This is a genomic window from Oribacterium asaccharolyticum ACB7, assembly GCF_000238075.1.
GTDB lineage: Bacteria > Bacillota > Clostridia > Lachnospirales > Lachnospiraceae > Oribacterium > Oribacterium asaccharolyticum.
Genome location: NZ_JH414506.1, coordinates 405,364 through 520,706 on the forward strand (window position 1 = coordinate 405,364; position 115,343 = coordinate 520,706).

Annotated in this window: 105 protein-coding genes and 4 pseudogenes (1 of these 109 running past the window's edge); 14 read left to right on the plus strand and 95 right to left on the minus strand. The window is 38.5% G+C overall.

Annotation, left to right across the window (positions count from 1 at the left end; genetic code table 11):
* From HMPREF9624_RS09825 to HMPREF9624_RS09845, 4 genes and pseudogenes are all read right to left on the minus strand, one after another.
* Positions 1–271, minus strand: a pseudogene (locus tag HMPREF9624_RS09825) (ABC transporter); the annotation flags it as partial.
* A gap of 2 nt (positions 272–273) precedes the next feature.
* The gene (locus HMPREF9624_RS09830; protein ID WP_009537610.1) at positions 274–942 is read right to left on the minus strand and encodes an ABC transporter ATP-binding protein; all 669 of its coding nucleotides are present in this window, start codon (positions 940–942) and stop codon (positions 274–276) included.
* 222 nt (positions 943–1,164) lie between these two features.
* Positions 1,165–2,472 (minus strand): sensor histidine kinase, encoded by a 1,308-nt coding sequence (locus tag HMPREF9624_RS09840; RefSeq protein ID WP_009537611.1) that lies wholly within the window; start codon positions 2,470–2,472, stop codon positions 1,165–1,167.
* A gap of 23 nt (positions 2,473–2,495) precedes the next feature.
* Positions 2,496–3,248, minus strand: coding sequence for a response regulator transcription factor (locus tag HMPREF9624_RS09845; RefSeq protein WP_242822644.1), 753 nt, complete (start codon positions 3,246–3,248; stop codon positions 2,496–2,498).
* Positions 3,249–3,661: 413 nt separating this feature from the next.
* On the opposite strand from HMPREF9624_RS09845, the gene HMPREF9624_RS09850 reads away from it, so the two are divergent.
* The gene (locus HMPREF9624_RS09850) at positions 3,662–4,684 is read left to right on the plus strand and encodes a hypothetical protein (protein ID WP_009537613.1); all 1,023 of its coding nucleotides are present in this window, start codon (positions 3,662–3,664) and stop codon (positions 4,682–4,684) included.
* 24 nt (positions 4,685–4,708) lie between these two features.
* Positions 4,709–5,188, plus strand: a complete 480-nt coding sequence (locus HMPREF9624_RS09855) for a hypothetical protein (RefSeq protein WP_009537614.1) — start codon at positions 4,709–4,711, stop codon at positions 5,186–5,188.
* 167 nt (positions 5,189–5,355) lie between these two features.
* On the opposite strand, the gene HMPREF9624_RS09860 is transcribed toward HMPREF9624_RS09855, so the two are convergent.
* The 3 genes from HMPREF9624_RS09860 to HMPREF9624_RS09870 form a co-directional block, all read right to left on the minus strand.
* Positions 5,356–5,916 carry a hypothetical protein gene (locus tag HMPREF9624_RS09860; RefSeq protein ID WP_009537615.1) on the minus strand — a complete coding sequence of 187 codons (561 nt, stop codon included), beginning with the start codon at positions 5,914–5,916 and terminating at the stop codon, positions 5,356–5,358.
* Between the two features lie 87 nt (positions 5,917–6,003).
* Entirely contained in the window at positions 6,004–6,651 is a 648-nt protein-coding gene (locus HMPREF9624_RS09865; RefSeq protein ID WP_009537616.1) for a hypothetical protein, read from the minus strand.
* 328 nt (positions 6,652–6,979) lie between these two features.
* Positions 6,980–7,450 (minus strand): GNAT family N-acetyltransferase, encoded by a 471-nt coding sequence (locus HMPREF9624_RS09870; RefSeq protein ID WP_009537617.1) that lies wholly within the window; start codon positions 7,448–7,450, stop codon positions 6,980–6,982.
* A 368-nt stretch (positions 7,451–7,818) separates the two neighbouring features.
* Here HMPREF9624_RS09870 and HMPREF9624_RS09875 point away from each other — a divergent pair, with 368 nt between their 5' ends.
* Positions 7,819–8,454 (plus strand): L-2-amino-thiazoline-4-carboxylic acid hydrolase, encoded by a 636-nt coding sequence (locus HMPREF9624_RS09875; protein ID WP_009535089.1) that lies wholly within the window; start codon positions 7,819–7,821, stop codon positions 8,452–8,454.
* Between the two features lie 147 nt (positions 8,455–8,601).
* The gene (locus HMPREF9624_RS09880; protein ID WP_009535090.1) at positions 8,602–9,105 is read left to right on the plus strand and encodes a hypothetical protein; all 504 of its coding nucleotides are present in this window, start codon (positions 8,602–8,604) and stop codon (positions 9,103–9,105) included.
* A 74-nt stretch (positions 9,106–9,179) separates the two neighbouring features.
* Here HMPREF9624_RS09880 and HMPREF9624_RS09885 read toward each other — a convergent pair whose 3' ends face one another.
* The 6 genes from HMPREF9624_RS09885 to HMPREF9624_RS09910 form a co-directional block, all read right to left on the minus strand.
* Positions 9,180–9,587 (minus strand): type II toxin-antitoxin system VapC family toxin, encoded by a 408-nt coding sequence (locus HMPREF9624_RS09885; protein WP_009535091.1) that lies wholly within the window; start codon positions 9,585–9,587, stop codon positions 9,180–9,182.
* Positions 9,571–9,819, minus strand: a complete 249-nt coding sequence (locus tag HMPREF9624_RS09890; RefSeq protein ID WP_009535092.1) for a type II toxin-antitoxin system Phd/YefM family antitoxin — start codon at positions 9,817–9,819, stop codon at positions 9,571–9,573. Before HMPREF9624_RS09890 ends, HMPREF9624_RS09885 begins: the two co-directional genes overlap by 17 nt.
* A 210-nt stretch (positions 9,820–10,029) precedes the next feature.
* On the minus strand, positions 10,030–10,746 hold the full coding sequence (locus tag HMPREF9624_RS09895) for a lysophospholipid acyltransferase family protein (RefSeq protein WP_009537618.1): 717 nt from the start codon (positions 10,744–10,746) through the stop codon (positions 10,030–10,032).
* A gap of 181 nt (positions 10,747–10,927) precedes the next feature.
* Positions 10,928–11,653, minus strand: coding sequence for a TraX family protein (locus tag HMPREF9624_RS09900; protein WP_009537619.1), 726 nt, complete (start codon positions 11,651–11,653; stop codon positions 10,928–10,930).
* A 55-nt stretch (positions 11,654–11,708) separates the two neighbouring features.
* Positions 11,709–13,076 (minus strand): FAD-dependent oxidoreductase, encoded by a 1,368-nt coding sequence (locus tag HMPREF9624_RS09905; protein WP_009537620.1) that lies wholly within the window; start codon positions 13,074–13,076, stop codon positions 11,709–11,711.
* Between the two features lie 226 nt (positions 13,077–13,302).
* Positions 13,303–14,073, minus strand: a complete 771-nt coding sequence (locus HMPREF9624_RS09910; RefSeq protein WP_009537621.1) for a HEAT repeat domain-containing protein — start codon at positions 14,071–14,073, stop codon at positions 13,303–13,305.
* 187 nt (positions 14,074–14,260) lie between these two features.
* On the opposite strand from HMPREF9624_RS09910, the gene HMPREF9624_RS09915 reads away from it, so the two are divergent.
* Complete coding sequence (locus HMPREF9624_RS09915; protein WP_009537622.1) at positions 14,261–14,878, plus strand: uracil-DNA glycosylase family protein; 618 nt, start codon at positions 14,261–14,263, stop codon at positions 14,876–14,878.
* On the opposite strand, the gene HMPREF9624_RS09920 is transcribed toward HMPREF9624_RS09915, so the two are convergent.
* The 3 genes and pseudogenes from HMPREF9624_RS09920 to HMPREF9624_RS12335 form a co-directional block, all read right to left on the minus strand.
* Positions 14,875–15,759: an acetamidase/formamidase family protein gene (locus HMPREF9624_RS09920; RefSeq protein ID WP_009537623.1), complete on the minus strand. Its 885-nt coding sequence runs from the start codon at positions 15,757–15,759 to the stop codon at positions 14,875–14,877. The genes HMPREF9624_RS09915 and HMPREF9624_RS09920 overlap by 4 nt on opposite strands.
* Before the next feature lie 52 nt (positions 15,760–15,811).
* A complete protein-coding gene (locus HMPREF9624_RS09925) occupies positions 15,812–17,083 on the minus strand; it encodes an ATP-binding protein (protein WP_009537624.1) in 1,272 nt (423 codons plus the stop codon).
* A 284-nt stretch (positions 17,084–17,367) separates the two neighbouring features.
* Positions 17,368–18,003: pseudogene (locus HMPREF9624_RS12335) on the minus strand (PLP-dependent transferase); the annotation flags it as partial.
* Between the two features lie 544 nt (positions 18,004–18,547).
* Here HMPREF9624_RS12335 and HMPREF9624_RS12055 point away from each other — a divergent pair.
* On the plus strand, positions 18,548–19,195 hold the full coding sequence (locus tag HMPREF9624_RS12055) for a DUF3137 domain-containing protein (protein WP_242822645.1): 648 nt from the start codon (positions 18,548–18,550) through the stop codon (positions 19,193–19,195).
* Positions 19,196–19,293: 98 nt separating this feature from the next.
* Here the strand turns inward: HMPREF9624_RS12055 and HMPREF9624_RS09940 are convergent, their stop codons facing one another.
* A complete protein-coding gene (locus HMPREF9624_RS09940) occupies positions 19,294–20,775 on the minus strand; it encodes a DUF2828 family protein (protein WP_009537627.1) in 1,482 nt (493 codons plus the stop codon).
* Positions 20,776–21,285: 510 nt separating this feature from the next.
* Between HMPREF9624_RS09940 and HMPREF9624_RS09945 the strand changes: the two genes are divergently transcribed.
* On the plus strand, positions 21,286–22,284 hold the full coding sequence (locus tag HMPREF9624_RS09945) for a WYL domain-containing protein (protein WP_009537628.1): 999 nt from the start codon (positions 21,286–21,288) through the stop codon (positions 22,282–22,284).
* Between the two features lie 111 nt (positions 22,285–22,395).
* On the opposite strand, the gene HMPREF9624_RS09950 is transcribed toward HMPREF9624_RS09945, so the two are convergent.
* The 7 genes from HMPREF9624_RS09950 to HMPREF9624_RS11455 all read right to left on the minus strand — a co-directional run bounded on the left by HMPREF9624_RS09950 (position 22,396) and on the right by HMPREF9624_RS11455 (position 29,258).
* Positions 22,396–23,451, minus strand: a complete 1,056-nt coding sequence (locus HMPREF9624_RS09950; RefSeq protein ID WP_009537629.1) for a hypothetical protein — start codon at positions 23,449–23,451, stop codon at positions 22,396–22,398.
* Between the two features lie 20 nt (positions 23,452–23,471).
* Positions 23,472–23,888, minus strand: coding sequence for a YjdF family protein (locus HMPREF9624_RS09955; protein WP_009537630.1), 417 nt, complete (start codon positions 23,886–23,888; stop codon positions 23,472–23,474).
* 419 nt (positions 23,889–24,307) lie between these two features.
* Positions 24,308–25,603, minus strand: a complete 1,296-nt coding sequence (locus HMPREF9624_RS09960; protein ID WP_009537631.1) for an ATP-binding protein — start codon at positions 25,601–25,603, stop codon at positions 24,308–24,310.
* Positions 25,604–25,849: 246 nt separating this feature from the next.
* Entirely contained in the window at positions 25,850–27,187 is a 1,338-nt protein-coding gene (locus HMPREF9624_RS09965; RefSeq protein ID WP_009537632.1) for an ATP-binding protein, read from the minus strand.
* Positions 27,188–27,319: 132 nt separating this feature from the next.
* The gene (locus HMPREF9624_RS09970; protein ID WP_009537633.1) at positions 27,320–27,931 is read right to left on the minus strand and encodes a helix-turn-helix domain-containing protein; all 612 of its coding nucleotides are present in this window, start codon (positions 27,929–27,931) and stop codon (positions 27,320–27,322) included.
* Positions 27,932–28,149: 218 nt separating this feature from the next.
* Positions 28,150–28,413 (minus strand): SemiSWEET family transporter, encoded by a 264-nt coding sequence (locus tag HMPREF9624_RS09975; RefSeq protein WP_009429396.1) that lies wholly within the window; start codon positions 28,411–28,413, stop codon positions 28,150–28,152.
* 380 nt (positions 28,414–28,793) lie between these two features.
* Positions 28,794–29,258, minus strand: coding sequence for a flavodoxin family protein (locus tag HMPREF9624_RS11455; protein ID WP_009537635.1), 465 nt, complete (start codon positions 29,256–29,258; stop codon positions 28,794–28,796).
* Between the two features lie 126 nt (positions 29,259–29,384).
* Here HMPREF9624_RS11455 and HMPREF9624_RS09990 point away from each other — a divergent pair, with 126 nt between their 5' ends.
* Positions 29,385–29,933, plus strand: a complete 549-nt coding sequence (locus tag HMPREF9624_RS09990) for a TetR/AcrR family transcriptional regulator (RefSeq protein ID WP_009537636.1) — start codon at positions 29,385–29,387, stop codon at positions 29,931–29,933.
* 77 nt (positions 29,934–30,010) lie between these two features.
* Here the strand turns inward: HMPREF9624_RS09990 and HMPREF9624_RS09995 are convergent, their stop codons facing one another.
* The 15 genes from HMPREF9624_RS09995 to HMPREF9624_RS10070 form a co-directional block, all read right to left on the minus strand.
* Entirely contained in the window at positions 30,011–30,961 is a 951-nt protein-coding gene (locus HMPREF9624_RS09995) for a ketopantoate reductase family protein (protein WP_009537637.1), read from the minus strand.
* Entirely contained in the window at positions 30,958–31,353 is a 396-nt protein-coding gene (locus tag HMPREF9624_RS10000; RefSeq protein WP_009537638.1) for a hypothetical protein, read from the minus strand. The genes HMPREF9624_RS09995 and HMPREF9624_RS10000 overlap by 4 nt, the downstream gene beginning before the upstream one ends.
* A 64-nt stretch (positions 31,354–31,417) precedes the next feature.
* Complete coding sequence (locus HMPREF9624_RS10005; protein WP_009537639.1) at positions 31,418–32,647, minus strand: MFS transporter; 1,230 nt, start codon at positions 32,645–32,647, stop codon at positions 31,418–31,420.
* 1 nt (position 32,648) lies between these two features.
* Positions 32,649–33,596 (minus strand): CPBP family intramembrane glutamic endopeptidase, encoded by a 948-nt coding sequence (locus tag HMPREF9624_RS10010; protein WP_009537640.1) that lies wholly within the window; start codon positions 33,594–33,596, stop codon positions 32,649–32,651.
* Positions 33,593–34,198 carry a TetR/AcrR family transcriptional regulator gene (locus HMPREF9624_RS10015; RefSeq protein WP_009537641.1) on the minus strand — a complete coding sequence of 202 codons (606 nt, stop codon included), beginning with the start codon at positions 34,196–34,198 and terminating at the stop codon, positions 33,593–33,595. The genes HMPREF9624_RS10010 and HMPREF9624_RS10015 overlap by 4 nt, the downstream gene beginning before the upstream one ends.
* Positions 34,199–34,490: 292 nt before the next feature.
* Positions 34,491–34,991 carry a hypothetical protein gene (locus HMPREF9624_RS10025; RefSeq protein WP_081465294.1) on the minus strand — a complete coding sequence of 167 codons (501 nt, stop codon included), beginning with the start codon at positions 34,989–34,991 and terminating at the stop codon, positions 34,491–34,493.
* 199 nt (positions 34,992–35,190) lie between these two features.
* Positions 35,191–36,099 carry an ABC transporter permease gene (locus tag HMPREF9624_RS10030; RefSeq protein WP_242822646.1) on the minus strand — a complete coding sequence of 303 codons (909 nt, stop codon included), beginning with the start codon at positions 36,097–36,099 and terminating at the stop codon, positions 35,191–35,193.
* 13 nt (positions 36,100–36,112) lie between these two features.
* Positions 36,113–37,024: an ABC transporter ATP-binding protein gene (locus tag HMPREF9624_RS10035; protein ID WP_009537644.1), complete on the minus strand. Its 912-nt coding sequence runs from the start codon at positions 37,022–37,024 to the stop codon at positions 36,113–36,115.
* Positions 37,025–37,255: 231 nt separating this feature from the next.
* Positions 37,256–37,999, minus strand: a complete 744-nt coding sequence (locus HMPREF9624_RS10040; protein ID WP_009537645.1) for a creatininase family protein — start codon at positions 37,997–37,999, stop codon at positions 37,256–37,258.
* 65 nt (positions 38,000–38,064) lie between these two features.
* Positions 38,065–38,499 carry a DUF3021 family protein gene (locus HMPREF9624_RS10045; RefSeq protein WP_009537646.1) on the minus strand — a complete coding sequence of 145 codons (435 nt, stop codon included), beginning with the start codon at positions 38,497–38,499 and terminating at the stop codon, positions 38,065–38,067.
* Position 38,500: 1 nt separating this feature from the next.
* Positions 38,501–38,935: a LytTR family DNA-binding domain-containing protein gene (locus HMPREF9624_RS10050; protein ID WP_009537647.1), complete on the minus strand. Its 435-nt coding sequence runs from the start codon at positions 38,933–38,935 to the stop codon at positions 38,501–38,503.
* 13 nt (positions 38,936–38,948) lie between these two features.
* Positions 38,949–39,362 (minus strand): EamA family transporter, encoded by a 414-nt coding sequence (locus HMPREF9624_RS10055; RefSeq protein ID WP_009537648.1) that lies wholly within the window; start codon positions 39,360–39,362, stop codon positions 38,949–38,951.
* 150 nt (positions 39,363–39,512) lie between these two features.
* The gene (mgtA, locus tag HMPREF9624_RS10060; RefSeq protein ID WP_009537649.1) at positions 39,513–42,200 is read right to left on the minus strand and encodes a magnesium-translocating P-type ATPase; all 2,688 of its coding nucleotides are present in this window, start codon (positions 42,198–42,200) and stop codon (positions 39,513–39,515) included.
* Positions 42,201–42,335: 135 nt separating this feature from the next.
* Positions 42,336–43,403, minus strand: coding sequence for a sensor histidine kinase (locus HMPREF9624_RS11630; protein WP_009537650.1), 1,068 nt, complete (start codon positions 43,401–43,403; stop codon positions 42,336–42,338).
* Positions 43,404–43,544: 141 nt separating this feature from the next.
* A complete protein-coding gene (locus HMPREF9624_RS10070) occupies positions 43,545–44,252 on the minus strand; it encodes a response regulator transcription factor (protein WP_009537652.1) in 708 nt (235 codons plus the stop codon).
* 262 nt (positions 44,253–44,514) lie between these two features.
* On the opposite strand from HMPREF9624_RS10070, the gene HMPREF9624_RS10075 reads away from it, so the two are divergent.
* Entirely contained in the window at positions 44,515–45,243 is a 729-nt protein-coding gene (locus HMPREF9624_RS10075; RefSeq protein ID WP_009537653.1) for an ABC transporter ATP-binding protein, read from the plus strand.
* Entirely contained in the window at positions 45,240–46,757 is a 1,518-nt protein-coding gene (locus tag HMPREF9624_RS10080; RefSeq protein ID WP_009537654.1) for an ABC transporter permease, read from the plus strand. Before HMPREF9624_RS10075 ends, HMPREF9624_RS10080 begins: the two co-directional genes overlap by 4 nt.
* Positions 46,758–47,162: 405 nt before the next feature.
* Here the strand turns inward: HMPREF9624_RS10080 and HMPREF9624_RS10085 are convergent, their stop codons facing one another.
* The 15 genes from HMPREF9624_RS10085 to HMPREF9624_RS11875 all read right to left on the minus strand — a co-directional run bounded on the left by HMPREF9624_RS10085 (position 47,163) and on the right by HMPREF9624_RS11875 (position 63,038).
* On the minus strand, positions 47,163–47,519 hold the full coding sequence (locus HMPREF9624_RS10085) for a VOC family protein (protein ID WP_009537655.1): 357 nt from the start codon (positions 47,517–47,519) through the stop codon (positions 47,163–47,165).
* Positions 47,516–48,202, minus strand: coding sequence for an MBL fold metallo-hydrolase (locus HMPREF9624_RS10090; RefSeq protein WP_009537656.1), 687 nt, complete (start codon positions 48,200–48,202; stop codon positions 47,516–47,518). The genes HMPREF9624_RS10085 and HMPREF9624_RS10090 overlap by 4 nt, the downstream gene beginning before the upstream one ends.
* Positions 48,203–48,529: 327 nt before the next feature.
* A complete protein-coding gene (locus HMPREF9624_RS10095) occupies positions 48,530–49,516 on the minus strand; it encodes a metallophosphoesterase (RefSeq protein ID WP_009537657.1) in 987 nt (328 codons plus the stop codon).
* Between the two features lie 118 nt (positions 49,517–49,634).
* Positions 49,635–50,564 carry a DUF1848 domain-containing protein gene (locus HMPREF9624_RS10100; RefSeq protein WP_009537658.1) on the minus strand — a complete coding sequence of 310 codons (930 nt, stop codon included), beginning with the start codon at positions 50,562–50,564 and terminating at the stop codon, positions 49,635–49,637.
* A gap of 83 nt (positions 50,565–50,647) precedes the next feature.
* A complete protein-coding gene (locus tag HMPREF9624_RS11905; protein WP_009537659.1) occupies positions 50,648–52,234 on the minus strand; it encodes an ADP-ribosylglycohydrolase family protein in 1,587 nt (528 codons plus the stop codon).
* Between the two features lie 21 nt (positions 52,235–52,255).
* Positions 52,256–52,531 (minus strand): winged helix-turn-helix domain-containing protein, encoded by a 276-nt coding sequence (locus HMPREF9624_RS12060; protein WP_009537660.1) that lies wholly within the window; start codon positions 52,529–52,531, stop codon positions 52,256–52,258.
* Entirely contained in the window at positions 52,509–53,252 is a 744-nt protein-coding gene (locus HMPREF9624_RS10110) for an AlbA family DNA-binding domain-containing protein (protein ID WP_009537661.1), read from the minus strand. The genes HMPREF9624_RS12060 and HMPREF9624_RS10110 overlap by 23 nt, the downstream gene beginning before the upstream one ends.
* 112 nt (positions 53,253–53,364) lie before the next feature.
* On the minus strand, positions 53,365–56,742 hold the full coding sequence (locus HMPREF9624_RS10115) for an NACHT domain-containing protein (protein WP_009537662.1): 3,378 nt from the start codon (positions 56,740–56,742) through the stop codon (positions 53,365–53,367).
* Between the two features lie 79 nt (positions 56,743–56,821).
* Positions 56,822–57,883: a Fic family protein gene (locus tag HMPREF9624_RS10120; protein WP_009537663.1), complete on the minus strand. Its 1,062-nt coding sequence runs from the start codon at positions 57,881–57,883 to the stop codon at positions 56,822–56,824.
* A gap of 418 nt (positions 57,884–58,301) precedes the next feature.
* On the minus strand, positions 58,302–58,616 hold the full coding sequence (locus HMPREF9624_RS10125; RefSeq protein ID WP_009537664.1) for a hypothetical protein: 315 nt from the start codon (positions 58,614–58,616) through the stop codon (positions 58,302–58,304).
* A 226-nt stretch (positions 58,617–58,842) separates the two neighbouring features.
* Positions 58,843–59,646 (minus strand): ABC transporter permease, encoded by an 804-nt coding sequence (locus tag HMPREF9624_RS10130; RefSeq protein WP_009537665.1) that lies wholly within the window; start codon positions 59,644–59,646, stop codon positions 58,843–58,845.
* On the minus strand, positions 59,639–60,538 hold the full coding sequence (locus HMPREF9624_RS10135; protein WP_009537666.1) for a metal ABC transporter ATP-binding protein: 900 nt from the start codon (positions 60,536–60,538) through the stop codon (positions 59,639–59,641). Before HMPREF9624_RS10135 ends, HMPREF9624_RS10130 begins: the two co-directional genes overlap by 8 nt.
* Before the next feature lie 128 nt (positions 60,539–60,666).
* Positions 60,667–61,506, minus strand: coding sequence for a nucleotidyl transferase AbiEii/AbiGii toxin family protein (locus HMPREF9624_RS10140; RefSeq protein WP_009537667.1), 840 nt, complete (start codon positions 61,504–61,506; stop codon positions 60,667–60,669).
* A gap of 1 nt (position 61,507) precedes the next feature.
* The gene (locus HMPREF9624_RS10145; RefSeq protein ID WP_009537668.1) at positions 61,508–62,092 is read right to left on the minus strand and encodes a type IV toxin-antitoxin system AbiEi family antitoxin domain-containing protein; all 585 of its coding nucleotides are present in this window, start codon (positions 62,090–62,092) and stop codon (positions 61,508–61,510) included.
* A gap of 664 nt (positions 62,093–62,756) precedes the next feature.
* Positions 62,757–63,038: a hypothetical protein gene (locus HMPREF9624_RS11875; protein ID WP_009537669.1), complete on the minus strand. Its 282-nt coding sequence runs from the start codon at positions 63,036–63,038 to the stop codon at positions 62,757–62,759.
* 55 nt (positions 63,039–63,093) lie between these two features.
* Between HMPREF9624_RS11875 and HMPREF9624_RS12340 the strand changes: the two are divergent.
* Positions 63,094–63,420: pseudogene (locus HMPREF9624_RS12340) on the plus strand (ATP-binding protein); the annotation flags it as partial.
* A 178-nt stretch (positions 63,421–63,598) separates the two neighbouring features.
* On the opposite strand, the gene HMPREF9624_RS10155 reads toward HMPREF9624_RS12340, so the two are convergent.
* The 5 genes from HMPREF9624_RS10155 to HMPREF9624_RS10175 all read right to left on the minus strand — a co-directional run bounded on the left by HMPREF9624_RS10155 (position 63,599) and on the right by HMPREF9624_RS10175 (position 67,845).
* On the minus strand, positions 63,599–64,090 hold the full coding sequence (locus tag HMPREF9624_RS10155; RefSeq protein ID WP_009537670.1) for a hypothetical protein: 492 nt from the start codon (positions 64,088–64,090) through the stop codon (positions 63,599–63,601).
* A 392-nt stretch (positions 64,091–64,482) separates the two neighbouring features.
* Complete coding sequence (locus HMPREF9624_RS10160; protein ID WP_009537671.1) at positions 64,483–65,472, minus strand: GNAT family N-acetyltransferase; 990 nt, start codon at positions 65,470–65,472, stop codon at positions 64,483–64,485.
* Positions 65,473–65,782: 310 nt separating this feature from the next.
* Entirely contained in the window at positions 65,783–66,166 is a 384-nt protein-coding gene (locus HMPREF9624_RS10165; RefSeq protein ID WP_242822647.1) for a DUF6037 family protein, read from the minus strand.
* 255 nt (positions 66,167–66,421) lie between these two features.
* Positions 66,422–67,255 (minus strand): nucleotidyl transferase AbiEii/AbiGii toxin family protein, encoded by an 834-nt coding sequence (locus HMPREF9624_RS10170; RefSeq protein ID WP_009537672.1) that lies wholly within the window; start codon positions 67,253–67,255, stop codon positions 66,422–66,424.
* Entirely contained in the window at positions 67,252–67,845 is a 594-nt protein-coding gene (locus HMPREF9624_RS10175) for a type IV toxin-antitoxin system AbiEi family antitoxin domain-containing protein (protein WP_009537673.1), read from the minus strand. The genes HMPREF9624_RS10170 and HMPREF9624_RS10175 overlap by 4 nt, the downstream gene beginning before the upstream one ends.
* Before the next feature lie 449 nt (positions 67,846–68,294).
* Between HMPREF9624_RS10175 and HMPREF9624_RS10180 the strand changes: the two genes are divergently transcribed.
* A complete protein-coding gene (locus HMPREF9624_RS10180) occupies positions 68,295–69,584 on the plus strand; it encodes a relaxase/mobilization nuclease domain-containing protein (protein WP_009537674.1) in 1,290 nt (429 codons plus the stop codon).
* A 960-nt stretch (positions 69,585–70,544) separates the two neighbouring features.
* Here the strand turns inward: HMPREF9624_RS10180 and HMPREF9624_RS10190 are convergent.
* From HMPREF9624_RS10190 to HMPREF9624_RS12405, 18 genes are all read right to left on the minus strand, one after another.
* The gene (locus HMPREF9624_RS10190) at positions 70,545–72,311 is read right to left on the minus strand and encodes an ABC transporter ATP-binding protein (RefSeq protein ID WP_009537675.1); all 1,767 of its coding nucleotides are present in this window, start codon (positions 72,309–72,311) and stop codon (positions 70,545–70,547) included.
* Positions 72,308–74,101, minus strand: a complete 1,794-nt coding sequence (locus HMPREF9624_RS10195; RefSeq protein WP_009537676.1) for an ABC transporter ATP-binding protein — start codon at positions 74,099–74,101, stop codon at positions 72,308–72,310. The genes HMPREF9624_RS10190 and HMPREF9624_RS10195 overlap by 4 nt, the downstream gene beginning before the upstream one ends.
* 74 nt (positions 74,102–74,175) lie before the next feature.
* Positions 74,176–74,847, minus strand: a complete 672-nt coding sequence (locus tag HMPREF9624_RS10200) for a hypothetical protein (protein ID WP_154646770.1) — start codon at positions 74,845–74,847, stop codon at positions 74,176–74,178.
* Between the two features lie 165 nt (positions 74,848–75,012).
* A complete protein-coding gene (locus HMPREF9624_RS12385; protein WP_009537678.1) occupies positions 75,013–75,189 on the minus strand; it encodes a winged helix-turn-helix transcriptional regulator in 177 nt (58 codons plus the stop codon).
* 112 nt (positions 75,190–75,301) lie between these two features.
* Positions 75,302–75,856 carry a GNAT family N-acetyltransferase gene (locus HMPREF9624_RS10210; protein ID WP_009537679.1) on the minus strand — a complete coding sequence of 185 codons (555 nt, stop codon included), beginning with the start codon at positions 75,854–75,856 and terminating at the stop codon, positions 75,302–75,304.
* A 71-nt stretch (positions 75,857–75,927) separates the two neighbouring features.
* Entirely contained in the window at positions 75,928–76,347 is a 420-nt protein-coding gene (locus HMPREF9624_RS10215; protein ID WP_009537680.1) for a hypothetical protein, read from the minus strand.
* A gap of 52 nt (positions 76,348–76,399) precedes the next feature.
* Entirely contained in the window at positions 76,400–76,672 is a 273-nt protein-coding gene (locus HMPREF9624_RS10220; RefSeq protein WP_009537681.1) for a hypothetical protein, read from the minus strand.
* Positions 76,673–76,944: 272 nt separating this feature from the next.
* Positions 76,945–77,253: a hypothetical protein gene (locus HMPREF9624_RS10225; protein WP_009537682.1), complete on the minus strand. Its 309-nt coding sequence runs from the start codon at positions 77,251–77,253 to the stop codon at positions 76,945–76,947.
* On the minus strand, positions 77,213–79,015 hold the full coding sequence (locus tag HMPREF9624_RS10230) for a recombinase family protein (RefSeq protein ID WP_009537683.1): 1,803 nt from the start codon (positions 79,013–79,015) through the stop codon (positions 77,213–77,215). Before HMPREF9624_RS10230 ends, HMPREF9624_RS10225 begins: the two co-directional genes overlap by 41 nt.
* Positions 79,016–79,672: 657 nt before the next feature.
* A complete protein-coding gene (locus HMPREF9624_RS10240) occupies positions 79,673–80,089 on the minus strand; it encodes a sigma-70 RNA polymerase sigma factor region 4 domain-containing protein (RefSeq protein WP_009537684.1) in 417 nt (138 codons plus the stop codon).
* Positions 80,090–80,403: 314 nt separating this feature from the next.
* Complete coding sequence (locus HMPREF9624_RS10245; protein WP_009537685.1) at positions 80,404–81,756, minus strand: MATE family efflux transporter; 1,353 nt, start codon at positions 81,754–81,756, stop codon at positions 80,404–80,406.
* A 31-nt stretch (positions 81,757–81,787) separates the two neighbouring features.
* Positions 81,788–83,533: an ABC transporter ATP-binding protein gene (locus HMPREF9624_RS10250; RefSeq protein ID WP_009537686.1), complete on the minus strand. Its 1,746-nt coding sequence runs from the start codon at positions 83,531–83,533 to the stop codon at positions 81,788–81,790.
* The gene (locus tag HMPREF9624_RS10255) at positions 83,526–85,316 is read right to left on the minus strand and encodes an ABC transporter ATP-binding protein (protein WP_009537687.1); all 1,791 of its coding nucleotides are present in this window, start codon (positions 85,314–85,316) and stop codon (positions 83,526–83,528) included. Before HMPREF9624_RS10255 ends, HMPREF9624_RS10250 begins: the two co-directional genes overlap by 8 nt.
* Positions 85,306–86,775: an ABC transporter ATP-binding protein gene (locus tag HMPREF9624_RS10260; protein WP_009537688.1), complete on the minus strand. Its 1,470-nt coding sequence runs from the start codon at positions 86,773–86,775 to the stop codon at positions 85,306–85,308. The genes HMPREF9624_RS10255 and HMPREF9624_RS10260 overlap by 11 nt, the downstream gene beginning before the upstream one ends.
* Entirely contained in the window at positions 86,760–87,473 is a 714-nt protein-coding gene (locus HMPREF9624_RS10265) for an energy-coupling factor transporter transmembrane component T family protein (protein ID WP_009537689.1), read from the minus strand. The genes HMPREF9624_RS10260 and HMPREF9624_RS10265 overlap by 16 nt, the downstream gene beginning before the upstream one ends.
* On the minus strand, positions 87,463–88,059 hold the full coding sequence (locus HMPREF9624_RS10270) for an MptD family putative ECF transporter S component (RefSeq protein WP_009537690.1): 597 nt from the start codon (positions 88,057–88,059) through the stop codon (positions 87,463–87,465). Before HMPREF9624_RS10270 ends, HMPREF9624_RS10265 begins: the two co-directional genes overlap by 11 nt.
* Before the next feature lie 128 nt (positions 88,060–88,187).
* A complete protein-coding gene (locus tag HMPREF9624_RS12400; protein WP_009537691.1) occupies positions 88,188–88,508 on the minus strand; it encodes a hypothetical protein in 321 nt (106 codons plus the stop codon).
* Between the two features lie 26 nt (positions 88,509–88,534).
* The gene (locus HMPREF9624_RS12405; RefSeq protein WP_456299416.1) at positions 88,535–88,837 is read right to left on the minus strand and encodes a TetR/AcrR family transcriptional regulator; all 303 of its coding nucleotides are present in this window, start codon (positions 88,835–88,837) and stop codon (positions 88,535–88,537) included.
* Between the two features lie 294 nt (positions 88,838–89,131).
* Between HMPREF9624_RS12405 and HMPREF9624_RS10280 the strand changes: the two genes are divergently transcribed.
* Complete coding sequence (locus tag HMPREF9624_RS10280; RefSeq protein WP_009537693.1) at positions 89,132–89,482, plus strand: plasmid mobilization protein; 351 nt, start codon at positions 89,132–89,134, stop codon at positions 89,480–89,482.
* A gap of 5 nt (positions 89,483–89,487) precedes the next feature.
* Positions 89,488–90,819, plus strand: a complete 1,332-nt coding sequence (locus HMPREF9624_RS10285) for a relaxase/mobilization nuclease domain-containing protein (protein WP_009537694.1) — start codon at positions 89,488–89,490, stop codon at positions 90,817–90,819.
* 74 nt (positions 90,820–90,893) lie between these two features.
* Here HMPREF9624_RS10285 and HMPREF9624_RS10290 read toward each other — a convergent pair whose 3' ends face one another.
* From HMPREF9624_RS10290 to HMPREF9624_RS10380, 18 genes and pseudogenes are all read right to left on the minus strand, one after another.
* Positions 90,894–91,553 (minus strand): hypothetical protein, encoded by a 660-nt coding sequence (locus tag HMPREF9624_RS10290; RefSeq protein WP_000384992.1) that lies wholly within the window; start codon positions 91,551–91,553, stop codon positions 90,894–90,896.
* Positions 91,554–91,595: 42 nt separating this feature from the next.
* Positions 91,596–92,945 (minus strand): helicase, encoded by a 1,350-nt coding sequence (locus HMPREF9624_RS12410; protein WP_009537695.1) that lies wholly within the window; start codon positions 92,943–92,945, stop codon positions 91,596–91,598.
* 143 nt (positions 92,946–93,088) lie between these two features.
* Complete coding sequence (locus HMPREF9624_RS10300; RefSeq protein WP_009537696.1) at positions 93,089–100,354, minus strand: DEAD/DEAH box helicase family protein; 7,266 nt, start codon at positions 100,352–100,354, stop codon at positions 93,089–93,091.
* 83 nt (positions 100,355–100,437) lie between these two features.
* The gene (locus HMPREF9624_RS10305) at positions 100,438–101,241 is read right to left on the minus strand and encodes a KilA-N domain-containing protein (protein WP_009537697.1); all 804 of its coding nucleotides are present in this window, start codon (positions 101,239–101,241) and stop codon (positions 100,438–100,440) included.
* An 84-nt stretch (positions 101,242–101,325) separates the two neighbouring features.
* Positions 101,326–103,032, minus strand: coding sequence for a DNA topoisomerase 3 (locus tag HMPREF9624_RS10310; protein WP_009537698.1), 1,707 nt, complete (start codon positions 103,030–103,032; stop codon positions 101,326–101,328).
* A 95-nt stretch (positions 103,033–103,127) separates the two neighbouring features.
* Positions 103,128–104,609, minus strand: coding sequence for a CD1107 family mobile element protein (locus HMPREF9624_RS10315; RefSeq protein ID WP_009537699.1), 1,482 nt, complete (start codon positions 104,607–104,609; stop codon positions 103,128–103,130).
* Positions 104,584–104,823, minus strand: a complete 240-nt coding sequence (locus HMPREF9624_RS10320; RefSeq protein ID WP_009537700.1) for a hypothetical protein — start codon at positions 104,821–104,823, stop codon at positions 104,584–104,586. The genes HMPREF9624_RS10315 and HMPREF9624_RS10320 overlap by 26 nt, the downstream gene beginning before the upstream one ends.
* Positions 104,824–104,834: 11 nt before the next feature.
* Positions 104,835–106,967: a CHAP domain-containing protein gene (locus HMPREF9624_RS10325; RefSeq protein ID WP_009537701.1), complete on the minus strand. Its 2,133-nt coding sequence runs from the start codon at positions 106,965–106,967 to the stop codon at positions 104,835–104,837.
* Positions 106,968–106,970: 3 nt separating this feature from the next.
* Entirely contained in the window at positions 106,971–109,400 is a 2,430-nt protein-coding gene (locus HMPREF9624_RS10330; RefSeq protein WP_009537702.1) for a VirB4-like conjugal transfer ATPase, CD1110 family, read from the minus strand.
* Complete coding sequence (locus tag HMPREF9624_RS10335; protein WP_036595098.1) at positions 109,312–109,701, minus strand: PrgI family protein; 390 nt, start codon at positions 109,699–109,701, stop codon at positions 109,312–109,314. The genes HMPREF9624_RS10330 and HMPREF9624_RS10335 overlap by 89 nt, the downstream gene beginning before the upstream one ends.
* Positions 109,702–109,704: 3 nt before the next feature.
* Positions 109,705–109,968 (minus strand): hypothetical protein, encoded by a 264-nt coding sequence (locus tag HMPREF9624_RS10340; RefSeq protein ID WP_009537703.1) that lies wholly within the window; start codon positions 109,966–109,968, stop codon positions 109,705–109,707.
* A gap of 17 nt (positions 109,969–109,985) precedes the next feature.
* On the minus strand, positions 109,986–110,849 hold the full coding sequence (locus tag HMPREF9624_RS10345) for a VirB6/TrbL-like conjugal transfer protein, CD1112 family (RefSeq protein WP_000466910.1): 864 nt from the start codon (positions 110,847–110,849) through the stop codon (positions 109,986–109,988).
* Between the two features lie 19 nt (positions 110,850–110,868).
* The gene (locus HMPREF9624_RS10350; protein WP_000863833.1) at positions 110,869–111,084 is read right to left on the minus strand and encodes a Maff2 family mobile element protein; all 216 of its coding nucleotides are present in this window, start codon (positions 111,082–111,084) and stop codon (positions 110,869–110,871) included.
* A gap of 3 nt (positions 111,085–111,087) precedes the next feature.
* Positions 111,088–111,399 (minus strand): single-stranded DNA-binding protein, encoded by a 312-nt coding sequence (locus tag HMPREF9624_RS10355; RefSeq protein ID WP_009537704.1) that lies wholly within the window; start codon positions 111,397–111,399, stop codon positions 111,088–111,090.
* A gap of 166 nt (positions 111,400–111,565) precedes the next feature.
* A pseudogene (locus tag HMPREF9624_RS10365) lies at positions 111,566–113,086 on the minus strand (VirD4-like conjugal transfer protein, CD1115 family); the annotation flags it as partial.
* Between the two features lie 260 nt (positions 113,087–113,346).
* Positions 113,347–113,832, minus strand: coding sequence for a PcfB family protein (locus HMPREF9624_RS10370; RefSeq protein ID WP_009537706.1), 486 nt, complete (start codon positions 113,830–113,832; stop codon positions 113,347–113,349).
* Complete coding sequence (locus HMPREF9624_RS10375; protein WP_001031148.1) at positions 113,829–114,680, minus strand: ATP-binding protein; 852 nt, start codon at positions 114,678–114,680, stop codon at positions 113,829–113,831. The genes HMPREF9624_RS10370 and HMPREF9624_RS10375 overlap by 4 nt, the downstream gene beginning before the upstream one ends.
* A protein-coding gene (locus HMPREF9624_RS10380; RefSeq protein ID WP_009537707.1) for a replication initiator protein A crosses the window boundary here: on the minus strand, positions 114,677–115,343 show its 3' portion. Its footprint extends 104 nt past the window's final position; the window shows 667 of its 771 coding nt (coding positions 105–771); its start codon lies beyond the right edge, outside the window — the gene reads right to left on this strand; the stop codon is at positions 114,677–114,679. Before HMPREF9624_RS10380 ends, HMPREF9624_RS10375 begins: the two co-directional genes overlap by 4 nt.

The following is a 115,343-nucleotide window of genomic DNA, read 5'->3' on the forward strand; positions in this document are numbered from 1 at the left end:
AGGTCTGGTCCAAAAGAAAGTTTTTGATTCCGTAGTTGGAAAATCGGGATTCAAAGGAATAAAAACCGATGTCGGAGGAAATTCTTTTGCTAAAGGTTGCCAGGCTGTTTCCGATGATACCGATAAATACAGCAATCCCCAGCATAATATTCGGCAGCATATTCGCCTGAATATTGTATAAAAACATATACCAAGCCAGCGGAAGAAGAATCGTAAACAAGACAAATCTTCTGTTTCGTAACACCTGCTTTAATTGAATCATACTAATCATTTTTAGGCCTCCTTTTCAACCTTTTCTCTATAAAACTCTTCAATCGTTTTCCCCTGCCGGTGAATCTCTTCTACGGATTCCGTTGCAGCAATTCGTCCATTCTTTAAAATCATCACCTTTGTAAAGAAGTGATCAATCTGGTTAAAATCATGGGTAACAATCACGGAAGTATATTTTTCCTTCTCCAGAAGCTTCCAAAACCGGTCTACGGATTCCAGGTCCATTCCGGTGGTTGGCTCATCCAGAAAAATCAGCTTCGGAGAATTTAAAATGCTGAGTAGTAAGGAAAGTCTTCTCTTTTGCCCGCCTGAAAGACCGCCCACATATTGCTTTTTAAAATCCTGCAAGGAAACTTTTTCCAAGGCTTTATCCACATCTATTGCAATTCGATTCATCGCACTTTTTAGCTGTACTAAATCCGAAACCGTCAAATCCTCGATCAAAATATCGCCCTGGGGCATCATACCGATTTCTGTCTGATAATCCAGCGCCGTTTTCACGGTACCGGAATTTGCCTCCAACTGACCGGCAATGATTTTCATCAGCGTGCTTTTTCCCGCTCCGTTATTCCCCAGTAAAGCGACCTTTTCTCCTTCTTCTATGGAGAAGGAAACACCTTTTAGTACCTCTTTATTTTTAAAGGACTTCTTGATTTCATCTACTCTAAACATCTAAGTGAACCTCCCTTTCTTTTTTGTTTACGAGGCTCATTATAGAACGTATGCCGGAAGAGAAAATAAGCTTGTCGCGAACGGTAATTCTTTTGTCGCGAACGGTATTTTTCTGAAAAAGCCAGACTGAAAGAACATCGTATAGAAGCAAAAAAAGATTTTTGAAAGGAGTATCGCACAAAGAAGCGCACGAAAATAGACCTTAGACAAGGCTTCCAAGGTCTATTTACAAAACTGAATGGTTTGAGAAAAAAGATGATTAGCGCTGCGGGTACTGATGAGGGATTTCGGGTATTTTTCCAAAATCGTATGCACGTTATAAAGACCAAGTCCTCTGCCTTCTCCCTTAGAGGAATACCCCTTCTCGAAAATAGGAGAAAGCTCCAGTTTTTCCGCCTTTGTGCTGTTTTCCACCACCAAAATGAGCGTTCTCTCTTCACGAATCAAGGCGATGGCGATTTTCGGAACTTCGGCAGTAAGACATCCCTCTATGGCATTGTCACAGAGAATGGAAAGAATCTTGATAAAATCCAGCAGTTCGATTTGAAAATCATAAATCTCTTCTTCTATCTCCACAGAAGTCTCTATCCCCTTACTCTGGGCCTCCAGGAGCTTCGCGGATAAGACACTTTTTACCGCATCATTTTCAATCCGACTTAATTTTGCAAGGTCAAATTTACTGCTATAAAAGGGCTTTCCGCTGTCCTTAAGAACCGTATTGTAAATGTTTTGAATGCTGTCAAAGTCTTTCCGCTCAATTCCCAGCTTCAAGCTGGTTAAGATATTCATATAGTCATGGCGAAAACTGCGAATCTCTCCGTATAATTCCTCCACATGATGACTGTATTCGGAAAGCGCCTTTAGCTCACTGTCCTTTTGCTCCAGCACTTCCGCTTCCAGTCTTTCCTTGGAAACGGCATTGATATATAAAAGCACCACGAAAAAGATAATGATATAGAGATTATTCAGCTGTCCCCGAAGGCTGTCCGCCCAAGAAAATCTGTCACGCAACATCAAAAAGGCTGTAATCAAAACAGTGTAAACCATCATCGAGAGATTGATCGGCAGTAAAAAACGGCGAAAAAAACCACGCGCAAAGCCTTTCTTCAGCTCCTGAAAATTGATTTTCAGGGATTTTATAATAACAAGATAGAGGGGGAAAACCAGAAGTTCAATCAGAAGATCATATCCGCCGATACTCGCCTCATTATAAACGGAAATGCCAAAGAACGGAAAAACATAGAAGGCCAGCAGCCTTCCCAGCAGACTTTCTAAAACAATAGGATAAAGGCCGTAAAAAAGTTTCAGCCCTCCGTCTTTCTCCCGATTTCGATAGAAGCTGTACAGCACGAAGCTCACAAAATACCCGAAGAAAGCAAAGGGCGGAAAAAAGAAGAACAATAACTCAAAAAGAACCGGAACAAGGAGAAAAGACCAGAGAGGCATATTTTCATCGCTAATCTGACGATAGAATAGCATCACATTGACGATTTTCACATATTCAATTGTCAGATTGATCATAGATTCCATACATTCTCCTCTCTGAAAATATTTTACTGCTTCATCGACTTCATCCGTTCCAGAAGTCCTCTATACTTCATACGGGAAATCAGACAGCTCTCCTGATTCTCGAATATCGCCATTTTCCCCTCTTTATCAATCTTCACAATGTTCTCCGGATTGACCACAAAGGAGCGGTGGCATTGGTACAGTCTGGAATCCGCCTTTTCCAGGTCGGAAAGCCCTGCATAGAACTCAATTCTTTCCTCTTTGGTATGTAAAATCACCTTATGGACGGTAGGCGAAGACTCAAAATACAAAATTTTATGAAAAGGAACCTGCACTCTGGCCATGGCCGTTTCAAAACTGAAAGAATCCTCCGATACAGTAGCGCCAAGTTTTTCCAACGTGTACTCAATAGCCGACTCCACACGCTCGGAAAAATGTTCCTCATCCAAAGCTTTGTCAATAAAGTCCAGTGCCGAAACCTTATAGCGAAAGGTAATCGGCATAAATTCCGAATGAGTTGTCACAAATACGATAGTGGCATTGGGATCCCTGCTTCGAATTTCTTTCGCAATATCCAGCCCCTTCTTTTCCTCTCCTCTAATCTCAATATCCAAAAAGAAAAGCTGATGAGAACCTCTTTCCGTAATCGCAGTAAGAAGCTGCCCGGCATTTCCAAAGATTTCCGGTGTCTTACAAGATAAGCTCTTCCTACTAATCAGCTCCTTAATCACCTTTTCAATGCGGGATTGTTGTATTCTTTCATCCTCTAAAATAAAGATTTTCAGCAAGTCTCTCACTCCTATTAAATAAATTCTTTTGGCAATTTCCGAATTCCTATTAAATAATCTATAGTAAAAAATATGTGAATTTTAATTATAAATGGCAAAAATCCGCTATTTCCCAAAAGCTACTGCTATACGCTTCAAAAATAATCGGTTTATTTTACCATGCTTTGCCTGAAATAGAGTAAGTTTTTCATTGCGTGCTTAGTATTTTTTTATTTTGAGCTTTGTGGTTTTTCACTGTTTGATTCGCTCTTTTTTCGTTGAGGGATTCCTATTTTTTCATTTTATGCTTCGCAGTTTATTTTCTTTCGTCCCCTTCATAAAAATGTTATACTGTTTTCGTTAACAGATGCTAAATGCCAAGGCTCCTCTTCGCTTACGACACTGCTTAAGAAAAACACTCTATAGGAAAGGAGAAAGGAAAAGTGGATTCTTTTCGATTTGCATTATCTTTCGCTCTTATTGTATGCCTTTCTTTTCTCCTTACCTTTTATATTTATTTTCGGCTTTTATACGGCGTAAAGAAAAACCGGGAAGTCCCCAGGTGGATTTATAAATTCGGGCAGGCTTTTCAGGGTAGAGTTCGTGTTGAATATGAAAATGCAACGACTTCCGCAGCCCTTCGAGATGCCAACATTTTCCTTTTTTCCTGGCTTCTTTCCAATGTTCTAATCTTTACTTTTTTGTATTACAAAAGCGAAAACTATTATGCAGCTGTCTATCAATGTTGTAAACTGCAATTCCTTATCCTGCTTTTAGCTATGATACTTCATTCCCTCTTTCAGTTTTTTAGAATGACTTTTCATTCTTCACGGGAAGCCCGTCGTTGGTATTCCACAACCAATGCACTTTCTTGGGTAGCCTTCTTCTCCGGCTCCCTTTTGGCTTCCTTTGTCTCTACCATGGGGTTTCCGGAAAGCCCCCTAGCCGCACAAATTGACGAGACGAAATTGACTATCGGCAGCACAAAAGCCTCTGCACTTTTAGATGCGGGATTTTCTTTTACAGGGAAAAGCGCTGAAAGTAAAGTCACCAACAAAAGAAATGACCCCTTTTATTACGGTGAATATCTGGAAATTACAAAGGACGGAAAATCCTACGGTTTTATGAGTGTGACCCCTACTTGGAAGAACGAGGATGCATTAAAGAATTGTACCATTACCTATTATGAAATCCCCGAAGATTGCGCCCAATTAGCAGAAGTCCAATTTAACCGGGTGAACTTAGCTGCACTCTCCCTTTCCGACTTTCAAACCAAAAAAATCACGGATATTTTCTCTTTAAAACCCGCTAACTATAAAGAAATTCAGAATGAGAGCTATTATGTTTTGACTATGCAAACAAAAGACTATGCATTATGGAAAAACTATAGTCTTTATGCATATTTTGATACAAATGGCGTTGTATTCCACTACGGAATCCGCGCTCAACAGTCGATTTGGGAATGATTCTATCAGTAAAGGATAATGAAAATGAACTTGTTTAACTTTGAATTTTTTTTCGGCCTTATTGTTTGCCTCTCTTTTCTTCTCACCTTTTATATCTATTTGCGACTCCTTATCGGCGTAATAAGAAAGCGGGAAGTCCCTCAGTGGATTTATAAATTCGGGCAAGCTTTTCAGGGAAGAGTGCATATTGAATATGAAAATGCAACGAATTCCGCCGCTCTTCGGGATGCCAACTTATTTCTCTTTCTTTGGCTTTTGGTCAATGTTTTGACCTTTGTTTTTCTATACCATAAGAACGGAGACGCTTATGCCGCTCTCTATCAATGCATGAAAATGCCATTTGCTACAATCATCGTGGCTTTAATAGTCCACCCAATCTTGCTCCTTCTTAGAATGCAGTTCAGTTCTTCCGAAGACGCTTATCATATCTACTCCACTACCAATGCAGTTCGTGGAGCGGCATTTTTTTCCGTCTTCCTGCTGGCTCTTTACGTCAATATGTAGAATTTCCGTACAAGCCCGTGAAACACCTCGAAGTCTGAAATGAGCAATTGTATCTGCTAAGCAGGCAAACCGTCGACTATTCGTTATGGAAAAGCCATCCCTCGGCATAACATTTCATGCAGATTATTCTCTTACCAACTACGGAATTCGCACTCAAGGGAAATGCATTAATATCCTGCTTCAGCCAATAGGAAGGGAAGCATAATCCCTCCAAGAATCATCCAAATAGCAATATTAATACCAAAAACAGACAAGAAAAACATAGCAAAAGAACTTCCCTTTCGAATCTGTACGGTAAAGCTGCTGAAATCCACAGGCTTTTTGATAAGGAGGTTTCCTATGGAAGCCTCTATTCTTTCTCTGACACTTCCTTCTCCATCTAAAGATAAGGTATAATTTCCCTCTTCCACGTAAAAGGAGTAGAGTTCCACCCTTGCTTCCCTAAACCCGCTTACGCTGGTCCGCATCAAATTGGGAGCAAGATTGACTCTGTTCCCTGTCGCCTCCTCTACCAGCTGGAAACCGATTTTCCCAAGAGGAGATTTCGTGAATTTCTTCCCGCTAAGCCAAATCCCGTATTTCCCCTGAGGAAGGTAAACTCTTCCCTCTTCCTCTAAACAGGGCATTTCGAAGAATAGCTCTGCCTTCGCAAAGCGGATAATGTTTCTAATGCTGACAATCAATAGTGCAATTCCCATTGGGATCAATAAAAAACATAAATTTCTCATCTTGTCTCTCTTTCTAAAATGCTATCTTTACTGTCATTCTTTAAGAATACATAATATCTTTGCTTGAGAACGGCATAATGTCTTTGTTTAAGAACGCATAAATAATATAAACTTCAATCCCAAGATAGCACAAATCGCAGTGATTATAGATAAAATTTTCCCCCTCTTCCAATATCGCACCGTAATATACAGACCATCCAATATATCAAAGCCGGGAATGCACTGGAAAATAAAGTGCAAGATACATTGTCCCAAAGTCCAGCCCTTTTCTTTTCTGCTCAGTAAAATCAGACAAATGGCATAACAAAGTCCTGCTAATCCCGCCATAAACGATATTCCGAGGAAAAGTGGTGCAACAACTAAGCTCATGGCGAAGAAAAAGGGAGCAATGAATAGGGTGGCCGGTAGTACCAGCATCACAAAGGAAAGCCCTATTCCGCCAAGTAAGACCACAAGAAAGATTGCCAAAAAAATCAGTACGGCAGGCAGAGAACTGTATTTAAAGAAAAGGAAAGCCTTTATGCACCGCTCACTATCCCCTCTTTTAAAAATTTTAAAAGCCTCCACAATCTGAGTGATTAAAAAACCGGTAAACACAAGGGCAAATAGGATATTCAATAAGACATAAAGCTGTATACTGAAAACAGGGTTTGCCGGAAGTAGGATGATAAAAGCAATCCAAGTGTATAATATAAAAATATGAAAGATTCTGAGAATCCATGAAAAATGCTTCATAATCTCTACCTCTAGCTTTCGAATGTATTGATAATTTCTACTGCCGATCCGGCAATTTTAGACCTATACTTACCTGCTCTGATCATCTCTTACTTTGCCTATTATTATCTTACATTGCCCAACTGCTATACTATTTACTTTATTTCTCAAAAAACATCCTAGTATTTTATGTTATGGAACGCAATAAAATAATCATAGCGCACTCTACCTTATTGAAAGTTTATACATCATTTTTAAACCAGAGTGTGTTTCCAAGATGGACTTTTATCCGGAAACGGGACAAACAGAATAGAAAGCCGGTTGAGAAATCCGAACTTAAAACTTATCTTTAATCTTTTTCATAGAAGACAATGTCCATACAATCATTAATCTTATCCATTCTTCCGGTCAGATGATAGCCCATCTTTTCGTACAAATGAAGATTTCCTGCTTCTTGCAGTATTGTGTCCAAGCACCAGTGATGGCAACCATGTATTTTCTCTACCGCAGAAATTGCCGCTTGGGCATATCCTTTATTCCTATACTCCGGCATAATCCAGATTGGAGAGATTCGTTTTCTACTAGTATCTTTCTTGTCAATCACACGAATGACTCCAACATTTTCATTTTCAACAACAATAAAATAGTAAACAGTCCAAGGCTGTTTGTACCTTGCAATGATTTTCTCCAGCCCCTCTGCACCGGGACTCATATCATAGTCTTGATATTTATCCAATAATTCCGAGAAAGCCTTTATTTGCATTTCCCATATGGCTTGCAAATCCTCTCTAGTAGCAGTCTTTAATGAAACCGTAGCCATTAGATGACCTCCCTCTATATGCGGTAATCCCTATTACTGTTTAACTCCATTATACAGGTAAATCTGCGAAGTTTACAAAACCAAAGTCATTACCTATGGTCTATTAAGAAATAAGAAGCAACATAGAATTTATAAAAGTTAAATATCCTGTCTTAAACAATCAGGATGAAGAAACGAAAATTCAACATAGACAAAATGGCTGAAAGTGTTAAGCTACTATTAGTTAAACGCAACTAATGCAATATTTCTTGTTCTATCATTATGTTATCTCATTATGTTTTATTCCTAGAGTTATGTAGCTCATACGGTTTGTACTAAATAGCAGAACCTGAACTACATTGATGAAGAAGTTTAGCGAGGTGAGTGTAATGAAATACAAAGGAATCTATTTTAACTTATTCAGTTTATTCTTGAAAAAACCGATGATAAAAAAGTTCGGAAAGGATAAGACGAGGGAAAGCTTACAAAAAGGACGTATCTTATACCGGGAAATGCTGGAGAACACGGAAGATGTCGGAGAGAAGAACCCTATGGCGCACAATATTTACTCCGCCTATGTTTTTCTGGCAGTATGCAGGGCCGGTAACTTTTCGGTGGAGGATTTTAGAGAAATAATCGCTGCATTTATGGACAATCGCATCATAAGAAAAGCCATGAGCTCCATAGATTTTAATAAAGAGACGGACATGAAGAAATTTGCCGAAAGGATGCATAAGGCGGAAGAATGGGCGGAGGCGCATCCGGAATATCAGGACAAAACCTGGGATTTTCATTTTGATGAAAAGCGACATAAGGACGGCTTTTATTATCACTTTACAAGATGCCCTTTGGAAAAATTCGCAAGAGAAAATGGCTATCTTGATTTATTACCTTTGTGCTGTGACATTGACCACATCGCGGTTGAACGAAACAAAGGAGTATTGCATAGAGAGCAAACGCTGGCGACAGGAGGCACAATCTGTGATTACTGGTTCGTGGGGAATCAAACGAAGAATCCGCTCTAATAATCCAAAGAGATAATGGGTTCCACTAGGAGAAATGCCCAAGCGTGATGTGGCACGCTTCGCGAGCGATACTCGTTAAGAACACAATCCTTCATACCTTTGAGCGATTCCAATACAGAAAAAACTATAGAAGGGAGCTAAGATTATATGGGCTATTATTTGTTCTATTTATTCTTTGCCTTTATCATTTGCCTTGCCTACAGCTTCTCTTTTTATCTTTATCTTCTTTTGGAGTTTGCCGTTAAGCAGAAAAAAGAAGTACCGGATTGGTTTTATCGTATCGGGCAGAATATGCAGGATCGAATTCACCGGGTTAAATTAGAAGATAGGACGAACTATGACGGACTAAAGCGGAGCCGTTTTTTTCTTCTCGGAATGCTTCTTTTAAGCTTCTTTACCTATCTGTTCTTTCACTCCCAAAGCCATGCTATTTCTTCCGCACTTTTAAACTGCGGAAAAGCACAGTTTGTCATCTGCTTTGTGATGAAAGAACTGACACAATATTGGAATTTAGGATCCTCCCCGAAGGAAAAGAGAAGTTATTATTCCCCAAGTTTTGCCGTAAGTGGATGCTTCATCATCAGCTCCGTTCTGCTACTTCTTTTTTTAGTAAGCATGGAACAACTACGGTTTCACATTTCCTTTCCATAGATTTATTCCCCAAGTCCTTTTCAATCATTGCCACCTTATTCGGGCGTCAAGAACCCCAAAGGAATCCACACCCCTCACAACCTTGACAAAAACTCTGTCGCGGTCAGTGCTGTAACATCACTTTCCCTAAAGTCCCTCTCATTTCTTGTAATAATATAATCAGCATGAATCCTCTTCGCTGTAGCCGACTGAATGGCATCTTCAAAATCATCCCATTGCATTTCTGCGGCCGAACTCATATCGCTTACATTAAGATTCTCAAATATAAAAATGAGCGAAAGTTGCTTTAAAACTTCGTTTATTTTCTCTGCATCCAATTCTTTTCGCATCACATAAACCAGATTGGCAAAAGTTAGAGCTGAAACATACCCCTCCACCTGCTTCGTCTCACAGATCTTCCAGATTCCAACAGAGTCTTTGAAGTAGGGTGTTCTTCTCTGAAGCACATCCAGAAGAATATTTCCGTCAATTAGTAACTTCATACTTCTCCTTCAAACTTTTTTCTCTCGCCTTATCTATATCCGTATCACCTATCAGTATCCCTACAAGAGAATCCGTTAAATAAGATATCGCCCTTTCTCGCGGAATAAATCGGCCCACCTCTTTACCGTTTTTTGTGACAATAATCTCACTGCCCTCCTGAACCATAGCAAGATACCTGCCAAAGTTGTTCTGCATCTCTGTTGCTGTAGCGGTTGCCGTATTTCCTATCATAGTATCACCTCTCTTTTATATTAGCTAATACCAATATATACTTTTTTAGCTAAAATTCAAGATTTCTCTCATAAAAAAAGCACTGCAAAAATGCAGTGCTATCACCTTCATAGAAAATTAAACGAAGAATCTGATCTTCTATTCATACGTTCTAAAATTACTCCTTCAGGTACAGCAAATAATCATTTTTAAAAAAAGCCAATAATGCCATCATTGGTGTATACGTTGCTCTTCATAAATCTGAGCAATCACCGTATGTACGTATTTTGCCATCTGTACAGTATTATTCAGTTCAAGTGCTTTTGGATTAACAATTTCCCCAATACGAATACTCACATTAGCCGGGCGAAAGCTATGAAAACGCTCATAACACTCCTCTGAATTATAGAATGAAACTGGAACAATACGCGCATTTGCCTTAAAAGCCATTTTAAAACTACCGGGTTTAAATTCCTCCACACCGTCTTCCTTCGTTCTTCTTCCCTCCGGAAAAATAACGACTGAATACCCGTTTTCTATTCTTTGAATGCCTTGATTAATAACTTCTATTGACTTTTTGATATCATCTCGTTCTAAAAACAAGCATCCTATATCCCGAAACCATTTACCAATAAATGGAAATTTTTTAATCTCACTTTTTCCAATGAAAATCAATGGTTTCTCCATTATTGCAACCATTATTAAGCTGTCAAAATTACTTCTATGATTTCCAATATAAACCACGGGTTCATCATATATGGTACAGCCTTGAATATCTATTTTTACGCCTAATAATTTGAGCATTTTTCTTGCTATTTTTTTCAAGGTATAAAAATTTGCATCATGTTCAGTTTTCTTGTCCTTGTATTTCAAATGATGAATCAATCTTACCAGATAAGAATATAACATAGCTCCAACAAAATACAAAAATGCAACAATCAATCTCATAGCAATCTCCATTCCAGCACATTCAGTAGGCGGCACAAATAGTTATAAAAGTCTCCATAACTAACTAGCGAAAGTCTAAATTTCAGTATCGCATAAGTAAAAACTATCTTTTAAATAAAATAAGCAAACGCTAATCTACTAAATATTGAAAGGCTATTTTGAAAAGCCTAGTATTAAAAAGCTATATATTGAAATACAAGCGTAAAAGCCCCAGTATCAAAAGATGCACCGGATAGAATGCATAATTCAGCCACTTACTCTGTTTTCCTCTTTCCCCATTATACGTTAGGCATAATCCAAATCCCAGAAAAGAATAAATCTCCTTTATGATAGACAGAAATCCAAGCCCTGCGCCCCAAAGGGGTTTTTTATAGAAAATATAAAAAAGATAAGCCACTATTACTGCATGGAAATCATAGTCCAGGCTCAAAAACATTGCCAAAATACTAAAAATCCCCACAAGAAGCAAAGAAAATCCGTACCATAAAATTCTGTTCGGAATTTTCCTTTTGAAACTGTCGATGATCCAAATACCACTAAGACATAAGGCCAAAGTAAACATCATGTTATTCCAATTTGGATTAAAGAAGACTTTTGAGGTAAACAAATCAAAGGGGACCTCGGAAATTACGCCAAAAAGAAAAAGAGTCAGAAGGTACTTTATCCGATTTCTCGTCTTAAAAAATCCTTCCACTAAAAAGAACATAAAGAGGGGAAAGGCAATCCTCCCCAGAATCGAAAGCAGATTCGATACCTGAAGCAAAAAGCCTTTCCCTTCTAAAATTGGTACTAGCAAAGCATTATTTACATGGTCAAGAAGCATGGAAAGAAACGCAATATATTTTAATTGAGCGCCATTAAGGATTTGGTACTTTTTCAAGCGATTTTCCATGGGCTTTGGAGACATAATTTTTCCTTTTTTCTATTTTTCACAACATAAACCATGCACTAGTTCTGTCGAACTATTTTACCGCCCCGAACAAATCGTTTAGCGCTTCCGCCATGGTCGGGTGGGTGAAAATCTGGTTCCCAAGCACCGTGTAGGGCTGCTTCGTCATCATCGCTAAAACTACGATATTGATCACTTCGTGGGACTCTTCACCGAACAAGGTCACGCCCAAAATCTGATTGTTTTCGGCATCTACAACTGCCTTGTACAGTCCGGTTTGATTTCCGAGGATTTTCGCCTTGGGAATCGCGGTAACCGGTAAGGTCGCCACTTTAATTTTGTAGCCTTTTTCTCTCGCTTCTTTTTCACTGAGTCCCACTCTGGAAAATGTCGGATGAAGAAAGGCGGAGAAAGCAAGCGGCTGGCGATTCTTTCTTTCGTAGCTTCCCTGATTATCCAAAAAGCTCTTCACAATTCGGAAATCATCTAAGGAAACATAGGTAAACTGCGGACCTCCGTTAACATCTCCCATTGCAAAAATGTGCGCCTTATTGCTCTGCAGGTGTTCATTTACCTTGATAAAGCCTCTTTCGGAAACTTCCACACCCGCATTTTCCAAGTGCAGCTCTTCCGTGTTCGCCTGTCGTCCGGTCGCAACGAGAAAGGCATCTACGGAAAGTTCTTTCTTTTCTCCATTTACCGTGTAGGAAAGGTGAACTGCATTTTCATCCTGCGATACCTGCTGAAGCGCCGCGCCAAAGAAGAAGTCCACACCTAATCCCTGATAAGATGCAAATACTTCCTTCGCTACATCCTCATCTTCTCTCGGTAAAATCTTATCACCTTGGTCAATAATCGTGACCTTTGTACCGAACTTCGCATAGCTCGCCGCAAATTCCAGTCCGATAAATCCGCTTCCAAGAATCGCCAGGCTCTTCGGGAATTCTTCCAGATCCATCAGCGTTTCGCTGGTATGAATGCGTCTTCCGACTTCCAAACCGGGAACACTTGGGATAAACGGTCTTGCGCCGGTATTGACAAAGATGCGCTCCGCATAAACTTCAGATACCTCGCTGCCATTCCTAACCTGCACGGTATGCTCATCTTTAAAAGAAGCCAGTCCGTCCAGCACTTCAACATTTTCATTGCTTGCCACCTTGTCGTAATTTGCCTTCTTCAGCTTAGCAATCAATGCCTTCTTCTGTAAAACGGTATTTTTATAGTATTCCGCATCACTTCCTCCGCTAAAGCTTCTTCTATCCGCAGCGGTCGCCAGAAACTTAGAGGGAATGCAGCCTACATTGATGCAGGTTCCGCCGTACATCAGAGGGGATTTTTCCACCAAAACGGTCTTTTCACCCTTGTTTCCCAGATAATTCGCGAGGGTCTTCCCCGCCTTACCGAATCCGATAATTAAGTTTTCTACTTTTTTAGTTGTCATGTTCTTCTCCTTTAAATTTTAGTAATATACATATCAAACGCATCAAAATCAGCGATAACTCACCTACAAGAAAAGTGATTCACTTTTGACCCGTTAAATTTTCAAATAGGAAATGTCAACGTATTAATCATAAAGCGTGAATGGGAAAAAGCCATATTGAAAGTATGAAAAGAGTATTAAATCGATATAGCTCAATAAATATCTTTTATCCATGACTTTCCACACCTTACTTCAGCAAAAACCGTAGCGCAGAGCGTCTTGCTTTTTCAATTTGCGCTTCGTCTTCCGCTTCCAACGCAGACGCACTAAGCCATTTTTTAGAAAATAAAGTTTGTGCCGCTTCTATCATGATGCCGGAGGCCTGTAAATCCTTTTCTTCTTCGATTGCTTTTGCAAAATCTTTCTTCGTTTCTTCTTGTAAGATTGCTCCATTTACCCTATGGAAAGACATTTGCATAAGGCTGCTCGCTGCCCATGCTCGGCAAAACGCGTCCCGGTCTTCCAGCATTTTCCTTGTCAAAAAAGGAATCTCCCGCTCCCCGGCCACCCAGCCCAGGGCAATTAGGCATTTCTCACGAAGGAAATCCTCTTCCGTTTCGCTAAATCGAAGGAGAAAGGGAAGGAGTTCTTCGCAGTAAGAAGAAAAATACTCTCTATGTCTTCCCTGCGAAAGAATTTCCGCAAGAAGATAAGCCGTAAACACAGCTTCTCTAAGCTCTTCGGAGGCTTCCTCCCGCTGAAGCAAAGCATCGGATATTTCCACTTTCTTAAGTCTTTCAAGTAAAAAACGAAGCCCCTCTTCTCCATGTCGGCCAAAACTGCTTTCCAGTCGCAGATTTTTCTCCTCTTTCCAAGTCCGACAAATCAGTCGGAAATGCCCCTCTATATCCGAAGAGGCCCCTAATTCCGCAATGAATCTGATTCGTTTTCCATCCGGAAAGTTCTCCTTTTCGAGTGCTTCGTAGGTCTGTTCAAAATCTTCCGTTTCGTTGGACATCACACGTCTCCTTTTCCTTCTAAAAGCAAAATGAATGGAATTCTATTGCTTTCTTCCTAGGGAAAATAAAAGAAATTCTATCGCTTTCTTCCCGCCACAAAAAAAAGAAATTCTATTGCTTTCTTCCTATGCTGAAAGGTGTTATTCTTGTATTTTAGGTGATATTTTAAAAAAGGACTACCAAAATATGAACAAACAGAATTCCGCTTTACAGCAAATCATCGCAGAAATAGAACATTTACCGGAAAATCAAAGCTATACCGAACGGGGAATTCCGCCTATTTTTCAGTTTCATAAAGAGGCGAAAATTCTTTTAGTCGGGCAGGCACCGGGAAGAAAGGTAGAGAAATCCGGCATTCCCTTTCATGACCTTTCCGGAAAAAGGCTGATGGAGTGGATGGGGATTCCCGAAGAAATCTTTTATGGAGCGTCCATTGCCATTGTTCCCATGGACCTTTATTATCCCGGAAAAGGAAAGGGCGGAGACCTTCCTCCCCGGAGCTTTATGCGTAAATATCACGATGAAATTGTGGCGCTGCTCCCCAAGATTGAGCTTCGGATTTTAATCGGGAAGTATGCCATTTCCCACTACGATAAAAAAGGAGCAAAGCTTCCCTTAAAGGAACTGCTTTACTCCTATTCTATAGAGGACGAAGCGTCCTCCTCGGAAAGCTGCTCCTCCCCTATCGATTTTCCACTGGTACATCCCAGCCCTTTAAATTATGGATGGATTAAGAAAAATCCCTGGTTTATGGAGAAAAATATTCCTCTTCTGCAGAGACTAGTGAAGGAGAGAATAAATTAAAATAAGCTCTTCATGACCTTCTTCGGCACGCACATCATCACGGTTCTTTCCGGATCCACCACCTGACAAAAACGTAAGTCTCCCACCGCACTGAGAAGCATGCCGGCTTCATTGAAGGAAAGCCCCAAATTCTCCTGTACTCTCTCATTCATGATGCGTACCGCATGGAAAATCGCTTTTTCTATCTCTTCGTGGGAGTAGATTACACCACAAATTTCCTCATTTTCCAGCATAGGTGTTTCAATGTGGATTCCCTTAATCACGGACAGTCTTACCTTCACCTCCGCGGAAATTTCCACACCGCTGACCATCACTTCTCCGTCTCCCATAGCAGCGTGCACATCCCCCAAAGAGAAGATAGCTCCGTCATGGAATACAGGAAAATAAAGGCTTGCCCCAACTTTAATGCGCTTGTTGTCCATATTTCCGCCATGGCAGCCCGGTGTACCGCAGTTGATAGAACCATTTTCCGGGGCAACGCCGATAACGCCAATCATGGGCGTAACATCAAAAACAAGCTTATCGGTAAAATGAACCTTGCCGTCTTCCACTTTGATTCGTTTTACGGACTCCTCTTTCACCAAAGAGCCAAGGACTCCGTTCTCCGGAAGGGCACACATTACGCCCTGCTTATCCAAAGCAATTTCCAGAATTTCCACCTTGAGGACATCTCCTACCTTTGCATTCTGCACATAGACAGGCCCGGTAGCAGGATTGATACGGTCCCAGTTCAAAGTGCCGATGCAGGTTCCCTCTTCGCTAAGCTGGTTATCAAAGCAGTCGTGGGTACGGAAAAGGACAGTTTCTCCGTCCATCACCTCCGCGACACATTCATTTTTAGCGTCAAAAGCAAAGATTCTATTATTTTCGATGATTTTCATAGATTCTTCCCCTCCATAAAACCGTAGCATAACTTACGAACTTTTTATGCCATTAATTTTTCAAGCAAGTAATCGGAACAACATACACACCATCTTCTCGTCTATAAGCAAATGGAGCCACGCCACACAATACCATCAGAAATGCCGGCTCTTTCATTTTATCGGTGTCGATTTTATCTGCCAATTTCAAAAGACTTTGCGCACCTTCATTAATCAACTTATCTCCACCTAATTTTACCTCTATCAAGCCATAACTTCCATTTCTTAAATGAAGAACCGCATCACATTCAAGACCACTCTTATCTCTATAATGATATACATTACCATCTAATACATCTGTATATACCCTCAAATCTCTAATACATAGATTTTCAAATATTAATCCCATAAGTTCCAAGTTATTGATTAAATCCGTGGGACCAATTCCTAGAGCGGCTGTCGCTATTGAAGGATCCACGAAATACCTTGTATCGGCTGTTCTTATGGCAACCTTAGATCGCAGATTTGGATTCCATGCCGGAGAATCTTCGATAACGAATATTTTCTTTAATGCATTTAAATATCCATAAAGTGATTCCTTATCAAAGGTTTCTATATCATTACTGATAACATCCGCTCTAATTGTTTCCAAAGAAGATTGTGTCGCAACATTCCGAGCATAAGACCTCATAACACGTTTTGTTCTTTCCTGATTTCTTTTTAAATTATCCACTCTGGAAATATCATCTTTTACAACTGCATCATAATAATCAAACGCTTGCTTTAAAGCAATTTTTTCACTTCGATTCAAAGCTGTCGGCCAGCCGCCTCGACATATTAAAAAAGCAATTTTTTCAATACTATCATGATTTACAGCGGAGATATCTTTCCCATCAAACAAATCCATTAATGATACTTGCCCACTGGAATCTCCGGATTCATATAAAGACATGGGTCTCATTTGCATACGTACGATACGCCCGGTTCCTGTATGCATACTTTCATCCAATACAGCAGGAACCGATGACCCGGTCAAAATAAATTGTCCGAATTCTCCCCTCTGATCAACCTCATAACGAACTGCATTCCAAAGATTACTGGAAATCTGCCATTCGTCTATCAGATGAGGGACTTCGCCGATAAGAAGATTCAAAGGATTTATTCTCGCCATTTGCTGATACTGTTCCGTCTTATCCGGGCTATCCATTTCTATAACACTTTTTGCTACATGTTTTGCAGAAGTTGTCTTTCCACACCACTTCGCCCCTTCAATTAACACAGCCCCTTTCGACTCTAAGTGTTCTAACAAAAGTCTATCCGAAACCCTCGGATAATATTCTATCATTATGATTCCTCCTACTAGTAAAATCCTCTTGATAATAGAATTTAAATCCCAAATAACTTCCAATATACAAAGACTAAATTGTTTTTATTAGAGAAAATATTTATGGGTTCGAGTATTTAGCCGACCATAATCCGAGTGTTTGGCTTTATTTAATCCGAGTATTTGGCTTTCTATAAACCGCGTATTTGGCATATTTTCATAAAGTATAGTATAAGGTTAAATCATCCGTCAATAGATAATAAGGCCTAGTAAAAAAACCGGCAAAACAGGTATTTTCCCCATTTCATCTGTCTGTGGGTGGTGGATGCAGGGTGCAGCACACAGGTTCTGGCATCTGCAACGTGGATAACGATGGCAGCAAGCTTCAGAGAATCCATAAACTTTACAGCCGCGTCTCTTCCGCCAACTACACCGAAGGAAATAACACCGCAGGAGCCCTTTGGCAGATATTTTTTAGCCAATTCATGCTGGCTGTCCTTTTCCAGGCCGGAGAAGGAAACCCAGGATACCTTCGGGTGCTTTTCTAAATGCTTTGCTAGAGCTAAGGCATTTTCATAATGCCGTGGTAGGTTTCGTCAGGAGTGGTTAGTCCCGGGAATTTCTCGCTGTACTTCGCCCAGTCAAAGTTTCCTGAGTCCACAACTGCACCGCCAACAGAGTTCGCAAATCCATTCATATATTTTGTGGTGGAGTGTGTTACAATATCCGCTCCCCATTCAAAGGGTCTACAGAAAATCGGGGTGGGGAAGGTATTGTCCACAATTAATGGTACGCCATGCTTATGTGCTGCCTTGGCAAATTTGCTGGGAAGTCTCGTATTTGAAGGTTGTGGATTGCACAATGGGAACCACTCTGGATTCTCCCTTTTTCGGCTCATAGCCTCCTTGCACACAGATGGTATTGATGTTGTAATTTGCCATAGTTACTACTCCTTTCACTTGTTCCGCCTACTATAAATTGGGGATATCGATTGTCAAGGAAAGTACTCCAGTCCCCCGCAAACCCTTAATAAAACTCTTTCTATCTCTTCTATCGCAGAATTTTCTTCCTTGTGCTATACTTAAAAAACTTTAAAATATGTCTCAAAATAAGAAAGGAAGAACGATGCATCAAATTGATTTAACAGAAGAAGAACGGCAAAAGCTTAGAGAACTTTGGACGTCTCCAAAATTCAAAAAAGCTCGAAAAGCAATGAAGAGAAGCTTCTACCTCGAGGAAAGCCCTGTCTTACCTTTTCTTATCTTGTTCTCCGCTCTTCCGTTTTTAAGTATTTTGGTTTCGCCTATCCTGATATATCTCGGGAATCACTTTACCGTATTTCAGGGCATATCTCTGCTTTTTAATAAGTATCTTTGGGTGATAGTTTGTTCTTCTCTCCTGGCTATCGTTGGTCTATACATCATAGCCGCAATTCTTAGTATTATTTTTAAAATAATAAAAATACCGGATACTAGGGAAGTCTATTTGAATCGAATACTCCCTCCAATGATGAGAATCATTCTTCCCAAGGCAGAATTTGACGGGAACAATAATCTTCCTCTAAATGCATTTAAAAAAGCGGTGCCGATTTTTTCTTATTACTACCCGGCCGGTTTACTGGATTTGCAGGAGCAACCCGAGCTAAAAATCACCGACTTATATGCTTACTCTCCCCAAAAGGGAAAAGACAGGAAAGGTTTATACGAATTCTACGGGCAAATTTATACTTTACAATATCATTCTCATTTTGAAGGACAGCTAAGAATTGTTCCCACGGAGAAAGTGTGGGGGAAAGAAACAAATGGAGGGCATTTTCCTGCCTGTGACGGAGAAAAGAAAATCGATGTAGAAGATATTACCCACAATGAACATTACAATATCTTCTGCACCGATGAACAGGCTGCGCGAAAATTTCTGACACCGACTATGATTTCCTGGTTTGACAGACAAATTTCTTCCGGGTTAGGCTTTTCCTTAAACGACGACCGAATTTACTTGATAGTGAAAAGCGACTTGGCCTTATTCACTCCCCCAAAGAATAAGAAGGCATGGAAAAAATGGAATATGGAGAAAACCGCCCGACAGATAAAGTCCATGGTGGCTTCAGCTAGAGAACTTGCGGAAATGTTCTAACTAAAAAAGATATACTATATGCTCTACGAGCGATATTGTTAATAAAAAAAGCGGAAAATGCTGTTCTTTTTCAGCACTTTCCGCTTTTTGTATCCTCTCTACGCACAAATCCTTTCGTAGCGTTCGGAAGACAGCGTTTCCAGCATAAAGGAATAAGGATCCAGAATCCCCTCGGACAGCATGGAAAAAATCTGTGGAGAAGTCCCTGAAACCAAGGCCACTCCCTGCTCATTTTTCGTAACAGGCTGCTGCTGATTTCTGCTGTTCACATTCCAAAATACAATTTGCGGAAGCTTGTAGCCATACTTTGCAAACTTCTTTTTTGCGCACTCAAAATTCGTCATTTCCGCATGGTTCGCACAATAATCGAATTCCATGTCCGAAATAATATAGAGTTTTTCAGGAATTTCCTCCTGCTTTGCCTTGTTTTGAATAGCTGTTTTCAGAATTAAGTCAAAAGTTCTCTGTAAATCCGTATTGGCACACTCATTAAAGCTTACGCAGTACGTAAGTTTATCTACAATATCTCTGCCTTGCACCTCCACCAGTCTCGGATTTTCGGAAAAGGTAATAAAATGCTTATGAAAACAGCCCTTGTTGTGCTCCGCAAAATAAATCCCTAAAGACTGTGCCACTGCTGCCGGCATATAACCGGAGCCCCAGCCACAATACATAGAACCGGAACCGTCCACTACCGCAAGAGCATTTTCCGCCCCTGTATAGTCAGGAAGAGACTTCCAGGTGACGTCCATAGAACGACGTTCCTCTTCCGTGATTTCCTCTTTCTCCATATCTCTACGGAAAATGGATGCTACGACATCATAGGGCGTCAGGGTTCCTGTATTCATTACAGATGGATTACTTTCCGCCTTATCCAAAAAGGCAGAATATCTCTCCCTGTCATTTCTAAGAAAAGCCAGTCTGTACTTATACAAAGCTTTAGAGGGCTGCTTCTCATAGGAAAAAGAGTAATCCTTCTCCCGAAGATAATTCTCCATCAACTTTATTTCCGCCCGCAGAGAAACAAGGACTTTACGATACTCCGTATCGCTAAAGCCTAAAGCTTTTGCAAGTTTCTTGGCTCTTTTAACGGTATCCTTATTGCTGGTATTCACGGAAGGAAGCCATTTGGCCAATAAAGAAACGCTCTCTCCGATTTTCAGGGCAGCAAGATCCTTATCCAACTGCTCTTTTATGAAGCTAAGCATATCCTTTTCGCAAGGTCCGTCCAGAAGGGAAAGAAGGTCATCAAATCTCCCATACTCGGGAACATTTGTGATATTCTTTCGAACGGACTCCGCCTCATGAAGAGAAAGCCACTTCCATATAGACCGAAACACTCTTCTCTCCCCAAGGCCACCTCGAATGTCTCTTGCGAAGAAAAGAATTTTCATAGCTAAATTCCTGTCTTCCGTATAGGCCTTGATAAATCGGGAAATGATTTCACTGTCCTCAGCATTTCGCAAAGCACCAATGGTGGCAAAAAGATCCAGACAGTAAGAGTTTGTGCTCCTGTTGGTAAGAGCGCCATTCTCCGTATATGTCAGATTCTCTTCTTCTCTTAAGTCCTCTAAAAACATTGCTCCTACCTCCTTTTAAAAAGAAACAGCCACAAGATACTTTGTAAGGTAAGGGGTATTCGCCCCTTCCAGCAGGGGGAGTTGCACCCCCGAAAGCGCTCGGACCTTAGTAATCCCTGGAGTGCAATTCTCCAACAATCCTACGCCCCCGGAAGCTCCGGGACCTCAGCCTTGCGCCGGCTATCTCAGCCAAATATCGCCATGACATTTTTTGCTGTAGGTATCTTTCCGACTGTTTTACTTTGCTTAGGGAATAATCCTAAGCTATACAAGACACACCGGACTAACCGCCCGCATTTGATCTAATTCCAAACATAATTGCTTGCTGTATGTGTCTTTCGTGCCTTTATGATATATCGTTTTTCAGGAGATAAAAAGCTGAGGAATATAAATATTTTTCAACCCCTAATTTATTGTATAAGCACTATATTTTCGTTATTATTATGATATTAAACAAGTCCATTGTGGGGGATTTAATTTGGAGATTTTTCTTTTAAGAAGGTGGGAATTATGACAGAGAAGTACAAGATTTATATCCCGGAAGAGATGCGATTACGCCTTTTGAATGATGCGGAGCTCTTTGATTTTTGTAAGAAGGACGGCTCGGTGAATCTGAATGGATTTTTAAAGGAGCTTTTGCTCCAATATTTTGATGAATATCGTGAAACAAAGGAAAGGCTCCTCGATACTATTTTATCCGACCTCAGTGCATTTTCTTCTATTTCCCGAGAAGACGCCGATGCCATCGCGGATAAAATCATGAACAGCTATATGCGAAATACGGAATTCAAGAGTGAGCGAAACGCTGCCATCACCTTAACGGTCAGCGGACGCTCTTTGGACATTATGCATTCTATTGAAAATAATATGCTCTCTCGGGTTTCTCTCTCCCAGTATCTTAATGACTTTTTCAGCTCCTACCTATCTATTTCCAGAAAAGACCGTGAGAGAATTCTCTTTCAAGATATCTTTGAGGAGTTAAACACTGCCATTCGAAAAAATAGTATTATCCGTTTTACTTCCACTTCCGCTCCAAACGTTATTTTTACGGTTCAACCTTATTGTATTGCCGCATCCAAAGAGGAGCAGTGTAATTATCTTCTTTGCTTAGACAACGAAACCGGCATACCCAGATCCTTCCGTATTTCAAGAATTCGTGCCTTATATAGCTCTTCCGATAAATTCATTCCGAATGAAAGCCGAAAACTGGAGCTCCAGGAAATTGCCGGAAGAAGTCCTCAATCCACATCCAAAGGAATTGAAGCCGAAGTCCGCTTAACGGAAAAGGGCCTGCAAAAGTTTCATTTCATTACTAAAAACAGGCCGGATGTATTAAAAAAAGAAGAAAATACTCTTTATTTTAACTGGCCAAAAACACAGTTGGAAGAATATTTCCATCGCTTCGGAAAAGAGGCAGTGATTCTTTCTCCGGATGATTGTCGGGAGTCCATGCGGATCTTTTACAAAAAAGCATGGGAAGCATATAGGAAGAAGGAGAAGGGGGAATAAAAATCAATAGGCTTTTCTATGCAGGACAGGTCTGAATATAGGGCGAGTTTAGATCCCCCATTTTCAGACCAATCCTACATAAAGACTCTTCCTTTTTGGATCTTATTCTCTCTACTCTATCCCTTCTATCTTGCAAAGCCCGATTTCTATCAGTCCTCTATCATACAGGGCGGTGAGACAAAGCTCTCCACAAATGTTGTGTAAGCTATGCTTTGTCATGCCTCTTGGCATAATAACATCCGTATATTCTCGCTTACTAAGAGAAAAGAGCTTCTGCTTTCCCTTCCAATCATCATTGTTAAAAAGCGGTGTGAGAATGAGATAATCCGAATGGGTGAAAGTTCCGTTCACCCCGGACTTTTTTCCTCCCGTTTTCAACTGTTCCGACTCAAAGAGCTTTTCTTTTACCTTGCCCTCAGGGGAAATTTTTGCCAACGCATAATAGTCCATTCCCCATTTGTTCACTGAGCCTGTGCTTTCTCCCGAAGTATAGGCATAAAGTACATCATTTAGCATTTTTAAACTGTCGATTTTCGGAGCATCCTTCGTCCTGTCATCATGGTGGGTTAAGGCATTTTTCTCTATTTCCGAAAAGCATTTCCACTTGGCTTCTTTTTTTACAGGATCAAAGTCTAAAAGGGCAAAACAGCGGGACAGACCGTAATACACTTCCCTTTCAAAGCAGACGGGAATCAGTCTTCCCTCTGAAACAGTCTGAAAGTACCGCTCTCTTGCATTGTCCGGCAGCACTTTGCTAAAGGGCAAAAATCCATTCTTAATCGTGATGATTTCCGGCGAAGAAAAATCTCCGGTAAAATAGACAATTTCTTTCTTTGCCTTGATTACCCCGAAGCCGTTTCCAAATGAAAAAAGCAGCGGATCATTTTCCCGGTCCAGGAAGTCCTCCCCAAGCTCTATTTCCTGTATGCCGATTTCGGACAAGACAAGAACAGAGTAGGCTTCCGGCGCTTCTTCCTTCCTTGTTAAAATGAGTGCTCTCACCCCTTGCTCCGGACAGGCATGAAACATAAAGGCATTTCCTTCTTCTATGGAATCGGCGCCTTGCTTTAAAACGCTACCTCCTGAAAGAAAACCTGTGCTATACACATAGGTATATGCATTTTCCGGCTTGTATTTTTGTATAAGGCTTAGTTTTAAAGCGGCCATGCTATTCCTCACTATTTTCGTTATCTGCCTCTATGTTTTTCTTTTTTCTTCGCTTGCTTCAGCATAAATTGCCGTTCTTCCTCGATGCGTTTTTGTTCTCTGTTTTTTTCTTTACGCTTTTGTTTGTTCTCTTCATGCTGTAAACTTAACGCCTGTTGCGACTTCGTCCCGATGCCAGCACGCTGCAATTGTTTTTTTGCCTCTCTTTGTGCTCTTTTCGGATTCTGTTTTCTTTCCTTGACTTGCGTTTTGACTTCCGGACTGAATTTCAGCTCATAAAAATGCTTTAAGATAAAATCACGTACCTCCAAGTCCTTGGGCTCTGCACCGAAAGTCACCTTCGCAACGGATAGGCGATTTCCCTCTGTTTTCTCAAAAACGCCCACCCAAAAAGTTCCTTCAAAAAGCACTGTCATTTGACAAGTCATCTTGTCCATCTTTGTCCCTCCAAAATTACTTTATGAACAAAGAATGGACAACCCGGAGGGGAAGGTTACTTACCACAAGATTCTGTGACGGCCGGGCTACCTACCGGCTCTGGCATAGCTCTTTGTATGCGTTGCGTTTTTATCTTTGCTGTGTACACAATTGATGAAATTTTTTCCATCGCCTTCTATCATAACGATGGAAAAATATATTGACAATGCTCTCTTTTTCTTTTGTATCAACTGACAAAATTTTTACTCTATTCAAGATGATAGAATCGTTTGCAATGGAAGTTCTTTACAAAAGATATTTAGTACCTCTTAAAAACAGGAATCGAATAAGAATAAACTTTTTCAAGGGACTTTTTCTCGGTTATTACAACTTTTCCAAGGGACTTTTGTGGTAATTCGAAGATATGACTATGCAGCAGTTAAAGATTTATTGCATTTTCATCCAAAAGAAAATTCTCCAATCCAATGTATAAAATACCTGCATCATCATGTCGGGGGATAATATTATCTTTTACAACTACAATTTTCTTAAAGGAATCATCTATTTTTTTTAAAGAAGCGGTTTCTTGTTCTTGCTTCTCCTTACTGTCTATGTGTAGTGCAGACTGAATATAATATCTTTCATGCCCTTTATTCATTACAAAGTCCACTTCCAGCTGAATTTTTTGCCTCTTTCCGTCTTTTTTGCAATCATATTCCACTACCCCAATATCCACATTATATCCTCTACGAATTAAATCGTTATAGATTATATTTTCCATGATGTGGGTCTCTTCTACTTGCCTGAAATTCAATCTGGCATTTCTTAGCCCGATATCTGTAAAATAATACTTATGTGGCGTGGTAAAATACTTAGCCCCCTTAACGTCGTATCGATTTGCATGGGATAACAAATATGCTTCTTTAAAATACTCCAAATATTTCGAAATGGTACCGGAGGATATCTTAATTTGTTTTTCCGAGAGAAATCTTTTAGAAAGCTTACTGGGATTGGTAAGAGAGCCAATCGCCGAAGAGGTAAAATCCAATAATACTTCCATAACCTCTTTATCATTCTGTACCTTGTTTCTTTCCAGAATATCTTTTAAATAGGTTTCTTGAAATAAATCTTTTAAATAACGATTTTTCTCCCCATCACTTTTCAAACTATAAATATAGGGCATTCCGCCATATATACTGTAATGTTGGAATGCCAATGACTTATCTTCTACTACTTCACAAACTTCCGCAAAAGACAAAGGATTGATATGAATTTCATCTCCTCTATCCCTAAATTGAGTTAAAATATCTCTGGACAACATTTTTGAATTACTGCCCGTTACGTATATATCTAAATTATCCCGCTTCATAAGTCCTAAAAGCACATCCACAAAAGTCACCGTCTTTTCGTCGCTTTCAAGATAGGGATTCTTCACAGCAATCGACAATTGGATTTCATCGATAAACACATAGTATTTTTTCGTTTCATCCTGCGTTTTTTCCTTGATATAATCATTTAATTTAAACGGATTCCTATACTCCAGCGTATCTATTTCATCCAATGCAATCGAAATGATTTGTCCATCTTCGATACCGCTTGATAGCAAATAATCCCGATACAAATGGAAAAGCAAATAAGATTTCCCACATCTTCGGATTCCCGTGATAATCTTTACTCTACCGTTATCCTTTTTCTCTATAATTTTATGGAGATAAAAACCACGTCTAATCTGCATATGTAACTCCTCTCAAAAAATTAAGGTGGAATTCCACCTTTTTTTCACGAGTCTATTCTATCATTTTATTGTGTTCCTATCAATAAGCGGCTCAATTAAGATAATAAGATAAGGTATCTCCGACTTTTCCCACGCCGTTTCTTATAAAAGCAAACTCGAAAAATCCCGGTGGAATTCCACCATAATTTCTCGAGTTTAATACCATAAAAAAGTATCGTGGGCTTTACACACGATACTCTTCATGAATTAAATCAGCAAGCTATTCCCATCCAATAAAAATTCCTTAACTCCCATCATCAGATATCCGTTTTCGTCATAGCGAGGCTTCATACTTTTTTCTACGATAATGATTTTCTTAAAGGAATCCATGGTGCGTTCAAAGGATTTGCATTCCTGCTCATACTTTTCCTTATCGGGAATGGCATAGGCAGACTGAATATAATACTTCTTGCTTCCTAATGTAGCAATGAAATCGATTTCCCTCTGCACCCGAATCTCTTTCCCATTGGTATCCTTCTCTCTGGATTCCACGGTTCCCACATCTACCTGATAGCCCCTGTATCGCAATTCATTATAAATGATATTCTCCATGATATGGGTTTCTTCAATCTGCCGAAATGAAAGTCGGGCATTTCTAAGACCCAGGTCTTCAAAATAAATTTTATACGGGGTTCCGATATACTTTCGCCCTTTTACATTATATCTTTTTACCCGAGTAAGCATAAACGCTTCTTCCCCATAGATGATGTATTTATCCACTGTTGCATCACTGATGTTTGTCCCATAAACAGAATTCATCGTTGCGGCAATTTTCCTTGGATTGGTAAGGGTGGAAATGCCTGAGGCAATGACGTCAATTACTTCTCCCAAGGTGCTTTCATCCTGTACCGAATATCTAGCCACGATATCCCGAAGATACACGTTCTTCATTTGGGATATCAAATAATTGGTCTTTTGCTCTTCCGTATTCATCAGCACAACCGCCGGGAGACCTCCGTAAACGGAGTAGTCATCATAAGCCTCGCTTTTATCTCCCTCTTTGAATGCATAGTATTCGAAAAAAGATAAAGGCAGCACATGTACTTCATCCCCTCTTCCCTCAAATTCGGTTAAAATGTCCTTTGACAGAAACTTGGAATTACTGCCTGTTACGTAAACATCAACATTTTGCTTCCGAAGGAATCCGTTCAGCACTGACTCAAAGGCTCCCAGCTTCTGCACCTCGTCCAGCAAAAGGTAGTACATCCCTTCACCACGAATCTGTGGCATCAGCCAGGTAATAAATCGGGAGGGATCCACCTTGCGCTCTTCTTTTTCATTATCCAGTACGATGGGATCTTCTCCAATCTTTAATAAATCTTCTGCTGTATCAAAGGCGAATCGAATGATATGACTCTCTTCTACGCCTTCCGAAAGTAAATGCTTATAAAATAAAGTATTCAACAAATACGACTTCCCGCAGCGTCTGATTCCGGTAATCACTTTAATGAAACCATTGTGTTTCCTGACAATAAGTCGATTAAGGTACACATCTCTATTGATTTCTCTATTGATTTCTCTATTGATTTCTCTATTGATTTCCATCTTGATCTCCATTTCATATTTTTGCCGTAAACGGTACTTTTATGAAATAGTGTACTCATTATTCAGAAAATTCGCAAGAGATGCATTTCCTATTTTTGCCGTAAACGGCATTTTTATAAAATGCACAAGATTTTATTCTTCTCCCAATACCTTTTTCTGCCAGCTTCGTTTTCCGCAAACAGGACACTTCATATATCTTGCCCGACCCTTGTGCATGGATAGAATGACCTTACCGTAGGAGGGCACATAGCGATGATGACAGCACCCGCATTCATAGTACCCGGCTTTCTGCTCAATACCAACTGCGATAAAGCTGACCAGTAAAATCATCATGAGGGCAAAGGCGGAGAGTACCATCCTCAGCCAGAAAGGCATCACCAGGAAGGATGCCAAAAGGATTAAGACTGAGCCGGAGAGCACTGCCGAGAATCCCAGCCAGTATTCTAACTTAAGGGCTCTCCTGTCCCTTTCCTCCACTTCTCGTCTCATTGCGAGAAGATTCTCTTCTACTTGTTTACTATAGAATTCTGCCATGATTCTTTCGCCCGACAGGAGTTCGTTTACGTTGATTTTCAGAAATCCGCAAAGCTCCAGCATAATCCCGGAATCCGGCATAGACTTTCCGGTTTCCCATTTGGATACCGCTCGGTCACTGATACCAAGCTTTTCCGCAAGCTCCGCCTGCGTCATGCCCTCTTCCTTTCTGCAAGATGCTATAAATTTTCCGATTTTGATTTGATCCATATCGGACACCTCCTTTCACGGCATAAGCTTACAGGAAACCGCCGAAAATGACAGGAACCGGCAGTTGAGTTCTATTGATTCTACCACCAGGTGAGTTTGAATTCTTCTCTATATTCAGCTTCTTCCCTTATTTAAACTAATTCCACCGGAATGGCAAGTAATAAAAAACCGGCAAACTTCCTAACGAAGTCGCCGGCTCTTATAGCCATTACATGGATTTATAATGCAGTAAGGAAGGTTAATCCTCCTAAAATTACTCCCGCAGAGTTAGGAATAATGAGAATCCAGTCCTTTTTCGGTTCCTTTGTCCATCCGTAAATAACCCAAATCAGGCAAGAAATTGCTGCAAATAGAGGCTGAAAAGGTTGAGCTTTGTCTCCCTGCAAGTTTGCGAAAATCTGGGGAATGTAAGCAATAAAAACAAAAATACCGATAAACGCTCCAATAGAACCTACAAAAAGATTGATTTTTTGCTTGGACATCTGCTGACTCCTTTCCATATGTACTTGTCGTAAAGTTACTAAAAAATGTCAATTAGTTCCTTTTGTAACTGACGCCATGTCAATTATAAGGGATTTTTGCTTTTTGTCAAATATTTTTTTATAGATTCTCTGCATCCAATACAAAAATCTCCTTTATTCAGGTAATTCCCAACTTGCTCCATCTTTCCCTAACCCCTTGATATAACGTGCCTTTTTTCTTTACAAAGGGCTTGATTCCCAGATGGAAAATAAAAAAATGAACTATGCTTTGAAAAGGATAATTTTGTTTCCCCCTCATTCCCCTGATTAAGCTTTGCGAAACTTGATCAATCTGCTCTTGTCCCTTTCTCAACATTCCTTCAATATCGTTAAAGGAAGACTTAATTCGGAGCTGTCCGCTCAATCTTCCTCCGGAAAATAACACAAGATTCTTCAGAACTTTCAAAGTTCTTCAGAACTTTCAAAGTATCTTGACTTCCGTAATTTTCCCCGCTTGCCACCGTAATACAGTACTTTTTATGAAGCAGTTGTTCAATCACAAAATGTCCTCGATCTATAAAATCTTTCATTAATCCGGATACATTACTTGCGTAAGTTGGAGAACCCAAAACGATTCCGTCCGCCTCTTCAATTCTTTTGGAGAGTAGCTCTGCATCATCCTCCATACAGCAATACCCTGTTCTATAGCAATAGTTACAGCCGGTACAATGGGACATTTTCATTTCCCCCAGATTGTAAAATAGCACTTCTATACCTGCTCCCCGAAGATTTTCTTCAATCCTATGAAGCACTGCTGCCGTTACTCCATTTTTTCTCGGACTCCCATTGATGATTAAAACCTGCATTTTCTCCTCCAAAACTACTCACTTGTGTATCTTGCAAGGGCATGGTACTGTAGCATCAAAGGAAAGTAAATCATTTCAAAAAAGATACATAATCTTTGCTTTCTGTGTATTTTAGGAGAGTATGCTATGAAGAAAAGCCAAAATCCATCCGCTGTACGGTCAAGGCAGGAAATTTCCACTGCTTTACTCAAGCTAATGCAAGAGTATCCCTATGCAGAAATCTCCGTAAAGCAGATTATTATGGAAACAAGCCTTGCTAGAAAAACCTTTTATCTGAACTTTCGTTCCAAGGACGATGTACTGGCGTCCATTCTGAACGAATTAATCGGGGAATATACCGAAGCACTTTCCAAGGAAAATGTTGATCCGCTCACTGTTATTTTCTCCTTCTGCGATAAAAATAAAGCCTTTCTTTCCTTACTGCACAAAAACAAAATGCTGTATTTCCTCCTGATTCGCCTAAATGAATTTCTTCCGGAGTACGGTAAAACAGAGGATATGAGTCGCAATCCCTTTGCAAAGCTTATGGGAGAACTGGAGCCGGACTACCTCATTGCCTTCAATGTAGGAGCTATCTGGAATGTGCTTTTTAAATGGATTGACCGGGGAATGGTGGATTCTCTGGACAGCATTCAAGAGACATTGAAAAAATATTTGAAGCGGATAAGTGCTTAGGGATTCTCCGAATAGTAGAAGCCAACACCAATGTTAAAAACAAATGTTAAAAGCCAATCCCTAAAGTCAATCAAAAATCATGCCAAGATTTTATCCATAGTAGAGTAAAATATCGGTAGCTCGAGATGCTTTAACTTCCCGGTCTCATAAACACATTTGCACCCATATAGCATATCTCCTACATCACTATGTAAAGTCATGATTCTTCGGGTAAGTTCATTCGTTTTGAACATTCGTTTCATAAGAATTCCTGCAAAGGCAGCTGGAATCCTATACGGGAGAAGTTCATTTTTATAGAAGCTTAAGTCTACGCCTCTTGCCTTGACCACCTGAATCGTTTCTCCTATTGCCTTTACTGTAATAGAAAGGGCATGGGCATCCTTCATCAAATTAAGAGCAAGCTGCGCCGGATGCTCAATTTTCCCTTCCCGGGCAGCAGAAGAGGTGACCCCTGCATTGATGGCCATATGAAGCCATATCCATTCCACCATGTCGTGAGGAATCTCCGTTTTCAAATCTGCGGAAGCGAGAAGAGCTGTTAAAGCTTTGTAATTGGAAATCCTTGCTTTTTCCTCCCTTTCCAGCATGATATGGTCAAAGAGAACACAATTAAGCTCATTCCCGGCAAGGCTTCCACCGGCAGTAGGGAAGCCGATAATATAAGGATATGCACCCACTATTTCATCAATCTCATCCCGACTGTTCCAAAAGTTACAGAATAAAATCAGGCTTCCTGTAATATGATTTTGTGAAAGTGTCACTATAGCATCCTTTATTTTTCCGCTTGCCACGCTCAAAATAATAAAATCATACTCTGCATTCGACTCGGCAAGATTCACCTTATATTGATCCGCTTTTTCTTCTCCTTTTTTGTTATAGCGTCCGTCTAATAAACTGATATTTAGACTTGTCGGCGCTTTCGATTTTTTCTCTTCTCTCAGCAAATGTTCAACTTGATGCCCGGCTTTTTGGAACACATAGCCGTACGTTGTGCCTATAACGCCAAGGCCTACTACGCATATTCTCATAAATTCTGCCTCCTTTCTTCTATTTTCCATCCGATTATCCAGGCAAGAACCAGAAGATAATTTTCCACAGCGCCAATCAAATTTACCATTTGATGCATCTTAAGATAATGGATAAAATGATTGCTTCCGATGCCGATTCCACCGAGAATGAGAGCCAGCAAAATGGATTTTAGATAGGTCCAATTGTAGTGCCTGTACGCCGTATTCAATATGACTAAAACGGCAATATTCCAAAAGCCGATTTCTCTCTGCCATCCTGTAGAAATGCCATACGCAGAGTTTCTTCCCATATATTCCGGTGCGAAAATCTGTAGGATCGCCGCACCGGATATCGCTATGATGAGAATGATAAACAGCACGCGCAAGAATAGATTCATTTTTTTCTGATGCATTGACTAAGCCTCCTTAAACTCACAGATTGCCTTAGACTTCTGGAAATTACCTATTACAATTCCCCTATTCCGTCCTCTTTTCCAGTTCTCTGATAGCCGGAAAACGAAGAAATGTGACTGCCACAAGAGAAAGAAAGACACCCGAAATACCAATCATCATTGCTGCTCCCCGTCCGACACCCATTCCGCTCAGACTCCCAAGACCATCCGCAGCTAAGCCGGAAACTGCATAGGCAATAACATAGCCTAGCTGCGAGAGAAAGCCTATAAATCCCCAAGCTCTGCCCTGCAAAGCATCCGGTATATTTGTCCTGCAAAGATAATCCATGCAGTTGTTGCAAAGAGGCAAGGTAGCAAAGAAAAAGAAACCAAATATACTGATGCTGACCAGATTTTCAAATATTGACATACCGATCATAAAGATTCCCGCCATAAAAAAGGAGATTTGAAGAACTTTTCCATATTCTTTCTTAATGCCGAAACCTCCGAGGAGTATTCCCGATACAAGCATTCCACTTGCACATAGGGTTTCTACAATGCCCAGCACCTTGGAGTCTGAAAAAGAAAGAATCATCGGCTCAACAAGAATTTGTAAAGTCCCAAGAAACAGGGTAATCAGAGAAGAACACAGGACAAGCACAAAAACGCCCTTCTCTATGTGGATTGCTCTCCAGCCTTCTTTCATGCTTTCCAAAAATGACTGTTTCTCTGTAGGCTGTTTTGCTTTTATTCCTCGCCTTACTATAAAGGTCGTTGTAATCGTAACAAAGAAGGTAGATATATCAATGAGCAGCAACAGGGAAATGTCATGATATGCCAGCAATAGGCCTGCTATAACGGGCGAGAACAGATATCTGGCACTTCCTGCCAAAGACACTAATCCGGAGGCTTTGGAAAACTCCTCCTTGGATAATAAATCCGTGATCGTTGCTCTGTAAGAAGGATCTAAAAGGGAGGAAAATATGGCACTGACGAACACGCCTATACTTATCTGAACGAGGTTTGCTTCTCCATGTAGCATGCAGAGGAAAATGTAAAGGATGCCAAGTCCTGAACAACCGTCTCCAATCATCATCAGAACTCTTCTATCGTAACGGTCGGCCAACACTCCTGCCGGAACAGTGAAAAGAAGGGTAGGCAGAAATCCAAGTAAAGTCACCAAGGCCATTCCTGCCGCACTGCCTGTTTTTTGAAAGACATAAACCCCAAGTCCAAAAGAAGTGAGTCCGCCACCTATAGACGATATGAGCTCCCCCATCCAAAGAAGGAGGAACTTTTTCATTCCGGAACTCATCTTAATTCCCCTCCCCAAATCGTGTTTTCAAGAGTCTTCCAACGTGCTCCGTTCCAAAAAACATTTTCTTATTCAGCAGTACAATAATCGCCGTTACAATGAAAATCACAATGGTTTCCACACACTTTGTCTCCGCCGTCATCGCGATTTTTTCCTGCATGAAGTTTACAAACAAATGGAAAACCATGCAGGCCAGAATGGAGCGGTCGCTGACCAGATACACCCACGTGATGATATATCCCATAAGTATGGCACCCACGAAGAAATTAATGACAAACAAGGGATTAACCATAAGCCCTGCCTGATATGTCCCCTTGATAAAAAGCAGGGGAAAATGCCAAAGTGACCATAATATTCCAAAAATCAGGGATTCAATAAACCAGTCCATATATTGCCCTATGGAGTCTTCGCAATATCCCTTCCAGCCTACTTCTTCAATAATCGAAGCCAGCGTAATGGTCACAAAAGCAGAACCTATTCCCACTCCGGTAAAGGAAAAATCTTCCGTAAAGGAAAACTGCTTTAAGGATTGTCCAAATAAAAGGGATAAAAGTATAGAAAACACAATAATCAGTGCATAAAGAACCACTGCCCAAAACACATTCATCCACTTCACTTTATAAAAGCCTATAATCTTTTCCTTAAGATCTCTCTTCAAGTCCTCACTGCCGGATGCTAGCACAAATACTGTAGAGACTACTGCCGGCGCAAGGAGACCCAGCAACATCAATATCGCACCCTTATCTTCGGAAACAAAGATTGCCGGTATCCAGAAGATCCATGTGAAAAAATATGCACAGAGAAAGAATAACCACGGTCTATATCGATATTCATCTTTATCCTGTATGAACTGTTCTTGGTTCTGCGCTTTATTCTGCGCTTTATTCTGCGCTTTATTCTGCGCTTTGATTATCCCCTTGCTCATAATCTCGCTCATTCCCTTGCTCATTCCTTTGCCCCCTCTACTAAGACCTGGCTGATAAATTGCATGGTTCCCGTTTTTGCCCCCAGAGACTTCTCCAGCATATCGATATACACCTCTACATCTTTTTCACCAAAATTTCCATAATCGAACATATGCTGACTCGTAACAAGGAGCATCTTCACTCGCTCTTCAATATGTGTACACGAAAATATCCCCTGTGCTATACCTTCTTTAACAATCTCTGCCAAAATCGGCACCGCCACTTCTACAATCTTCTTGCAGATTTTATCGTGCATAACGATATTTTCTTTTCTTTCCAGAACATCCGTAATCACTGCTTCCTCTTTCTCCGGACGAAAGGCATTTACAACCGAAACCAATTTTTCGGGTATAGAAAGCGGTGCCTGAAGAAGCTCCTTGGCTACGGCGCTCTCCTTCTCTATCATCATTTCGATGACTGCTTCCAGCGTTTCCTCTTTGCTTGCAAAATAATAATAGTAAGTGCCTTTTGCAATACCCGCCTTGGCCACAATCTCGTCAATGCTGGTATTCTCATAACCTTTTTCTATGAACATGCGATAGGCAAGCTTTAACAGCTCCTGTTTTCTTTGTTCCCCTTTTTTCATATCCGCCTCCGTTTTTTATATCCGACTCGGTTTTCCTATATGCTCCGAGCTCCATATTTGAGCTTTTGCTCCTATTTGATATTTTCGACCACTGGTCGGTTTTCATGATAAAGCAGCCAGCGGTGGCTGTCAAGCTTTTTCGACTGATAGTCGGTAATTTTTTAGAAATATAATTCTTTGAAAATAAAAAAGCACCTGCAAAAATGCAAGTGCCTGCCTTACCTTCTCTTCCGTGTCGTCCCGTTCATCATAGCCGTCATAAGGGGCAGTCGGGCCTTTCAAAGGCTCTTTTTTAGTCTTCCCTATAGACAATGATATATACCTTTATATAATCACTGTCTTCCATAATAGTGAGCGGAATTTCCAAGATAGCTTTTCCTGTCCTTCCCTTATAATAGTCCGCTCTCTCTTCGGCAGAGTAGAAATACAATGCGGCGGAATAGCTGTGTCCGGCCTCTACGGAAAGATTAAAGCTCAACTTCTCCGTTCTGACATTCCTTGTCTTAGTGCCCACCGTTTCCGTGGACTCAAAGATTCCTTCAATCGTATGCTGACCGGGAGTCACCGTCACGATGATTTCCAAATCTTTTCCCGTAGTAAACGGCACATTGACAAGACTGCTTCCGTCGACCTTAACCTGTTTGCCATAGAGGTGAAGAATTGCTCCATTTCGATTGTTTGCACTAAACTTCTTCACCGAATTCACTCTCTTATTGAGTATGAAAAGCATTATGGGAAAGGACAATGTCAATAGCAATGTCATTACAGTAGAAATAATCATGGTTGTTGTCATCATTTCCATTCCTCCTAAAATCTCCCCTCTTATCAAAGGCAAGATCAGTCATTAAAAAACAAATTCTAATTAAAAAATTCAAAATTTATTATAAATTTACTATAATGAATGTCAATCGGAATATTAAGGATGCCCTGTAGGGCTATTTATCTACTTTTACCACTTTTCTAAAATAGAAAAATAAGTTCTTTTCCCCGGCTTAGTTTTTCTTATAGCTTCCGGAATAAATCATAATTTGCGCTACGATACAGAATAGTATTACTCCTAAGATATATTCCAGCATTTTATTCATATCCAAATACCCCTTAAACAGTTTGGCTTGAAAGGTAAAATATTCTTTCAGACTAAGAACAAACATTCCCTGATCCACTCCTTGAAGGCTTGTATTGATATGCTCCAAGAGTCCATTAAGCAGTATATTTCTCAACATAATCGTTATTTGACTCGCAGGAAATAGGTTGCACACGGTTTGTACTTCATTTGAAAATTGAGAAATAGGAATATACGCTCCAATCACAAATCCTGAAGCTGCTGATAGTATTCCAAAGAAAGCTTCGCAAGCACTGACGGTTTTGAAAAATAAAACTACAATCATAAATATTGCGCTTGCCGAGATAGAGCCAAGTGCAACAATAGAAAAGGCTTTTATAACTTGACTTATATTCAAATACATATTTCCTTGCATACGAATTCCAATAAGGCCGACAGCCAGAATTATACTGTTCAAAAGTATTGAAGTAAGCACGGCCGATACAAAATAAGCAAAGATAATCTGTTCCCTTTTTAAAGGAGTTGATAAGATATCATAATCCACTTTATTCGCCCTATCTTTTACGAGTACAGTAATACAACTAAAAGGAACTGAAATCATTGCGGAGCCTAAAATGCCACTCAGTAAAAAAAGATTTGCAAACATAGCGATATCCTTTTGTGAAACCATAGAAGTCAGTCCCGGATACTGCTCCATTGCACTTTGTATCGCACTAACAAAGGTGCCTTTCAGGAATAATAAATACAGTACAAGCACAATAATGGATGTCAGTAGAGAGAATAGAATGCTCTGCCAATCCTTGAAAAACAGCAATACGTTTCTCTTGATAAATCCCAAAATCCCCCTCATCTTATACCTCCAGCTTTCTTCCTGTTAAATGTAGGAATACGTCATCCATACTGCCTTTTACAATTTCATAATCTCTGATTTCATTTCGATTTGTATAGAGGAACTCACTGAGATGGAACCCCTCTTTTGATTCCAATGGCACAATGTAGTGATCCGCTTCATAAGAATATTCCATGTCTTTCAGCACAAGCTCATTGTCACCACATTTCTCTGCATACCAAATCAGTTTTGTATTCGTGTATTTCCTTTTTAAAGCCACCGGTGTATCCTCTGCTACAATTCGTCCCTTATCCAGGATCACAACTCGATCTGCATCTCTTACTTCTTCCATATAATGTGTTGTAAGAAATATCGTCATTTGTTTTTCTTTTCGAAGATAATTGATATACTCCCAGACCACTTTTCTGGACATGGGGTCCAGCCCGGTTGTGGGCTCATCCATAAAGAGAATCTTCGGATTATGTAAAAGCGCTCTGATAATATCGACTCTTCTTCGCTGTCCTCCGGATAATTTCTCATATCTTTTGTTCCAAATACTTTCCAGTTCAAAGGCCTGCATCAAAGGTTGCAAGCGCTCCAAAATTTCTTCTTTATTCACTCCGTAATAGGACGCTCTTGTCAACAGATTTTCTTTTACTGTCAATACGCTGTCCAACACAGAGTTCTGAAAAACAATGCCTATTTTCTCCCGAATCTTGTCATCCTCTTCTCCAAGCTTGTGGGAAAAGACTTCTACCTCCCCCTCTGTCTTTTTTAAAATAGTGCAGAGGATATTGATGGTTGTGGATTTCCCCGCACCATTCTCCCCGAGAAACGCAAAAAACTCCCCCTCTTTCACGGAAAAGGAAATATGATCCACCGCAGTCGTTTGATTATAGTTTTTGCTTAAGTTCTTTACTGTGATTGCATTCATCCGATTCACTCCTTCTTGGTGCCTCTATAGTTCTTCCTGCAATTTTGCACTGCAGTTCTGCCCTCGGTTCTGACAAAAATCAACTTATCACCATATAAATATTAAAAAAAGTGCCACCTTACCAAACTGCATTTACAGCTTACCAAGTTGCACTTTTTTCATGAAAATCTATATTTTCTATTTGTTCCAATAGAGTTATTTCTTTATAAAGCAGCTTAAAACAATCCGTATCTATCTTTCTCTTATTGTCTTATACTCCTTTTCAATTCCTGCGATCAATGTTTTCATTGTATATTCCAGAATTTCATTTCCGAATGCTACCGATGATTCTCTGACCGGATGACGTCCTGCAATACCAATCAGATTACTTTCATCTTCTTTTACCTGTCCAAAATCAACCAACTCCGGTCGAACGGCCATGACAATAGAGGTCTCATTTGCTCCGGCATGGTCATTCTGATATTTCAGTCTCTCATCCTCCGCATAGGTCCATGCTGTCATAATGCGTAGTCCGTACTTTTCTTCAGCCTCTTCCTTCAGTTCCTGAAATGCATTTGTTGACGGACCGTGTCCATGTCCCACAACGATGCGAACTCCTGCTCTGGACAACTGAGCCAAAATACTACGCAGCAGATTCTGAAACAGTCCCTTTTCCATCCAGTAAGCACTGCCCTTCATCTGCTGGGCATAATAGGTATTTAATGCGCCCTCTGTATTGATATCCATTCCATAGAATACAGTTCCCCAATCATCAAATACACGATCAGGTCCCATGAACAGCATCGGAAGTACCACTCCGCCAATCTTTTCCGCTACCCGGACAAACAGTTCCTTTGACTGGATCCCGTCAGCTCCAAGAGGCATATGCGGACCATGCCATTCCAGTGTGCCAAGCGGAAGATAAGCAACCGGCATCTCCTTTATCTTCTGTACATATTCTTCGGGAAGTAATTCCTCGTATAATACTTTTTTCATACTAGCCTCCTTATCCTTTTACCACTAAAGGCAATTATTCTCTGTATAATCCATTTCATTATTTTTTATTCCGCATCTTGCAGATCCTTAATGGCTTCATTGATTTTAATCTCATCGGCCTTTGCCATCCATGCCGTTGCACACCACACAAAGAGATAAATAGCACTATACATGAGACAAATGATACGTAAGTTGATGATTTGTCCGAACCAATGAAAAATCTGTGCACACAAAACCACGATTCCGAGAACCGAGACAAAGTGGATTCCGATTCTGATCCGGACTTCGCTTTTCTTCAAGCTATCCATATCCAAAAGAAAATATGTCGGTAAGGAAGATAAAAATCCTGTGAAACAAATAGAAAGAGGGTCACTCCATTGCAAACTAAGAGTCTGCACCCCTAAGGCAAAATGCTGTATAAGCATCAGCATTCCAATTCCAAAAAGAATGGCTGTCGAAATCATAAAAGTCTGGTGAAAAATGATCTTTAGTTTTTGCATATCATAATCCCAACCTTTCTTTCAGTTCTTTCACATAGGATCTTGCAATAATCACACGCTCTCCATTCAAAAGTTCTGCCGTCATTCTTCCGTTAAGTTCCGCTCGCACTGACTTGATTTTCCTCATATTGATAATCATCGCCTTTGCAGCCCTAAAGAAATTCCGGCTTAGCGTATTTTCCAGTTCATATAATCTATGTTGTACTTCCAAACAATTATCCTTTGTATAGACAAAGGTTCGTTTATCCACGGATTCTATATAATAAATTTTATCAACTGGACAGAGGACAGTTTCCCCATTAGAGCGGGCAGTGATAACAGGGCCACTATTTTCAAGAGCATTTACGGCAGTTTGAATGTTTTCCGTCACTTTGACAGCACGAATCACCGCTTGCTCTTCTTTATAGGAATTCACTTTTTGAATCTCCGCTTTCACTCTGTCACCACCTTTACAGTGCCATAAGAACTGTTCCTCCAGCTATTAAAATACATGCCAAAATCGTTTTTATACTACTCGTTTCATGAAGAAGTGAAAAAGCCAGAACCATGGTAATCACAATACTAAACTTATCCACTGCCGCTACTTTAGACACATCTCCTATTTGCATTGCCTTATAATAGCAGAGCCAGGACGCACCTGTAGAAAGCCCTGATAGGATAAGAAAAATCCAAGATTTCCAGCTAATTTGTCCTATCCCTTTTTGCGCATGAACAAAAAAGACCATAATCCAAGACAAGAGGAGAACCACTACGGTTCGAATGGCTGTTGCAAGATTGGAATTCACATCTTCAATGCCCATCTTTGCAAATATTGCAGTTAACGATGCGAAAATGGATGATAAAATCGCAAAAATCAGCCACATATTGTTACCTCCTCAATCTTATCCTAATAACTTCTCTTGTGCCCATCTCTCTTACGCTCAAATCATTTCCTTCCTGATTTCCTTCGGAAACTGCCGCACTACGAAGGACACGAACAATACGGTTTCCAAAACAATCGTCAAAATATCAACTTATAGCCAAGCCCCGTATTTCTTGATATAGAGCTTCTTCACGGTCTCAATCGTAAGTCCGTAGAGTGCTAGAATAACGAGCAAATACCAAAAGTAATCCATGGGCATTTCCGTAAATACCGTATTGTCCAGATTATGAAAAAGATAGGGAATGGAAATGGCCGCAAAAATGCCCAGTGCCGAGGCCAGCGCCAGTCTGGAGTCGCACTTGGAATCCAGAATCGGTCGCTTCGAGGTACGGATGAACTGCACAATCAGGATTTGGGAAATCAAACCTTCTACAAACCAGCCTGTCTGGAAGTAGTTCTGCATGGAAAGGCTGTTATAGCCCAAAAGGAACCAAAGTACCAGGAAAGTCATCACATCGAATACGGAGGACACGCCACCCATTACATTCATGAAGGTCACAAGAGATGCACTGTTCCACTTATGGGGTTTTTGCAGGAATTCTTCGTCCACATTGTCCCAGGGAATCGCAATCTGCGTAAAGTCATAGATGAGATTCTGAATCAAAATCTGCAGGGGCAACATGGGTAAAAAGGGCAAGAATATCGAGGCAATCAATACGGAGAACACATTTCCGAAGTTGCCGGATAATGCCATTTTCATGTATTTCAGGATATTTCCGTAGATTCGTCTTCCTTCATAGATACCGTTTAAAATGACGGTCAAGCTCTTCTCCAAGAGGATAATGTCCGCACTGGCCTTGGCAACGTCTGTGGCATTGTCCACGGAAATGCCTACATCCGCATCATGAAGACTGGGCGCATCATTTACACCGTCTCCCATATAGCCCACCACGTGTCCGTTTTTCCGAAGGGCATCCACCACACGCTGCTTCTGCATGGGAGAGAGACGGGCGAAAATGTCATTTTTCTCCACAACACGGGACAGCTCTTCCTCGCTCATCTTTTCCAAGTCGGAGCCTGTTACCGCATTTTGCTCTCCTACCTTCATCCCCACCAGCTTACATACGTGTTCCACCACAACGGGGGCATCTCCGGAGATTACCTTGACGTGAACTCCCGCATCATATAGTCCATGAATCGCTTCCTTGGCATCCGGCTTGGGCGGATCCAGGAAGGCAATAATACCCAGGAAGGTCATGTCGGTTTCGTCTTCCGCATGGAAAACAGCGGTGTCCCCCGCATTTTTCCTCTTTGCCGCAACGCCGATGACATGCATTCCCTCATGATTTAATTTCTCGGAAAGGACATTAATCTTCTGCAAGTCTTCTTCCTGAATGTCCATATATTCCTTCTTTATCCGAATACGACTGCAACAGGAAAGTACGGATTCCAATGCCCCTTTGGTAATCAATACCTCATCCTGGGGTTTGGGAAGAATTTCTTCTGTTTCCTCTCCCAGATGCTCCCCACCCGGATTGGAAATCACCACACTCATTCTCCGGCGCTCAAAATCATAGGGAATTTCATCGGACTTCACATAGCCCCCGGCGTATTTTTGCACATTGCTTTCCGCGCCATAGGATAGGATGGCTCGGTCAATCAGGTTTTTTACCCCTGTGGAATAGTAGGCATTCATCCATGCATAATTCAAAACCACATAGGAATCTTCGCCATTTACATTGATATATTTCTGTAAAACCACATTGTCCATGGTAAGAGTTCCGGTCTTATCGGTGCACAGCACATCGATAGCTCCTAAGTTCTGGATGGCGGACATGTTCTTTACAATGGTCTTCTTCTTTGCCAGGAACTTTGCCCCTTTGGCAAGGGTTCCATTCACAATCATCGGTAACATTCCCGGGGTAATACCTACCGCAACGGATATGGAAAATAAAAAGGCTTCCAGCCAGTTTTTCTTCACAAGGCCGTTAATAAGCAATACAAAAAGAACCACCACTATCATGTAGCTAATGAGGATTTTAGTTATCTTCGACAGGCTCTTATCAAAATCGGTTTCTTTCTTCTGTGTATGGATGGTGGAAGAAATCTTTCCCAGATAGGAATTCTTTCCGGTTCGTATCACCACACCGACTCCGGTGCCGGAATTCACCGTGGAACCGCCTAAGCAGAGGTTGTTTAATTCCGCTGCATTAACAATTCTCTGATCCACTCCGGTATATTTCTCCACCGGAATGGATTCTCCCGTAAAGGCGGAAACCGAAAGGAACAAGTCTCTGCTCTCCAGAAGATAGAGGTCTCCGCACACGATATCTCCTGAGCCGATGAGCTGTATATCCCCGGGTACCACCTCTTCCACCGGCACTTCTCTGATTTCCGTGCCGTCCTTTCCCGGAATCCGGATTCTTACCGTATCGTGCTCCATATCCTTTAGCTTCTGCATATCCAGATAGGAGCCGTAGTCCTGGGTAAATCGAATCACCGCACTCATACAGGCCAGTGCCAGTATAATGACTCCGGACAGAATATCCCTTTCCACAACAAAGGTAACGATAGCCAAAACAAGCAGAACAATAATAAAAGCATCGGTAAAGCTGTGAAATAAAAAATAGAATACGCCATGCTTCTGCATGGCGGAAAGGTCGTTATAGCCGTATTTCGCGAGTCTTTCTTCCCGTTCTTCATCGCTGATGCCATTTGCTGTGCAGCCTAATTCCTGTAAGACCGAAGAAGCTTCTTTTCTGGCAATTTTCTGAAACTCTTGCTCCACACCGGCGGACTTTGTCGTAGGGTTCAATTTCTTCTCGTTGTTTAAAATCATATCTTTCACCTTCCTTTTACTTATACAGGGATATCTTAGACCTTTGCACAATGCGAGTCAATTTAATATGATTTTTATTTCAGCCTGATATACTTTGTTGCTCTTCCTACAACTTTTATCCCTTGGTAATCATTTTTATCCCATCTGTATACAACACAAAAATCCGCCTTGACTTCCTTCCTTAAACTGCACCTTCCATCGGTGACGATTGATTACCTGTTTTACAATTTTTAATCCCAATCCATGCTGTCCTGTGCTGGGCTCCCACTCATAGTTTTTCCGGTTCAGTCTTTCCAGCGCAGCTTTTTCTATGCCGCAACCGTTATCCTCCACATGGAGAAACACGTGGGCTTTCTCATCCTGATATAACTTAACTGTTATCTCACATCCTTCAGGATTATGCTGGACTGCGTTGTATAATAAGTTCATCAGTGCTCTTTCCATTAGATTTTCATTGAAGCACAGTTCCAGCCCCTGCAAATCTTCCTCAATATCCAAGTTGAACTGCACCCTTTCATCTTCTGTTTGATTCCGCATTTCCGTAATCGTCTTTCGAAGAAAACGGCTCACCTGGATTTTTTCCTTTTCCAAGTTCCCATAGCCAAAAGAAAGCTTACTGAAAAGATTCAGGTTCTCTACAAGGCGGCGAAGACGAAGTCCCTGCTTCTCAATCCTTAGCGCGCGATCTTTGATTTCTTCCGATTCCGTGGTAGCTGCAATCATTTCCGCATTTCCCAGAACAATGGCAAGGGGCGTTCGAATGTCATGGGAAACCCCGGCAATCCATTCCGTACGCTCTTCCTCTTTTTGCTTTGCCCGTTTCTTCTGTATCCATATTGGAACGGAAACAAGAATGACCGCATTTGCGAGAAAAAGAAGCGGTAGAAGCTCTATAAGATTTCGAACAGCATTCTCATCATATTCCAGAGTATATTTCCAAATCTGCTCTTTCTTTTGTCCGATAATCAATAAGCCTTCCGGCACCACATAGGTTCGCACCGGATAATCTTCCAGATAATAACGGGTAAACTTTGCCACGTCCTGTAAGGTATAGTTTTTTTGAAGCTCCTTCGGCAGGAACTCACTCCAAAGGATATTGCCTCCATTGTCAAGTAGCATGGTAAATTGCTGTGCCCCGGAGAGCTTTTCGGCTTCCTCTTCCTCTAAGCGGTACTCGTCATTTTCCTTATGTAAATGCTCCATAATCTCCTGACTGTCGGGATAAGAAGGCATACCGTTTCGAGATAAAAAAATACCCAAAAAACAGAAGGTCTGCAAACAGTAGGAATATCGTCAACAAAACCACAAGAGCAATCAGCTGCATTTTCCGTTCTCTATTCCCTCTCATCTTCCTATCTCCAGTTTGTAGCCAAGGCCTCTTACGGTCAGTAGAAATACGGGTTTAGAAGGCTCTTTTTCTATCTTTTCCCGTAAATGCCGCATATGCACAAGCAAAGAGCTTTCCAAGCCGAAATTCCCATCCGGCCAAAGGGCATCGCAGAGGGTATCCGTGGTAACAATTTTCCCCTTATTACGGTATAGGATAGAAAAAAGCGCCAGTTCCTTAGCCGTTAGAGAAAGCTTTTCTCCTTGTCGTATCACTGTTCCTGCATCAATGGAAACCAGCGATTCCCCAAGCTGCACACCCTGCTCTTTCTCCTCTAAATGACAGGTTCTTCTCAGCACGGCGGCAATTCTCAGGATGAGCTCTTCCGGGAGAAAAGGCTTGGTAATGTAATCATCCGCTCCCAGTCCCAAGCCATGCAAACGAGCCCTATCCTCGTCCCTTGCAGAGAGAAAAATCACCGGAACCTCGGAAAGTAGACCTCCATTTTTTTGCTTTTTATAAAAATCAAAGCCATTGCCATCGGTCAGCATGACATCCAAAAGAATCAGCTGATAGCAATTCTCTGAAAGCTTCGCTTCCGCTTCTTTACAAGAAGAAGCGACCTCCACCGAAAGATATCCTTCTTTTCTTAATAGTTCCTGCAAAAGTTCTCTAAGCTCTTTCTCATCGTCCACCACCAATATTTTACAATCTTCTTTTTCCATGATTCTGTCTCCTGCTACTGTCCGCCCTTAGCAATCTTACTATAGCCTTTCTTCTACTACTGCCCTCATCAATCCTACTATAGCTTATATCCTGCTGCTGTCTGCTCTTACCTTTTCTACTATAGCCTTTCTGCCCCTCTTTCCCCATAGTTTTTTTCATTTCTTAAGGTAAACATAAGGTACGCACAAGGTTCCCATAAGCTTCCTTCGCTATTCTCCTCTCGTAAACAAACACATGGAGAAAAAAATATGGAGGAAAAAAATGATGAACTATATTCTGGAAACACAGCATCTTAGCAAAAAAAGCGGAAACAGCTACCGTGTAAAAGACCTTTCTCTATCTGTTCCGGAGAAATGCGTTTACGGCTTTTTAGGTCCCAATGGCGCCGGAAAAAGCACTACCCTCAAAATGATTCTGGGCTTGATTCACCAGAGCGAAGGAAAAATTCAATTTCTGGGAAAAACAGTAAATTCCCAAAATCGCCTTTCTCTTCTCCAAAAGACCGGAAGTCTCATTGAAAATCCGGGGGGTTACGGACATTTAAGCGGACTGGAAAATATGCAGATTGTGCAGAAATTAAAGGGCGTGAAGGAAGAAGAAATTGCCTCGGCACTGAAAACCGTCCGGCTCTATGAGCAAAGGGATAAGAAGCTCAGCAGTTATTCTCTGGGTATGAAACAACGTCTTGGTATCGCCATGGCCATTTTGGGAAATCCGAAGCTTCTGATCCTGGATGAGCCTACAAACGGATTGGATCCCGCCGGCATACAAGAAATTCGTGAGTTGATTGTATCTCTTCCTAAAGAAAGAAATATGACGGTCATCATTTCCAGTCATCTCCTCAGTGAAATAGAGCAAATGGCAAGTCAAGTCGGTATCATTCACCATGGACAGTTGCTCTATGAAGGGCCTCTTAAGGATCTGGAATGTAACGGAAAAAGTCTGGAAGAGGCATTTCTGGAAATGACCGGCGGAAAGGAGTCTTTATGAATACCCTAAGCAATATCCCGAAAATTGTTTCTATCGAGTTTCAAAAAGCGCGCCATAAGCATTTTCCTTTGCTGTTCCTCGCAGCTCTGCTTTTGGATTGTGCCTATCTATTTTATGGCACAAAAGCGCATTCCGAGACATGGTTAAATATCTTTTATGCTCTTCCCATCATTAACACTCTGGTTCTGTCCGTACTTATGGCTGTAATTGCTTCCCAGTCTGTGGACATGGAACACAAAGGCGCTATGTGGAACCTTCTTCCCACCTTGGAAAGCAGAGCTTCTATCTATCTGGGAAAGCTTTTCTTCGGTTTTATTGCCCTTGTCCTGTTTTGTAGTTTCCAAATCGGTATGGTCCTTCTTGGGGGAAAGTTCTTAGGTTTTACCGGTGATATTCCGTCACATATTGTTCCCGTTCTGTTCTTTTCAGAACTTATCGGCGGAATGATTCTGTATCAGCTTCAATGCATGCTTTCCCTGCTGTTTTCCAGCCAGTTTGCAGCCCTTTCCATCGCCTTCGGCGGTACCCTGGCCGGCTTATTTCTGGCCTTTATCAGCACAGACATGTGGACTCCCTGGTCCGTTTTCTTCTCTCTTAGCCCTATCGGTATGGACTATGACAAAGCATCAAGACTCATGAGCCTAAGCCTAAGATCCATCCCTATTTCCGATATTTTGCTAAGCCTGCTTTATCTCATCGGCACATTTCTGCTTGGTCTCCTTCTTTTCACTCGGGCAGAGCAGGGAGAGACTTTATTTTCTCTCCATAGACAAAAAGTAAGTCGCAGTATGCACAGCAGCTTGTCCCCGGAATTTATCAAGTTAAAAAGGAACCCCATCTGGATTCCTTTCCTTCTGATTCCTCTGATTTCGGCACTGATTGGAACGGTGAATTTTGTGCAAAATCAGGGTGTCTTACAATATACTTGGGAGGATCTCTGGACTCAACAATCCCTGTTTCTGGGAATGTTTTTCCTGGCTCCCCTCATCGGCATTCTTTGCAGTCTTCTATGGCGAATGGAGCATCAAGGCAGTAACTGGAACCTGATTTTAACCGTCACTTCCCCTGGAAAACTGGTTCGGGACAAATGGTTTACCGCCACACTCCTCAGTACGCTCTGCATGGTCTGGATCAGTTTTATTTATCTTCTGAGCGGTAAGATTCTCGGACTTCCGGGAGCTGTTCCTGCCATCTTTTGGATGCGAATCCTTTCCGCTGTCCTTTCCATTGCCGCAATTACTGCCCTGCAAAGCATCCTGTCCATGTTCTTCCACTCCTTTGCCCTCCCCATCGCGCTGGCTTTTCTGGGTAGCTTAGCAGGCTTTACACTGACCGTGAAAGGAGCCTACTATGCCCTGCCCTATTCCACCCTGATTTACGGTATGGGCAGTACTTCTATCACGGGAGAGCTGAATTTTCCGATTCTCCTCTTAAGCTGTGCCTTTTATATTTTCGCTGCACTGGGTATCGGTATTCTGTACCTAAAGAAGAGTGATGTGAGAACACATGTCTAAAAGGCAAGGGCTGTATTCATTAGCGAGATACGCTCAAATGCAGTATAGGTCTGTATTCGGGGCACGCTCTCGCTAACCTCGCCGCGTAGCGAAGAACTATAACTATTAAAGAAGTAAGCTCCGATGCAGTATAGGTATGAAATCGAGCACGCTCCCGCTAACCTCTCCCTGCAGCGGTACTAAGCGAAAAACTACAGTACCTTTGTTTTTCGCAAGTACCGGCGGGCTCAGATTGCTCTCTTTCATACCTATACTGCATCTGTCGCTTCAGCTTATTGATTTCTACAGTCCAACGCTTCGTAGGTTTTCGCAAGTACTAATGAGCTCAAATCACCCTCATTTTAGACCTATACTACATAAGCCTCATCTACACTTCTGATTTTTTACTGCTTCAAATCGGTAAGCTTATGGCAAAACCTCCAGCCAGTAGCCATCCGGGTCTTCAATGAAATAGATGCCCATGGCTTCATTTTCAAAGCAAATGCAGCCCATCTCCTCGTGCTTTTTGTGCGCTTCTTCAAAATTATCCGCCTGAAATGCCAAATGGAATTCACACTCTCCCAGGTCGTAAGCCTGAGGGTGGTCTTTCAGCCAGGTAAGCTCCAACTCAAAATCGCCCACATCGCTTTTCAAGTACACAATGATAAAATCCTCGCTGGTCTTTCGTCTTACCTCATGTAAGTCAAGGGCTTCCTCGTAGAATCGAAGAGAACGATTCAAATCGGATACATTTAAATTCTCGTGAATCATCTTAAACTTCATAGCTTTTCTCCTTTCGCTGTTTCCGTGTTTTTGATCCGTGAACGATACTTTGGATATTCGGTAAGAAAGCGCTGGATCACAGCGGGCCCTCCCCAGTAATGCATCGGAAATATGGCATCGCAATCCACATTTTCAAGGAAATACAGAATCCCGTCAGCATAGTGCGCCTCCAGTCTCGGATCAAGGGGAACGAAGGCAAGGTCATAATGTCTGCCTTTTATTCTCCCAATCTCCCTGTGATAAATCTCGCGGAGCCTCCGATTATCTTCTTCCGGTTCTCCCTCCCAATACCAGTCATTTAAGTCCCCGGCATGATAGATAGAGCCTTCCTTTGTTTTTAGTATAAAGGCAACTCCGCTATCATTGGAAAGCAGGGTCTCAAGCTGAATTCCATGATCCAACAGATAGTTTTTATCAGGCTCAACAAAGCTGTGCTTGATCTCCGACAATCGCTTTTTATCCCGTATATCGTTTGCCAATACCGCTTGATACTTCATCCCCTGCGCATTAAGCAAGGAAAAAACTTTGGGATTATAGTGGTCCCCATGAACATGACTGCAAAAAACAAATACTTCTTTTTCCTTGTTCAGAGGTGGTAATTCTCCCCTGTAATAGTCAAAAATAATATAGCAGTCTTCTAATTCCAGTAAAAAACCGCTGTGGTTCAGATATGTTACTTTCATGATGTTACTCCGTAAAATATTTTACCTTCTCGTTATGGAGGCTATCGCTCTCCCTTCCTTGCGCCCTTACTTACTCCCATTTTCCTACTCTATATGCTTTTCAGTATAAGTTGCACTACATTTACTGTCAACGAGGGACCGGAAATAGACAGTCGGCTTTGCTTCATAACGGTAGAGGGTCCTGCATTGGCATAGCAATATTTACAAGAGAGGGGAGTTCAGACCTTTTCTTGGATGAGAGGGGGTGGAAAAAAATGATAGTGGAAATTTTGGGAGAATAAATTGAAATAACATACTCTGTGAAGAGGGAAAACATTTTCCCTCCGTTTAGGAAATATCTATAACAACCAGCTCCGGCCGGTTAAAGATTCGCGGAATACGGGTACTTTCTCTTGCTAGCCCCCGACTGACAATCATATAGGAATCCTCAAAGCGATATTTTCCCCCGGCATATCGGGGAAAGAAGCCTTGATTCGGCGCAAAGAGTCCATTGATGATTCCGGGCAGGCGCCATTGTCCGCCATGAGCATGTCCCGCTAAAATTAGATCAAAATCATAGTTTAAGTAGGAGTCAATCAACTCCGGACGATGGGCAAGAAGGATACTGTAGTTCCCATTTTCCGATGCGACAGCTGCATCTTTCAATTGTTCGGTAATGCTGTAGTTCTTATCAGTGTACTTAAGAATATCCGGATCTGATATACCGCATATGTTTAATTTTTGCCCACGCACATCAATCGTATCAAAACTGCCCTCCAAGACAGGAACATTGTAGGATTCGAAGATTTTCAGTATCTTTTCTATCTCACGGCTCCAATACTCATGGTTTCCGGTAACGTAGTAGCAAGGGTATTTATCCGCTATAGCACGAAGTACCAGCTCGGTATTCCGATGGGGAAGCTTATCATCACAAATATCTCCTCCCAGTAAAATAATATCCGGCTTCTGTGCATGAATCGCGTCTATAAGCTCGCGTTGCCCTTCCCCATAGGAGCAGGAATGTAAATCCGTGATGAGGACAATTCGAACAGGTGCTGTCAGTTTCTCACTTTCCAGCGAATAGTGTTGTATTTTCAATTTGGTATTGAAGGCAAAGGGCACCATGATGCCTAAAATGCAGGCAAGGAGTAAGGCAAGTATCTTGCGTTGTTCCTTGCCTGACTTATTCTGATTCGGCTTGTCTTGCTTCTCAACTTTCACTTTCTCTTGCATCTGCTCTGTCTGTTCTATATGTTCTGTTTGCTCTATATGTTCTGTTTGCTCTATACGTTCTGTTTGTTTTCCCTGTACTTTGTTTTCTTGAACTTCTTTCAACTGTTTTCTCCTTTATTGGGTAAATTTTCCGACTTAAATTTTCAGTCCATAGCTTCTCCAATAGCAAAATGGGGATATTCTTGATTCTCGCTATAATTCCTTAACTATAGTTCCTTAGCTATAATTCCAAGCTCATTTGTCCGTCCACCCAAGACTGCTGGGGCACATCATGAATACTGTCATTTTTCTCGTAATTTCCGATTAAGAATGGAGATTTCGGATCATGCAGTCGGCTTTGCTTCATAACGATAGAGGGTTCTGCATTGGCATAGCAATATTTACAAAGGTGCTTACAGCTGTTATAGGCACCGATATCACAGGAAAGATAACAGGCACATGCTGCTCTTGCCCCCTTCTTTTTCGGTACATGCAAGCGTTTTCCAATGGCTTTCTCATAATCGCTGATAAGCATACAGCCACCACAATCTGCCCCATACTCAGCCAATTCCTTCCCCTCCGCACAGGGCTTCAATATCATACCATGGGAACGCGCAATCTCAATCATGTCCTTCCCAAGCAAAAGTCTGTCTTCCTTCTCAAGGGCCTGAAGCTCCGGAAAGTTCCGTCTCACTTTGGGGTAAAGGTCTACAAAACTAATGACCACGGTTTTCGTATATCCCTCCAATGCCGTAGCAATCTGCTCAAAGGCTTTCAAATGATAGTCTTTGCTATATCTTTCAGACAGAAAAATCGGGTCGTAACGCCAGCCGATAGAATTCACTCCCATCTGCATGGAAAGATGTTTGAAATGCTCTAAAAGCAAATGTTTATCCGGCACATTCGGCTCTATATCTTTTCCATAAGGGGTAATGCTAAGAAACCAGTATTGTCTATAAGCCCTTAAAAGCTCCATATAGGGAAACATGGGGGAGGGATTTTTCGTGCAAAAACCAATGACATCCACCACAGAAGGATCAAGGCGATAGCGGCTGACTTGATTCGGATTATAAGGATTTCGCACACAAACAAAGCCCTCTTTCAACCTGTTTGCAAACCATTCCGCATAGAAGGCGGGAATGTCTGTCCTTTGTCCTGTGTTAATAATCAAGTTAAATGCCTCCTTTGGATGCTTCCATTTTGCGCGCAATGTTTTCCCTTAACTTATGTGCTATCAAGAATTATAAAAGCCTACTATAAGCATTCCAATATCAGCTCTTTATTTCTCAATCTTTCAAGCCATTGTTCTCCTTGATACCCCAAGCCATGAATAATCGCGGATAATCCTCCTGCCACAGCTCCCACGGTGTCCGTATCTTCCCCAAGATTCACAGCCGCTAAAACATCATTGTCATAGTACTTGATTACAGCCCCCGTGCTTTCCTCATTTTCCTCAACGTGACTGATTACCCACAAAGCAGCTTCCAAGGTGTCCACCACATATCCTGAGGATCTGATTTCCGAACTATCCAACTGATGAATTCGATGGAGCCTATCGAAGGGCTTATCATACTGCAAGCTGGGAAGGATATCCAAAATATTCTCTCCGGCAAGCAGTCTTTTTGCCACATGCACGTAGATTACACAGGCCTCCTCCGAAATCCAATGCCCGTGGGTAATGGCGGAAACGGCTCTTATTTCTTCATCCGTACATTCCACAAATGCCAAGGGCAGGATACGCATAAGGGAGCCATTGCCATTGGATCGCTCCCCTACACAGGGTTTACCACTTGTCAGCGCCTCGTAAGTGGCATGACCGATATCAAATACTTCTCCATTGGCGGTAAAGGCATTTTCCCGGAGCCAGGAAAGAAAACGCTTTCTGATGTCCTCGATATGGATTTTCCCGTTATTTTCTTTGAGACTTTTCAAGGTCGCCAAGGTCATGGACGTATCATCCGACCAGGTACCCTCCGGCTGATGATGACAGCCATAGCCTGTGAGGTCCGTGCAAAGGAAGCTTCCTCGCTCTTGAAATTCATAGGGAACGCCAAGGGCGTCGCCGATGGCAAAGCCAAAAATAGCGTCATAGAGTTGTTTATTGTAGGGATAGACCATACTCTGAACTTGATCCAGTACATCTTCACTCATAGTATTCAGTTTATACTTTGCCAAATCCTCACTCATTTTATACAAATAGGATGAGCGTATTGCCATACAGGTTTCATAATGCCTATACGGTTCTTCCCAATGATAATCATATTTTTTTAAGACATAGAATTTATTTTCATCTATTATCTTTTTTGCAATACAATTTACTAAACTTAAATAGACCTTGTACTCCTCACTATCTTTCTTTGGATGAAAATTAATGTATTTTGACTGATCTTCCTTTTTAGTAAATATCATGTCAAAATGGTCTGATTCATCTCCTATATCACTATACTTATCCATAAGTGAGCTAAGGTACTCTGTTTCTTCATCGGTCAAATGGTGAGTATCTTCAATAACTTCACCGTCTAGCCAATAGTAATGAAATATATCCACATCATCCTGATTAATCCACCACTCTGCATCCGGATATTTTTCAATAAATGCTCTGATGATATCTATGTTTGAATACCATCTCGTGCAAAAGCCAATATCCACTCTGCCATCTTCTAAATCAAAGATAGTACATTCGTAACCATAATATAAATCAAATTCAATTCTGGTATAGGGTAACATCCCCAAAGCCTTCCTAAAATCAATCGGCTTAAAATACGCATCCGAATCAGAAGTTATCAGGGCTTCCGCAGTGGCTTTACTGCATCTTATTCTGTTATCCTCATAATTTGCCATATAATCACCTGAATCTTTCCTTTAGCTATTTATCTTCCAATGTCCGGTCTTGTTATTGCCAACTCTTTCTATAATTCCTTTTTCCTTAAGTGCTTTTATATGTTCTGCTACTGTCTTTTTACTTATTCCCAGATTCCCAGCTATCATTACATAACTGTAGCCAGTATTCTTTTTCAGTTCATTTAATATTCTTCCTTCAGCATTAGTCACCTCATAGGTCACCCTATCGGTCACCTCATCGGTCACCCTACCTGGGCTACGAACAACTCTATCTTCAGGAGAAGTAAATTTGACCATAATATCGCTTGGATTTCAAATAAACCAATTCAACAATTCTATCTACAAGTTCAATTAATGATCCATGCACTTCATCTTGATACATAAGATCTGCATCAGTCTCAAAATATCCTATCTTGACATATGCACCAAGTTGCCACTTTTCCGGGTCCTTAGTAAACAACATCATAGCAGCATTAGTGAGATACCTACCTGACATAAGATGTAATTTTTCCAATAGAACTTCCTTAGGTTCTTCTAATAACGAAGACTCAATTCTTCCCTTCTTCGCTGCCAGTTCTTTGAACCTGCTAATAATAGGCTCTTCTACATCTGCCATGGTAAAGGCGGGAATAGGCATGTTGTCCCATGTAACTCCACGTTTACCATTGAGAAAACTCTCCAGAGCAGGTCCTGTTAGCACCTGCTTTGTACTACCGCTACGATAGTGATATACACCTTTATATGAAATACTTGTAGAATACTCAGGAATATTTATCTCAATATAGTCCTTTCCATCTTTTGATAAAAGATTTACATCCACCACAATGCCAAGTGATTGTGTAATTTTGTTAGGAATATCTTCCAACAACTTCTTTGAATCGGATACTCCGACCACATCACCATTATCATTCATTCCGATGTATATTGTTCCACCTTGAGCGTTTGCAAACCCACATATCCATTTCAAATACTCATCACGCCAAGACCCTTTCCATTCAACATTCTGACTTTCCGCCACTTTGAAAGCATCTCCTTCCATCTTTAGTGTATACTATACAAATATACATTTTTTGTAGGTGCTAGAATCTCTGTTACTCAAGTTCTAATACTCAATAATCAACACCCTCGTATTAAGCTTCAACGCCATATTCCTTTAACATATTTGTTAACCATTCCATATCATATTTGGGCGATTCATTTTGGCTAGTTTCTATGACATTTGCATTCGGACAATTATTGCATAACGGATTGCTAACTCTATTATAACTACCATGTCCTTCATCATTTCGTATTTCTTTTATAATCTGACCATTTTTAATTTCAAAATGCAATGAGGTTTCCTCTGGATATCCTGTTTCTGGAATAAATCTTTCTGCAAAGGCAAAAAATTTAATACAATGTGATTGAACATATCTATCATAATAGTCTTTACGAATAAAAACCGTTCCACTAATGGGGTCACTATAGTATGAATTTCTATTATTGTTACATAATATAACCTTTTCTTTAGCTTGTGTTTCCCAAGACAAATCAGAAACATTCAGTTCTAAATCAAAAAAATTTATAATTTCTGATGGTGGCAAAACAAGTGATGTTTCTTCAAAAATATCAGAGTGACTAGCTATATTCTGAACACTTTTGCATAACCACGGCTTTTCATCATTTTCTGGATATGCCTTAAGCTCCCCTAAATATTCCTCTAATACAATAGTAAGATACTTTGCATTACCATCATCACCTATTGCCTCTTTATCAGAAGAACAGCACCATATATAGTATGTATCTCTCCATTTTGTATCGTGTTTTTCTTCTTCGTGTAATGATATTCTTCCTGCAATCAGCACCCACTCTTGTTTCTTTACTTTGACCGTTTCCATGAGATGCAAAATATTTCTTCTCGTCAATTCAACATCTTTCACCCAACTTATATCTCTAGGTATCGGTTGCTCTAAGGCATTGATTATATAATCTCCAAGTCTTTCTATATAATCTTGGAATGTTGGAATTGGTGCTGTAATTATAACATCTTCACCATATTCTAATGGATCATATACTTCATACCCAATACTATTCTGATAATTATTATATGTTGCAAATTGATTAGTGTAATGATTACACATCAAACTGCCATAATATAAACCGGTTGCAATATCCACACACTTCATATAAACAGAATGAATAAAATCTTCTTCTCGTATATTCATTGATTTACTATCAGCCAAAGTTTTATAATATTCAAAGACATATCTAAGAACTTGTTCAAAACACTGCAAAAAAGAATTTATATCAACTGTTTCAATCTTAGCTATAGACTCTATTTCCGGCATGATTCTCTTTTCAAATTCTGTCCAACCACTGCATTCACCACCACTAACACAAGCATATTTCTTGCTCAGATAATCATTTATTTTTTTTATTTCAAACTTCTTGTTTGCAAGAAATCTCGTATGCATATCAATGTGATCTTTTCCCCAATATCTGAACGGTAGAAAATCTTTATTCATCAAATCCACTAAAAATAATATGCCACTCAAATAATCTGAAACTTGTGCATTTTTATTGTACCGATATAAGTCATTTCTATTCCATGATATAAATGCATATGGATTCCCCAGATATGTAGCTATTCTACGAATGCTCTTTGCCGATAGACTCTCCTGTGTACTAATAGCTTTATTATAGAACGCTATAATGATTTGCTTATCTTGATGCATCTGGCTTAGTACATAGATAACCGCCTCCTGAATATATAAATCTAAAATTTTATCGTATTCAGCAATGAGTTTATCAATATAATCACTGTTTTTTAATACCACTTCATATAGAAGTTTCATTGCCAAACATCTAACATCTTTATTCGGTGCAGCACAACAGAGCAATGCAAAATAAAAAGCCTCTTCATCTCTCCTGTCCACTCTGTCGTTCAATGTTGTAAAATACAAAACATTCTTAAGTCTATTCTTTATAGTATTTTGAGAATAAGATCCAGCTAATAGATTAGAAAGCTCTATTACCCTCTTTTGTTCCTCACAATAATAATCGAATAAGTAGTTACTGCAATTAAATGGTTTATCTGTAAATCCACCCATTACCATTAGCAATTCACTATGCTTAACGGGTCTAAAGCTTTCTTGAAAGAGTTTAATATGATTACGATTAAAATGGGCCTTAACTAACGTTCTAAAATCAAGTCTCTTTATCAATTCTGTATCCACTAAGAACTTTTGAATACCTCCGTAATCCGGTGATAAATTGTCAAATATTGCAATAATCAAAGCTTCATTAAGACTGTACAGTGTATCCATTTTATTTTTTATAGTATCAACTTGTTGCTGATAATCTTTTTCACTAATATCTTCAAACAACGATCTGGCAATTAAAAAATCAGTTAATGAATCAATCACAAAATAATACCAAGTTTTTCCATCCCTCTCAAAACCATCCACAAAACCCATCTGCATCATAGAGGGCAAATAGTTTTCCCCCGTTTTTATCACTGATAGCAAGCTTTCCTCATCAATTTGTTTCTCACCATTCATATACATCCATTTTGCAACTCTTTTGGTATCCTTCCAAATATCCAGACCTTGGCAAGATTTATTATTCTTAAATGTCTTATTTATCGAAATCTTTATATAATGTTCCAAAATGTATGTAACAGATGCAACTCCATTTTCCGTTTCATCAATAATTTTCTCTGATGACAAAACATCGCACAACATACTCAACAATAATGCGTTATTTGAGTACAATATATCTTCATATAAATATACATCCGGAACAGACAATTTAAGCATTTCATCAAGAGCAGACTCAAATGAAACTCCAGAAAATTTATATTCGTACTCTGATAATTCTTGATACTGCTGAAGCATCATTTCATCCATTGAATTTGTTCTATACGATATAACAATTCGTATTTTGGGATTATTCTTTAATTTCTTTAAAATATCCAATAAACTTTGCTGTCCGGCCTCAGACATTTCATTTATTGCATCACAAATAAAAACAAATCCTTTGTCACTGGAATTCAAAATTTGTTCAACATCAATTTTACTTGTGTCTTTTTCAAACTTTCCATATATACATAGATGCTCTATATTCTTCTGCTCTAGTTGTTCTTCAAAACATTTCAAAAAATAACTTTTACCAATTCCTCCCTCACCAATAATCATACAAAATCTATGAAGCTTTAAATATCTTTTTAATTCATCTGTACCCAAACCAAACCAGGAACTATTCTTTTCCTTAATTAACGTAATTATTTTCTCTATATTTTTAAAAAATCTTTCCTTATCAGATAGGAGTGAGTCATATGCTGACATTTCACTTTCAAGTTTAATTAATTCATCTGCAATGATTTTATCATCTCGAGTTTTTCTTATTTTAGGAAGTCCTCCCAACAAGTAATCCATGAATTCTGGATTTTCCCATTCCATAATATAGGAATTGGTCATAATTTGTTTCATTCTATCTTTCTGATTCTTGTTCAAATCTTTATAATTCATAGGGACCTCCTTTCGAGTCCTTAACCCTTTCATCCAACGCCGTCTATTTTCGTCCGGATTAACGATATTTTGGACAAAATTATTTACTGTCTGCACGATAGTAAAGTGTATTCCTGCCTGTTCCTTCCCGGATTATAACGCCTTCCTCGGTAAGTTTCTTCAATGACGCCAGCACAGAAGATCTTCCTATGCTCGGACAATGGGCTACAACATCCGCACCGGTGAATCTGCCTAGTTTTTCTTCAGCATACTTCTTCACCTTGTCGTATGCGGTACTGCCGTTTCTACTTTCATTCATTAATCCGACACGCTCTTCAAATTCGGTATAACACGCCAAAAGAATCTGAAGCATATATCTGATAAATGGTATTGGATCATTTTTTTCTTCATGCCATCCGGCATCGGATTCTTCGAGAGTATCGTAATATCGATCTTTTGTTTTCTCTATTTGCTTTTCAATACTGATGTATTTTCCAACGTTATACCCGTTCTTATATAGAAGAAGCAGCGTGAGCAGTCTGCTCATCCTGCCGTTTCCGTCATTAAACGGATGGATGCAAAGGAAGTCGCAGATAAATGTCGGAATAAGTATCAGAGCATCTATCTTCTCGTTTGCAATAGCCCGAACATAGGCATTGCACAGATTTTCCACTGCATCCGGTGTATCGCAGGGTGCAATTGGCGTAAATCTTGTAACTACGGTTCCATCCGGCTTTGTCTCATTAATATAGTTCTGAACATTCTTAAAATGTCCGCCATAAGAGAATCCTGCCCTCTTCAAAAGATCACGGTGAAGCTGAAGGATATACGATGGCCGAATTGGAATGTACTCATTACTCTCATGAATCGTATTCAGAACATCCCGATAACCCATAATCTCATCTTCATCCCGGTTCCTTGGCGTGGTTTTCTCCTCAAAAAGCTGCTTCATACGAGTGCTTGTTGTAACGATGCCTTCAATTTTATTGGACGCCTCCGTACTCTGTATCTTTGCGATTTCAACCAGACGATCCAACTCCACAGGCTTCTTGCGGATGAATAAATCCTGTCGTCCTTTACACTCATGAATTTTCGCAACCAGATTCAGAATATCTGTATCCCAGGCTTTATCATAAAGTCTGCTATAATCAAACGACCTCATTAGAACCCCTTTCGTCCAACATCTCTTATTTTTGTCCAATTATGCTATTATTTGGACGAAAAATCAATCTATTGGACAAAAAATACTACTTTAATCGTCGTGGGGATAATAGCGTTTTATCATCCCATAAGCATTCCAATATCAGCTCTTTATTTCTTAGACTTTTAAGCCATTTCTCTCCTTGGCCGCCTAGACCATGAATCATTGCAGATAAGCCCCCTGCCACAGCACCTACGGTGTCCACCACATATTCAGAGGATCTCATTTCTTCATTTATCCAAGAGAAAATGTTCCTGATGAAAAATTGAAAAAACTGATGCTCTGGTCGGAGGTATTACCGGATAGCTGTAGGAAGGATAAAAGCAGATAAGAAAAACCTGCCGGTCTGAGAGCCGGCAGATTTTGTTGGACAGACAGCTTATTTGCCATTTTCAAAATGATCTCTTAATACCATTAATCTAAATATTAGAACAACATTCAGAATAGTCGCCAAGATAAGACCGGCTCCAGCCCAAAGCAGATCTATCGCAAACCCTATAATAAAACATAGGCTCCATTTCATAATTTGCTTACCACAAATGATGCATAGTTCTTTGCTTTTATTGGATATATTTTCGTCAAGATCATGTCCGGTTAAATATCGAATTGCCCTGCCGTTCGATCTAATAAATAGAATACCTATAATCAAATAGAGCAAAACCATCATAAAATCGATACATAAAAATACAAACATATTTATTTCCTAAATACTTTCTACGCCACTGATATACTGCTTTTTAGTCATCCTTAGCCTCGACTAGGCGTTCATAAATTTCTCTTTTATACTTTCCTTAAGTATAATCCTGTTTTTATCTTGCTTCCTCTCAAAATCCAAAATATCTGTAAATCTTTTTTCAAAGAATTTAGTGAGGAATATGAAAGTTCTAATAAATAAGTTTTCACCGGATTTAGACTTGTAATCAATGTTCATCATTTTTGAAATCGCTGTTACTTAGACAGAATATAGCGAATAAATAGGCCACAACTGTGAAAACTAAAACGATGCAAATCGTAGTGAAATCCGGAATGCCGAATGCGATTGCCCGCATGGCATCAACTTGATATGTTAAGGGATTCATGCGAGAAATACATTTTAGAATAATTGGCGCATTGTCAAAGGAATAAAATAATGGTGCAGCAAAAAGAATTGGCACTAAAAGGGTGTCCATCACAAAGTCTCGCTGCTTATAATTATTTATCAGTAGCGCAACGCAAATCAGGATAGAAGCCCAAAACAGCACGCTAATCATTAAAAAAACGATGATCATGCAAAATCTATAAAACGAAAAAGATCCACCAACAAAAAAGGAAAGAATATATAAAATGCTAGCTTGAATGACAACTCCTACGATTGGAAATGTTGCAATTCCGAGTATATAAATTGCCGGATGAATGCCGTTCAGAATCTTTAAGCTTAAAAGTCCCCAACGCTTGTCCGTTATCATGCGATAAACGCATTGGTACATTTCTTTAAATAACGACATTGCAAAAATACCGATTAAAGAATAGGACAGAAAACTTACAGTCGTTCCGTTGAAGGATATATCTCCAAATGTAGCCTGAATACCTACAGAATAAAATAAGAAATATAAAATAGGGGAAATCAAACTACTATAGATAATTTGTTTGTTGGACCAAAGTGCTTTCAGCTCATTATTGACCATTATGGGTAAACCCTTTAGCCCAAGATGCCCGGGCTTAATATACATTTGAAATTTACGCATTTTCTGTTGCCTCCTCTTGCATCATGATTTCCTTAAGGCCCAAGCGTTCACTGCCCATACTTGTAATCGATACTTCCACTAAAAGCTTTCCAATAATGCAGTTCAAATCTACAGAAGACTCCATGAAACTTACTGTTTGCTCTTCAAGCTTAGCTCCTTGGTCAAGCAGTTCCTTTTTGAGCGTGTCGCTCATTTCGCCGGAGAAGGAAATTGTAATTTCCCTTGTCAATTGGTGAGCGCTTAAAAAATCCCGCATACTACCAAAGTAAAACTGCTGACCTTGGTTTAGAAATAGAATTTTATTGCAGTAATCTTCCAGCATTCCCAAATCATGGGATGAAACAAGAGCCAGTTTCTTTTCATCAAAACATTTCTCTTTCAAATATTCAAATAGTCCATGGGAGTAACGGTAATCCAGACCGGCTGTTGGTTCGTCCAAAATCATTATTTCAGGCTTATGAACTAAAGCACGTGCAACTTGAACTCTTTGTTGTTGTCCGCCGGAGAGTGAATCGGGGGAACGGGTATAGAAATCTGTAAGATCAAGAATTTCAGAGATAGAATCTGTTGCCGCCTGTGATTCTTTCTTAGAAAGACCGGTCAATACAGCTCCAAGCATAATGTTATCTCGCACATTTAAATACCAATCAATGGATTGCTTTTGCGGGCTTATACCTAAATCATGATAAGTAAGCTTGGGTGAGCAAGTGATACTTCCGTGTTGAGGACTGTATATTCCAGATAATAGATTGAGTAAAGTGCTTTTTCCGGCTCCATTTTTGCCAACAACAGCAATAAAATCTCCTTTCTCTGCCTCAAAAGAGATGTCACAAATTCCGTTGTGCGTTCCTTCGTAAAAATAGGATACATCTTTAAGCGTCAGCAATGCCATGGTTAATCCCTCCTATTCCTGTTAAGCAAAGTATGTACATTTTCTTTGAGACTTTTCAGGGGCGCCTAAGTCATGGAAATGTCGTCCGACCAATCTCCTGCCGGCTGATGACAGCCATATCATCACTCCTATAAAGCAATCTTTTCAGCAATAATCGCAATTACTTTTAGAGTTTCTGAAAACTCCAAATCCCCTACATAAAGATTGTCCGATAAATATGTCTTCCACAGTTCTTGAAGATAATCGTCCTCCCTTATATCCTCAATTATTTCCATTGCCTGTTTCATAAGCGACAAGCTTTCTCTTCTATTTGCAGTTGAATAAATCGCTTGTTTTAGAATTTCAAAGTCAATTTCCTCTTTTTTTAAGTTATATAAATTATATAAATCATAAAAATCTCGCATCCTTGTTGTGGCAATATTCCTTTTAATAACACTCTCATACTTTTCAGCCAATATCGTCTCAAGGGGATATGCTAAGACCCTAAGACTCTCCTCTTGAAACATACAAGAATATAAATATTCGATTTCTTTTGGTGTTATGACGTCTCCGGTTGTAATATCAATCTTCATGTCATTTTTAATCTTTTCAAAGTTAGCTATTAAATGCACTCTAAAGTTTTCATATTCATCTTCTTCTCGTATATGGCTTATATCCGTTATTTCAAAATCTATGCCGTCATCTACCTTTACATTTATGATTTCCGAAACGATATTTCGTATAACTTCTTCCTGTAATGGCACACCTTTGATAGTAGTATCCATATCCATCGTTGTACGGTTATCAATTCCAATCATAGAAGATATCAGAAGTCCACCTTTGATAACAAAATTAAATTTATACTTAGACTTTGACAATCTCTCTAAAAATCTTTCAAAGAAAAACATTTGCAGAACTTCCTGTGGCCTGAGGTTTTTAGAGTTTGCAATGTTTCTTATTCTTCCTTTCAAGCTTTCCGAACCGATCATTTTATAAAACCTCCAAATATTTTCTGATTTCCTCTTCAATACCAAGGATTCTGCTGTATTTAATAAGATTTCTGGTATTCTTTTCTTTACTCTTAAAGTATCCGGTTAGTGCATTGATGAAAATCTGCTTATCAATAGATTTCCTTTTCAAAACAATATCACAGATACATCTTTCCATGTTATAGCATTTAACGGTTGATCCCAGTGGGGTTTTCGTCTTAATAAGTCCTAAATTGAAACAATCTCTCTTTACGTAATGAACCTTGATATTCAGAAATTTCCGTTTGATGTGCTCTGCATTATACCCCTGAGGCACAGTGATATGAAAAACATTAGGTATTCTGTCACTAAATCCAAGAAGATACAAAGCTGTATGAAAAGAAAATACCATTTGCTCATTATTAACAGATATAACAGCAAAGTCATCATCTATGGCATCCTTTTTCTTATAAACACCATTTCTAACTCTCTCCAGCTCGCCTTTATGAACAAGTGAAGCTAAGATATGCCTTTTTATGCCTATCTCTTCCGCCTGTTTATTGGTAATAATATTATTTTCTAAAAAGTGTTTTTCCAAAGCGTTCATTTTATCACTCCATTTACAATTACACTTTTATTATAGTTTTTTAAAGAGTATTTGTAAACAATAGATGAAATCAAGAAGCTGGTACAACTCTCTCCAGTGAACGCATTTTCTTCGCGCTAAGATAATTCTTCGAGACATTCATATCACTTTTTACAATATTTCCTTTCGGTACTGCCACTCAATTTGTTAATCCCTTGTAAGGTTTATCTGTATATCTCACGATCAGAATTAACTTTTAGCCTAGAGCAATAATCAATTGGGCGCTATAGTGCTTAATGTCACGTCCAACCTGACAAAATCCTTCCTCTTGAACTATCCGGAATTTCCGGATAGTTGAATCTTCCTCAAGCTCTGCATCAGAATTAATTTTCTTAATATGCTAGTTGATTGTACGAACATTAACGTCATATAGTGCTTCCATTTCCATTTTCATTCATTAATCCGACGCTCTCTTCAAGTTCTTTATAACAAGCCAAAATAACCTGAAGCATATATCTGAGAAACGGAATCGGATTATTTTAAGTGGGATGTCGAGACAGCAAGCAAAGTATGCCGTTTAACAATATAAATATATGAAGAACAATATGATACAAGTCCGGTATCACGCGTTTTTCACTCATAGGAATGAGCCTTAGCGTGCCTTTAAAGCACGCATTGTACCCTTTCAGTTTTCTTTCGGAGGCACCAAAGAGAGTGTAATACCAATGGCAAAAAACTGAATCGTAAACCACAACACAAGGATTGTGAACAAAATCCATTTACCTGTAGGCTGAAAAAAACGATAACTAATCAGTCCTATGCTATACAGGCAAAGCATGGCAAACTCTGCGCTCTGAATTCCCATTCCTTCAACAAGAATTCGTTTCCCGAAGCGCCATGTAATCGTACATCCCAGAAACCATATCCAAAGCAATATTTGCACGAATAGCGTTAATATCATATTCATCCAGAAATCTCCATGGAAAGATTTTTACATATACCACAGTATTTACTGTACTCTCACATATAAAAAGGTACAGTCCCGTTATGCTAATCCGGTTCTCCTCATCATTGATGAATGGCTCCTTCTAAAGCCTACGGAGACTGAGCAGCATGATATCCTGGAATGCCTTCACAGAAGAAGAAAGAAATCTTCCACTATATTTTGTTCACAGTATGATCCATCCGGATGGTACGACCAGCTTGGCGGCGATGATAGTCCGCTTGCTGAGGCCATCCTCGACAGGATTAAACATGATGCCTACAAGATCAATATCATACCGACTGACCCAACGAACTATAAGTCTATGAGAGAGGTATACGGCCTTGATCCGACATTAAGCGAGTAAACTCGCACCAGTAACTAAGCAATACGACGGTTTCCTATTCCGGAATAGCAGCTCCGCTGCGCCAGAATATTCACTCAATATAATTTTTTTGTTTTCCATAACTTCTATTATTTCCATCAACACACCCTCTTCTTAAAATATTTATTTTTATTATTGTTTGAGTTTAACAAACCTATATTTATATATGACTATTCAACCAATCTATTTTTTTAAAGTCTTTATTGTTATTATTATCATTTCTATATGAATCTTTCGATGAGGCTTTATAAATCTGTAAAAACTGTTTTAGACTTGGTACACGAAACCTTATTTCGTTTAGTTGAATTAGTTCTATATCCGATTCAGCAATACCCGCAAAATCATATAAGGAATCGATTGAACCGTATTCTACACTAACTCCATTTTTTTGAAATTCATGCTCATGAATGTCCACTAAATCATATCCCAATTTTTCCATAACCATCATTATTTTGTCCCAATCATAAATTCTAAGTTCATCAGGAGCTTCCCATCCTCTTGGATCTCCTTGAACATGAATATCAATATCTGATGGCTCCCAATCTTCTTTTGATATAAATTCCAATCCTAAAGAACCCATTAGTGTAGGCACGATTCCAATTTTATTTAAATATAAGCAAATGCTGCTAAATTCATCAAATAAAATACTCATTCCGTCTCCTCCAATTCTAATTTGTTTACCTTAGTATTGCTATTATTATACTATTTTTAAGTCATTTTTTCATATCTGCTTTCTGGGGCTTAGTAATAACTCACTTATTTAATCGAATAATCGTACTAAAAAACAAAGACTACAGTATGTTTAACTTCACTTCATTGCCCTTTGAAGCTACAAATTGCTCCATTCTCCCCTCCTTTCTCCCTAAAATTTACAAAGAAAAAAGACGATAGTTTTCACCATCGTCTTTTGCTACCATTGATGAATTACTTTAGATTGATTTTATCCCTTTGTTTACCACATGAAGAAACTCAATAATACTCGCACTAAGCCTTGAAATTCCATAGGGACTAAACAAAATCCCAAGAATAGCTAGACATCTATCTTCACAGTTCTTTTTTGAGCATGATAAATTTGTGTGTTCTGTATTCTTCCATAAATCCATTCTGTAGAAACATTGTGATTGCCGGATTATCTATGGCGATATCGTCATAGAGCAGTTTTACGCCATTTTGTTTAGCGGCATTGCACAACAAATCCAATCCAATACCGCCATAGCCTTTTTTTCTATATGGAGCATAGACTATGATATCTGCGAGATAAAGCTTTCTATCGCTATCGTAATGATAGGCAATCTCTCCAATAAAATGACCGGCGTTATCCTTTAAATATCTGTAGTATCGTTTGCCTTCGTGCTTTATAATCCAGTAATCATACCAGCCACTCCATTCCTCTTTCGGAAAAGGAATTGTACCTCCCCAGACCCGGTTATACGACATGGTTTCCCTATCTGCCATCATCTTCTTCCGAAACCAAAGATCTTCCAAAGATGGGATATAAAGCGTAATGAGCTTTCCCCATTCTTCTTTCATCAGTAGGCTTACGTGTCCCTTTCTTATTTCGCCCATCTGTGGCACAGGTGCATCCTCAGTAGTCCATTGATACTTGAATCCCAGCTTTTCCTGAACACGCTTTGATTTGTCATTACCATCATAATAACCACACCAGATGCGAGCAAGGTTCAGTTCCTCAAAGGCATGACGCAGCAGCTCTCTTGCCGCCTCCGGCACAAGACCCTGTCCCCAATAATCAACTCCCAGCCAATAACCGAGTTCCGCCTCATCCTCCTTTTCTGCAAGGTCATTATGGTGAAGGCCGATGCTGCCAATGGGAAGTCCTGTTTCCTTTAGCACAATAGCGTAAGTCTCCGGTACCATCAGTACATCTCTAATAACCTGTCTGCTGTCCTCTTCACTTGTGTGTACAGGCCACCCTGCGATCGGACCTACTCGCAGATCTTTTGCGTATTTATAGCATTCCTCTGCATCCGTTTCTTCCCATGGACGGAGGATAAGTCTTTCTGTTTCTAACATCATACCGTTCACTTCTTTCTTTTAGGAGCCGGAAGCTCTTCATGCATTACTCCCTTGATGTGTTTCCACGGAGTGATTTTCACAGCCTAAACTCATCTCTCCTTACTACGCGGCATACCGCAAAATTAGATTAATTCCCCCAGTCTTTGATTTAAGTCTTGGAGGGTGACTTGCTCCTTATCTTGCTCCCTGACTTGCTCCCTGACTTGCTCCTTATCTTGTTCCTTTGAAGCAAGTTCTACAGACGGTCCGACCATAGCTGTTGAAGAGTCGGATAGAGGAATAAATAGTCATAAATTTTTATTTGTCTATTTTACATACTGTATAAGTCATTAATTTTTTTCAAATATTCATCACTCGAAATATTTGTCCAACATGAACTAACATTTTTTAATTTGCACATAGCTGCAATCTTATCTCCAAACGCAATTCTCGTTTTTTCTATATTCATTTCACTAACATTATATCCTGTAGGATTATTCCTCCACCCACAAAAATAGATTTTGTCTGCCTCCTCTACCCTCCTTCTTTTGGATGCTACACTTACTACTTCTGAACAATTCGGTTTTCTCTGAAACTTTTTCGGAATTTTATTGTTTAATGCTTCAAATAAATCTACCGGTTTAAAAGTATGGTTTGGATTATATTTTATTTCTAAATATAGAATAAGTTCTTTATAATCCTCTATATTGCGCAATATTTTTCATCAATTTCAATTTCAAAAACAATCGGATTCTTTCCCAAAGTTGATAAATACAATCTCATGGGTTTAATATCGCATGATCTGGTAATCCAGATATTTTTTTATTAGATTCTGCTTGAATACCATTTTTATATCTAAGTGTATTCATAAAACTCCAATCATATTCAGCTTTCATTTCAACTTCACTATATTTATTTTTTAAATTAGTTACTAGCGGAAAAATCCGATTTGATTATCTGTGTCTTTGAATCACAGAACTACCTCTGCCAACACTTTCACGCTTACCATAACCTCGTTCCATGACAGTTCACCAACGAAAAAAGAATCCTCCCGGAAGCTGTCCCACTGCCTTTTCATGCTTGCGTCAGCTTCTACCGTGGAAAGAATATCCCTAAAGCCGGGAATCTGATCTGTCGTATTCCGCTTTGCGCTTGTTGCAAGAAACGCCTTTTTAAGGATTTCTCTGTCAAAAGCTTCCTGGTGACTGATCACATGGATGTCGTAGAAGTCTCGCATCCGTGTATTCGCCGTGCCGCGAGCCATGATTGTTTCCAATTTCTCTACCAAGAGTGTTTCCAGATTGTATGTCCTGAGGGAAATTGCCCGATCTTCAAACATCAGGTGATAGGAATATTCGACTGCTCTTGGAGTAATGACATCCCCGGTGGAGATATCCATCTTGACCGCCTGCCGCATTTTATCGAGCGTGGCTTCCAACATAAACCGGATTCCCGGATAATCATGCTCTTCCATGATATCCGTGACCTTGGTGATCTGAAACTGAACGCCATCGTCAAGATTTACGGCAATAATCTCCTCAACGATCTTGACTGCGTTATCCTTAGTAAGATTCAGCGATTTCACCGTAGTATCAATGTCCATCGTCGCTCTCGTATCCAGACCGACGACTGCCGCCACCAGCATACCGCCCTTCAGGATGAAATTGTTGCGGTACTGGGAAAGAGCGATCCGCTCCAGGAAACGCTCCATAATGAAGTTGCGGATCAAGGTCTGCGCCTTTTTGTTGTCTCCGCCGGACAGGTTTCTCACTTTTGCCTTCAGCTGTGTCGCTGTCCTGATCATAACATGACCTCCGTATATGTCCTCATAGCAGGCTCAATCTGAAATCTCCTGGCATACTCCATCAGATGATTCAAATTCTTATGGGCGCTGGCCATATATTCCTTCATCGCATACTGAAAGATCTGCACATCCATCGTATCCTTGTACCGAAGAACATCACAGATCGTCCGCTCCATGTCATACGCGCGAACTGTATTGCCAAAGCTCGTCTGTACTTCCACAACACCAACTTCATAGACGTCCGGCTTTACCTGATAAACCTGAATGCCTTTCTTGCGCAGATGCGTAGAGTTATATCCCGCCTGCACCGTCACACTCGTTTTATTTGGTTCCCGTTCCATCAGCCCATGCAGCATCAGCGCGGTTTCATGGGAGAAAATGATGCGCTTGTTGGAAAGATAAAGCAGGTACAGCTCGTCCGGCCATGCATCCTCCGCCAGGTATACCCCATGCGCCACTCGCTCCATGTTCCGTTTACTCACATAGTCCGCAAGTGTAGGCTTGGAAATGCCGCTTTCCAGTACCTGTGAAGTGCACAGATACCCGTTTCCGTTCTCTACAAGATTGTCTAAAAGATCAAACCGTGTCATTTTATCACCTTACTTTCTCGCTCTTTATAATAGATTACAAGAGCGTAAAGGTAAAGTAATTTTTTCGTGAGGGAAAGCTTGGTATGTATCGGGCAGCTCTGCGGCCGCCCTTGTTCGATGGTTTACAACTCCGGGCCGTAGAAGTAATTAAACTCCATCCGCGTTCCTCCTTCCTCTGTTTTTCCTGTAAGCGAAAAAAGGACGTTTACTCACTGCGGAAATGCAGTAAATAAACGTCCATGATCGATTCAATGTTCGGTTGTCTATGAGTCTTCGATTTTTGTGCCTACTGTTACGAGTTCTATAGCTATGACCACCCGGACATACTTTTTGAGGCGTTTTTCCGCGCATCGACCAGTCCGTCTCTCCGAAGGTGAAATGCTCGCAAAAGTGCTTAAAATCAAGGATTTTTACGAGTTCTGTTTTTGTAGCAACGCTACCGTCTCAACTTGGCTATTGAATATATTACTGATTCTAAAAAGACAGATGAACAACTCCTAGTCAGTACAAATAAGTGTCACCCGGCATCCGCACACACGCAGTTTTTAAAGAGAAGGGAGGAGCAAAACACAAGGGGAAATGTTCTGGCAAGACATCTCATTCAGTCTTTCCTACCGGGCGAAACCACTCCTGAAATTGCTCACCAGATTGGTCTGGAACTATGTAAGAACATACTGAAAGGGGAATACGAATTTATCCTAAGTACCCATATCGACAAAGGCCATATTCATAACCACATTATTTTTAATAATGTAAATATGGCTACTGGAAAATGCTATCAATCCAACAAAAGAAGCTACCATCAGATCCGCTATCAAAGCGACAAACTCTGTAAAGAGTATAATCTATCAGTCGTTGACGAGTACTATGAAAGATTCAAGAAAAAGTACAAAACAAATGGAAAATCCTGGTATGAAAATGAACAAGCTAAGAACGGTAGTTCCTGGAAAAGTAGGCTCCAGTTTGACATAGATAGGATGATTGCACAGTCTGAAGATTGGGCAACATTTATCCAAAAAATGACAGAACTTGACTACGAAATCAAATATGGAAAACATATTGCCTTTAAACAAAAAGGAAAGGAACGATTTACAAGAGCCAAGACGATTGGGGAAGATTATACGGAAGAAAGGCTCAAAGAAAGAATTTTAGAAAACGCTAGTCAAAAGACATTCACCGTTAAAAAGCGTGTCCGAAATATCATTGATATTGCAAATAATCCGAAGATACAGCAAAGCAAAGGATATGCATTCTGGGCAACCAAACATAATTTACAAGTCGCTTCCGACACTGTTCTTTCCATGCATGAAAAGGGCTTTCAAAGCCTTGCTCAACTTGATAGTTTCATTAAAAAAAGTGCAGATAAAAGACAAAACCTTCAGGAAAAAATCAAGAAGCTGGAAGAAAAAATCGAAACGCTTTCCCTGTCTATGGAACAAGTCCATACCGTGAATAAATATCGCCAGATTTATCAGGAATACAAGAAAAATCCCGGTGACAAAAACTTTGCCAGAGAACATAAGTCCGAAATCTTGCTCTATGAAAATGCTTTAGAAGCCCTAAAAAAAGCGTACTCTAAAATGCCTAATTCCAAGCAGATTTTTGAGGAACTTGAAAAAATGAACAAAAAAAAGAATATCCTTATGCAAGAGTATTCTTCCGCAAAAACTGAAATGAGTGAATTGTACCAGATGAGGAAAAATTATGAGCAATATATGGGGAAGGAGAGGGAGAGGTAGGTTATTTACCATTTACTAACTTTCCATTGATCAGAAAAAGGCTATTCTTCCGGTAAAACCGGAGCTGTACTAGCTCGGTTTTTCAAGTTTGTTCGCAAGAAAGAACGTCAAAAAAAGAATAAAAAAATCTCTTTAAAATCTTTGAAAAACGGCTAAAAATCGAGACTATTAGCCGTTTTCGTGCTATAATAAACTATGGGAATTAGGCGTTGCCGCCTTAGCTAATGCTATATCAGGTAAATCTGGAATAGAAATAACAGTTGGATTAAAATACACAGAAAAATATCTACACAAAGAAGGTTATTCTGTAAATGGCTGGAGCCCAACAAGTCTTTCTGTAAGAAGATACTAATTTTTAAAAAAGGATGTTCATGTATGAATAGTAAATTCAATATAAGTCTAGCAATACTTCAAATAATTGCTGGTATTCTTGGCTCTGTAGTTTTCTTTAAAAGTATACTAAACCATGGAGAACTAACAATAACTATGACCATTCTATCATTCTTTTCGATGGTTTTTGGGTTGCTTCTTGGATTTAAAGGGCTATATAAAATTAAAAAGCGTTAAATCGAGTAGGAGAAGGGCATACCTCTCACACCACCGTGCATACGTTCGGTACACGGTGGTTTTTTAGTTTTCCCTTACTTGCACGGCAAGTTTGCGATGGTATTGTCGGTTATGTGTGCAATCCTCTGGCAAGCGGATGCCTCTACATATCCTCTCTGTTCCGCAGATACTTTTTGCAGATGACCTTCTTTATAAAGTTGTCTATCCTTAAATTTACTTTTGGTTGCTTTCACGCATTACACCGCCTAAAGTTCCGTCCTTCCCTCTGTGTGATGCAACCACAGTGGTACTATGACTTCTGCTGACTTCATTCTCGCCATTCGTTGTTACTACGGTTTCTTATTCTGCTTCCACCGCTGACGAGACCTCCCCGGGTAGCGCATGTTTCTTTCTCTATTCATACCATTGGGCTTGCGTTCTATACATTTCAGAATACACTCCACCTTTGTTAATCAGTTCCTCATGAGTGCCTATATCATCTATAATGCCATCTTTCAACACTATAATCCGATCAGCAATTCTGGCAGCGCCAAGGCGATGTGTAATTATAATAGCAGTTTTTCCTTCGGATATTTCTTTGAAATTTTGATACATGAGACTTTCTTCAATCGGATCAATCGCAGATGTCGGTTCATCTAAAACAATGATGTCATGTTCACGGAATATTCCGCGAGCAATCGCAATTCGCTGCCATTGTCCACCTGACAAATCCACACCCCCGAATTCTCTGGACAGCATGGTACTAAACCCCTGTGGGAAGGAATCACTGTTGACTAACAATTTGGCCCTTTCACAAACATGGTTTAGTCTAACAAGCTTATTGTAACAGCTATTATTGCTGCTTATGGTAATGTTTTCCTCCAGTGTTGTGAGATAGTGTTGATAATCTTGGAAAACAGCGGCACAATTTTGATATATGCACCGTGAAGCGACTTTTTCGCTGTCAAGTCCACCAATACGGACGGTTCCTCTGTCCGGAACATATAAACCAAGCATAAGTTTTGCCAGAGTCGATTTTCCGGCACCGTTTTCACCAACGATTGCTACGGTTTCACCCGGCTGGATTTTAAGACTAATTCCGCGTATTGTCTCTGTCTGCGTATTCGGGTAACTGAAATGAACGTTGTCAAGAGTGATGCCTTTCGTTTTGTCGAAACTTCCTTCTTCTTTTGCATTTTCCGGAAGATCAATGAATGAATGGTAGTTCTGAATAGATACTGCGTATTGTGTAATCTGCCCCGAGAACATTGTAACCATTTCCTCAGCAAGCGCATACATCATATTTACAGATGCGAAGACAGCGGAAAAAGCTCCTGGAGAAATCACTTTTTGAATCAAACTGTTTACCAACATTAGAAGGATACCGATATATCCACCGATAGTAAACAGTCTCAGGGCAGCATCTATCCTAATATGTTTTTTTTCGGCAGTCAAAGTTTTCTGATTGATTAGGATAACTCCATCCTGATATAGCTGCATAAAGTGGTTTACGATACCAAGAATTCGTGTTTCTTTAAAAAACTTTCGATTGCAGACGACTTGTTCATAATAATCAGTAGCTCGCCTGATTGGGGCAATCGCATCTTCCGCTTCGGAAAACAACCGAAACCGTATTACTTGGCCAAGAATGACTGGCGTAAAAATCAGCAGAACAATCAGAATCAGTATGGGTGAAATGTGCTGCAGGTACACCCCCAATAAAATGAAGTAAGGCACATAGAAGGTAAATACTATCAGAATCAGGCTGGAAGCAAAAAAACCATATTCCACGCCTTGCAAGGCCTTATTGAGCATATCAAGGAATTCCGGACGTTCGTAATCTATCGGTGAAATATGGGATGCTTTTATATAGATACGCTTATAGAAATGACTGAGTATCTTAGGGGAAAGATGCTCGATATGGAAATTACTTAAACTGTTCGCAATCTCAAAAAATACTGTTGCCATGATAAGAAACAGAAGCGGCCGTAGTGACACGGACAACGGTGAGCCTGCAGCAAGCAGAGGAACACTGTCGAACAATTTTTCAGTACAGAGCATGACAAGAATATAACCGCCAGCATGCAAAACATCAAACAGGCAATAAAGCGTAGTCATTCCGGGGCTGATTCTGAACATATCGAATATCATTCTGCGAAAAACCAGATACTTTTTCTTCATTGATACCAACTCCTTTGACTATCATACATATCCTTGTACAGTCCGTCATATTGCATCAGCGTAGCGTGGGATCCCTGCTGGACAATATGCCCATCATCAAGAACTAGAATATAATCCGCTGTTTTTGTGGCACCAAGGCGATGTGTGATTAGCAATGTAGTTTTTTGCCGGCTAATATATTCAAAATCCCCATATATCTTTGATTCACTCATTGGATCCAGTGCTGCTGTCGGTTCATCTAAAATATACATGGGTGCAGGGGACAACATAACACGCGCAATGGCAAGCCGCTGCCACTGGCCGCCGGAAAAATCCACACCTTTTTCGTCAAGTTTTCCTAGGTGGGTATTCATCTTATCGGGAAGTGTTCGTATATTATCTGTCATGTTCAGCTCATCAAGAATTTTTTCTATATTCCGATCTGTATCCGGATTGCCAAAGTTTCTGATATCTCCAATGGCAATGTTATCCCGAAGAGAAATGTGATAACGGGAAAAATCCTGAAATAGGACAGCAAAAAAACTCTTCAGTTCAGAAGCCGCATAGTTCTTTATCGATTTGTTGTTTATCAGGATTTCTCCTTCATAATCTGTATAAAGACCAGTTAACAGCTTGGTGAGGGTGGTTTTTCCGGCCCCATTTCTGCCAACAACCGCATAATGTCTTCCCGGCTCCATTTTCAGGCACAAGTCACGAAGCACCTCTTTTTCTGTGTTTGGATAGCGGAATGTAACGTGACGAAACTCAATAGATTGTAACGGAACAGGCGGAGCGGGTTCAGATGTAGCGCCCTCTGTTTCGGGAAGAGATGCGAAATGCGTGATATCTTTGAAGAACTCTCTCTGTGTGGCAAATTCCTTAATGCGGTCTGAAAATTCCCAGGACATAATGGATATGATACCAATAGAGGCCTGTGTTAATGCAATAAACATGCCTACTGACACCTTCCCCTTTGCAACCGCCAATATCAAAATGAGGTCAACCATAAACATGGCTAAAGACATAGTCAGATTCACAGCCTTCATACGAAGCATAGTATTGATTGTTACCTTCCGCTGAAGGTACTTTACTTTTTCAAATAATTTATTCCATTGCAGAATTAACCTCTCCTGATAATGGAACAAGCTGCGCTCCCTTGCAGAATCACGATTTGTCATGATGTCGCTAAGGTATTCATATCGAATCTCGTATTTTCCGGTTTCTCTTTCGGCTTCGTACTGCTTTTGTCCTCCCTTGATTCCCAGAATCATAATAGGCACAGACAAGATAACGACAATAAACGCGGCCCACCAAGCACTGAACATCAGTGCACCAAGAAAACCAAGAATTTGAACTCCCATTCCAATCAGTTCAACACTGTTTTGAAACCCTATAGTCATTCTGTCTTCGAGCTTGTTATTAATCCGCTGAAACAGCTCCCATATTTCTTCGTTTTCAATACTCTCGTAGGTCAGTCTGGCACATTTTTGAATGATCGCTGTATGAAATTGAGCCCGAATCCCATTTTGGACATGTTTCATACACAAAGCGGCTAGGACTTTACAGATTCGGGCATATACAATAATTCCGCTTAGCATAAGAATAGGAAGGAGCAATTCCTCACGAGAACTTCTTCCTGACAGATATGACAAAGCCTTTTCAATAAACAGAGCATTCACTGCAATCTGTATTGTAGGTATAATAAATTCAAGAAGTCTAATAAGCGAATACAAGACAGTACTGAGTTCACTGCTTTTGTATGGAATCAGAATATTGTCCCATGGTGTGTACTTTTTCTTGGAAAGAATCATATTGGTTCTTCATTCTCCTTGTCTTTACCGAAACGATTTTCAGAACTTACGTACGCGCCGCAACTTTAGTATGCCTAGGTTAGTACTTTACTCCTTATGTTCCTGTATATCTCTTTTTCTGTTCTAGTAATACAATATGAATACAATTCACAATTTTCATCACAAGGTTCCTGACAGTGCATTGTCGGAAGCGCTTCAAATGGATTGCCCCTAAAATCTTCAAAAACCATTTGCACAAGATTTTCATCGAAAAAATTTCTCAGATAATTATAGATAGTAGCATCATCTGAATTTTGATTTTTCAAGTGAAGCATCAATTCATAGCAGAAGTAATAGCAACTGTTTTCATCTTCTTTATCCAGTGCTTGGCAATATGTATGCATCCATTTTTCTGCCTGAATTATATCTTTTTTGAATAAATACAGCATACAAATAAAAAGCGAAACAGAAACCATTGTATATGGATGCTCATCACCAGAGAGTCGAATATTTCTCAAGAAAAAGCTCAGCGGAGTTTCTGGCGAAATATGCTTTTCTATCAATACTTTTAGTATTGAATCAACATCCTTTACTGTTAGGCAAGTTGCTTTTTCCTCAATAATGATACAGCTCTTTTCGAATTCAATAGCATTTTGAATGATAGTGCTATCTGTTACCGGCAGTAATTCACTTAATCCCGGAATAATAATATGGTACGCAGGCAAAGCTGTTTTTGTCGAGTTATAAATATACACATCATACCCCATTTGATTGACCAAGCTAAGTAGAGAATCGAGCATTTCAAGTCCGTTCGTTCTCGGGAACATATCTACCGTTTTCAGAAACCCGTATGAAATGGCACTTGTTCGAGAATTGAAGCGCCCATCGTCTCAACCCCGTCTGGTTTCGCGAGTGCATGGAATTTCATCGCCTCAACCCTTATACAACACTTCCCAGTAACCGCTTTGGCTTGTCCCATGACGCATTATTACAAAATTCTTTTTTGGCTTATTCATGTAATATTTCACAGTATTAACATCCCAATCTAACTCCTCCGCAATTTTGGTTTGTGTATAATCCGGATGTTTCATTAACAGATTAATCAACATCTTATCTCTCTCACATAGTAAATAATGGCTCTAAGCAACACATAAACTATACTTAATCCAATAGATTCTTTAGTTTAGAAGTCAATTTACTAATAGTGATTATCTATATTATTTAATTATCCTTCTGTAATTTTTCAAATCTTTCCCTAGGCATTTCATATAATACTGATGATTGTAATTCTCCGTTTTGATCTTCCCAAGCATCTTTTTCAACCTTGACTCTTATTGCATGTACTTTATCTTCATATACTTTTTGAGCTCTTTTATTATTTAGATTAGTATCCCAGATAATTTTTTCTATATTAACTGCGTCATTTATTTTCTTATCATTAAATATAAATTCAAAGGTTTTATTTATTATTTTTGTCCCGTAGCCTTTATTTTGAAAATTTTCATCGCATAATTTCCAGCCAACTTCTGCAAAGCCATCTCCGATTCCATAACTCATTTCCCCAATTGGAATATTACCAATTTCTATAATACAAAGTTTACTTAATTTTCCTTCATAAGATTTAATTTGTTTTTCTACTTCTTTAATGTTCGTCCCTAATCCCCTTGGAAATCCAGCATGAGCCATTACTTTCCCATCATTCCACCAATTAGTTAATATATTAGCATCAGAAATTTCAGCTTCTCTTATCTTAATATTCTCAAATTTAATATTCATTTTCTTCACCTCAGCAAATTCAAATTTATAGCTCTGACATCTACATGACTTCTATGATATAAACATATAATTTATTTCTCGACACGATACACCATATCGCCACTATTCCAAATGTACATAATTGCAGACACCGGAGCCTTTCCATTTTCCCAAAGCCATACTGTATATGTGGTTGTGTTGCCAAAATATCCTTCAGTAATTATTTCAAAATCCAAGCCTGAATATTCATCCATAAACTGTTGTAAGCAAATAGACTTTCCATTGAAACGTCCTTCACCTAAGGTTTTATTAAATATCAGAACATTGCATAGGTCCACATCACAATCTTTAAAGCATATTTCACCCGGATATGCTTTTTCTTCATCATCCACAAATTGGAATATTTTATGTACTTTTAATGTCAAAGTATTATTATGATATTTTATCTTATTCACCCTGCTGTCATGAAGGCTGAAAAGTATGTTGCTGTTTCTATCATGTATACAATCCATATTATTCCTCATAAGATCAAATCGACAAAATAGTTATAACAAATCAGAGTTGCTATTCCTCTCTATTCCCCCAAATGTATTTATGTGGAGCACACCACCCGCATATACAATCTAACAGATCTGCAATCCACTCTTTAGACAAGCCATCCTCTAAACTGTTGTGATACTTAAAAAGCAGGTTGTATGTATGCTCTTGTTCGATACCTAAATCCTTTATTTTACTCAAAATATCATATCCCTGCTCGTGACAGGCATAATAATTCTCCTCTGTAATATTAGTAGAAAGTTGCTTTATTTGATTAAATAATTTATCAGATAAACTCATTATTTTCACCTTAAAAATCTAGTTGTCTAACTACTTTTTTAACTAATCCAAAATAGATAAATACATATCTATTCTTTGATTCAAATATTAGTTGCGACTTTTTGTATAAGTGCTGTAAATGAACCTAATAGCACTAAGAACGATAATATTCCTAAAATCATTCCACTAACACTGATTATGAATTTTAGAAAGAAATTAGTATTGATAGAAGTAATATTATTGGAAATAAAATTATCTTTAATATCCACCTCATATAATACATCTCCTTTCTCTTAAATCATTTTAAAATGCCTTAAAGCATCCATGATAGCTTCCTCTTTTTCCGGTGTGCATTGTGGAATAATTTGTTTCTCTTTTTTCGATTTATTATAATGCTCCCTCAGTACAATTCCACACTTCTTTTTAATCTGTGCAATATAGAGTGTCGAAACCTTTAAATCAAATTTTTCTAATATATATTCCTTAATTTGTGCATAAGACGCTTTACTTTCAGCACTTGTCAAATCAAGCTCATCCAGCTTGATTTCAACATCAATATGTTTATCGACATCTAGTTTGGACAATAACGCTACCGTCTCCACATGTATTGTCCATAGGATAGGAACACAAATTATTAACCTCGTCGCTTGATTGAGGATACAATTTATTGTCAGTTTCCTCATTAACTTCCTTAGCATTTTTTCTTCTGCTCTTAAATAATCTTCCGTCCTGAGAATCCTTTTTCCCTGTCTTATATATGATAGTAATCATTGCAGGATCAATTTCTCCTTCATCGTTAGTTCCCCCAATGATGATTTTATCTACTATACTTTCAAATACAGCTCTATCAAATTCCTCAAGGTATTTATTGGACTCAAGTAATTTTTTAAATCCCTCAAGCCTTTTCTTCAATGCTTTTTCATCGGTAAGTGTTACCTCTAAAGTCCTCTTTTCTGCAAGTAGTTTCTCTTTACTAATAGCTATTTCATTATACTTGTCCTGATATATATCCATGCTGATTGACTCATTCAGCCTTAACTCAACAAGATCCTTTTCTTTCTTTAGTACCTTATCAAGTTGATTTGTTATCTTCTTCAGATCTTTAGCTAAACTGTTGTCTTTCAATTCTTCTTCCACAGTTTTAAGGAATTCATTGGTAATTTCCACATTATTATGGCATACCTGACGATAGCTTTCCATAAATGCTTTTTCTATGGCTTCTTCTTCAATCCCTTTACTATGCGGACAATACTTCTTTCCGTTTTTAGTAGCATTGACACACTGCCATATAACTTTTGTATATTCTGAACTCGAATGCCAATTTCTTCTTGAAAGATTATGACCGCAAAATCCACATTCAAGCATACTGCTAAAAGCATATTTTCTTGAATACTTTTCTCTTTTACCACCATTATTGGCAACAGTATTTCTGTTTTTTGACCTTCTCAATCTAATACCTTGAGCTTTTTCAAAATCTTCTTCTGAAATGATTGGCTCGTGATGGTTTTCTATATAAAACTTATCCTGTTCTCCGAAATTATCCAATCTTCTCTTTGAAATAGGATCAACCGTATAGGTCTTTCCCATCATAAGATCCCCTTTATATTTTTCATTTTTTATGATTCCTAAAACAGTTGTTTCAGTCCATCTTTTATTTCCTCTTGGCGATAAATATCCTTGTTCTTCCAGTTCTCTGGAAATTACCATACCGCCAACACCTTCAATATATCTTCTGAAAATATACCTTACAATCTCAGCTTCTTTTTCATTTATAGAAATGCTTTTAGTTTCCGGATCATAGTCATAGCCTAAACACCCTTGAAAGCCGACCATTTCTCCTCTTTCCATCTTCATTCTCAAACCTTTTTTGACATTGGCTGAAATATTCTCTACTTCCTGTTGAGCAACTGAACTTAAAATTGTTAAAAGCAACTCCCCGTCCATTGTTAAGGTGTTTATATTTTCCTCTTCAAAAAAGACTGCAACATTAAACTCCTTTAACTTTCTTACATACTTTAAGGTGTCTAATGTGTTTCTCGCAAATCTTGATATAGACTTTGTAATTATCATATCTATATCGCCATTCATACAGTCATTTATCAACCTTTGAAAGTCAATTCTTCGATCAACCTGTGTTCCTGTTATCGCTTCGTCAGCATATATTCCAGCGAGAGTCCACTCTTTATTTTTCTTGATAAATTCTGTGTAGTGTTCCACCTGAGAATTATAGCTGTTAATCTGATCTTCAGTGTCCGTACTAACTCTGCAATAAGCTGCCACTCGTTTTATTGAGCGTTCAACACAGCCTGATGCAGTTCTTTTCAGTGTGGTATCACCTTTAATAACTTTTACATCTTTTTTCACTGCATCCGCCTCCTTTTTTGTATCTTTCTATGCAGTTTCATTATACCACACTTGCAAAACATTATAAATATAATTCTGTTGAAATGTTGTACTTTTTCATCAGTTTTAATTTTATCTTCCTGTATTCAATGTCATTTAGTAAATGTTTGGAAAGCAAGATAGATAGCATAGATAATTGGAGGCTATATTTTAGTAATTCGTTATTCATTCTAAACCCTCCTCGTTAAAAATCATTTTTAAGTTTTATGACATTGGTAGGTGCTTGGCAGCAACATAGGAATCTCACCTCCGCCCCTTATTAAGACGAGCCGGCTTAAACTATTGAAGTATCATTATCGCTACTTGTATCACCGAACAGATTGCCACCTCTGTTTTTTATGTATTCTTATTTATCGCTCACTTTCTTGTATCCTTGGCTAACCCAGTATTCATAGAACCGAAATTGCTTTCAGCAGAAAGATCATGGCGTAAGTCATAATTCTCCACAAGTAGATAAAGTCCTACCTTGGTCTATTCAGTTGTCAAAGAACAATTACCTATTGGCTTTCAGAGAGATTTTCTTTTAAGTTATTCTTGAAAATAATTCTTCAATTAAATTAAGAGGACAGATCTCCCTTCACTTTATAAAAGGAAAATCTGCCTTCATGCACAAGGCGATTACTTCATAAATTCTTCCAATAGCACCCTTAGTTTTTTAAGAATGCTATTTTTTCGCCATTGTATAGCTTGATAGCTCACTTTCTTACCTCTCGCTATGCTTGATAGCGTTTCATCATTGAAATATAAGCGTTCAACAATATCTCTTTCTTCTGCATTGAGCATTGATATAGCATTTCGGACTGCTTCAATCATCATCTGTGTTTCAACAATCTTTTCTACATCAACGCTTTCATCAGCGATGTTATCTATAAAATGTCCGTCATGATCCAATGATGAAAAAAAGAGCAAGTGGTTTTTTCTGTCCACCTGCTCTAAATACTTCTCGTGTTCTCTTTCTCGCCAGTAGACTTTGTATATCTGCTCACTGACTTTGACCTTTTGTCCATTGACATAAAGGTAATATTCTTTTGGCATATATGTTTCCTCCATTCTTTTTTTGTCTGCTTGTTTTCAGGCAAAAAAAGGAGGACTCCTGCACCTTGGCATAAGAAGTCCTCGAAAATGAAAGAAACCTGTTCTTCCTTTAATTATATTTAATTGTTTAGACGAGCATATGGAAAGACAAACAGCTATAAAGCTTATAGGAAAAAGGACTATTTTTATTGTGGTTTATTCTTTCAAATAAATATATAGACTTTTCCATTTCTAACCCTCCATTTTATAGCTAACTATTTTCCATAAATTAAGTCCTTCTAATGTTTCAAATTCTAAACACCTAATAAGAAATTTTATGCTTGAACTTTTTCTTTCCCCATTTTATTCAGTTCCCCAATCATCATGAAAATGCCAACAACAATCATAATGAAATCAACAAGTGGCTGCGTGAACCAAACAGCTTTTACTCCAAAGGCCATTGGTAAAAGAATCATTGCAGGAACAAATATGAAAAGCTGTCTAAGCATTACAATAATTCCTGCTTTCTTTCCGTTTCCGATTGATTGGAAGAAAGTAACAGTCATAACCATTACTCCATACAAGATAAATACGGAATAGAACAATCTAAAGTTTCCAACACCCTGTGCAATAATATTTGCTTCTACACCAAATAACGAAAGTATCTGACTTGACAGCAGTAGGGATGGAATCCAAAAGATTCCTGCAAGAACCAAACCGCCGATAGAAAAGACCTTCATAGCTTCTCTCACTCTGTCATATTGCTTTGCTCCGAAGTTCGTTCCAACAACAGGCTGTAAGCCTTGACTCATTCCCCAAAGAGGGATAAATGAAAAGGCATATACACGAAGTGATGCCGCCATCAAAATTCCATTGGTATCTCCGCCATATTTAAATGCCATTTTATAAAGCATAGTTTGTTGTATCATAAATAAAAGCTGCATCATCATAGCTGATGATCCTACCCCAAACATTTCTTTTTTTATCTCCGGATCAGACTTTATCTTATGGATTTTAACAACTTTACTCTTTTTCAAGAAATAATGTAGTGTTGCCACTGCCTGAACAAATTGTGCTGTGATGGTTGCAAGGGCAGCACCTTCAATCGCATATTCACCCATAACAGTCATTAAGATAGGGTCAAGAATAATATTCAGTAATGCCCCAAGTCCCATAATCGTCATAGCTTTTTTCATCAGTCCTTCACCACGCATAACCATGTTTGCGGACTGTGTGAAGTTTACAAATAGAGAGCCTATAAAAATCACTCTAAGGTATCTAATACCATAGGCTTTGATTTCACCCGTTGCGCCGACCATATCTAAAAAATGCGGAGCAAGAAGTATTCCTCCAACTGTAATAATTACAGAGAAGAAAATCACCCAATAGATTAGGTTACCCATAATTTTATCTACAGTTTTTTGATCTCCTTTACCGATTGCTCTTGAAAGTACAGATGCAGAACCTACACCAAGTAAAGTTGAAACACCGCTGTTAAAAAAGGTAAGTGGCATTGCAACGCCGCAGGCAGTCATTGCTGTTTGTCCTATAATTTTCCCTGCAAATATTCCGTCCATTAACGGATACAAACCGATAACAATCATTCCGATAACTGCCGGAATAGATAACTGAAAGAGTAAATCTATCGGTTTTTTTGTTAGTAATTGTTCTTTTATATCCTGTTTCAAGTACATACCTCCATTTATTACAAATATATTCTTACAGTATTTTTACGCCATTATTTTTACTTTGTAGTTCTACCATATTTTTATAAATCCCATTTAAAGCAACTAACTCACTATGGGTCCCCTGCTCTGCAATATTACCTTCCTTAATTACAATAATATTGTCAGCATCTCTAATAGTATTTAATCTGTGGGCGATAACTAATAATGTTTTATTCTTTACCAATTCACTGATTGCTTCCTGTATATAGCTTTCATTGTCCACATCAACACTTGCTGTTGCCTCGTCAAGAATTACAATAGGAGCATCTTTTAATATGCAGCGAGCAATAGAAATTCTTTGTTTTTCACCACCTGATAGAGTTGCTCCTCCTTCTCCAATCATTGTGTCAAATCCATCAGGAAGTGCCATAATAAAATCATAGCATCTTGCTTTTTGGGCAGCTTCTATAACTTCTTCTTTTGTCGCATTTTCTTTCCCCATGGCAATATTATTAAAAATCGTATCTTGAAATAAATATACTCTCTGGAAAACCATACTAATTTCCGACATCAATTCAGATAGTGAAACATCCTTTATATTCACTCCTCTAATCAAAATTTCACCGGAGTCTACATCCCAAAATCTTGCCAAAAGATTTGCTACTGTGGATTTACCTCCCCCGGACTGTCCAACTAAAGCCGTCATTGTATTCTTATTCATTTCAAAACTCATATCATGTAATACCTCTTTTTCACCATAAGAAAATTTAACATGATTAAAACAAATTTCAGGTTCTGAGGTCTCAGATTTTGAAATATGATTTTTCCCTACATCTTGTAATTCAGTTTCATTTAACACCTCTTCAATGCGATCCAAAGCAGCGTTCATTACAGTAAGCCTTGTAGCTTCTCCATAAAGTGTTTTTAAAGGGCTGAATAAGTCAAACACAAACAAAATAAGCCCAAGCATATACGGAAGTCCCAAAGTTCCTTGATAATTGAGATATAAAGCCACCGCTAAAATAAATGTAATACCAATTCCATAAATGATATTTAAACCTGTTGTCCATGGTGTTATTTTATTTTCAAATTTTATAGATGTGTCCTTTGAAGATACAAAATTATCTGTAAGAGATTTAGAATTTTCTCCTAAAAGGTTGTAGCTTTTAATAACACTTATACCCTCAGCGAATGATAAAACGGCATCCGTTAGTTTTTCACTTTGTTCTTGTCTAATAGCCGATTCCGATAAAGACATCTTATTCATGCCATTTGCAAGCAGTGTTGCAACCAATGTTACCCCCACCGCAATCAGTCCAATTCTGTAGTCTAAAACAAACATGAATATTGTTAGTACAAGCGTTGATAATACATAGCTCATCATATTGGCAATCGTACTCATGGAAACTTCTTCAATAAAAGCCATATCTGAGCTTAAAACTGAATTTATTTTTCCTAAATTACCTGCTGTAAAATATCCCATAGGGAGCTTTCTAAGATGATTTCCAAGCTCCATTCTTTTATCAGCAAAAATCATAAAGCCGGCTGCACTTTGTAATTTATCGCTTAAGAAGTGAACCACAGCTTGTAGTAAAACCACTAAAACAAGTCCTATTCCTACATATAGAAAAGTTTGGGACGTATTCCTTTTTTCATAAAATCCAATCAAAACGGTAAATGCAATAAATATCGGCATTTTACTTAATATAGATTCAACAAAGGCAAATATAAATGCGGACTTTATTCTGTTTTTGTATTTACCTGATAAATTTAAAATTCTTGAAATTAGTCTAAACATTCATTTCACCTTCCTTTCTGCTGATTTTCCAATCTTTACTAAATAGTGTCGCATCCCATAATTTACGATATTCTGCTGAAGATTCTAATAAGTCTTTATGCTTTCCATTCGCAACTAAACGACCATGATCCATAACCAATATCTGATCTGCATCTATAATAGATGGCAACTTATGTGCAATAACAATTAGGGTTTTTCCTTTTACAAGTTCACGAATAGCTGCTTCCATTTTTTCTTCATTTTCCGGATCTGCGTAGGCTGTTGCCTCATCAAGTACAACAATCGGAGCATTTTTCAAAATAGCTCTCGCTAATGATATTCTTTGCCTTTCTCCACCTGAAAGCATCTTTCCTGCTTCCCCTGCTAAAGAATAAATACCATCCGGAAGTCTATTTAAGAATTCCATGCACTGTGCTTTTTTAGCTGCTTCTATAACCTCATCATCACTGGCAGCTAAATTACCAATGCGAATATTTTCTAAAAGCGATGTATTAAATAGATATTGGTCTTGTGCTACATAAGAAATTTGTTTGTTGAGTGATTCCAATCTTATATCCTGTAAGTCTTGTCCACCAATACTTATGCTTCCATCTAAAACATCATAGTAATGAATTAAAAGTTTAGTCAAAGTACTTTTTCCTGAACCGGATTCGCCAACAATCGCTGTCTTTTCACCGGCTCTTGCCGTAAAACTAACATTATGAATAACATTTTTAATATAGGTTTCAGGCTGTCCATTTTCTCCCATCTTGCTCAACTGATAGCCAAAGGTAACATTATCATATAAAATGGTCTGTCCTGTTCCCTTAAAATCATTTTCTCCTTGTTTTAAAGGAGCCATATTTAAGGCTTGTTCTAAAGCAGAAATCTTATAATTTAACTGTGGCATAGTTGGTAAAAATCCAAGAGCTTTCAGCAGTGGCAATCCTATACTTAAAGAAAGACATAATATCAATATCAAGTTAGAAAGACTTGCATAGCCCATATACACAAAGTAACCACCAAGAGGCAATGTTAAAATAATCGTGCATGGAAGTAAGGCACTGTATAACGCCATCCATGGCCATGCCGTCTTATACCAAGCGAGTGCATAATCTCTATAATTACTGATATCTTTAGAAAGGCGTTCATAAGATTCCGTTTGCTTATTGAATACTTTTACAACTTCCATACCGTTTACATACTCAATAATGGTATTATTCATTTTTCCGCTTGCCATATAATATGGTCCCATTTGTTTCATACCTACAGAGTACATAATCATCATTGCGAGAATGCTAATCGGAATAGAAGCCAATGACATTAACGCTAATCTCCAATCAATAAAAAACATTGAAATGTAAACCATAATAGGAACAATTAAGTTCGCTATTCCTTCAGGAAGTGAATGAGCTAAAAGCACTTCTAAACTACCAATATCATCCACAAACATTTTTTTGATTGTACCTGTCCCTTTTTCTTCAACAACACCTAATGGAAGATTTTCCATTTTTTTCTGTAAGGATGTTCGAAGTCCAAGCAACGTGTTGTATGCTGCTTTATGGGAGACATTAAGACCTATCCCACCTAAGACAGCTTGTAGCACTAAGCAAACTAAAATACTTGTAAGTAAAATAGCAATTCTTTCAAATTCTAATTGTTCACCTAAAACAAGTGGATTGATAATCTGATATGCAAATAGAAATGGTAACACACCCATAATTACACTAATAAGCATAATAAAACTTGCCAAGTGTATTGATTTTTTATGCGAACCGGCATATTCGAAAACCTTATTTAACATAGTTTTCCTCCTTCAATAAATTTCCTTTTTTATCCATAAAATCCATGATTAACGCTTCATTTCCCTTTACAGATATTTTTTTATAACCATTATCACCGAGCATTAAGACAGAATGACAGGTTTTAAACAACAGCTCTAAGTCATGAGTAATTATTATAATTGGAATCTCCTTTGCTTTTTCTGTCGTTAAATCGGACATAATTTTCATACTTTTATAATCAAGACCTGATGTTGGTTCATCCAAAATTATCAGCTTACGACCGGATAAAAATGAAGTAATAATTGCCAGTCGTTGTTTTTGTCCACCGGATAGTTTCTGCGGATGATTAGTTTTTTTATGCCACAGGTTTGTATCTTTCAGATATTCTCGTATTTTTTCTAAATCACTTTCCGAGTTTTTATCTTTACAAAATATCAACTCATTTTCTACGGTGTCTAAAAAAATCTGAGCATCTACATCTTGTAACACGCAATATGAATTTCTAAGCCTTTCTCTTTGTTTATTTCCATAACTGACATCTAAATATTTTTCAGACAACCCGCATAATGCTTTTGCCAAGGTACTTTTTCCAATCCCATTAGAACCAATCACTCCCATTATTTCGCTTTCTCCAAGCTCAAAGGTTAAGTCTTCTATCAAAGTCCTTTTACCTTGATGAATGCAGGCTTTATTTACTTTGATATAGCTTTTAGCAGCAATAGGTTCTTTTTCTGATATCAATTCTCTTTCATTAAGCGTTCTTAACTCAAGTTCCTTACATTTATTATTGCTAAGACTACCATTCGGAAAAACATCACATATTGTACCGTCTTTTATATAAATCAATCTGCTAAAAATCTCTTTTAAATAATAAAGCCTATGTTCCGCTATAATTATTGTCTTTCCCATCGCCTTCAATCTTAGAAGTATTTCACTGAAATGTTTTATACTATCGTAATCAAGACTGCTTGATGGCTCATCAAAAAAAATAATATCCGTATCATAGATAAGAGTTCCGGCTATAGCTACCTTTTGCCTTTCTCCTCCTGATAATTTAAAAATGGATTTTTTGCTAATATGGTTTATTCCTAACAAGTCCATTGCTTTTTCAACTTTTTCTTTTAGAGTGTCCCTGTCTAAGCCTAAATTTTCACCTACTAAAGCAATTTCATCTTCAACTACATCACAAAAAAATTGATCTTTAGGATTTTGAAATACATTGCCAATATATTTAGCTAACTCTCCCTTTTTATATGTAGTTATATCCTTCCCTAAAATCTTAATTTCGCCGTCCAAATCACCGTCATAAAATGACGGAATAAGCCCGTTTAGCAATCTTAAAAGTGTCGTTTTTCCGCATCCGGAAAGACCTGTTAAGACTATAATTTCGCCTTTCTTTACAGACATTTTTAAATCTTTCAATATCAAATCCTCACCATAATGAAATGATTTGATTACTGCCTCTAAAATATTTTCCATAAACTCGCCCCTAACAAAATCATTCCCCCAATCATCATTGCAATATCAATAAATGTAATTTTCACTTCATGGAAACTTGTTTTTTTCCCATCATATTCAATACCTTTTGATATGATTGAACAAGTTAAGGTGTCGCTTATATCTATGCACTTATACATAAGAGGAACAAAATATAACTCAAATGTTTTAATCGGTTTGAAAATGCTTGCTTTAAATCCTCTGATTTTCATGCCATCGTTTATTTCCTTCATCCTAATAGAAATTTCCGGAATAAAACGAAAAAATACTGTGATTCCTATACCAATTCCACCATCAATTCCAATTTTTCTAAATGCAGCAATTAGATGCGAAGAACTATATGAAGACAAAGCTCTTCCCAAAATGAAAATTGGCGAAAATTTTATGATAATGAGTAACAAAGTATAGATTGACCCTACGAATACACTTCCTAAATATGGTTTTAGCAAATAAAGAATTCCCCATATTATTGCTAAAGTAAGTATGGTGGAAAGTGTTTTTCTAAGCGAAAACAAAAGTAACAATCCTGAAGCAAAAGCAAGTGCAATCCAATATTGATACTCTCCACCTACCGTTAAAACAACTGAAAAGAGTAAAATCAACCCAACTATAGTAAGCGGATTGATTTTATCTGATAGTTGGTATGAGTTTATATTATTTTTTTCACCCTTATAAGACACTTTTTTTCTTCCTATCACTAAAAAATTTATTATAGATATATGTTCCAAAATAAGCACCTATAATTGAAGCTATAATTGCAATTATTAGGCAAATCACAATATTTTTAGGGGAGTAAAAATTGTAGAGAAATGTTGCATAATCTGTTGTAAACATCTTTGGAAATTGCTTTGTAAGCCCTTCGACACCAAACACAAATGCAAAGTACATAGCATGTAATGAGTAAACGAACATACCTGCTCCAAATCCAAATCCTACTTTCATATTTTTATCTGAATAGTTTTCCTTTTTACCAATTACAAGTTCTGCTAATATACCTGCAATAGCACAAACAACAATTACCGGCCACATTCCCATAAGAGCATAGAATACACCCAATAACAAGAAGTACAAAAATGCAGCTCCTCTTTGTGCAACTTGTTTACACATAATCACAAAGACTGGTGCAACAATAATTGTTGGCAATGCGGACGACAAGTATAAACTTGGAACCATTCCGAAAGAACCTGTTAGAAATCCTAACCCCATTGTCAACACAAATCCTATAACAGAAAATACTGCTATTTTAACAATACCTTTTAAATTCATAATGTTTTCCTCCTTGATTTTTCAATATGATATATTTCTGTTTTCATGCAGAAAACAATATCCATTTTTTATCTCAATCTCTTAACAAAGTCTAAATGTAACTTAGTTATATTTCGGGTAAAAAATTTTTAAATTCCTCGTATTTTTTTCCATCCCTCATTAAAGAACTCTGAAATCAAAGTTGCATTCAATTTCACCTCTTCTATACTTTTAGAATGCACCGCTACCTCTGATAAGGCATAAAAATATGCATGGTTTATTAGGTGAATTCCTCTATTTGTTATTACATCATTAACATGATCTTCTCCATATATCATACTCAGAATTTCAAAATGATTTTTATCTTCTCTCTCAATAATCTCATCTAAAAAATTATTAAATTTTGTCCCATAAGAACCAAATACCAGTAATTCGAATACATCTTTATGCTCAAAGAAGTACAAAACCATTTCTATAGCACCTTGTGCTTTCGACTCTAAGATCTTGTAAATAGTTTCTTTTTTATATGTTTTTCTTTTTTATAAACATCAAAACTCCTATCTTCATACATAGTATAAGACCGTTGTATCTGGCTTACGATTGGCTCGACTAACTCAGAGAAAAGAGCTTCTTTATCTTCAAAATGACCATAAAAAGCTCCAGTAGTAACGCCTGCCGCCTTACATATTGCTCTTAAATTAGATTTTTCAAAACCTTGATCTTTAAAAATTTTCTTGCCACAATCTAATATTTTCTTGTGAGTTTTTTCATAATCACCATTAGCCACTTTCTTATCCACCTCCTTCCTTTTCAAATATAACTTAGTTATATTATAGCACTTGTTATATTTAAAAGTCAAGATTGAGTTTGATGCACATAAGTCAGATAATATGTTATAATACATTTACAAATTCAAAACTCGCTTAATGCTTGCTACCCTAATCATTCTTTTGTAGCAAGCACAGTAAGTGTACGGACACTTACGAAAAAATTGATGAAGCAGCCCTTTGGGATCTGCTTCTTTTTTTATCAATTTTTAACTTGTTAGGGTGTACCCTAAGACCCCGAAATACATTCAAAGGAGGATTTACCTATGGCAAATAGAATACGAAATGAAAGACTTGAAATTAAATTAACCGAAGAAGAAAAGGCTCTTTTTGAGGAGAAAAGAAAACTTGCGAAATGCAGAAACATGAGTCATTTCATCCGCAAGTGCGTTTTAGAAAAGGAAATATATCAAGTGGATTTAGAACCGTTTAGAGATTTACAGGGCTTGCTTTCCAACGCTACAAACAACATCAATCAGATTGCAAAGCGTGTTAATTCGACCGGCATAATCTATAAGGATGATATAAATGACATAAAAAATCAGATTGAATATTTCTCAAAAGAGTTGTGGCAAATACATTCTCTGCTTCTTAACAGAACTTCAGGAGGTGATTAAATCTTATGGCTATTACAAAAATACATCCTATAAAATCAACCCTTAATCTTGCCATTTCATATATTGTAAATGGAGAAAAAACGGACGAGCAAATCTTAGTAAGCACTCATAAATGTCATCAGGAAACTGCTCACACCCAGTTTTTAAGAACACGAAATGATGCCGGAACAAACGGAACTGTTCTTGCAAGACACCTCATTCAATCCTTTTTACCCGGAGAAGCAAGTCCTGAAATGGCACATCAAATCGGTCTTGAACTATGTAAAAAGATATTAAAGGATGAGTACGAATTTGTCTTATCTACCCACATAGATAAAGGACATATCCATAACCATATCATTTTTAATAATGTAAATATGGTAACGGGCAAATGCTATCAGTCCAACAAGAGAAGTTACCACCAAATCAGGTATCAAAGCGATAAGCTGTGCAAAGAAAATAGCCTATCTGTGATTGACGAGTTCTATGAGAGCTATAAGAGAAAGTACAAAACAAATGGTAAGTCATGGTATGAAAATGAGCAATCAAAGAAAGGTACTTCTTGGAAAAGCAGGCTTCAATTTGACATTGACAGAATGATACAACAGTCTAAAGATTGTGAAGAATTCCTAAAGGAGATGGCTGAACTTGGTTATGAAATAAAACATGGTAAACACATTGCCTTTAAGCCAAAAGATAAGCAGAGATTTACAAGGGCTAAGACGATTGGTGAGGACTATACTGAAGAAAGATTAAAAGAACGTATTATAGAAAGGAATGCTATTAAGGATCCTGCTGTCAAAAAACGAATCGGAAATGTTATCAATATGAATACCAATGCCAAAGTGAAAGAGAGCAAAGGCTATGAGTACTGGGCAACAAAACATAACTTAAATACAATGGCTGAGTCAGTTGTTTTCATCAGAGAACATGGCATTAATTCTGTCAAGCAGCTTGATGAATATATCAAGAAAAATGCTGAAGAAATGCAAGCCTTACAAGATAAAATCAAAGAAATTGACAAGGATATGCAGCTACTTTCTGATACGATGGAACAAGTTCATACTGTTAAAAAATATCGAGCCTACTACAAAGAATATAAGGCAAATCCTTCTGATAAGGCATTTTTTGAGGAGCATAAGGCTGAAATCACACGCTACGAAACAGATCTTACAAAACTTAAAAAGTCCTATTCAAAGCTGCCTGATTCTAAGGATATTTTAGATAAACTTGATAAATTGCAAGAAAAAAAGAATACCCTAATGCAAGAGTATTCTTCTACAAAATCTACTATGGACGAGCTTTATCAAATACGAAAGAACTATGGAATTTACATGGGCAAGGAGATGGAGAGATAATATTTTCTCTCCTCTTTTTCAAGAGACAAATAAAAAAGAGCCGGTGCAGTCCTAAGACCACACCGACCGCAATTTTATCTCTCAGCTTCTTTGCTTGCCTCTTTCTTTTCTTTCGGCTTTTCCTTATCTTCTGCCTGATATTTCTTGATAGCTCCAAGTACAGATTCTTTCTTTTCTTCTTGTCCTTTCATTTGTTCCTTTGCCTTTAACAGCTTTGAAGAAAGTATCCTAATATTGCTATGTTCCTTGCCGTTATCATCAATGGATGTTCTGATTTGTCCAAAGAGCTTAACAAAATCTCCCTGCTTAAAGTCCTTTGGAATATCACTCTTTTCTCCATAAGCGGAACAATTATGATATACCTTATTCCCTTCATCATCTTTGGATACTACGGAAAAATTCGCTACCTTGAAGGCTTCTCCATTCTTATTTTCCCTTTCAACTACATCAACCTCTCCAACGATATTTCCGACAATATTGATAAGATTATCCTTTTCTTCCTGAACATAAGGTAAGTCTTTTATCTGTCCCTGTTCTCTTAAATCCTCAATCATATAGTCAAATTCCTCATGTAGCAAATTAAGGCTGTCATTGTCCATATAAGCGTCATAGAGCTTATCTAAAGCACTTTCATCATTGATACCTTTTTCCATGCTTATAATCGCCTTTACAAAGTCCTTGTGGTTATCACTTACCATATCTTCAATCTGATTTCTCATTGTTTTGTAATCCATGTTTTTATCTCCTTTCATGGCAAAAGGGAGGTTGTCCTCCCCTTATCTTAAAAATTCCTGTTCTTTTGTTTTTTGCTTTTCTTCTGTTTTACTTTCATTTTGATATGCTCTTATCTGTCCTAAAATAGATGGCTTATCATCTGATCTTTGTGTGGTTTCTTCTTTGTTATGAAAATTGTCCTCCACATCATAAGTTGACTCAAAATAATCACTGTCCTTAAAGTCATTATCATATCTATCAGGTATACCGTCATTATCAAGGTCTTTAGAAAGTGGATCATAGAAGTTGCCTTCATCGTCAATATCAAGACCCGTTGCTGCTCTTAAATCTTCTGAATCAACATAAACCAAATCGTTAAAGGAGGACATTTCTATTTCATTTTTCATATTCCTTAGAGCCTCATTCTCTCCTTTATTCTCATAGTCAAAGCTCTCTGTTTTGATAGGAGTATCATCAATGTACTGCGTCCAAGTTTTCTCCTCTAAATCAAGCTCATATTGAATCCCATGCCTTTCATCCGGTGTATTGGTATAGGCGATCCCGATATGCTTTAAATCAGGGTACAATGTGTCAAACTCATCATAGCTGTGGTTTTCTTCATACTCTCTGTTGCAGAAGTCAATAATCGCCCTCTTTACATCTTCCACAAGAGGATTGTCATTTCTCTTTTCTTCCACGTCTCCCATATCAAGGAGCTTATTTAACTCTGCCAATCGAAGCACCTTAGTTTTCAGTTCATCTGCCTTTTCAAACGGCTTTTTGAGTTCTTCTTTGGCATTTTCAAGTTGTTCCTTTGTACTGATGAGTTTTTCTTCAAGCCTGTTTAATTTCTCAGGCATTTTCTCAAGAGCGTTATCCAGTCTTGTAAGGTTACCGTCCGCACTTGTTCCAAGCTCTCCTGAATGCTTTGCAGCACCGTTTAGGCTAAAGTTATGCTCATTGGTAAAGAAGTTATAGCTTACCTCTAAATCCATATTTCTATACTTTCCTATAACCTTGCTTTCATTGATTTTAACCTTTGAAATAGCTTCAAGAAGTCTTTCTCCGAATAATTTCTTATCGGTAATCTTTTCTCCTGCAATGGTAATGGAAGTAAACTTTTCCTCGCCTTCCGCTTTAGGTTCTACATCAGATATATCTTTTTTGACAGCTTCAATTAGTTTTTCTGTTCTTGCGATTTCTTCAGGATAATTTTTCGCTACCTTATCCTCTAATCTGTAACTGTTGGACTTATAGTTTGCTTCAAGCATTTTAAGTTTTGTAACCTCGTTGTCCAAATCCATCTTTTCTTTAATCTTAGGATCGCCTGTGGCAAGAGCTTTAATCTCTGCATAGTTGAGAGAGCTTTCGTCCACATCTTCCGCCACACGAACAGGAGTCTTACTTGTCATAATCTGAGAAATGAATTTCTGTTTGTTTTCTATCGTCTGCCACAAATAGGCATCAAATGTGTTTTCTGTAACATAACGATAAATATTTACTTTCTCATTTTCGTTCCCCTCGTCTTACAATTCTACCCGCTCGCTGTTCAAGGTCAGCAGGACGCCAAGGCACATCGAGGTCGATGCAAAGCAATAAGCTTGTTTTGAACATTCGTTCCGGCTCCCATCTTTTGTGTTGAACCCATTAAGATACGAACTTCGCCTTTTCTTACTTTCGCAAAGAGTTCATCTTTCTGTTTGTCTGAATTTGCTTCATGGATAAAGGCGATTTCTTCTTTTGGTATTCCCATAGCTACGAGCTTTTCTCTAATATCATCATAGATGTTAAATTCTCCATCTCCTTTTGGAGTGGACATATCGGAAAAAAGTAGCTGTGTAGATTTGTTTTCTTTTGTCTTATCCCAAATGGAAAAGACATTCTTTACGCATACATTGACCTTGCTATCAGGGTTATCAGGAAGTAGGGGATTGATTAAACGCTGATCTAAGGCAAGTTTCTTACCGTCATTGGTAATTTTAAGCATATTATCAACATCTGGCTCTACAACCCTATTTCTGACATCATCCGCTCTTTCAGAAAGGCTCTTTAATATTTCCTTTTGTTCTTCAGAAGGCTCTGTTTTAATAACCTCATAGTTAGCTTCAGGTGTAGGAAGGTTAAGCATATCCGCAGTTTGAATATCTGCAACTTCCTTAAACATACTCATAAGCTCAGGCAAGTTATAGAACTTTGAAAATCTCGTCTTTACCCTGTATCCTGTTCCTTCAGGAGATAGTTCAAAGGAGCTTTGTGTTTCTCCAAAAGTGGAAGCCCAAGAATCAAAATGCTCCAGTCCATTCTTTTTAAGGCTCTCATACTGAAGATACCTTTGCATGGTATAAAGCTCTGTCATAGAGTTACTTACAGGCGTTCCTGTGGCAAAGACCACGCCTTTCCCACCTGTCATTTCATCCATGTAACGGCATTTCATGAACATATCAGAGGACTTAAAGGCTTCTGACTGCCCGATACCTGCAACATTTCTCATTTTGGTATATAGATAAAGGTTCTTGTAATTATGCGCCTCGTCAACAAAGAGCTTATCCACTCCTAATTCCTCAAAGGTAATGACATCATCTTTCTTAAAATCATCGTATAGTTTCTCAAGCCTTGTTTCCAGTTTTTTCTTTGTCTTTTCGAGCTGTTTCACAGTAAAGTTTTGATTTCTGTCATGCTTGTATTCTTCTACATAATTTACGATTTCATCAATCTGATCTTGGATATGCTTCTCCTGATATTCCTTACTCATAGGGATTTTTTCAAACTGCGTATGCCCGATAACAACCGCATCGTATTCCCCTGTTGCAATCTTTCCGATAAATCTCTTTCTGTTTTTCGGCTCAAAATCTTTCTTATCAGCCACCATAATGTTAGCCGACGGATATAGCTGCATAAACTCACGACCGATTTGCCCTGTTAAATGATTTGGTACAACAAACAAGGACTTACTGCACATTCCAAGCCTTTTACTCTCCATTGCAGAAGCCACCATTTCAAAGGTCTTTCCACTGCCTACTACATGGGCAAGCAAGGTATTTCCTCCATAAAGGCTTCTTGCTATGGCATTTCTTTGATGAGGTCTTAAGTCAATCTCCGTATTCATTCCCTCAAAAGAAAGATTACTTCCGTCATATTCTCTGTTGCGGATTGAGTTAAAACGCTCGTTATACAGTTTTACAAGACGGTTTCTTCTCTCCTGATCGTTAAATATCCAGTTTTTAAACTCTTCTTTTAATAGCTCCTGCTTTTGTCCTGCAAGCATGGTTTCTTTTTTATTTAAGACAGAAGTTTTAGAGCCGTCCGGATTTATAATCTGGTCAAATACCTTTGTTTCTTTTAAATTTAGGGCATCTTCAATCAGCTTATAGGCATTTACCCTTGATGTTCCAAAGGTCATTTCAGCAAGGTCATTTCCTCTGTCCCTGCTTTTTCCTTCTACATTCCATTCGCTTGTAAGGTTGGAAAATTTTACCTTAATATCCCATCTTGCATATCCCGGAGTTTTCAGCGTTTCAAAGATGAATTTCTCAATATCTTTAATCGGTATCCAAGTTGCACCAAGACGCACATTGATTTCACTTGCTTCCAGCTCCTTTGGAAGAACTTTTGTAAGCTCTGCCTTTTGGTATTCCAAACGGTTCATCTCATAGCTTATCAGCTCTTTTTCTTCGCCATCTTCCGCATAGCCAAGATGAGGGAGTTCTCTTTCTGTCTGTCTTAGCTTTGCAAGGTAGCTGTCTACAATAGAAATCTTATCTCTGATATTTCCACTTAGGTATTCATCTTTTGTTACATAGCCATACTTATAGGAATTGCTTCCATTGGCACAGGCAAAGGGCAAATCGCCATCTTCAGGGTTAAAAGAAAGCGGTCTGTAAAAGTTTTGTTCTTCTCTGATATTTAGATAGATTTCCCCTCGAAGCTCCTCAATTAAGGTCGGTCTGTCTTTTCCTGTAAGACTTCCCATATAGTCAAAGTCCACATAGCCTTTTTCAGATACCGATAAAACAAGGGCTTCTAAAGAAGTATCCACATGGTCTATGACTTTGGCTTTTGTAATGGTTCTTTTGGAGAAAATATCTCCCTTTTCCTTAAAGTTTTCTTCTTCATCAAGGATTTCAATGGATGAAACAAGCGGGAAGTTGCTATCCTCTTTCAAGGCTCTGGTATTGCTTAGGTTATTTACAAAGCCATGTTTTTTAGAAAAGCGGTCATAGACTTCATTGAGCTTTTCTTGAGCTTTCTTTACCTCATCATCGGAATAGTCCTCTTTCTGCTTGTAGATAACATCTTTAAGGGCAGTATTCAGTTCAAGATAGTCCTTAATCTTCTCCTTATTCTTATCCGTTATTTCTTTCTTGACGAAAAGGGAGTTTTCCCTGTAATACACCTCATCATCAATTAAAGTATATGAGAAGTTTTTTACATCATCGGTTGCAGGAATGGATGTTATTTCATCATCCAAAAGCTCTATTTCTTCATACTTTGCATCTTTTGAAATTCTTTCTCCGGCAATCTCAAGTCTGTCCTTTAACGAAGCCATGTTGTTCTCTTGCCCTAAAAAAGCTATCGGTTCACAGGTTAGAGTTTTTCCAAATCGACCACTTACCTCACGCATAGAACCAAGCACCTGCTCAGGATGATCGACAAAGTATTTGTTATATGAAAGTCCATTTTCATCTTCTGCAAGGTGTATCCAATCTTCGTCTCGCTCTAACACGCTATCTCTTTTCTTTAGGAAGATAATATCCGAAGTTACTTCTGTACCGGCAACACCCTTAAAGGTATCGTTTGGAAGTCTGATTGCCCCTAAAAATTCGGCTCTTGCTGCAAGATAGCGTCTTACACTTTCGTCTTTTTTATCCATTGTTCCGGAAGATGTAATAAAGGCGATAACCCCGCCGTTACGAACCTTATCAATGGACTTGGCAAAGAAATAATCGTGGATAAGAAAGTTATTACGATTGTATTCTCTGTCATTTACCTTGTACTCTCCAAAGGGAACATTTCCGATTGCTACATCAAAGAAGTTATTGGAAAATCCCGTTTCTTCAAGTCCCTTTACCTGTATATCACTTTCAGGGTATAGCAGCTTTCCAATACGACCGCTTATCGAGTCAAGCTCTACACCATAAAATTTTGACTTACTCATTGCATCAGGTACATTACCGATAAAGTTCCCTATACCCATTGACGGTTCAAGGATATTTCCCTGTTTAAATCCCATACCTGAAAGCGTCTTATATATTCCGTCAATGACAGTTTTCGGTGTGTAAAAACTCGTTAGGGTAGATTCTCTTGCAGCTTCATATTCTGATGGCGATAGATTTTCCTTTAAGAAGGCTCTTGCCTCTTTCCACTGTCCATCCTTACTTTCATCAAAGGCATCAGCAAGTCCACCCCAGCCTACATATTTTGCTAAAACTTCCTGAACTGTAATGTCAAGCTCTCTTTGTCCGCTTTCAATCCTATTAAGCATAGAGATTGCTTCAAGATTATTGTTTAATCTCTCACTTGGAGATAACTTTGCAGGGATCGTTTCTTCTGTAATCTTGAAATTGTGAGCCTCATTTTTCTTTATTTCTACTTCCTTAAAAGTCTTTTCGGGCTTCTCATTAGTCAGATTTTCAAAGATTCTATCAAGCTCACTTTCCTTACGATAAGGAATTACATCGGAGCCTGTAATCATACCGCCAAGATATTCGGTATTATCCTTCACCGTTACTGTCTTTAGGTTGTTTCCCATATCATCAAATCTTGTGATGGTATAGTCTTTCCCCTTATATTTCACTTCATCACCGATGATAAATTCAGGTCTTTCAAGACTTACTTGTCTTAATAAATCCTCATTATCAGTAAAGGCTACAATCGGAATTTGATGATTACCTTGTCTTGTAGGATCGATCCACAAATCATTTCTTCCAGTGATTTGATTTTTAGAAATCTCCCTTACTTTGTACTCCTCATGATTAAAATAGACGGTATCGCCTTCTTTAACTGCAAACTCATCTGAAGAACTATCCTCTTTTTCGTTAAGCTCTACTTCTTCTCTTTCCTTCAGGTAATCAAATAAGGTAGCCTGAAAAGGTTCTGTCTGTATGCTTTCTTCTACTTCTTTAGGTGCTTCAAGGTCTGCAATGTTATCCTCAAAACTGAGTTCTCCGTTAAAGACATGGTGAAGCTCCTGCTCATCCATCTGCTTTTTAAGTTCACTATCTTTAAGTTCTCTAAATGTCTTTGGGAAATCCTCTAAAACAAGTCTTTGGGCATTTAATTCCTTTAGCTCCTCAAGATTAAAGTATCCCCATTCAGGTTCAATTCCTAAAACAAGTCCAAAAGCGTCTTTGCTTTCTCTATCGTACTCAGTCATATACCAGGTCCAGTTGCTTCTAAATGGAATGATATATGCTGCATGAACCTGTTTGTCTGCTAAGGCTACATCTTCCTGTGCATAAAGCTCAGGAACTTTCTCAAGCATTTCATCAGTCATTAGATTATTTGGATCATCTTTAGAATAATAACTTGGCTCTTTTTGTTCTTCTATCTCATCCTTTCTTTCAATGTCCTTTTCTTCAAGATAAAGATTTTTTGAAAGCAGCTCATCTATATGCTTTGCTACATTTGACCAAGTAAGAAAAACATCATTACAATTATTTTTCTGTAATTTAAGTCCATTTGCATCATGCCATTCATCACTTCCCATTGCCCCCGATACTGCATGACTTCTCCCGCCGGTTCCATACTCGTCTTTTAGAAAGCTAGCTTTTTCCTGCAAGGTATGATTTTCTCTGAAATACTTTGTTATTCGCTCTTTTCCTCTATCTACTCCGCTTCCTCTTGAAATAGTAGCAAGGACTTCATCTTCTGTAATAAAGCCATGTATCTTTGGAAGTTCGGTTAGGTTAGAAGTATATTCCCTTCTTGGAAGTGCAAGCTCCTGTAATCTCTGATAAAGGCTATCTACCTTATGATAATGAAATCTTAGTATGTCCCTATCTTCTTTATATGCTCTCAAGAAACGACTATATTCAGAAATAACATTTTTTAGATAGTCAGGATTTTTAAGAGCTTCCGATAGCTGTCTTGTTTCTTTCGGAAAGCCACCACCTCTTTCTATAAAATCAAAATATCCCTGTGCTTTTCCTTCTTCGCTTAAATCATAGTATAGATACCCTAATGACTCTGAAATTCTATCCCTTTCATAATCTAAGGCTTCAGAAAGCTCTACATTTGTAGCAAACTCGCCTCTGTCAAGAAGTTCATTTATCCTACTTGCTGCACCACTCCAACTTAAAATTTGTGTATTATCCTCTCTTGCCGATATTCCATAAGCTAAATGAATACCTTTATCCGAATACCAGGAAGATACTTCTCTTTCATCCATGTAAAATCCGTTTCCGCCTTTAAAGGTATCTTTGAGGTATTCTCCCAATTCTTCTATGCTCTTGCCTTTTGAAAACTCAGCAATAACAGGAAGCCTACCGCCATCGTGATTTCCTCCGTTTACAAGAATACTGTCAATATCATTTTGAGTAAGAGGTATTGTAAGTTTAATCTGTCCTAAGCTGTTTTCGGGTAAAGAAAAAGAAGCCTTATCAGCTTCTCTTATCTCTTTATCCGTATTTTCTTTTAGATTTCCACTACTTCCTTGATTGTCATTTCTTTGAGGGCTGAAATCATCGTTTTGTACTGAGGATGACTCTCGTCCTCTATCTCCCAAGCTGCCATCAGTTTCGGCTTCTCTGCTCTCATAAACTCTATTGCCTGTTTCTGAATATCCATCAGGTGTCCTATCAGCTTCTTCTCCTTGTACAGATCCACTAACATCTCGAAGTGGCTCTGCTCCTCGCTGTTTGAAAGGTAGTCCAGCCTCATCACTGCGTAAGTCGGATTCGGATATTCTCTCATAAAGTCCATCTCCTCCTCTAACTGATTCAGTGTATTCTCTTTGATTTTCTCTATTATCTCGTCCGTACTCTCCATTTCGGAAAATTCGCTCGTTTTCACTAATTCTTTCCTGATCATCTCGTCGAAGTACATTTTCTTCTACCTCCTCTAATTCTTCTCTAATTTTATTATATCCTGCTTCTTTACCTCTTAAAACTTCTTTTTGAAGCTCTAACTCTTTGCTTTTTTGAATGGTAGCATCAATTATATTTCCGCTAATGTCTGATACGGTTTCTCCCAAGCTCATAAGGGAAATGCTGTCAAGCATTGCAAAGTTTTCTTTTAACAGCTCCTTATCCACAGGATAGTCTAACTTAAATCTTGAAGCTACTGCATAGCTCACTGAGTCCCTTGTAAACTTGGTAAAGGCTATTCTGCCCTCATCAGATATTCTAAGTTCTTTCATCAGGCTATCTATCTTTTCATCTCCGTAAAGCCTGCTTAAAGAAAAGATATTTTCTAAGGTGCTTTCGCTTTCTTCATAGCCCTCACTTTTTATCATTTCCTTTAATACATCTTTGTGAGCTTCTTTATCAAATCGCCAAATATTTACTTCATTGACATCTCTGTTTTTGGAAACGGTTTGACTTATATCAAAGATATAGTCCACCTTTTTGTATGTGCCATAGTCCTCTAAAATGGGGATACCTTTCTGTCCTCTCATAACAGTTCGATTAAAGCGCTCCCTCCAATAGTCAAACTTGGCACAAGCTGTCGCTTCAGGATTTTTATCGTAAATACTTAACTGACTTCTAAAGTCGTACCTCTGATTGTTTCCGACAACCTTTAAGAGCTTCAGATACTCTGCTTCACTCTGCAGAATATCTTGTTTTATTAGCTCCAAGATGTTATGAAAATCATTTATTCGCATGTTGACCTCCTTCTTTTTTGCATGAAAAAAGGCGGTTAGATTTTACTCTAATCACCTTTGTACTACATATTGATATTATCCTTTTATTTCAACTTTTTAATTGATTCACTCTCGGATAATATTTTCATCTGTTCAATTGCTATTGAATTTAGTTTTTCCAGTCTTTCAGATTGGCTCATGCCTTCATTTATAAATACCGCATTAAGATTCTCAAGATTAGAAAGGCAGACAAGCTGTGATATATCCGCATAATCTCTAATATTGCCTTTTAAATCCGGATTTTCATCACGCCACTCCTTAGCTGTTATTCCAAATAGAGAAACATTAAGAATATCCGCTTCACTTGCATAAATAAAATTGATTTTTTCTTTTGAAAGTTTATCCGGTACAAGTTTGTTTTTAATGGCATCTGTGTGAATTCTATAATTGATTTTTGCCAAATTTCTCTTAATATCCCATCCTAACTTCTTTTGTTCTTCTTCCTTTAGGCGTTCAAATTCCTTTATTAAATATAATTTAAAGTATGGAGATACCCAAGAAGCAAACTCAAATGCTATATCTTTGTGAGCATAAGTTCCGCCATATCTTCCTGCTCTCGCAACTATACCGATGGAATTCGTTTTTTCTACCCACTGCTTAACAGATAAAATAAATCGGTTAAATCCTGCTTCATTTTTAATTCCCTCGAATTCGGGGGAATTAAAATTCGTGTTATACATTTCTTCCCAAATACCTAAAAACTCTATTGTATTCTTGTTTCTGAGCCACTTTTCAATCAAAGCAGAACCGTTCTCAATATTTCTAACCATATCCGTTAAAGAAATATAATCTCTATTGTCTATGGCAATAATGCTGATTTCTGAACCTTCAACATTTATTTTAGACATATAATCACCTCTCAATCATTAAATTGATTACTTTACATTTTAGCATTTTTAGAGCATTTTTTCCACGCTGAAATTAGTGCCATCTTACTTGATATAAGTTAAAACCACTTCTTTTATCTCAGTTTCAATTGCCTCTAAAAAATTTTTCTTTGAAGATTTTCCCTGAGCAATATCAGATAATTCCATTTCCCACTTTGCTGTCGTTTCTGCCGACTTAAAGGTATCTGCTACAATCGTTACAAGGCTGATTCCTTTATGCGTTGCAATTAGATTCTTCTTATCTCTTTCTACAAATCCCTTGAAAATCAGATTTTCAATAATCCCCGCTCTTGTTGCGGGCGTACCAAGTCCTTTTCTTTCCACCTCTACGCCTTTTTCTAAGGCATCATTTCCCGCAAGCTCCATCGCCTTTAGGAGAAGATCTTCCGTAAAATGCTTAGCTGGTTGAGTGTACTTTTCTTTTATTTCCTTGTTTTCAATGCTTAATACATCACCAATATTCACATCAGGAAGTGCCATATCTTCATTTTTCTTAGACTTGTATTCTTTAAGATATTTTGTAAAGCCTTCATCCTTAATTACCTTGCCGGAGCTTGTAAATTCAAAGCCGTCAAATTCAGCTACAATCTTCGTTGTGCTTTCCACTAAAGGATAGCCCACACTTGCGTGGAATTTATCGGATATAAGGAAGTAAACTTTAGCTTCACTTAAAGGAAGTTCTGAAACATCTTCTTTTAAGGAACTGATTGTCGGGATAATAGCATGATGATCCGTAACCTTTTCAGAGTTAAATACCGTCTTGATACGCTCTGTATCAAAATCATTTTTCCCTAAAATGTTATTAACCGTACTTACAATCATATCTTCCGTTAAGCATCTGCTGTCTGTTCTTGGATAGGTAATCAGTTTTTTCTCATACAGACTTTGAGCATAATCAAGTGTTTGCTTGGCACTATATCCAAAATACTTATTGCACTCTCTTTGAAGTGTTGTAAGGTCAAAAGGCAAATCAGGCTTTGTTATCTTTTCCTTTTGAATAACATCGGTAATTCCTATCTTATCTCCAACTAAATTGATTAGCTGTTCAGCAGCAACCTCATCATCAATTCTATCTGTTGATAGTGTAAAACCATTCATAGAAAGTTCGACTGTAAAATATTTTTCTTTCTTGAAATTTGCTATCTCATCATCTCTTTTTACAATCATGGCAAGGGTAGGTGTCTGCACTCTGCCCACACTGTAATTTTGCTTGTATAGACACGAATACAGTCTGCTTAAATTCATTCCAACAATCCAATCTGCTATTGCTCTTGCTTGTGCAGACTCAAAAAGATTATCGTAAGAACTTCCGTCTTTCAGGTTATCAAAGCCCTCCTTTATGGCACTATCTTCCATTGATGAAATCCAAAGGCGTTTCATCTTCTTTTTACAATTTGCCTGATGGTACACCAGTCTGAAGATAGATTCGCCTTCTCTTCCTGCGTCGCACGCATTGATAATAGTATCAACATCTTTATCATTCATGAGCTTTTTAAGAATCGTAAATTGTTTCTTTGTGGACTTTGCAATCTCATACTTATATTCTCTTGGGATAATCGGTAAATCCGCCATATTCCACTTTGCGTACTTTTCATCATAACTTTCTGGATTTGCCATCTGAATTAAGTGTCCGACACACCAGCTCACCTTGTATCCGTTTCCCTCATAGTATCCGTCCTTCTTTTTTGTTGCTCCAATTACTTTTGCAATAGAGATTGCAACACTTGGCTTTTCAGCAATTACAAGTTTCATATATATTTGTCCTCCTGTTTTTCAATATAAAAGGGCGAAAGATGTTACTCTCCCGCCCTAACTTTGCACCCAAAATAATATGTTTTTAGGTGCGTTTATTCTTCATCTTCTACTTCATCTGCATCATTTATTTCTTCCTCGCTTTCAGATTCAGAAAAGAAATCATCATCTTCCTCCTCTAAGGCTTCAAGTTCTTTATCTTCTTTCTTTTTCACAACCTTAAAATAGTAGCCTGCTCCTAATGCACCACCTACTACAAGAAGCAAAATAATATAGGTTCCTAAATTACTCTTTTCGTCCTTCTTCTCAGGCTTTACTTCTTCCTTAACAGGTTCTTCTTTTACTACTTCCTGCTTTGGTGCTTCTTTTTTCTCCACCATGTTAAGCAAATCATCTTCAGATACTTCCGTAAGAAGCATTACATTCTCACTATCTTCATCATGATTGATGATTAAATGAAAAGTCTTACCGTTTTTCGTTTGAAAGGTAATAAACTGCCTTGCATCTGCCGAATACTGATCCGTTTCTTTGTTATCGCTGCTATCTCCATGATGAATCGGATACTCCTTATTTGCATTATCTTTATTCTCCGTAACGGATGCTCTCGCCTTTGACGGAGATGAATCTACTCCCTTGTTGGTGTTTACACTCTTACTTGCAGACCCCATTGATGAATCCTGACTGTTATTCGCAGGAGCTTTTGCCGTCAACTTATTAGGATAGCGAACTTCCTTTTCTTTCTCCTTTACTTCCGTTTTACCTTTACCGGTATCCTTTGTAGTATTACCTGAGCTTACCGAATCCGATGAGCCTTTACCGGTACTACTTACAGAAGTCTGTGGTGTTTGAGGAGAAATACCTGAACTTGTCTTAATTCCGGAAATAGGACTAATCGGTGTAACTGATTGTGATGTTACAGGAGCTTTATTTGTTTCAGTTGCCTTTTTCTCAAGCTCTTTCACCTTTTCCGTCAGTTTATCTATTTCCTTTTTCATATCTTCTGATAAGTCCTTATTTCCCTTATCTTTCTTTATTTTTTCTTTCAGGCTATCAATTTCATCTTCAAGGTCTTTAATTTTATTCTTTTGCTTATCACTTAATTTGTCTTTGTCCTTAAGTTCGCAATTTAACTTATCAAGTTTATCCTGAAGCTCTTTTGCCTCTTTTTCTATTTTTGAAATATCGTCTTTAGAAAGCTCTGTCTGCGTTCCCTTATCCTTAACCTCCATCTTTGCTACCTTACGGATAATCTCATCTTTTCCATCTCCCTTTACCTCATAAAACAAAAATTCATCAATGAATTTCATATCATCTGGCAGCATTGGAAGATCACCACTATCAAGAAGCTGTCCTTTCTCAGCCTTTATCTTTTCTTCCTTAAAGACCTTTTCATCTTCAAAGATATACCTTACATTTACTTCAACTTCCGTTTGAACAGCTTCATTTTTTGTTGGAGCTTCAGATTTTTGCTCCTGTGCATAAACAACCGTCCAAAGACCTAAAATACAACTAATACTTACAATTACCGCAAGTGCTACCGTCCAAAACTTATTATTCTTTTTCAAACTGGTTTTCATTTGTTTTCTCCTTTTTCACTTCTGTTTTTTCTCTGTTTACTTTTGCCATTAAATCACTGATTGTAATGTTGTTCTTTCTACAAATGGCAATGATTTCTTCATTTTCGAGTTCTTCCTCACGAATGAATAAAGGCTCCAATTCTTCATCAATCAGAGCCTTTTTATCCTTTAACTTCTTTATTCTGTTTTTTACTGTTGTAAGTTCCTTTTTCAAATTGTTACCTCCTATTTCTTTACATTTGGCGGAAAACCGAATCCTACGGGATGGTGTTTACAAAATGTTGCTATCCAATCATCTAAGGTAGTTACTCTTATTCGACCGATGTTATCAATCACTTTTCCATCTCCAATGTAAATACCTACATGACCATAGGTAAGCCCTGCACTGCTTCCGCTACTGCTGCTTTCAACTGCCACAAGCATTCCCACTTTTAGCTTTGACCTGTCTGATGTAAAGGTATAGTTTCGATACATATCACAGGCATTTCCGCCAATATATCCAAGTCCTGCATTTTGATAGACCTGCGATACCCACATAGCACACCAACCCGCACCCGGAGATGGAGTAATGTATGCAGCATTTACAATTTTCTTTTGAACTTCCGTAGAAGCCTCATACTCTTTTCCTCCTCCGATACCACCATTGGAAGCAATAATGTCGCTATTACCAAAGGCTTCTCCCATATTGCCTTGAGCAAGGAATAAGGCTTCATAGTGTTTAAGATTGTCAGGATAGTTTGCAAAAACCTTTCTGATAATGCTATCCATATCTTTTTTATGAAGCGTTACAATCAGTTTCTTGTACTCGTAAGGTTCTTCATGGCTTTCGGTATATTCATTTCCATCTTCATCGGTATAAGTTTCTGTAACTGTCCTATATCTGATTTCAATTTCTTCCTTATACTCAAGGTCATACATGGACTTAAAAAGCTCATTTAATACGGAACTTACTTCTGATACATTCTTTACTTCTCCGCACCTTGATGTAATGTAGGATAAAAGCTCATGGACATTATGCCCGATGTACTCTGTATTATTTAGGATGTACTCGTCATATCCGGGATAATTTTCTTCGACATTGTCAACCTCACTTTGAAGCTCCTTTTCCATCTCCGAAAAATTCTCATTGATTTCACTTAGGACATTAGGCTTTGATAAATAGCTTGTTGTCAGAACCGTACTTGTAGAGTTCATAAAGCCTGTCATTCCTGTTCCTGCAAAGTTAATAAAGAAAGTTCCCAAAATAATAAGACCTATGAAAATAATCATAAGTCCCTTCGCTTTTCTTAATATAACTTCCTTTGAACTTTTAAGACTGCCTATAAGCCCTTCCTTAATGCGATCTCTAAGCCTTGACTTATTCTGCCTTTTAATGGAATCTTTCATCTGCTTTCGCTTATGGAATCGCTTAAAGTTATTTGCTTTTTGATACTCCTGTGTCTTTTTTAGCTCCTCTTTGGCATCTCGAAACTCCAATTTGGATTTTCGCTTTCTGATTTTATAGTCTTTATTTGTAAGGTCATATCCTTTTTTGGCTTTTTTCTTATCCGAGTAATTCTTAATGCCATGAATGAGCTTTGAGCTTGTATCGGCTGTCTTTTCTCCTGCCTCTACCCCTTGATTTTCATCGCTGCCATGGGATAAGTAATCTCTTACGGTTTCACTTCCTTTAGCAAGTCCTGATAAAGCGGACACTTTAGAAGCCTTATCCCTAAAAGTTCTTTCCTGTTCTTTAGAAAGCCTGTTTTTCTTTTCTCTATCAAAAATGGCTTCTTTTCCGCTTTTTTTATTGTCAGCCTTTTCCTCTTTTGCTTCTTTGTCCTTTTTTCTGGTATAGAGCTTATCGGAATAGTTTTTTCTCTTATAATTTTTCTTTTGAGTCTTTTGGCTTTTTGAAAAGCCTTTTGTATCTTCTGCTTTACGATGAAGATTGTCCTCTACATCATAGGTTGACTCAAAATAGTCGCTATCCCTAAAGTCATTGTCATATTTGTCTATGATTCCGTCATTGTCGAGGTCTTTTCCTAAAGGATCATAGATTTTTCCATCCTTAACCTCAGTATCATAATCAGCTTTTCCGATTTCTTCCTGACTTACACTTCCTGTTTCAGGACTTCTATACCTTGCATTTCTTTTAGAAGTTTTTCCGTTTAATTCAGTTTCTTCACTTCTCTTACTGACCTTTTCATGAACCTTATCTTGAAATCTGTCTTTGTCATGGACGATTTTCCCTCTGTAATCATCACTATGCTTTAACTTACTTTCTTCAGGCTCTATGCTGCCATTACTTTGCAGCCTTTCCTTTTCTATCCTCGCCCTTTGTCTTTCCTTAAAGTCCTTTTTCAGTTTCTTTCCCATAGGCTACCTCACTTCTTCAGGCTTGGTTGTCATCTTCTGATAAAGGATTGTGTCTTTCGGAAACTTATCAAGGAAAGGAACAATGGTATTTCCAAAGAACAAAAGTCCTTCTCCTGCATTGGAATTTGTTACATATTTTAGCTGTGGCTGTGAGATTTTAAGTTTCCTTGCTAAAATTTCTCTATCACCTGAAGCCTGATTAAGCATTAAAACAAAGTCCGTATTATCAAAGATATTTTCAATTTCTTTACTCATCAGTAGGTCTTTGACATTCTGTGTTATACCCGTCGGGATTCCTCCCCACTTACGAAATCTTTTCCAAATCTCTACGGAATAGGAAGCTGTCTGCTCGTCTTTTAAAAGCAAGTGGAACTCATCTATATAGTACCTTGTAGCCTTATTTCCTCTGTTTTGTGATACTTTGTTCCATACCTGATCCTGAATAACAAGCATTCCGATTTTTTTAAGCTGCGAGCCTAACTCCTTAATATCAAAACAAAGAAGCTGCTTATTTAAGTCCACATTGGACTGATGGTTAAATACATTAAGAGAGCCTGTTACATAAATCTCCATTTCCGTTGCCAGCTTTTTGCCGACTTTTTCTTCCTGATTTTTTAACATATCATAAAGGTTTTGAAGAATCGGCATATTACAAGGCTTTGGATTTTCAAAATACTTTTCATAAATCTTAGGCAGGCATCTATCTATAACCGACTTTTCTTCTGCTGTAAGACCGCTACCGCCAACGACAAGCTCAAGCATAGACATAATAAAGTTCGCTTTATCTTTCAGTGGTGCGTCCCCATCTCCATAGTTCATATTTATATCTAAAGGATTAAGGTAGTCTTTTGACTTACTGCTGACCTTTATTACTTCTCCTTTAAACTGACGAACAAGGTTTCCGTACTCGCCTTCCGGATCGCAGATAATTACATCATCATCGGTTGTAAGAATGGCATTTGCCATTTCTCTTTTTGCACTAAAGGATTTACCACTTCCCGGAGTTCCAAGAATTAAACCGTTCGGGTTTTTCAATTTCTTTCTATCTGCCATAATCAGGTTATGGCTTAGGGCATTTAGTCCATAATACAAACTGTTCGCCGAATTTATGAAAAGCTCCTCTGTGGTAAAAGGCATAAATACTGCCGTAGATGATGAGGTTAGTCCTCTGTCAATTTCAATCTTATTTACCCCAAGTGGAAGTACACTGATTAAGCCCTGCTCCTGTGAGTGATCAAGTCTTTTTAACTTGCAATTATGCTTATTGGCAATAGAGCTGATTTGAGAAATGGTATTGTCCAGCTTTTGAATCGTCTTTGCAAAGTTCATAAAAATAATGGTTACAACAAACATTCTTTCATCTCTTGTCTGAAGGTCTTTTAAGAGGCTTTTTACATCTTCTCCATAGGTGATTAAATCACTTGGAAGAATGTCCATATCATAACCGCTTCTTACAGCCTTTTTATTCTCCTCAATCTTCATCTTGTCAATATCGGTGTTTTTTCTTTTGACCATCTTGATGGCTTCTGATTGCTCAATCGCCTTGATGTGAAAAGAGATATTGATGTTATCATCTATATCCAAAAACTCGGAAAGCATACGGTCGGAAAGCTCACTTGCAAGGATTTGAAAATGACTTGCCGCTCCAATAAACTTTCCAAACTTAAAATACCTTGACGGTGTAAAGTTAAATTCATCTGGAGCAATATATGTCTTTGTGCTTTCCTTTTTCTTTAAGTCCTTATATGAAAATTCAAAGGTCTTATTCGGATTTAAAACATCATGAAGTATCTTCAGCCTTTCATCTCCGTTAAGGCTTTCTGCTCTTACTCCCATACTTTTAAGACTCGATAATATATCTATCTCCAATCTTTCCAGTTTTGATGTTGCCTGCTCTAAATTATCCGCTTCCACCGTAAAGGTTACATACTTTGATTTTTTCAGTCCGTTATTTCCCTTTACAATCTGGCTTTTCAGCATTTCTCGAAACTCAAGGCGTATATCATCAAACCCGTCCTTTTTATCCGGTATTTGAATGGCTGATTTCATTTCTTCATTTCTGCCAAGCTGATTGATATATGAAAATTCGATGCTGATACTTGGATCAAAGGAATTAAGAAAGTTTGCAAACTGATTAAAAATCAAATCTCTATCTTCTTCTAAGGCAAGCTGATAGTTTATATCCTCAAAGGCGATACTCTTATTAAAATGCTTTTCATCAATCTGACATATCCCGCTTTTTAAGAGTCTAAGATAGGGAATGGTATCTTCCACAGTGTATCTTTTCGGTTCTTTCCTAAAGATAAGGTCAAGTAATCCGCTCCTGTCTTTTTTAGACTTTCCCTTATTTTGCTTTAAGTCCTGTTTTTGACTTCTTAATTTCTTTTGGTTTTGTTCTAACTTTAGCTGCTGAATCTTTCTTTTGTCTTTCAAGATAAACCTCCTTTCTCACTCTTTTTTGTGGCTGATAAAATTTATGAAGGTAAATATACTTAAAGTATTTCTCAAAGCTAAGTCCGTCCTTTTCAAAAAGAGTGATGAAAAATATTGGGAGAGTAGACACAATGAGAAAGATGACTGCTATATCGTTTGGAACAACCTTTCGCATAAATAGATAGATTGGTATTCCAATAAGTCCTGCAATCGTAAAACCTATCAGTTGTCTTTTTGTCAGGTTGAATGCAACCTTTGTTTTTACCTTCTTTAAATCTTTTGGGATAGGTACATACGCCATAAATTACCTCCCATCTTCTTTACCCTTTGAAAGCTCCTCTATATGCTCATATACGGAGCCGATTTCTTCTTGAATACTTGTAATCTGTTCATCTGTGTTCTTGTTATATCTTTGCTGCATTAGGTAAAAATCGTTATAGCAGCGACCGATGTCCTTTGTTCTTTCTTCCAAGTCATTCACTTTGCTGTGAAGCCTGATTCTATCCATCACTGCCAAAATACCTGTTCCAACTGCTACTGCTATCAATACTGTTTTTCTTTTGTTCATACTATCTTTCCTTTCTTTTAGTGTGCATTTAATACGCTTTTGGCCAGTGTTCCGCTCTTTAACATCATTAACCCCAGCAAAACCGCATATCCAAGTATCGTAAAGGTACTTGTGTGTATATCTGTTATTTGTATTGTCTTAACTAATACTGCGTATATTCCAAGACAAACCATTAAAAAGAGTCCTTGTAATCCTATGGCAAATAAGCCTTTGATATAGTTTGTTCCGATTTGTCCCCACTCTTTGTTTCCCATTGTGGCAAATGGAATGGCTGAAACGGATGAGTAAACATAAATCTCAAACATTCTGCCGTATACCACAAGCATAATCACAATGGAAATGACCTGTATTGCCACCTTTATGAGCGAGGTTTCAAAGAGTATCATGACAAGCTCTCCAAGACCTTTATCTTTTAAGCCTTCTACCATCGTTACAATCTGATCTCCGGAGATAACGGCAGAGGTGTTAATTACCCCTGCCGCTTTATTTACCATGTGCTGTGCCACATCAAAAACTGCCATTGAAAACTCAAAGGCATGGGATACTAACCATACAGCAATCCACATCTTGATGATGTACTTAAAAAATTCAAAGGTATCTGTATCGTGCATATTGTTCTTTTGCATTACCATATTGATAAGCTCGATACAAAGAACTGCTGTGATGATTAGTCCCGCTATTGGAATGATAACGGAATCGTTAATGCTTTTGATAAAGGCAAATACATCTCCGTTCCACCCCATAGGCGTTTTCCCTACATCTGTTGCAACCGCACCAACTTTGTCGTTGATATCAAGAAACATGGACTCTAAGTTTGCTTGGATACCGCCCAGTAGAAGCTCCTTAAAGAATTCTTCTATCTTGTCGAATATTCCAAACATCTAAGCTCTCCTTTTCTTCTTAATTGAGTACATTGGCAAGAAGTGGGATAAGTTTAAGCCCGATAAGGACAATACCTCCACCTGCCATAAGCTGCTTGATTCCCTGCGACTTCGCTCCGGGATTGTCGTTACCGTAACCTTCCATAAGATTGATGACGCCCCATGCTCCAAGTCCTGCACCTACTGCCATAACCAAAATCTTTAATACATTAACTGCCTGTGTAAAAAATGCCATAAGTTATTCCTCCTCGTTTTTTTCTTTCTTTTCAATTTTGTTATATGACTTCACTACAAAGTTTTTGTAAGTCTTTCCCTCTTTTTCACGCTTCTTAAAGTAGCCAAAGATATGGATTAAATCACCTTTTTCAAAGTCCTTTGTCTTCTCTGCTTTTTCTCCATAGGCTGCACAGTTGATGTACTCCTTTCCCTTTCCGTACTTTTTTACAAGCGTGAAGTTTGCAACTTCCACTTTCTCTCCTTCATTTTCAAAACTTGAGAAAGTAGGCTCTGCCAATAAGTTGGCGTTGATGTTAATCATTTCCTGCTTCATTAAAAATTTCTCCTTTTCAATTCAATAAAAAAAGCGACCGGAGTTTTTCTTTTCCAATCGCTGATACTCTTTCTATTTAGTTTTTCTTTTGTAGGACTTCTTATCCTTATCATCTTACCTCCTGATTTCGAGTAATAAAAAAGCAGTAAATCTATGTTCTTCAGACTTACTGCACTCTTGTAATAACTGATTCTCTATTTAATTTTACTTTCCCTTTTCGCTTCATATAGCTTTCAATATCAAACACATTCTTTTTATCATAGTCCTCCAAAAGTTTGTAATTCTTGTGCTTTGTAATATCGAATTTATCTGATAAAAATGGTCTTACACCTCGAAGCTGAAAAATACATTTACTGCCATCCATAACTGTTATCTCGTCTTGGCTCATCAGTTCCTTACCTGTCTTTTGGTAATTCAGTCCATAGCTATTGGCATTGGATCTGGTTTCAGAAGTGTTATATAGATCTATGGTTTCTTTACCCAGTGTTTCAGACAGCTCTTTAAGTGTTGTCTTTTCCTTTCCGCCAAGAAACAATGTACTATCACAGTTACCTACAATGGTATCTGCATTATCCTTGTAAATTGCCTTTAGCTGAGATTGTGCCTGCAAGATAATGCTTGCGGATATTTCTCTACTTCTGATTGTGGCAATCAGCTTTTCAAACTTTGGAATTAAGCCGATATTTGCAAACTCATCAAGCAGGCACCTTACATGAACAGGTAATCTTCCTCCATACTCGTCATCTGCCTTATCACAAAGTAGGTTAAATAGCTGTGAGTACATAATAGATACAACAAAATTGAAGGTATCATCTGTATCAGAGATAATAACAAAGAGTGCTGTCTTTCTATCTCCAAGTGTATCAAGCTCAAGTTCATCTTCTTTCATCAAGTCCCTAAGCTCCTGAATATCAAAAGGAGCAAGTCTTGCACCACATGAAATAAGAATAGATTTAGCTGTTTTTCCAGCAGCAAGTTTATACTTTTTATATTGCTTTACTGCAAAGTGCGTAGGTTCTTTCTTTTCCAATGCTTCAAATAGTCTATCAATGGGATTCATATATGTTTCATCATCTTCCCTGACTTCTGAAGCATCTATCATGTCAAGGAGTGTTGCAAAGTTCTTTTCTTCTCTTGGAGCTTCATAGAAGATATATCCAATAAGAGCCGTATAGTAGAGTTTTTCGGCTTTGACCCAAAAATCTTCACCTGCTTTTTCACCCTCTCCTTTGGTGTTTGCAATAATTGTCTGTACCAGTTTCAATATATCTTTTTCACTTCTAAGGTAGGCGAATGGATTATACTTCATGCTCTTTTTAAAGTTGATGGTATTTAAGATTTTTATCTCATAGCCATTATCCTCAAGCATCTTCCCACACTCAATGACTATTGTTCCTTTCGGATCTGTTACGCAATATGATGAGTGCATTTGCATTAGGTTAGGCTTTACATAAAATCTCGTCTTTCCGGAGCCAGAACCACCAATAACAAGTACATTCTTATTTCTTGCATACTTTGGATTAGCAGGTCTGCCATTCATAGTTAATCGTTCTGTTTGAGTAAGCAAGATATTGTTTTGGAACTTTTCATCCACATACGGCTCTATATCTTTTCTCGTTCCCCATCGTGCTGATCCATACTCTTTCCCCTGTCTAAACTTTTTAGCATTTTTGCCTTTGGTATAGACAATAAATTTAATTAGAGCTGCCACTCCTACGCCCATTATAATATCAGCCACATGAATACTCGGAATAAAACTCATGGTATTAAGTTCCAATATTCCTTGAAAGATTTTGTCTATCACATCACCACCTGTATAGGCTCGTACATGATGAGAAAAGATATTGCCTACATAGAAAAATGCAAGATAGGGAATGTTCTGTTTAAGAAACTTTGCCTTATCTTGCACCTTAAATAAGCCTTTGATGTCTTTTAGTATTTTATCTATCATAGGCTCTGCTCCTTTTGTTTATTCTTGACTTTATCTTTAGAAAGAGAGTTCTTTGCCATCTCCTTGAACTTCTCAATATTTTTGTGAATGGACTCTTTTCTTTCCGTTTTCCTTTCTGATTCTGAAAGAGCGTGTTTAAAGGCTTTATCCATGACTTTCATGTCTTTTGCCTGAAAGAATACAGAGTATTTACCGCTTTCCTTATCTTTCATTACTGAAAACTTTACCCCATACCGATTAAGTTCCTTTTTCAGTTCTTTCAGCTCCGCTTCTTCTACCGGAATTTCTTCAAGCTGTCCCTTTTTAACCATATCTTTTAGCTTTACTTCATTTCCGTTAGCATTAACCAGCTTTTCAAGTCCTCCAAGTTTTTCATCCTCTTTCATCAGTTTCTTTAATAGGTTGAGAAGCAGCTTTCCCGTTACTTTGGCAGCTTTCACTTCCATGTTAAGCGTTTTTCTTGCGATTTCTTCATTGATCAAGTTCTCTCACCTCCAGTCAGTAATCTTTCTTTATTCCTCTTTAATTTTTCTTCCTGAATAACTTTCCTGTAATCTTCTCCAAGTACCATCACAGGAATACACATCTCAATAATTCTTGAGTAAATTCTTTGGTATTCCACGCTCTCCGTACAGTTTTCAATTTGGCTGTATGAAAGATTTGTGGTAAAGATTGTCGGCTTATGCTTTAAGTACCTGTTATTCACAATGTTATATACCTGCTCTTTTGCATAGCTTGTATCTCTTTCAATTCCTAAATCATCTAAGATGAGAACGGAAGTATTTACAAGGGATTCGATATATGCGTTTTTATCAAGGTCAAATCCTCCTTTTTGCAGTTCGTTGATTATCTGTGAAAAGTTTCTAATCTTAACGCTTATCTGATACTGTTCAATCAGTGCATTGGCAATGGAGCAGGCAAGATAGGTCTTTCCGCTTCCAACTGTTCCATAGAACAGAAGTCCGATATTTTCCTTTTTCATCAATTCATAATCTTTTACAAAATTCTTTGCGATGATAAGGCTCTGATTTTCTTTCCCCTGATAGTTTTCAAAGGTATATGCCCACTGAATAATGGATGTGAAGCAGCTACTTTTTAATCTCTCGATTTCAAGTTGCTTCTGTCTTTCTTTTTCTTTTGCTTCTCTATCTCTATCGCATTTACAAGCAGTCTTAAATATCATCTGCTTTCCGAAAAACTCTAATCCTTTCCCGTCTTTTCTTTCATGGCACACTTTACAGTAGGCGTGTCCGTCTTTGATGTATTCTTTTTCAGGATCAAAACTATATTCAACATCTTCTATCATCACTTTTTCTAATTCCTTATTCATAGATGCTCTCCTTTGTTATATTCCTCCCATGTAGGGATATTGGATATTTTCTTACTTCCCTGATCTTTATAAAACCAAGAAAGAATTGTTGCTTTATGGTCTTTATATGTCTTTCCGGTACTTTGAAGATAGGTTGATAACCTCTCAATGTAGTTATCAAGCTCTCCTGCCATTTTTATTTGTAATTCTCCTATATCTCCATCCTTTAAAAAGACATTTTGAAATGTTCCAAGTCCGTTTTCCCCAAAACTATATTCTCTCTTACTATACTTACTCTTATTATTCTCTATATAGTTAGAGTCAACATTTTGAACTTCCTGAAGTTCATTTTCTTTACTTCTGAGGTTAAAATCTTTTACTTCTGAAGTTAAGTTTTTTGACTTCAAGAGGTCATTTTCTTTTACCGCTATTATGCTCATAAAGTCTTTGACATAAATGATGTTCGGCTTACCAAGTCCAAGTCTTACTCTTTCAATCAGCCCTATCCCTTTTTTGCTGTCTAACTCATCTAATGTTTTTATGGCAGTAGGCTTTGAGATATTTCTTCTTTTCATAATTTCCTCGACTGTGAAATAGATAAATACTCTGCCTTCCTTGTCTATCCAGTTATTCTTAAATGACATTCCTGTTCGTTTCAAAAGCATGGAATAAAGGATAATTGCT

Coding starts and splice junctions, on each gene's coding strand:
- HMPREF9624_RS09830 (WP_009537610.1), bottom strand. CDS start 942: ATGTTTAGAGTAGATGAAATCAAGAAGTCCTTTAAAAATAAAGAGGTA.
- HMPREF9624_RS09840 (WP_009537611.1), bottom strand. CDS start 2,472: ATGGAATCTATGATCAATCTGACAATTGAATATGTGAAAATCGTCAAT.
- HMPREF9624_RS09855 (WP_009537614.1), top strand. CDS start 4,709: ATGAACTTGTTTAACTTTGAATTTTTTTTCGGCCTTATTGTTTGCCTC.
- HMPREF9624_RS09860 (WP_009537615.1), bottom strand. CDS start 5,916: ATGAGAAATTTATGTTTTTTATTGATCCCAATGGGAATTGCACTATTG.
- HMPREF9624_RS09865 (WP_009537616.1), bottom strand. CDS start 6,651: ATGAAGCATTTTTCATGGATTCTCAGAATCTTTCATATTTTTATATTA.
- HMPREF9624_RS09870 (WP_009537617.1), bottom strand. CDS start 7,450: ATGGCTACGGTTTCATTAAAGACTGCTACTAGAGAGGATTTGCAAGCC.
- HMPREF9624_RS09875 (WP_009535089.1), top strand. CDS start 7,819: ATGAAATACAAAGGAATCTATTTTAACTTATTCAGTTTATTCTTGAAA.
- HMPREF9624_RS09880 (WP_009535090.1), top strand. CDS start 8,602: ATGGGCTATTATTTGTTCTATTTATTCTTTGCCTTTATCATTTGCCTT.
- HMPREF9624_RS09885 (WP_009535091.1), bottom strand. CDS start 9,587: ATGAAGTTACTAATTGACGGAAATATTCTTCTGGATGTGCTTCAGAGA.
- HMPREF9624_RS09890 (WP_009535092.1), bottom strand. CDS start 9,819: ATGATAGGAAATACGGCAACCGCTACAGCAACAGAGATGCAGAACAAC.
- HMPREF9624_RS09895 (WP_009537618.1), bottom strand. CDS start 10,746: ATGAGATTGATTGTTGCATTTTTGTATTTTGTTGGAGCTATGTTATAT.
- HMPREF9624_RS09900 (WP_009537619.1), bottom strand. CDS start 11,653: ATGTCTCCAAAGCCCATGGAAAATCGCTTGAAAAAGTACCAAATCCTT.
- HMPREF9624_RS09905 (WP_009537620.1), bottom strand. CDS start 13,076: ATGACAACTAAAAAAGTAGAAAACTTAATTATCGGATTCGGTAAGGCG.
- HMPREF9624_RS09910 (WP_009537621.1), bottom strand. CDS start 14,073: ATGTCCAACGAAACGGAAGATTTTGAACAGACCTACGAAGCACTCGAA.
- HMPREF9624_RS09915 (WP_009537622.1), top strand. CDS start 14,261: ATGAACAAACAGAATTCCGCTTTACAGCAAATCATCGCAGAAATAGAA.
- HMPREF9624_RS09920 (WP_009537623.1), bottom strand. CDS start 15,759: ATGAAAATCATCGAAAATAATAGAATCTTTGCTTTTGACGCTAAAAAT.
- HMPREF9624_RS09925 (WP_009537624.1), bottom strand. CDS start 17,083: ATGATAGAATATTATCCGAGGGTTTCGGATAGACTTTTGTTAGAACAC.
- HMPREF9624_RS09940 (WP_009537627.1), bottom strand. CDS start 20,775: ATGTTTTTAGAGGACTTAAGAGAAGAAGAGAATCTGACATATACGGAG.
- HMPREF9624_RS09945 (WP_009537628.1), top strand. CDS start 21,286: ATGACAGAGAAGTACAAGATTTATATCCCGGAAGAGATGCGATTACGC.
- HMPREF9624_RS09950 (WP_009537629.1), bottom strand. CDS start 23,451: ATGGCCGCTTTAAAACTAAGCCTTATACAAAAATACAAGCCGGAAAAT.
- HMPREF9624_RS09955 (WP_009537630.1), bottom strand. CDS start 23,888: ATGGACAAGATGACTTGTCAAATGACAGTGCTTTTTGAAGGAACTTTT.
- HMPREF9624_RS09960 (WP_009537631.1), bottom strand. CDS start 25,603: ATGCAGATTAGACGTGGTTTTTATCTCCATAAAATTATAGAGAAAAAG.
- HMPREF9624_RS09965 (WP_009537632.1), bottom strand. CDS start 27,187: ATGGAAATCAATAGAGAAATCAATAGAGAAATCAATAGAGAAATCAAT.
- HMPREF9624_RS09970 (WP_009537633.1), bottom strand. CDS start 27,931: ATGGATCAAATCAAAATCGGAAAATTTATAGCATCTTGCAGAAAGGAA.
- HMPREF9624_RS09975 (WP_009429396.1), bottom strand. CDS start 28,413: ATGTCCAAGCAAAAAATCAATCTTTTTGTAGGTTCTATTGGAGCGTTT.
- HMPREF9624_RS11455 (WP_009537635.1), bottom strand. CDS start 29,258: ATGCAGGTTTTAATCATCAATGGGAGTCCGAGAAAAAATGGAGTAACG.
- HMPREF9624_RS09990 (WP_009537636.1), top strand. CDS start 29,385: ATGAAGAAAAGCCAAAATCCATCCGCTGTACGGTCAAGGCAGGAAATT.
- HMPREF9624_RS09995 (WP_009537637.1), bottom strand. CDS start 30,961: ATGAGAATATGCGTAGTAGGCCTTGGCGTTATAGGCACAACGTACGGC.
- HMPREF9624_RS10000 (WP_009537638.1), bottom strand. CDS start 31,353: ATGCATCAGAAAAAAATGAATCTATTCTTGCGCGTGCTGTTTATCATT.
- HMPREF9624_RS10005 (WP_009537639.1), bottom strand. CDS start 32,647: ATGAGTTCCGGAATGAAAAAGTTCCTCCTTCTTTGGATGGGGGAGCTC.
- HMPREF9624_RS10010 (WP_009537640.1), bottom strand. CDS start 33,596: ATGAGCAAGGGAATGAGCGAGATTATGAGCAAGGGGATAATCAAAGCG.
- HMPREF9624_RS10015 (WP_009537641.1), bottom strand. CDS start 34,198: ATGAAAAAAGGGGAACAAAGAAAACAGGAGCTGTTAAAGCTTGCCTAT.
- HMPREF9624_RS10025 (WP_081465294.1), bottom strand. CDS start 34,991: ATGACAACAACCATGATTATTTCTACTGTAATGACATTGCTATTGACA.
- HMPREF9624_RS10035 (WP_009537644.1), bottom strand. CDS start 37,024: ATGAATGCAATCACAGTAAAGAACTTAAGCAAAAACTATAATCAAACG.
- HMPREF9624_RS10040 (WP_009537645.1), bottom strand. CDS start 37,999: ATGAAAAAAGTATTATACGAGGAATTACTTCCCGAAGAATATGTACAG.
- HMPREF9624_RS10045 (WP_009537646.1), bottom strand. CDS start 38,499: ATGCAAAAACTAAAGATCATTTTTCACCAGACTTTTATGATTTCGACA.
- HMPREF9624_RS10055 (WP_009537648.1), bottom strand. CDS start 39,362: ATGTGGCTGATTTTTGCGATTTTATCATCCATTTTCGCATCGTTAACT.
- mgtA (WP_009537649.1), bottom strand. CDS start 42,200: ATGATTTTAAACAACGAGAAGAAATTGAACCCTACGACAAAGTCCGCC.
- HMPREF9624_RS11630 (WP_009537650.1), bottom strand. CDS start 43,403: ATGGAGCATTTACATAAGGAAAATGACGAGTACCGCTTAGAGGAAGAG.
- HMPREF9624_RS10070 (WP_009537652.1), bottom strand. CDS start 44,252: ATGGAAAAAGAAGATTGTAAAATATTGGTGGTGGACGATGAGAAAGAG.
- HMPREF9624_RS10075 (WP_009537653.1), top strand. CDS start 44,515: ATGATGAACTATATTCTGGAAACACAGCATCTTAGCAAAAAAAGCGGA.
- HMPREF9624_RS10080 (WP_009537654.1), top strand. CDS start 45,240: ATGAATACCCTAAGCAATATCCCGAAAATTGTTTCTATCGAGTTTCAA.
- HMPREF9624_RS10085 (WP_009537655.1), bottom strand. CDS start 47,519: ATGAAGTTTAAGATGATTCACGAGAATTTAAATGTATCCGATTTGAAT.
- HMPREF9624_RS10090 (WP_009537656.1), bottom strand. CDS start 48,202: ATGAAAGTAACATATCTGAACCACAGCGGTTTTTTACTGGAATTAGAA.
- HMPREF9624_RS11905 (WP_009537659.1), bottom strand. CDS start 52,234: ATGGCAAATTATGAGGATAACAGAATAAGATGCAGTAAAGCCACTGCG.
- HMPREF9624_RS12060 (WP_009537660.1), bottom strand. CDS start 52,531: ATGGTCAAATTTACTTCTCCTGAAGATAGAGTTGTTCGTAGCCCAGGT.
- HMPREF9624_RS10115 (WP_009537662.1), bottom strand. CDS start 56,742: ATGAATTATAAAGATTTGAACAAGAATCAGAAAGATAGAATGAAACAA.
- HMPREF9624_RS10120 (WP_009537663.1), bottom strand. CDS start 57,883: ATGAGGTCGTTTGATTATAGCAGACTTTATGATAAAGCCTGGGATACA.
- HMPREF9624_RS10125 (WP_009537664.1), bottom strand. CDS start 58,616: ATGTTTGTATTTTTATGTATCGATTTTATGATGGTTTTGCTCTATTTG.
- HMPREF9624_RS10130 (WP_009537665.1), bottom strand. CDS start 59,646: ATGCGTAAATTTCAAATGTATATTAAGCCCGGGCATCTTGGGCTAAAG.
- HMPREF9624_RS10135 (WP_009537666.1), bottom strand. CDS start 60,538: ATGGCATTGCTGACGCTTAAAGATGTATCCTATTTTTACGAAGGAACG.
- HMPREF9624_RS10140 (WP_009537667.1), bottom strand. CDS start 61,506: ATGATCGGTTCGGAAAGCTTGAAAGGAAGAATAAGAAACATTGCAAAC.
- HMPREF9624_RS10145 (WP_009537668.1), bottom strand. CDS start 62,092: ATGAACGCTTTGGAAAAACACTTTTTAGAAAATAATATTATTACCAAT.
- HMPREF9624_RS11875 (WP_009537669.1), bottom strand. CDS start 63,038: ATGAATATGATATTAACGCTATTCGTGCAAATATTGCTTTGGATATGG.
- HMPREF9624_RS10155 (WP_009537670.1), bottom strand. CDS start 64,090: ATGAGTATTTTATTTGATGAATTTAGCAGCATTTGCTTATATTTAAAT.
- HMPREF9624_RS10160 (WP_009537671.1), bottom strand. CDS start 65,472: ATGATGTTAGAAACAGAAAGACTTATCCTCCGTCCATGGGAAGAAACG.
- HMPREF9624_RS10170 (WP_009537672.1), bottom strand. CDS start 67,255: ATGATCAGGACAGCGACACAGCTGAAGGCAAAAGTGAGAAACCTGTCC.
- HMPREF9624_RS10175 (WP_009537673.1), bottom strand. CDS start 67,845: ATGACACGGTTTGATCTTTTAGACAATCTTGTAGAGAACGGAAACGGG.
- HMPREF9624_RS10190 (WP_009537675.1), bottom strand. CDS start 72,311: ATGAAGAAAAAGTATCTGGTTTTTCGCAGAATGATATTCGATATGTTC.
- HMPREF9624_RS10195 (WP_009537676.1), bottom strand. CDS start 74,101: ATGATTCTTTCCAAGAAAAAGTACACACCATGGGACAATATTCTGATT.
- HMPREF9624_RS10200 (WP_154646770.1), bottom strand. CDS start 74,847: ATGGGGTATGATGTGTATATTTATAACTCGACAAAAACAGCTTTGCCT.
- HMPREF9624_RS12385 (WP_009537678.1), bottom strand. CDS start 75,189: ATGTTGATTAATCTGTTAATGAAACATCCGGATTATACACAAACCAAA.
- HMPREF9624_RS10210 (WP_009537679.1), bottom strand. CDS start 75,856: ATGAATATTAAATTTGAGAATATTAAGATAAGAGAAGCTGAAATTTCT.
- HMPREF9624_RS10215 (WP_009537680.1), bottom strand. CDS start 76,347: ATGGATTGTATACATGATAGAAACAGCAACATACTTTTCAGCCTTCAT.
- HMPREF9624_RS10220 (WP_009537681.1), bottom strand. CDS start 76,672: ATGAGTTTATCTGATAAATTATTTAATCAAATAAAGCAACTTTCTACT.
- HMPREF9624_RS10240 (WP_009537684.1), bottom strand. CDS start 80,089: ATGCCAAAAGAATATTACCTTTATGTCAATGGACAAAAGGTCAAAGTC.
- HMPREF9624_RS10250 (WP_009537686.1), bottom strand. CDS start 83,533: ATGTTTAGACTAATTTCAAGAATTTTAAATTTATCAGGTAAATACAAA.
- HMPREF9624_RS10255 (WP_009537687.1), bottom strand. CDS start 85,316: ATGTTAAATAAGGTTTTCGAATATGCCGGTTCGCATAAAAAATCAATA.
- HMPREF9624_RS10260 (WP_009537688.1), bottom strand. CDS start 86,775: ATGGAAAATATTTTAGAGGCAGTAATCAAATCATTTCATTATGGTGAG.
- HMPREF9624_RS10270 (WP_009537690.1), bottom strand. CDS start 88,059: ATGAATTTAAAAGGTATTGTTAAAATAGCAGTATTTTCTGTTATAGGA.
- HMPREF9624_RS12400 (WP_009537691.1), bottom strand. CDS start 88,508: ATGGTTTTGTACTTCTTTGAGCATAAAGATGTATTCGAATTACTGGTA.
- HMPREF9624_RS10280 (WP_009537693.1), top strand. CDS start 89,132: ATGGCAAATAGAATACGAAATGAAAGACTTGAAATTAAATTAACCGAA.
- HMPREF9624_RS10285 (WP_009537694.1), top strand. CDS start 89,488: ATGGCTATTACAAAAATACATCCTATAAAATCAACCCTTAATCTTGCC.
- HMPREF9624_RS10290 (WP_000384992.1), bottom strand. CDS start 91,553: ATGGATTACAAAACAATGAGAAATCAGATTGAAGATATGGTAAGTGAT.
- HMPREF9624_RS12410 (WP_009537695.1), bottom strand. CDS start 92,945: ATGACAAGTAAGACTCCTGTTCGTGTGGCGGAAGATGTGGACGAAAGC.
- HMPREF9624_RS10300 (WP_009537696.1), bottom strand. CDS start 100,354: ATGCGAATAAATGATTTTCATAACATCTTGGAGCTAATAAAACAAGAT.
- HMPREF9624_RS10305 (WP_009537697.1), bottom strand. CDS start 101,241: ATGTCTAAAATAAATGTTGAAGGTTCAGAAATCAGCATTATTGCCATA.
- HMPREF9624_RS10310 (WP_009537698.1), bottom strand. CDS start 103,032: ATGAAACTTGTAATTGCTGAAAAGCCAAGTGTTGCAATCTCTATTGCA.
- HMPREF9624_RS10315 (WP_009537699.1), bottom strand. CDS start 104,609: ATGAAAACCAGTTTGAAAAAGAATAATAAGTTTTGGACGGTAGCACTT.
- HMPREF9624_RS10325 (WP_009537701.1), bottom strand. CDS start 106,967: ATGGGAAAGAAACTGAAAAAGGACTTTAAGGAAAGACAAAGGGCGAGG.
- HMPREF9624_RS10335 (WP_036595098.1), bottom strand. CDS start 109,701: ATGGCGTATGTACCTATCCCAAAAGATTTAAAGAAGGTAAAAACAAAG.
- HMPREF9624_RS10340 (WP_009537703.1), bottom strand. CDS start 109,968: ATGAACAAAAGAAAAACAGTATTGATAGCAGTAGCAGTTGGAACAGGT.
- HMPREF9624_RS10345 (WP_000466910.1), bottom strand. CDS start 110,849: ATGTTTGGAATATTCGACAAGATAGAAGAATTCTTTAAGGAGCTTCTA.
- HMPREF9624_RS10350 (WP_000863833.1), bottom strand. CDS start 111,084: ATGGCATTTTTTACACAGGCAGTTAATGTATTAAAGATTTTGGTTATG.
- HMPREF9624_RS10355 (WP_009537704.1), bottom strand. CDS start 111,399: ATGAAGCAGGAAATGATTAACATCAACGCCAACTTATTGGCAGAGCCT.
- HMPREF9624_RS10375 (WP_001031148.1), bottom strand. CDS start 114,680: ATGAATAAGGAATTAGAAAAAGTGATGATAGAAGATGTTGAATATAGT.